Here is a 113,939-nt window from a genome sequence, read left to right on the forward strand (position 1 = left end):
GCTCGACGGCGGCCAGGGAGTCGAAGCCCAGGTCCTTGAACGCCTGGTCGGCGCGTACCGCGCCCGCGCCTGCCGCGCCGAGCACGGCGGCGGCCTCGGCCCGGACCAGGTCCACGACCAGCCCGCGCCGCTCGGCGGGGGGCGCCGACGCCAGCCGGGCCGCCAGGTCACCGCCGCCGGCGCCGGGCTGGGCGGCGTCGGCCGTGCGCCGGGGTGCGCGGACCCGGCCGCGCAGCAGCGCGGGCAGGTCGCCTGCGGCCGCGCGGGAGGACAGGGCGGGCAGGTCAAGCAGCACCGGGACCAGCACCGGTTCGTCGCGGCGCAGCGCGGCGTCGAGCAGGGCCAGGCCGGTCGGGGCGGGCAGCGGCACGAGACCGCTGCGGCGGCCACGGCGCGGCTCGTCCGGGGTCGGGCCCGCGCCCATCCCGCCGGCCGCACCGTCCCAGAGGCTCCAGGCCAGGGCGGTGGCGGGCAGTCCGGCCTGCCGTCGCAGCCGGGCGAGGCCGTCCAGGTAGCCGTTGGCGGCGGCATAGTTGGCCTGCCCGGCGTTGCCCAGGGTGCCCGCGATCGAGGAGAACAGCACGAACGCGGCCAGGTCCAGGCCCGCGGTCAGCTCGTGCAGGTGCCACGCCGCGTCCGCCTTGGACCCGAACACCTTGGCCAGCCGCTGCCCGGTCTGTGCTTCGAGCACGCCGTCGTCGAGGGCCCCGGCCGCGTGGATCACCGCCGTCAGCGGCGCGTCTGCCGGTATCCGCGCCAGCACCCCGGCCAGCGCGTCCCGGTCGGACACGTCGGCGGCTTCGACGGCCACCCGTGCGCCGAGTGCCGTCAGCCGCGCGGCCAGTTCCGCCGCGCCGTCCGCGCGCCCGCCTCGGCGCGACGCGAGCACCAGGCCGCGTACGCCGTGCGCGCGTACCAGGTGCTCGGCGACCAGGCCGCCGAGCGCGCCGGTGCCACCGGTGATCAGCACTGTCCCGTTCGGATCAAGGCCGCGGTCCAGTGCTGTGGTCTGCGGCGCGACCGCCAGGCGGGGCTGGGTGCCTTCACCTGCCCGCACCGCGAGCTGCGGTTCGTCGGTCGCGAGCAGGCCCGGCAGCGCCGCCAGGCTGCGCGCGTCGTCGTCGAGGTCGACCAGCGTGAACCGACCGGGGTGCTCGGACTGGGCGGTGCGCACCAGGCCCCATACCGCCGCTGCGGCCGGGCCGGCGGGTCCGTCGCCGACCGCGCCCCTGGTGACCACGGCCAGCCGTACGCCGTCCAGTGCGGGCTCGGCGAGCCAGGACCGGAGCAGCGTCAGCGTGCTCGCGGCGAGGTCGCACGCGGCGTCCGGGCCGGGCCCGGCGGGACGCAGGGCAGTGAGCACGACGTCCGGTCGCGTCCCGTCGGCGGTGAGTGCGGCGAGGTCCGGGTATCCGGGAGCGCCCGGCACCGTGATCCCGGCGCCCAGCACACCCACCCGGGTCTCGGCGGTGGCCGGCGGCAGGTCGATCCAGTCCACCACGGACAGGCCCCGGCCGGTGTCCGGCCCGGCGGTCAGCGCAGCCGGGTCGACCGGCCGGAACACCAGCCCGGCCACCTCGGCCACCGGCGCACCCGACGGGTCGGCCAGGTGCAGGGTGACGGTGTCCGCGGCGGTGACGGTGATCCGCACTCGCAGCGCGGCCGCTCCTGCCGCGTGCAGGCGCAGGCCGTTCCAGGCGAACGGGAGCAGCAGCCGCTCCCCCGCGCCGACCGGCGAGAAGCTGCTGGCGTGCAGGGCCGCGTCGAGCAGCGCCGGGTGCATCCCGAACCGGGCCGCGTCGGCGGCCTGCGGCTCGGCGAGCGCGACCTCGGCGTACACGTCGTCACCGGCCGTCCACACTCGCCGCAGGCCCTGGAACGCGGGCCCGTACTCGTATCCGGCGGCGTGCCGGCGCTCGTAGAAGCCGGTGAGGTCCGTCTCGGTCGTGCCCCGAGGTGGCCACTCCTGCGACCCGGTGGCGACGGTGTCGCCTGCGGGCGCGGCGGTGCCGGTGGCGTGCCTGGTCCAGGGCGCGTCAGGGTCGCCGTCGGCGCGCGAGTGCACGGCGATCGGGCGTCGTCCGCCCTGGTCGGCGGGGCCCGCGACGATCCGCAGCTGGCGGGCTCCGGTGGCGGGCAGCACCAGCGGGGCTTCGATGACGAGCTCCTCCACGACGGCTGTGTCGGCCTCGTCGCCGACCCGGGCGGCGAGTTCGGCCAGGGCCGCGCCGGGCAGCAGCACCGCGCCGGAGATGGTGTGGTCGGTCAGCCACGGGTGCTCGGCCAGGGTCAGCCGCGCGGTGCCGACGACACCGCCGTCGGGCAGCGCGACCACCGCGCCGAGCAGCGGATGCCCGCCGGGGGCGAGCCCCGCGCCGATCACGTCGCCCCGGGCCGGGGCCACGTCGACCCAGTAGCGCTGCCGCTGGAACGGGTAGGTCGGCAGGTCGACCCGCTGCCCGCCGGCCAGCAGCGGGGACCAGTCGACATGATGCCCCCGCACGTGCAGCCGGGAAACGGCGTCGAGAGCGGCACGCGGCTCGTCGGCGTCGTGGCGCAGCGCGGCCGCGAACCCGACCGAGGTGTCGTCGATGCTCTGCTGCGCCAGCCCGGTCAGCACCCCGCCCGGTCCGACCTCGACGAACGTGGTGACACCGAGTTCCCTTGCCGCGGTGACGGCGTCGGCGAACCGCACCGGCCGCCGGACGTTGGCCAGCCAGTACGCCGGGTCGGTCAGCTCGGCGGTGACAGGGCCGCCGGTGACCGTCGAGACGAAGGCAGACCGCGGTTCGCCCAGGTGCACCGTACGGACCTGCTGGTCGTACTCGGCGATGATCGGGTCCATCAGCGGGGAGTGGAAGGCGTGCGAGACGGTCAGCCTGCGAGCACGCCTGCCGTCTGCGGCCAGCCGGTCGGCGACGGCCGTGACGTCGGCTTCGGCGCCGGACAGCACCACCGAGTTCGGTGCGTTGACCGCGCCCACCTCGACGGTCGCCGCCAGGCCCGCGGCGTCGATCGCGGCCTGCGCTTCGGCTTCACCCGCCTGCACGGCGACCATCGCCCCGCCCTCGGGCAGCGCCTGCATCAACCGGCCCCGCGCCACCACCAGCCGCGCCGCGTCCGGCAGCGACAGCACCCCGGCCACGTGCGCGGCCGCCAGCTCACCGATCGAATGCCCGATGACCACATCCGGGCGTACACCCCACGACTCCAGCAGCCGGAACGTCGCGACCTCCACGGCGAACAACGCGGGCTGGGTGAACTCGGTCCGGTCGAGCAGACCGGCGCCGTCCTCGCCCCTGGCCTGCGGGTCGGCCGAGTCGGTGACCGTCGGCAGGCCGAACACGATGTCCGTGAGCGACCGGCCCAGCTGCGCGTCCACGTCGGACACGACCGCGTCGAACGCCGCCGCGAACACCGGGAACGCCTCGTAGAGGCCACGGCCCATACCCACCCGCTGTGCGCCCTGGCCGGTGAACAGCACACCCAGCTTGCCGGGCGCGGCCGAGCCGGTGACGGCGCCGGCCGGGCTCCCACCGGTGGCCAACATACGCAGCGCCCCGGCAGGGTCCTCGGCGTCGAGCACCACCGCCCGGTAGGGCAGCGATGCCCGCCCCGACAGCAGGGACCAGGCCACATCGCGTGGCTCGGCATCGGAACCGGCCAGGCGGTCGGCCAGCCGGGCGGCCTGGGCGCGCAGCGCGTTTTCGGACCGGGCCGACAGCAGCAACGGGACCGGCGCGTCGAGAACCGGTGCGGCCGCCTGGTTCGGGGCCGGGGCGGCCGCACCGGGGGCCTCCTCGATGATCACGTGGGCGTTGGTGCCGCTGACACCGAACGAGCTGATGCCCGCTCGCCGCGGCGTGCCCGCCGTGGGCCAGTCCTGCGGCGAGGTCAGCAGCCGCAGTGCACCACTGGACCAGTCCACGTGCGCGGACGGTTCGTCGGCGTGCAGCGTCGCGGGCAGCCTGCCGTGGCGCAGCGCGAGCACCATCTTGATCACGCTGGCGACGCCGGCCGCGCCCTGGGTGTGGCCGAGGTTCGACTTGACCGAACCCAGCCACACCGGGTCGTCGGCGGCCCGGTCCTGCCCGTACACGGCCAGCAGCGCCTGCGCCTCGATCGGGTCGCCGAGCGCGGTGCCGGTGCCGTGCGCCTCGACCACGTCCACATCAGCCGGGGCCAGGCCGCCGGAGGCCAGCGCGGCGCGGATGACCCGCTGCTGCGACGGCCCGTTCGGGGCGGTCAGGCCGTTGGACGCGCCGTCCTGGTTCACCGCGCTGCCCCGCAGCACGGCAAGGACCTGGTGCCCGCGGGCGAGCGCGTCGGACAGCCGCTCGACCAGCAGCACACCGACGCCCTCGGACCAGACGGTGCCGTCCGCGCCGGCCCCGAACGCCTTGCAGCGGCCGTCGGCGGCCAGGCCGCGCTGGCGGGAGAACTCGATGAAGTTGTCCGGGGTCGTCATCACGGTCACGCCGCCGGCCAGTGCCATGTCGCACTCCCCGGCCCGCAGCGCCTGCGCGGCCAGGTGCAGCGCCACCAGCGACGACGAGCACGCCGTGTCCACGGTGATCGCCGGACCCTCCAGACCGAGGGTGTACGCGACCCGGCCCGAGGCGACGCTGCCGGAGACGCCGGTCAGCCGGTAGCCCTCCAGGTCGCCGGGGGCCTGGTGCACGCGTACCGAGTAGTCGTGGTTGATGACGCCGGTGAACACGCCGACGCTGCGCCCGCGCAGCCCGGACGGGTCGATACCGGCCCGCTCGAACGCCTCCCACGACGTCTCCAGCAGCAGCCGCTGCTGCGGGTCCATCGCGGTGGCCTCGCGCGGGGAGATGCCGAAGAAGTCGGCGTCGAACTCGGCCATGCCGTCGAGGAACCCGCCCCGGCGCACGTACGACGTGCCCGCGTGGTCGGGGTCGGGGTCGAACAGCCGGTCGAGGTCCCAGCCGCGGTCGGCGGGAAAGTCCGAGACGACCTCCGCCCCGGCCGCGAGCAGCTCCCACAGTTGCTCGGGGGTTTCCACCCCGGCGGGGAAGCGGCAGCTCATGCTCACGATCGCGATCGGCTCGTCCGGGGCGGCGACCGCCACCGGCGCGGCCGCCACGGCGGCGGGCTCCGTGCCGGTCAGCTCCTCGCGCAGGTGCCGGGCCAGCGCCGCCGGGGTCGGGTGGTCGAACACGACGGTCGCGCTCAGCCGCACCCCGGCCGCGGTGGCGAGCCGGTTGCGCAGTTCCACCGCCGTCAGCGAGTCGAACCCGGTCTCCTTGAACGCCCGGTCGGCGGCGAGCACGTCGGCGTCCGCGTGGCCGAGCACCGTCGCCGCGTGCAGCCGGACCAGCTCCACAAGCTGCCGTTCCTGCTCCGCGGCGGGCAGCCCGGCGAGTTTGGCGGCCAGGCCGCCCTGCACCGCCGAAGTCGCCTGGGCGCTGCGGCGGGCCGGGCGCACCAGGCTGCGCAGCAGTGGCGGCACCGGTTCGGCGGCGGCACGGGCGCGCAGCCCGGCCAGGTCCAGGCGGGCGGGCACCAGCACCGCGTCGGCGGCTCGCAGCCCCGCGCCGAGCAGGCGTCCGCCCTCGGCGGCGTCGATGCCGAGCATGCCGTCGCGGCGGTTGCGCTGCAGGGCGGCGTCGCCGAGGCCCGCGGTCAGGTTGCTCGTGTACGACCAGAAGCCCCAGGCCAGCGAGGTGGCGGGCAGGCCCTGGGCGCGGCGCAGCCGGGCCAGTCCGTCCAGGAAGCCGTTCGCGGCGGCGTAGTTGCCCTGGCCGGGGTTGCCGAACACGCCCGCGGCCGAGGAGAACAGCACGAACGCCGCCAGGTCCAGGCCCGCGGTCAGCTCGTGCAGGTGCCAGGCCGCGTCGGCCTTCGGCGCGAACACCGCGTCGACCCGTGCCGGGTCGAGGGCGGCGATGACGCCGTCGTCGATGATCCCGGCGGTGTGCACCACCGCCGTCAGCGGATGGACGGCAGGCACCCCGGCCAGCAGCGCGGCGACCGCGTCCCGGTCGGACAGGTCGCAGGCGACCACGTCGGCGTGGGTGCCGAGCGCGGCCAGGTCCGCGACCAGCTCGTCGACCCCGTCGGCGGCGGGTCCCCGGCGGCTGGCCAGCAGGAGCCGGCGCACGCCGTGGGAGGCGGCCAGCTCCCGGGCGACCAGGCCGCCCAGCGCACCGCCGCCGCTGATCAGGACGGTGCCGTCCGGGTCGAGCGCGGGCGCCACGGTCAGCGCGACCTTGCCGACGTGCCGGGCCTGGCTCAGAAACCGGAACGCGTCCGGGGCGCGGCGCACGTCCCACGCCGCCACCGGCAGCGGGGTGAGCACGCCTGACTCGAACAGCCCGACGAGGTCGGCGAGCAGCTCGCCGATCCGGTCCGGGCCGGCTTCGCGCAGGTCGTACACCTGGTAGGCGACCCCGGGGTACGCGGCGGCGACCTCGGCCGGGTCGCGCACGTCGGTCTTGCCCAGTTCGAGGAACCGGCCGCCGCCCGGCTGCAGTGACAGGGACGCGTCCGCGAACTCGCCGGACAGCGAGTTGAGCACCACGTCCACCCCGGACCCGCCGGTCGCGGCCAGGAACCGTTCGGCGAACCCGGTCGTGCGGGACGACGCCAGGTGCGCCTGCTCGACGCCGAGTGCCGTCAGCGCGGGCCACTTGGCGGGGCTCGCCGTGCCGTACACGTGCGCGCCGAGGTGCCGGGCGAGCTGCACCGCCGCCAGGCCGACCCCGCCGGCCGCGGCGTTGATCAGGATCTTCTCGCCGGATCGCAGCCCGGCGAGGTCGCGCAGGCCGTAGTACGCGGTGAGGAACACGATCGGCACGGTCGCGCCCTGCTCGAAGGTCCAGCCCTCGGGCAGCCGGGCGACCAGGCGGCGGTCGGTGACCGCGACCGGGCCGAAGCCGCCGAACTCGCCGAGCATGCCCATCACCCGGTCGCCCGCGCGCAGGTCGGTGACGTCGGAGCCGACCTCCAGCACGACTCCGGCGGCCTCGCCGCCCAGACCGGTCTGCCCCGGCACCATGCCGAGCGAGACCAGCACGTCGCGGAAGTTCACCCCGGCGGCCCGCACCGCGATGCGCACCTGCCCGGTCGCCAGCGGCCCGGCCGCTTCCGGGCTGGGCGCGAGCACCAGGTCGTCGAAGGTGGGGCCGGTGGTGTCGAGCCGCCAGGCGAGCGTGTCCGGCGGCGTCAGCTCCCCGGTGTCGGCGCGGGTCAGCCGCGGTGCGCTGAGCACGCCCGCGCGGACGGCGAGCTGCGGCTCGCCGGTGGCCGCGGCGGCGGGCAGCGCCTGGGCGGACTCGGCAGTGCCGTCGACGTCCACGAGGACGATGCGGTCGGGCTCCTCGGTCTGCGCGGAGCGGGCCAGGCCCCATACCGCCGCGGCGGCCGGGTCGTCGGCCTCGCCGACGTGGTGCACCGCGACCGCGCCACGGGTGACCAGGACCAGGCGGGTGTCGGACAGGCGCGGTTCGGCGAGCGTCTGCTGGAGCGCGGTCAGCGCCGCGACGGTCAGCTCCCGGCCGCGCCGGGGGCCTGCCGGTGCCGACGGCGCGGTCAGGTCGACCAGCAGCAGCTGCGGCACGGCCTCGACCGCGGCGGCGACGGTGGTGTGCCGCGGCGCCTGCGGCAGCAGGGTGCTGTCGCCGAGCACCGCCCAGGTCCGCGTGTCGGAGTCGGGGGTGGGCACGGTCGTCCAGCCGAAGCGGTACAGGTTCTCCTGCGCCGGGCCGGTCGGCGTGGCCGCCGCGCGGAAGGTGAGCGCGTCGACGGTGGCGACCGGTGCGCCCGCCGGGTCGGTGACGGCGACGGCCACGGTGTCGGGGCCGGTGGCGGTGGCCCGGACCCGCAGCGCGGTGGCACCGGCGGCGTGCAGCCGCACCCCCGTCCAGGCGAACGGCAGCGCCAGCGGCGAGGTCAGCGCCGCGCCGGGCGCGCCGAACCCGGTGGCGTGCAGGGCCGCGTCGAGCAGCGCCGGGTGCAGGCCGAACCGGCCCGCGTCATCGCGTATCCCGTCGGGCAGGGCGACCTCGGCGAAGACCTCGTCGCCGCGTATCCACACCGCCCGCAGGCCCTGGAAGGACGGCCCGTAGGCGACTCCTTCCCGGGCCCGGCGGGCGTAGAAGCCGTCCAGGTCCACGGGCTCCGCCCCGGCGGGTGGCCACACGGTGTCGGCGTCGGCTTCGGGGGCGGTGGCGGCGGACAGCACGCCGGTGGCATGGCGACGCCAGGGTGTGTCCGCGTCCGCACCGGCATGCCGGGCATGCACGGCCACCGGACGGCGGCCCTGCTCGTCCGATTCCCCGACGGTGACCTGCAGATTGACGGCGGTCGTCGGCGGCAGCACGAGCGGGGCCTCGATGACGAGCTCCTCGACGGCAGTCGCGCCCACCTCGTCACCGGCCCGCACCGCCAGCTCGACCAGGGCCGCGCCGGGCACGACCACCTGCCCGGCGACCGCGTGCTCGGCCAGCCACGGCTGGGCGGCGAGCGAGATCCGGCCCGTCAGCAGCACCCCGTCCGAGTCGGGCAGGTTCGTGGCCGCGCCGAGCAGCGGATGCGCCACGGAGTCCAGGCCCAGCGCCGTCGCGTCGGACGCCCCACCGCCGGCGTGCAGCCAGAACCGCTGCCGCTGGAACGGGTACGTCGGCAGCTCCACCGCCGCTCCCCCGGCGGTCAGCGCGGACCAGTCCACGTCATGCCCACGCACGTGCAACCCCGCGGCGGCCGCGACGGCCGTGCTCGCCTCGTCGGTGTCGTGCCGCAGCGCCGCCACCAGGCCGACCGCCGGATCGTCGATGATCTGCTGGGCCAGCCCGGTCAGCACCCCGCCCGGCCCGACCTCCAGGAACGTCACCACACCCTGGGCGTGTGCGGCGGTGACCGCGTCGGCGAACCGCACCGGTCGCCGGATGTTGCCGAGCCAGTAAGCCGGGTCGGTCAGATCTGCGGGCTTGACGGTCTCACCGGTCACCGTGGACACGAACCCGACCTGCGGCTCGTGCAGCGTCACCGACCGCACGACCTGCTCGAACTCGTCGAGGATCGGGTCCATCAGCGGGGAGTGGAACGCATGCGACACGGTCAGCCTGCGAATACGCCGGCCGTCGGCGGCCAGCCTGTCCGCGACGGCGGCCACGTCAGCATCGACACCGGACACAACCACCGAGTTCGGTGCGTTGACCGCACCCACCTCCACGGTCGCCCCGACCCCGGCGGCGTCGATCGCGGCCAGCGCCTCGGCTTCGGCCGCCTGCACCGCGACCATCGCGCCGCCCTCGGGCAGCGCCTGCATCAACCGGCCGCGTGCGACCACCAGCCGCGCCGCGTCCGGCAGTGCCAGGACCCCGGCCACATGCGCGGCGGCCAGCTCACCGATGGAATGCCCGATGACCAGATCGGGACGCAGGCCCCACGACTCCAGCAGGCGGAACGTCGCCACCTCGACCGCGAACAGCGCGGGCTGGGTGAACTCGGTCCGGTCCAGCAGACCCGCCGACTCCTCGAACACGACCTTTTTCAGCGACCGGCCCAGGTGTGTATCCAGTTCGGACACCGCTGCATCGAACGCCGCCGTGAACACCGGGAACGCCTCATACAGGCCACGGCCCATGCCGACGCGCTGCGCGCCCTGGCCGGTGAACAGCACCCCGACCTTGCCGCCCGCGGCCTCACCGGTCACCAGGCCGGTCAGGTCACCTGCTGCGAAGGCCCGCAGCCGCTCCACGACCGCCGCTGATCCGGCACCGGGGTCACCTTCGACAGGTGGCGCGAGCAACACCGCACGCCGGGAGTGCGCGGCGCGCTGCCGGGTGAGCGTCCACGCGGCGTCCCGCAGCGATGGTCGGTCCTGCTCGCCTGCAGTGTCGAGCACGTCGGCGAGCCGGGCGGCCTGAGCTTGCAGCGCGGTCTCGGACCTGGCAGACAGCACCAGCGGCAGCGGCTTCTCCGCGGCAGGCGGCAGCGCGGCAGACTCGGCCCGGCCGGTGGCGTCCGCCACGGGAACCTGTTCGATGACGACGTGGGCGTTGGTGCCCGAGACCCCGAACGACGACACCGCACCCCGGCGCGGACGGTCCCGCTCCGGCCACGGCCGGGCCTGCTGGAGCAACTCCACCTGCCCCGCCGACCAGTCCACATGCCCGGTCGGCACATCCGCGTGCAACGTCGCCGGCAGCACCCCGCGCCGCAGCGCCTCCACCACCTTGATCACCCCGAGCACCCCGGCCGCCGCCTGGGCGTGCCCGATGTTCGACTTCAGCGACCCCAGCCACACCGGATCGCCCGCAGACCGGGCCTGCCCATAAGTCGCCAGCAGCGCCTGCGCCTCGATCGGATCACCCAGCGAGGTCCCCGTGCCGTGGCCCTCGATCAGGTCCACGTCGGAGGTCGACAGGCCCGCCGAGGCGAGCGCGGCGTTGATGACCCGCTGCTGGGACGGCCCGTTCGGGGCGGTCAGGCCGTTGGACGCGCCGTCCTGGTTGACCGCGGTGCCGCGTACGACCGCGAGGATCCGGTGGCCCTTGGCCAGCGCGTCGGACATCCGCTCAACGACGAGCAGGCCGGCTCCCTCCGACCACACGGTGCCGTCCGCGCCTTCGCCGTACGCCTTGCACCGCCCGTCGGCGGCCAGGCCGCGCTGCCGCGAGAATTCGATGAACGACGACGGGGCGGCCATGACGGCGACCCCGCCGGCCAGAGCCATGTCGCATTCGCCGGACCGCAGCGACTGCGCGGCCAGGTGCAGTGCGACCAGCGACGACGAGCAGGCCGTGTCGACGGTGATGGCCGGGCCCTCCAGGCCCAGCGTGTACGCGACGCGGCCGGTGACCACGCTGGCCGCGTTGCCGATGCCGAGGTAGCCCTCGGCGCCTTCCGGGGCCCGGTCGAGATTGGTGCCGTACTCGCGGTACATCACGCCCGCGAACACCCCGACGGGCGCGCCCTTCAGCGCGGTCGGGTCGATCCCGGCGTGCTCGAACGCCTCCCACGCCACCTCCAGCAGCAACCGCTGCTGCGGGTCGGTCGCCAGGGCCTCCCGCGGCGAGATCCCGAAGAACCCCGCATCGAACTCCCCCGCCTCATGCAGAAAGCCGCCCCGGGTCAGGTACGTCTTGCCCGGCGCGTCCGGGTCCGGGTCGTACAGCCCCGCCACGTCCCAGCCGCGGTCCGTGGGGAAGTCCGACACCGCGTCGATTCCGGCGGTGACCAGGTCCCACAGCTGTGCGGGGCTGGTCACGCCGCCGGGGGCGCGGCAGGCCATGCCCACGATCGCGATCGGCTCGTCTGCGGCGGACCGGCGCGGGGCGGCCACCACCGGGGTGGCGGGCGTGCCGAACAGGCGCTCGTGCAGGAACCGGGCGACCGCCTGCGGGGTCGGGTGGTCGAAGGCGAGGGTCGCGGGCAGGCGCAGCCCGGTGACCCCGGTCAGCCTCCCGCGTAGCTGCACGGCGCTGAGCGAGGTGAACCCGAGCTCCTTGAACGGCCGGTCCCCGGGCACCGCGCCGGTCAGCCCGCCGACGGCCGCGGCCTCGTCGCGTACCAGGTCCAGCAGCGTCCCGTGCTGCTGCGCCGGGGTCTGGCCGTCGAGCCTGGCCCGCAGCGCGGCCGTGACGGCGTCGTCCGCGGCCGCGGGGCGGGCGGGCGACTCGACGAGGTCGCGCAGCACGGCGGGGACCTCGCCTGCGGGCAGCGTGCCCGCGTCGAGCCGGGCGGCGAGCAGCACCGGGCGGGGGGCTGCGAGCGCCAGGTCCAGCATGGCCAGCGCCTGCGCGGTGGGCAGCGCCCGGAAGCCGGGCGGGTTCGCGGCCGGTCCGGCGGTGCGGGGCCAGCCGCCCAGCGACAGCGCGACCGTGGGCAGCCCCGCCGCGCTGCGGTGCGCGGCAGCCGTGTCGAGCACGGCGGCAGCGGCGGCCTCGGCGGGCCGGGCGGCCGCGCCGAGCTGCCCGGCGGCGCTGGAGACGATCAGGACCAGGGCGGGGGTACGCCCCGCGGGCCCGGCCGCGAGCAGCCCGGTCGCGTCGGTGACGGCGGCCCGGACCAGCTCGTCGTCGGGCGCGTCGGGAGCCGCAGTGGCGTACAGCAGGGTGTGCCTGCCGTCGGGTAGCCCGTCGAGCAGCCGGGCCGGGTCGGCGCCACCGGCCGTCGACACGGTCGCGCCGGCGCGGGCGAGGTCTTCGGCGAGGTCGGCCACGGCCGGGTCGCCGTCGCCCGCGAGCAGGAACCGGCGCGCCCCGTGCGTGGACGCGAGGTGGCGGGCCACGGTCGCGGCGGCGCGCTGCCCGGCTCCGATCACGACGACGGTGCCCTGCGGGTCGTGCACCGCCGTGCCGGACGCGTTCGGAACCCGGGTGAGGCGAGGCACGAGCAGCACCCCGCGGCGCAGCGCGGCCTGCGGCTGGTCGGCGTGGGCCAGCAGGGCCAGCGCCGCGGCGAACGGGGTGCGCCCGTCGTGGTCGGCAGCCGACAGCCGCCCGGGGTAGGCGCCCTGGGCGCTGCGCAGGTGCCCCCACAGCGGTGCGGCAGACAGGTCGAGGTCGCCGTCCTCACCGGTGGCGACGCCGTGCCGGGTGAGCAGCAGCAGCCGCGCCCCGTCCAGCCCGGGGGCGGAGGCGAGCGCGGTGAGCTGGGCGGACAGCAGGCGCACCCGGTCGGCGGCGTCGCCTGCGTCGCCGTCGTGGCGCAGCACCACCAGGTCGGGGGTGTCCGTGCCGGCATCGAGGGCGGCCAGCAGTGCGGCGGCGTCGGCGTATCCGGTCTCGCCGACGACCGCCCAGGTGACGGCGTGGGCGTCGGCGGGGTCGGCGGTGGTGGGCAGGGGCGTCCACTCGGTGGCGAACAGGGTCTCGTGCAGCGCGCCGCCGACGCCGAGCAGCCGGGCGGGCCGGTCGAGCAGCGCCAGCCGCTTGACCTTGCCGGACGCGGTACGCGGCACGCGCGCGATCTCGTACAGCTCCTCGGGGATCTTGAAGTAGGACAGCCGTTCCCGGCAGGTCTCGAACAGCAGCGCGGCGTCGACGCCGCCCGGTCCGGGCACCACGTACGCGACGGGCACCTCGCCGAGCACGTCGTGCGGGCGGCCCGCGACGGCGACGTCGGCGACACCCGGCACGGATCGCAGCACCTCCTCGACCTCGGCGGGGTGGATGTTCTCGCCGCCGCGGATGATCAGCTCCTTGATCCGGCCGGTGATGGTGAAGTAGCCGGCCTCGTCGCGCCGGGCCAGGTCACCGGTGCGGTACCAGCCGTCGCGCAGCGCCGCGGCGGTGGCCTCGGGCTGGTTGTGGTAGCCGAGCATGACGCTCGGGCCGCGTACCCACACCTCGCCCTCCGCGCCCGCGGGCACGTCGGTCAGCGACTCCGGGTCCACGACCCGCACCCCGAGGCCGGGCACGGGCAGCCCGCAGGAGCCCTCGACCCGCGCCCCGGTGGGCCAGTTGATGGTGATGGATCCGCAGGTCTCGGTGCTGCCGTACGCGTCCAGCAGCGGCGCGCCGAACACCTGCTCGAACTCGCGGCGCAGCGCGGCGGTGGTGATCGCCCCGCCGACCAGGCACATGCGCAGCTCCGGGGCCTCGAAACCCTGTTCGCGGGCGGCCGCGACGAGGTAGTGGTACATGGTCGGCACACCGGCCAGGAAGGTGGCCCGCTCCTCGCGCAGCGCGTCGAGGATGTCCTCGGCGGAGAACCCGTCGAGGATGCGCGCGGTGGCCCCGACCGAGGTCACGCCGAGCACGCAGACGATGTGCGCCAGGCTGTGGAACAGCGGCAGCGGCCACACCACCCGGTCCTCGGCGGACAGTCCGGGCACCGGCACGTAGCAGGCGGCGACCGACCACAGGCAGTTGCGCTGCGTCGACAGCACGCCCTTGGGCTTGCCCGTGGTGCCGGAGGTGTAGAGCATCCAGGCGACGTCGTCGAGGCCGAGGTCGTCGCGGGCGGGCGCGGGCGGCTCGGTGGCGGCCAGCGCCGCGAAGGCGACGGTCCCGTCGGGGGCGTCGCCGGGGACGATCTCGACCTCGGTGAGCACGACGCGCACGTGCGGCCGGGTGGCCAGCAGGCGGCGCAGCTGATCGAGGTGGGCCGGGTCGGTGATCACGACGCGGGCCCCGCTGTCGTCGAGGAAGTGCGCCAGCTCGGCGTCGGTGCTGCGCGGGTTGAGCGGCACCCCGATCGCCGCCGCCCGCGCGATGGCCAGGTAGGACTCCACCGTTTCGACGCTGTTGCCGAGGTAGATCGCGGCCCGGTCGCCGGGTTGCAGGCGCAGCGCGGCCAGGTGCCCGGCCAGCCGGCCGGTGCGCTGCTCCAGCTCCGCGTAGCCGACCGCACGGCGCGCGTCCCGGAAGGCGATCTTGTCCGGGTACCGCTCGGCGTGCGCCAGCAGCGTCTGCGGCAGCGGCCGGATCAGTTCGGTACGCAGCATGGCTCACCACTTCCTCGGTTCGGTCCGGCGCGCTCGGTGCACAACGATGTCCACGAATGCGCACGCCAGGTCGAATAGGACTGTTCCAGTCCGGACCGTGGTGACTGAACCCCTGACCCACCCCCTATGCCATCCCTAACTTGTCATCTCCTGCCGATTAGGAAGGCAAAGCGGTAGAGGTGGCCGCAGCGGCACATTACCCTCGGTCATGACCTGGCCCGAAGCACCTTCAGCGCTTCCGGACAACACCGCGGAAAAGCCGGTCGATCAGCATTCCGCAACCTTTTGGCAAGTTCTTGTCAATAACTTCGAAAAGAAAGCGAGCCCTTCCGTGACCCGCGATTGGACGTCCTTTCGGCTGCTCGGTCCGGACCAGCATGCCCACCGCCACGACTGGCCGGCGTCGGCGACCCCGCCCGTGGCCCACCCCGGCCCGGCAGGGACCACCGGCCTGTCCGCGGCCTCCCACCACCTCGCCCTCGACCTGCTCGCCACCGGCCTGCCCGCCGCCGAGCACCTGCGGGCCGCCGCGACCCACCTGTACCTGCTCGCCGACCTGCTCCGCGCGGACATCCGGGCGGCGTTCCTGTTCACCGGGTGGCAGCGCTGGAGCGCCGGGCTGACCCCCGCCGCCCGCGTCGCGCTCGGTGAACTGGCCCAGCAGGAGGCCGTACACCTGCTGCGCAGCGTCGCGCAGGCCTCCGGGCACACGCCGTGGCAGCGCCACGGCGAGCGGCTGCGTACCGCCGCGACCGAGCTGCGCGACGAACCGCAGCTGCCGTATCTGCTGTTCGACCACGCCCAGAGCACGCACGAGCGGCTCGGCATCGACGCCGCGACTCAGGCCGTGGCGGCCCGCGCGCTGCGCACCGCCCTCGCGACCGGCGCCGTCGTGCCGGTTCCCGTACGGCAGCCGCTGCCGGCCGCCGCCTGACCGCCCGAGGAGAATCGATGACACACACGGCGACCGCCCCGGAACTGGCCACGCCGCCGCACCGGGTCTGGGTCGAGCTGGGACCGCGCAGCTACCCGGTCGAGATCGGGCCCGGCGCGCGCTGGCTGCTGCCGCAGGCCGTGGCCCGGACCGGGGCCCGGCGGGTGGTCGTGGTGTCGGCCCGCCCGGCCGAGCAGGTGCCCGACCCGGGCGTGCCGTTCCTGTTCGTCCCGGCCCAGGACGGCGAGGCGCACAAGACCGTGGCCGCCGTCGAGCGGCTGTGCGTGCGGTTCGCCGAGTTCGGGCTGACCCGCCGCGACGCGGTGGTCTCCTGCGGCGGCGGCACCACCACCGACACGGTCGGCTTCGCCGCGGCGATCTACCATCGCGGCCTGCCGGTGATCCACCTGCCGACGTCGCTGCTGGCCCAGGTGGACGCCAGCGTCGGCGGCAAGACGGCGGTCAACCTGCCGGTGGGCAAGAACCTGGTCGGCATGTACTGGCAGCCCAGCGCCGTGCTGTGCGACACCGACCTGCTGGCGACCCTGCCGGAACGGGAACGGGTCAACGGCTACGGCGAGATCGCCCGCTGCCACTTCATCGGCGCGGGCGACCTGCGCGGGCTGCCGGTGGCCGAGCAGATCGCGGCCAGCGTGGCCCGCAAGGCCGCGATCGTCGCCGCCGACGAGCGCGACAGCGGCCTGCGCCACCTGCTCAACTACGGGCACACCCTCGGCCACGCGATCGAGCACGCGACCGGCTTCGCGGTCAAGCACGGCGAGGCGGTGGGCATCGGCACGGTGTTCGCCGGGCTGCTGGCCCACGCCGCCGGCCGGATCGACGCGGCTCGGGCCGAGGAGCACCGGGTCGTGGTGGCCGGATACGGGCTGCCGACCGCGCTGCCCGCGGGTGTCGCCGACAGCGAGCTGGTGGCTCTGATGCGGCTGGACAAGAAGGCGATGACCGGCGGCCTGAGCTTCGTGCTGGACGCCCCGACCGGTCCGGAACTGGTCGACGACGTGCCCGAGCACCTCGTGCGGCAGGTGCTGGCGGGGATGCCGCGCGCGCCGCTGGGCTGACAGGCTGCGGCCCGGGTCGCCGGTGCGGGCGACCCGGGCCGCTTGCTGCCCGCGGACTCAGTCCGGCACGGTGTCGGGCCACAGCTCCAGCAGTTCCAGCGGCCGGCGCAGCACCACGTCGGGCTCGCGGGCCAGCAGCTCGTCGGGATCGGACTCGCCCCACAGCGCGGCGATCGCCGCCACGCCCGCGCCCCGGGCGCTGACCAGGTCGGTCCACGCGTCACCGACCATGACGGCCGCTACCGCCGGGACCCGCAGCAGCTCCAGCGCCCGCAGCACGATGTCGGGTGCGGGCTTGGACCGGGCCACCTCGTCCGAGCCGATGACGTGGTCGAACAGGCCGAGCACGCCAAGCTGGTCGAGCAGCGCACGGGCCCGTGGCCCGCTCTTGCCGGTGGCCACGGCCAGCCCCACGCCCCGCGCTCGCAACGCCACCAGCAGGTCGCGCACCCCGTCGAACAGGCGCACCCGGTGCGCCAGCCGGTGGCTCTCCCGGACGAACGGGTCCAGCATCGCGTGCGGCAGCCCCATGATGTCCATGATGTCGGGAAAGTAGCGGCCCAGGTGTCTGCTGTACTCCTCGAACGGCGGCGGCCCGTCGCCGACGACCTCCCGATAGGCGACCGCGAACGCGTCGCGCATCACGTCGAAACTGTCGACCAGCACGCCGTCCATGTCGAACACGACGGCCCGCGGCCCGGTCCGCGCGCTCGCGGCGGGGTGGATCCGGGTGGGTGCGATGCTCATGGCACTCCTTCGATGTCGGCGGGCCGGGGCGGTGGCCCCGGCCGCTCAGCGGGATGCCGCGGCGACCGCCGGTCGGCGGCGCGCGGACTCGTACAGGCGCTCGATGAGGCCGATGGTGCGCTGCGCCTCGGCCACGGCACGGCCCTGCGCCGACGGGTCGGACAGGATCGGCAGCAGCTGGTCGAGCTGCCGGTCGTACTCGGCGCCGACCGGTTCCCCGGCCAGCGGCAGCGCCTGGCGCCGACCGTCGCGGACGATGTGCAGCGACGACTCCCCGACCCGGTTGGGGCTGAACCCGAAGGTGCAGCTCAGCTCCAGCCGGGCCGCGCTGCCCTCGACCACGAGCCGGGTCACGTCCAGCGGCTCGTGCGAGGCCCAGCTCGCGCGCAGCGCGACGGACACCCCGGCGTCGGTGACCAGGAACCCCCGAGCGGTGTCCTCGACGTCGCCGGACCCGCCCGCGTCGTCACGCCGCCAGGTCGCGCCGCCGTCGCCGACGGCCACGAAATCCTCCGAGGTGGTGCCGACGACCTGCTGGTACACCGGGTCGCCGAGCACCGGGGACAGCACGTCGAACAGGTGCCAGCCGAGGTCGAGCAGCGCGCCGCCGCCGGCGCGCCGCCGGTCGGTGAACCAGCCGCCGGCCCCGGGCACACCGCGGGCCCGCACCCACGACGCCTCCACGTGCCGCAGCTCCCCCACCTCCTGGGCGGCCTCGTAGAGCGCACGGACGTCGGCGCGGTGGCGGGCCGCGCTGCCCGCCAGCAGCCGGCCCCGGCCGACCCGTTCGGCGGCCGCGAGCGCGTCGGCCTCGTCGGAGGTGAGGCAGACCGGCTTCTCGACGAACACGGTCAGTCCCTGGCGCAGCAGCCGGGCGGCGATGTCCGCGTGCAGATGGTTGGGCACCGCGACCACGGCCAAATCCACCTCGGCGGGGTCCAGGTGCGCCACGTCGGCCAGCACCCGGACCGCGGGCGCGTCGGCCTGCACGGCCGCCCGCGCCTGCGGATCGGGGTCGACCACCGCGGTGACCGCGTACCCGGGATGGCGCAGCAGCCGCTGCAGCCAGATGTGGCGCGCCGCCCAGCCCAGGCCGAGCACCGCGACCCGCACCGGTCCGGTCATGGCAGCGCCGCCAGCGCCTCGGCGACGATGTCGGCGATGTGGTGCATCTGCTGCTCGGTGCCCAGCAGGGTGCGGTGGTGCAGCCAGATCGCGTCCCGGAACACCTCCTCGGTGACGGGGCAGCGCGCGGCGATCTGCTCGACGGTCTCCGCCGGGGCGGAGTGCTCCCAGAAGCCGTCGCTGCGGTAGATCGCGCGGAACGCCACGAACGCCGGCAGGCCGCGCGCGATCAGGTCGTCGACCAGCTCGTTGCGCCGCTCCTCGGACAGGCCGGGCACCCGGAACATCGCCATGTAGTGCGGGTTGCGGGTGGTGCGCTCGTCGATGCGCTGCGGGACCACCCCGGGCACCGCCGCCAGCAGGCCCGCCAGCAGCGGCCAGCGCTGCTCACGGGTGTCGATCTGCCCGTCCAGCCGCTTCAGCTGCGCGCGCAGCACGCTGGCGGAGAACTCGTTGAGCCGGAAGTTCGAGCCCGACGTACGGTGGAAGTACTTGCGGTCGGTCTTGGGACGGCCGCAGCTGTGCTTGAGGAAGCCCAGCTCATAGCTCTCGGCGTCCGGGAACAGCACAGCCCCGCCCTCGCCGGCGGTCATCAGCTTGCCGTTCTGGAAGCTCAGCGCGGCGACGCTGCCCAGCTCGCCGATGCGCTTGCCCTGCCATTGCGCGCCGTGCGCGTGCGCGGCGTCCTGCACGATCGGCACCCCGCTGTCGGCGGACAGCTTGGCGAGGGCATCCATGTCGGCGACCAGGCCCGCGATGTGCACCGGCATGATCGCCGAGGTACGGTCGGTGATCGCCGCGGCGGCGGCCGCGACGTCGATGTTGTAGCTGTCGGGTTCCACGTCGACCGGCACCGCGACCGCGCCCAGCCGCTGCGCGGCCTGTGACGACGAGATGAAGGTGAACGCGGGCACGATGACCTCGGAGCCGCGGGTGACGCCCAGCACCTCCAGCGCCAGTTCCAGCGCATGCGTGCCGTTGGTGACCGCGAGCGCGTACGGCGCACCGTGGTACTGCGCGAACTCCTCCTCGAAGAGGTTGACCTCGTTGCCGCCGATACGCCACCACTGGCCCTGCTCCAGGGCGCGGATGAGGCCTTCGCGCTCGGTGTCGTCATACTGCGGCCAGGCCGGGAATGCGAGGTCCCGAATGGATTCGGTCATGGCTGCGACGTCCTTTCCGATGTGGTTGCCAGAATGGCTTTCACCAGGCAAGCTACCGCAGCGGAAAGTGCTCGTCATGCCCCTAAGTGACCCCCTATGCACCCCTTACGGAAGCTGTTCTCAATAGACTTTCGAGGTCTGCTGGACGCCTGTCGGATATTGTCCCCCGGCGGCGATCGGAGTGAACAGAACATGTCCCGGATATTGCTTCTCAACGGCCCGAATCTCGGCATCCTCGGAAAGCGTGAGCCGGAGATCTACGGCACCGCCACGCTGTCCGACATCGAGGCGGCCGTCGCCGCGGAGGTCGCCGGGCGCGGCTGGAAGCTGGCCGCGTACCAGCACGAGTCCGAGGGCGAGCTGATCCACACCATCCAGGACAACTACGACACGGTCGGCGCGATCGTGAACCCGGGCGCGCTGATGATCGCCGGATGGAGCCTGCGCGACGCGCTGGCCAGTTATCCCGCGCCGTTCATCGAGGTGCACCTGTCCAATGTGTGGGCGCGCGAGTCGTTCCGGCACGAGTCGGTGCTGGCGCCACTGGCCACCGGCCTCATCGCGGGGCTGGGCGCGTTCGGCTACCAGCTGGCGGCCCGCGCCCTGCTGGAACGCATACCGGCCTGACCGGGTTCAGCCCGGCAGCCGGGCCAGCAGCACGGCGCCGGCCAGCGAGGACAGCCCGTCGAGCAGTGCCGCGCGCACCGGCGGGGCCGGGTGGCCGGGCCGCGCCCAGTGTCCGGCCCGCTCGGCCACCTCGTCGGCGAACCCGGCCAGCCCGGCGGCGAACCCGCCGCCGATCACCACGGCGTCGGTGTGCAGCAGCTCGTGCAGGCTGACCGCGGCGGCGGCCAGCGCGTCGCAGGTGTCGCCCACTGCCGTGGCCGCCCACGGCTCCCGCGACCGCCAGGCCGTGGCCAGTTCGTCGTAGGACACCTCGCTGCCGCGCAGGTCCCGGGCCCGGCGCAGGGTGGCGGGCCCGGACGCCAGCGCCTGCAGGCAGCCCGTACGCCCACAGGTGCACCGCGGCCCGCGCAGGTCCAGCACCATGTGGCCGAGTTCGGCCGAGCCGCGGCCCGGCCCCGGCACGGGCTGCGATCCGATCACGACCGCGCCCCCGATCCCGGTGCCCACACCGAGGTAGACCGCGTCGTGCAGCCCGGCCGCGTCGGCCTCGGCCAGACCGGCCAGATCCCCGTCGTCACCCCAGCGCACCCGTGCTCCGGGCAGCAGTGCGCCCAGCGTGCCCAGCAGGTCGACACCCGTCCACCGCGGACGGTTGGGCCACGCGGTGACCACACCATGTGCGTCCAGCGTCGCGGGCACGGCGACCCCGGCCGCCTCGATCGGCCCGCCCGCGCGCAGCCCGTCGAGGTGCCCGGCCAGCGCGGCCAGGTCCGCGGCGACGTCCGGCGCACCCGCCGGCCAGGTGAACACGCCGTCACGCGGCGGCTCGCCGTCGCGGGCCAGCCTCGTGGCGACCTTCGTGCCGCCGATGTCGATGCCCAGGTATGCCATGTCGCTCAGGCCGCCGTCTGCTCGGTCTCGGTCCGGGAGTCACGCGGCACGCCTGCGCCCCGCGCAGCCCGGCCCACCGCCGGGCCCGGTCGCCGCCGAACCGCGCCGGCCGCGTCGCAGTGCCGGGCCGCCAGCTCCGGCGAGCCGCCCGAGCCCTCCTGCAGCCAGGTCGCGGCACGGTGGTGCTTGTCGGCACGGGCTCCGCGCGGCAGCTGCCCGTACGCCACCTCGCGCACCACGACGTGCCGGAACAGGTAGATCTGCCCGAACGTGTCGGTGACCGGCCGGCCCGGGGCGCGCCGGAGGAACTCGCGTGCCTCCAGCGCCCGCAGCCGGTGCGCCACCTCGCCCGGGTCCCGTCCGGACACCGCGGCCACCCCCACCGTGCACACCACCTCCCCGAGCACCGCGGCATCCTGCAGCAGCGCCTTCTCGGCCGCGGGCAGCGCGTCGAGGCGCGCGGCCACCAGCCGGTGCACGGTCGAGGGCAGCGCCGTTCCGCCGTCTGCGGCGGCCGCCCCGTCCGCGCCGGGCCGGGCGGCGTCGGCGCGCAGCTGGCGCACGTACTCGACGGCGAACCTCGGCACGCCGCCGACCCGCGCCGGCAGGTCGGCCGGAAGCACCACCGGGTCCGCGCCGGACGGACCCTCCCCCAGCACGGCCAGCAGGTCACGGACGGCGTCGTCCGGCAGCGGGTCCAGGGTCAGCACGGTCGCCGCGGCGGTGCCGCCGCCCCAGTACGGCCGGCGCTCCAGCAGCTCGGCGCGGGCGGTCACCACCACGAGCAACGGCAGCGACACCGACCGGCCCACCAGGTCCTCGATGTAGTCCAGCAGCCGGCCCTCGGCACGGTGCACGTCCTCGAACACCACCACCAGCGGAGCTGCGTCGGCGAACCGCTCGACGAGCCGGTCCACCCCGGTCGCGGCGGCAGCGCCGTCGTCGACCAGCGCGAGCCGGTGCGCCGCGGCGTCCTCGCACCGCCCGAACACCGGACGTGACGGCCCGGCCTCCAGCGTCCGGCCCAGCTCCTCCAGCACCGCGCTCAGCCGCTCACCGCCCAGCGTGCCGACTTGCACCACCGCGCAGCGGGCCTGGACGGCACCGGGAAACTCGGGATCGGCCGCCGCGGCACGGCGGCAGAACTCGGCGACCAGCCCGGTCTTGCCGATGCCCGGTTCCCCCAGCACCGTGGCGAGGTGCGCCCGCCGCTGCCGCGCCACGTCACCGAGCATGCAGCTGAGCAGGCGCAGCTCGTCGGCACGGCCGAACAGCGGCAGGCAGGGCTCGTCTGTCGCGAGGGCCGGGCCCTGCACCGCCCAGCCCGCCAACCCGTCGAGCGGGGCGAAAGCGAACGCGTGCCTGGTCACCGCCCGGGTCGTGTCGCACACCCGCACCTGTCCCGCGACCGCCGCGCCGAGCAGCAGCAGTGAGGTGTCCAGCACACCGCCGTGGACCTCGGCCGGGCCGGCGCCCTCAGCGGGCCGGCTGACCACCGCGTCGCCGCTGGCCACCGCCACCCGGACGGCCAACCGCGGGGCCGATCCCGGCTGCTCGGCGGGATCGAGCCTGCGCAGCAGTTCGCGGGCCGCTTGCACGGCCCGCTCCGCGTCGTCGTCGCGGGTGCGGGGCACGCCGAACCAGGCCGTCCACAACGAGCCGACGACCTCCCTGCGCACCGACCCCCCGAACAGGCCGACCACCGACTCGACGGTCTCGTCCAGCACCTGCCAGGCTTCCTGAAGGTCCTCCGGATCGTGCTCCTGGCCGGAGTCGGCCATCCCCGCACGTAGCAGCAGCACCGTGACGGGCTTGCGCTCGGCCATCGGCGGCGGGTCGGCCTCCGTCGCCGCTGCCAGGTGCAATCCGGCCGGGCGGGCCCGGCGCCGGAACTCCGGCTGGCCGGCCGGAGCCGCCGGGCCGGCGGCCGGCATCCGGGCCGGAACGGCCACCGCGGGCGACGCCGGGCCGGCGGCGGGCACCGCGAGCAGCACCGCGTCGTGGGCCAGGATCGCCCGTTCCAGATCCTGCAACTGCCGGCTCGGGTCGAGACCCAGCTGCTCGATGAGCTGCGTGCGGGTACGGCGATACACGCTGAGCGCGTCCGCCTGCCGGCCCGCCCGGTACAGGGCGAGCATCAGGTTGCCGGCGAGCCGTTCCCGGGGCGGCTGCGCGCCACCGCCCTGGGCCGCCTCGAGCCGGGTGATGACCTCGTGGTGGCGGCCCAGGGCGAGCAGCGCCGCGGCGTGGTCCTCCAGCGCCGCGAGCCGCGCGTTCTGCTCCGCCGCGAGCTCCGGCCAGGCGATCCCGGCCTCGGCGAGGTCGGACAGCACCGGCCCACGCCACAGCGCCAGGGCCTGACCCAGCACCTCTGCCGCCCGCGCCCACTCGGCGGCGGCCAGCAGGTCGCGGCCGGCCGCGGCGAGCTGGTGGAAGCGCCACCGGTCGATCCGCTCCGGAGGCGCCTGCAGCAGGTAGCCGGGTGTGCGGGTGGCCAGTACGACGTCGTCGGCGCCGAGTTCGGTGACACCCCGCGCCGCGGCGATGGCGTTCTGCAGCATCTTGCGCGCGGTCGCCGGCGGTTCCTCGCTCCACAGCGCGCGGATCAGGTCACTGGTCGCCACCACCGCGTTGGCGTGCAGCAGCAGCTTGCCCAGCACGGCTCGCTGATGCAGGCCCCGCAGCGGCACCGGCACGTCGCCCAGCCGCACCTCCAGCGGGCCGAGCAGGCTGAACACGAGCCCGTCCGGCACGACAGGTCCCGCCGTCGGCCCGTGGCCGCCCTCGACCGTCATCTGTTCGCCTTCCGTCCTGCCATGGAGCCGACTTCCCTGCTGCGTTACCAGGCGAAGACGATGAGTGACAGCAGTGGCGCCCAAAGATGACCACGATGTCGCTTCAGGACCACGCCGACGATCGGACCGCAGCCACCGCCCGCCTCGCCTGTCGGCAGACATCCACTGTGGACAGTAATCGATCGAGACGCCGCAGAGTTGTCGAGACAATGAGAAGAACATTAAGGAACGTCACTGCGCCGCCCGCTCCCGCGCCCGCCGGCAACCGGCCACCCGCACCCGACCAGCGGGTACGCTGACCTCCCGGCCTGCGGCACGGGCCTGCACCGATCAGCGAGGAGCACCGCATGACGACGCCGGAACGCGCCCGCCCGGCGCGGGCTCCCCGCGCCGACGCCCTGCGCAACCGCGACCGCCTGCTCGCCGAGGCAGACCGCCTGTTCGCCGCGCACGGCACCGGCGCGTCACTGGAGGACATCGCCAAGCAGGCCGGCGTCGGCATCGGCACCCTCTACCGGCACTTCCCCACCCGGGAGGCGCTGCTGGACGCCCTGCTGCAGCAGCGCTTCGAGCAGCTGTGGGGACGCGCGCACGAGGCCGGATCCGGCTCGCCGTACGCGGCGCTGGCGGCCTGGCTGCGCGAGGCGGCCGGCCAGTCCACCGCGTACCGCGGCCTGCCGTCGTCGATCGCGGCCGCGCTGCGCGACACCACCTCCCACCTGAACACCTCCTGCCAGGCGGTACGCGAGGTCGGTGCGCGACTGCTCGCCGCGGCGCAGGCGGCCGGCGAGGTCAGGACTGATCTGGACGGCACGGACCTGGTGCTGATGGCCAACTCGGCCGCCTGGCTCGCCCAGCAGGACCACGCCGAGGACCGCCTCGACCGCCACCTCGACGTGCTGCTGGCGGGCATCCGCACGCCGCGTCGAGTGGAATAACGGAGGCCGCCTCCGTATCATGTGACCGGACCGCTCGACCGAGCCGCCTGGCCGCACCCGACCGGAGGCAACCCGTGCCCACAGCGTCCCGCACCCACCTGTCCGTGCTCGACCTGGCCTTCCTCAGCGACGGCGGCGACAGCGCACAGGCCCTGGCCGACACCACCGAACTCGCCCGGCACGCCGACGACCTCGGCTACACCCGCTTCTGGGTGGCCGAACACCACAACATGCCCAGCATCGCCAGCACCAGCCCACCGGTGCTCATCGCCCACCTGGCCGCCTCCACCCGCCGCATCCGCATCGGATCCGGCGGCGTGATGCTGCCCAACCATCCCGCGCTCGTCGTCGGCGAGCAGTTCGCCATGCTCGAAGCGCTGCACCCCGGCCGCATCGACCTCGGCGTCGGCCGGGCGCCCGGCACCGACCACCTCACCGCCGCGGCACTACGCCGGCCGCCGGCCGACAGCATCGAACGTGAATTCTCCCGCCACCTGCTCGACGTCCTCGGCCTGCTCGGCGACCCCCGCACCACCGGCGGCATCTGGCAGCGCGTGCACGCCACGCCGCGCGCCGCGAGCAACCCGGCCGTGCTGCTGCTCGGCTCCAGCGACTACAGCGCCCAGCTCGCCGGCAAGCTCGGCCTGCCGTACGCCTTCGCGCACCACTTCGACGCCGGCGACGTCGAACGGGCCCTCGACCTCTACCGCGACGCCTTCACCGCCTCGCCCACCCGCGACCGGCCGTACGCCGTCGTCACCGCGAGCGCGCTCGCCGCCGACACCGACGAGCAGGCACGACGGCTGTCCGCGCCGGGCATCGTGATGCGGGCCCTGGCCCGGCAGGGGATCTTCGCGCCGATGCCCGCGCCGGACACCGCCGCTGCCCACCCGCAGGTCGAGGCCGCCCGCCGCAGTCGCCCGAACCTGATCACCGGTGAGCCCGCAGCCGTCGCGGACCGGCTGGCGGAACTGGCCGCACGCACCGGCGCCGACGAGATCATGCTCGACACCGAGACCCATGGACTGGCCGAACGCAAACGCAGCCTGGAACTGATCGCCGCCGCCTGGGGCCTGCCCGTGGCCGCCGAGCTGCCGGTCGCGGCCGGACGCGCCTGATGCACCGGCACACGTCGGCCGGGCCGCGACACCCCCTGGCGCCACAGCCCGGCCGACGCGCGCGCTCAGGCCTGCCGGATGGCCTCGCCCTCGATCTCGATCTTCAGCTTGTTGCCCAGCATCAGGCCGCCGCCGTCGAGCGTCTTGTTCCAGGTGACGTTGAAGTCCTCGCGGTCGATCTCCGTCGTGGCGGAGAACCCGATGAGCTCACGCCCGAAGCTGCGCTCGATGCCGCCGAACTCGACCGCCAGCTCCACCGTCCGGGTGACGTCCTTGATGGTCAGCTCGCCGGTGAGGGTGAACGTGTCGCCGGAGACCCCGGACACGCCGGTGCTGCGGAAGCCGATCGTCGGGTACTTCTCGGCCTCCAGGAAGTCACCCGAACGCAGGTGGCCGTCGCGGTCGCCGACACCGGTGTCGATGCTGTCGGTCTTGATGACCGCCGTGACGGTCGTGTCCTGCGGCTCGTCCGCGATCACGATCTCCCCGGACACCTCCCGGAACGCCCCGCGCACCTTGCTGACCACCAGGTGCCGCACCACGAAGCCGACCCGCGTGTGCGCCGGGTCCAGGTGGAAGGTGCCGGGCGCGGGGATGGACAGGCCCTGCCAGGTACGGTCTGCCAGCTCGCCAGTGCTCATACTATGACCTTTCCGGATATCCAGGTATATGACTGTTCAACTATACGCAGCCGGATCAGTGCGTCAAGTGTCCGATCAGGACACCCGCTCGGCGTGGAAGCACCCCAGCGACGCTAGCGCCATAACGGGTCGCGATTGCTAACAAACCATTGCAGATCCGGCGATCCTTCACCGAGGACCGAGCGCGAACCGCACCGGGCCCGGCGATCCGGCGACCAGGTCTGCGGCGAGCACACCGAGCAGTGGCGCGAACTTGAACCCGTGACCGGAGAACCCGGCCAGCACGGTGACGGCTCCGTGCCGGTCCACGACGAAGCCGTGGTCCGGTGTGGTCGTGTACAGGCAGGTCGTCGCCGACGCCCCGGCGGCGTCGACCCCCGGCAGCCAAGTCCGCGCATAGTCGGTGAGCTGCCGCAGCGCCTCCGGGTCCACGCGACGATCGCGGCGCTCCGGATCGACGACCGGGCCGGCCCCGTGCAGGCCCACCTTCACTCCGTCGACGCTGCCCAGGCCGTACACATTGGCCCGGTGATGCAGGAAGCTCGGCCAGGCGAGCGGGTCGGCCGCCGGGAAGTGCACCGGCTGCTCCTGGGTGACCCGCAGCCGGGGCAGCCCCGGCACCGCACGCCCGACCAGCTCGGGAGCCCAGCCGCCCACCGCGAGCACCACCGCGTCGGCGGCGAGCACACCGTCACCGGTCACCACCTCCGGCTGCCCGGCCCGCCCGGTCACGATCCGCTCGACGCGCACAGCGTGACGCACCTGAGCCCCACCGGCCGCGGCCACCGCCTGGAACGCCGCGGTCGCCCGGTCGGCGTGCACGCGACCCGCGTCCGGATGGAACAGCACCCGCTCGTCGAAGCGCATACCCGGCCAGCGCTCGGCGGCGGCGTCCGGATCGAGGAAGGCGCACGGGTGCCCCGCGCCGCGCAGCGCGGCGCCGATCGCCTCGATCCGCTCCGCTGTCCCGTGGTCGACCGCTCCGGTCAAGGCCAGGAGCTCCTGCCCGGACTCCTCCTCCAGGCGGCGCCACAGCGGCAGCGATCGTGCGGCGAGGTCCACGTAGAACGGATCGTCATAGGCCAGCCGGAAGATGCGCGAGCTGCCGTGCGAGCTGCCTTTGTCGTGACCGGGTTCGAACTGCTCCAGCAGGGTGACCTCGGCACCCGCCGCGGTCAGCGCCCAAGCCGCGGCCGAGCCCATCACTCCGCCGCCGACCACCACGACACTTCTCATCAGTCCCACACCTTCCACCGGCCATTCGGCGGCGGACGCGGGGCGGGCGCGGCGTCTACCAGCGTCACCTGCCCGCCCTCGACATCGCCAAACCCTGTCGATCAACGCTAACAGCACCCGATCGCAATGTCACCATCACCCATCGGCTTTGTAGCCTTTAAACGCCTGCGGCGAGGTGACCGGTGTACGCCGTCGGCGGCGTCAGCCGACCGCGAGGCGCGTACGGGCGGGTTCGTCACCTGCTGGTCTGCCGGTCGGCCTGACCCGGGTTCACTCACATACCCGCCACTGTCCGGCCTCGTCGTGGTTCAGCCCTCGTCGAGGCAGAGGCAGAAGGGATGCCCGGCCGGGTCGAGCAGCACGCGGATGTTCTCTCGTGGAGAGGCGACAGCGAGCGTGGCACCGAGGGCGAGCGCGTCGGCGACGGCGGATTCGAGGTCGCCGACCTGGAAGTCGAAGTGCATCATCGGCCGCTGCGCGCCCTCGACCGGCGGCCAGACAGGCGGGCGATAGTCGGTAGCCTGCTGGAACACCATGTACACGGCTCCCTGCGGCGGAGCGACGATCGCCGTTCCCGGCTCCTCGTGGACGATCGGCCAGGCGAGCAGGTCGGCGTAGAAGCGCGCCAGCGCGGCAGGGTCGGGCGCCTCGATGGCAGTGCCCCACCACATTCCGGCGGTTCGAGATCGCATCCTCGTATCGTCGCCCCCGGTCCGGCGCACGTCCAGCGAACACCCCCCCGTCATGGCCGGGAAGTCGCTCACCGGACGTTCCCCGAGGCGAGGGACAGTTTCGCGCGGACCGCGTCGGCCTTGGGGTCGCCGAACTCGTCCATGATCGCCAGCGCCCGGTTCCAGGACTCGTGTGCGCCGACAACGTCGCCCTGGGCCAGCAGCGCGTCGCCGAGCCGTTGCAGCGTGTCGGCCTCACCGCCGCGCTGATGCGCCTGCCGGAACAGCGTGATCGCCTGCCGGTAGCAGTCCACGGCACGGACCGGGTCGGACAGGTGCAGGTGGGCCAGCCCGAGGCTGTCCCAGGCGTGCGCCTCGCCCTCGGCCCACCCAAGTTCGGCGAGCAGGTCGCGCGCCTGCTCGCAGGCTTGCACCGTCAGCTCGTACTCGCCGTTGAGGGTGTGGCTCCAGCCCAGGCTGTTGAGGGCACGGGCCTGACCGCGCGTGTCACCGGTACGGCGGAACAGCTCCAGCGCCTGCCTGGCGTGCGCGGAGGTGCGCTGGTAACCGGCCGGGAACTGGCTGAACACCCAGTGCAGGCCGAGGTGGGTGTGCGCCTGCGCGGTCAGGTCACCGGTCGTGACGAACACGTCGAGGGCCTGGTGGAAGTGCTCGGCGGCGGCGTCGTAGCGGCCCATCCGGGCGTTGGTGCGGGCCAGGATCGCCTGCGACCGGGCCTGGGCGTCGACGTCGCCGAGCTGCCGGGCGGCCGACAGCGCGGTCGCCTGGGCGGTCAGCTGCTGCTGCCAGTGACCCTGCTGGAGCAGCAGGTCGGCGACCGCCCAGGCCAGGTGCCAGCACTCGCGCAGCAGCCCCCGCTCGGCCGCGGTCGCGACGAGCCGCAGGATCGTGTCACGCTCGCGGGCGTACCACTGCCTGGCCTGGTCGGCGTCGGCCAGCGGGGCGACGGTCGTGCCGTCGCGCAGCGGGTCGGCGACGATCTCGGACCGCTGCGGCGTCACCAACCGGTTGACCAGGTGCGCGGACTGCACATAGTGGTCGACCAGCCGGTGCAGCGCCTCGCCGGAGCCGCCGCCGGCGACCTCGCGGGCGTACGCGCGCAGCAGGTCGTGCATGGTGTAGCGGTGCGGAACCGGCTCGCCGACCAGGTGGGCCTGGGCCAGGTGGGCCAGCAGCGGCCAGGTCTGGTCGGCCGTCAGCGCGCAGAGGCTGGCCGCCGCGGCGAGCGTGAACTCCTCGCCGGCGTGCGCCCCGGCCAGCTGGAACAGGCGCGCTGCGGCGGCGTCGAGGTCGGCGTAGGACTGGGTGAACACGGCACGCAGGTCGACGGCCGGGTCGGTGTCGGCGAAGGCCGCCAGCGTGCTGGGGCCGGTGTCCAACGAGTGGTCTAGCTCGGCCATGGACAGGCCGGGCCGCAGTGCCGCGCGGGCGGCGACCACGGCCAGCGCCAGCGGCAGCCCGGCGCACCGCGCCACGATGCGCCCGGCGGCGCCCGGGTCGGCGGCGATCCGCGCCGCGCCCAGCTTCGCGCTGAGCAGCAGCTGCGCCTCATCGGCCGGCAGCACGTCCAGCACCAGGGGGTACGCCCCCTCGGTCACGATCAGGGCGGTCAGCCGGCGTCGCGTGGTGACCAGCGCCAGGCTGCCGCCGGTGCCCGGCAGCAGTGGTCGCACCTGGTCGGCGTCGCGCGCGTTGTCCAGCACCACCAGCACGTGCCTGCCCGCCAGCAGCTCCCGGAACACTCCCGTGCGGGCCTCCAGGGTGAACGGCTGCTGCGGCGCGGGCACCCCGAGCGCCTCCAGGAAGCCGCGCAGCACATCGGAGGGATCCGCCGGCTCGCCACCGGGGTCGAACCCGCGCAGGTTGGCGTGCAGCTGCCCGTCGGGAAAGCGGTCCGCGACCCGGTGCGCCCAGTGCACCGCCAGCGTGCTCTTGCCCACGCCCGCGCTGCCGGTGATGAGCACGACCCCCCGGCTGCGGCCGTCGAGCTCGGCGAGCTCCCGGCCCCGCCCGGTGAAGTCGGATGGCGGGGCGGGCAGGTGCCGCGGTCCGGCCGCCGGGACCGCCATCACCTGCTCCCAGGCCTGGGCCCAGCGCCGGGTCTCGGCCGGGCTCACGCCGAGGGCGAGCACGATCGCGTCGAGTACGTCGACCGGCATCGGGGTGGCCCCGGTGAGGTAGCCGGACAGGCTGCTTCGCGGCACTCCCGTACGGGCCTGCAATTCACGCAGGGACACCTTCGGCCGGCCCGTGCCGCGTGCCGCGCGGGTACGCAGGCCGTCCAGCGCCGTGAGCAGTTCCCGCTTCGTGCTGATCTCCACCGGCCGAGTCTGGCATCGATGTCCGAGAGTGTCCAAACCTGTCCGAGCTGGCATGCGACCGCCGGATCCTTCGAGAGGATACGACCTGACCGAGGGACCGATCTTGATGTGCGAGGAGGTGAACCGCAGGTGACGCCCGAACGACAGCAGCCGACGCCGGCAGCGGTCCGGCGTGGCCGCGGGCTACGGACGACGGCCGGGGCGGTGGTCACGGCCGCCGCTGTGGCGGCGCTGCTCGCCGCAGGAGCCGCCCGGGGCGGCGGCGTGGCCCCGCCCCCGACGCCCGGCGCGCCGCTGACCCACGAGGAACGCGCCGAACTGTCCTATGCCGAGCAGATCCTGATCGCCCGGTGCATGACCGCGGCCGGCTTCGACTACCAGGCGCTGCCGGTCGCGTCGGGCGAGCAGCGGGACTTCCCCTACGTCGTCGACGACCCCGGGTGGGCGCGGCGGCACGGTTATGGCGCCGACCTGCGGGCCGCCGCGGAGCAGGCCCGGCAGGCCCATCCCCACCAGGCCTACCTGACCAGCCTCACCGAGGCGCAGCGGCGGCGCTACCAGGAGGTCTACCAGGGCACCGGCCAGCGGCAGCTGTCGGTCCAGGTGCCCGGCGGCCCGCGGATCACCATGGACAGCGTGTCGTGCCTGGCCACGGCTCGCACGGCGCTCTACGGGGACCTTGCCACCTGGTTCGGCGCGTCGACGATCGCGGAGAACCTACGCCCCCTGGTCGTGCCCGCGGTCACCGCCGACGTCCGCTACCGGCGGGCACTCGCCGGCTGGAGCGCGTGCGTGCATGAGCACGGCTACGTGGCAGACACCCCCGCGCAGCTGCGCGCCGACACCGGCGCTCCCGAGCGGGCCCGCGCCGCGGTGGAAGCCGACTGCGCGGTCCGGACCGGGCTGGGCGTGCTGGCCCGCGCGGTCCACGAAGAGCACCTGGCGGCCGTCAGCCGGGAACACGGCGACCCCGTCAGGCATCTGCGGGACATCCAGCGCGCCGCGCTGCCGATGGCCCGCGACCTCATCACCCGAGAGAAGGAGGCACCGTGCGCTCACTGCGCGCCGCGATGATCACCCTGACCGCCGCGGCCACCCTCACCGTCCCCGCACCGGCACAGGCCGCGTCCGGGGGTCCGACCGGCGAGACCTTCGGTGTGACCACCGTCGTCGCGCCCGCCGCGAGCTGGAGCTGCCCTGCGGGCTACTTCTGCATCTGGCGATACACGAATCCGGGCTCCAACACCAACCGCTACAGCTGGTACGGCAACGACGGCGACTACCGCAACAACCACTGGGACGACGGCGCCACTGTCGACAACACCCCGTCGGCGGCCTGGAACGCGAGCAACCAAAGCAATGTCGTGCGCTTCTGGCCCGGCGTCAACTACTCGTTCACCAGCGCGCACGACTTCTTCCTCTGCCTGAATCCGGGGCAGAAGATCCCGGACCTGCGCGACTTCGGCCTCGACTTCGACAACACCGGCTCGTCGCACATGTTCGTCGATCAATGCGCCTACTGAGCAGACCTCACCGGCCCGTCGCGTCCTGCGGCGTGCCGTCCCCGATCGAACGGAGTTCCCCGTGAGAAGGTATCTGGCCGCACTTGCGGCTGCCCTCGTCGCCATGACGGCGTCGACCCTGGTGGCCACGCCGGCCCAGGCGACGGCCTACCGCGACTGCCCCTACCCGTACGTGTGCCTGTACACCGGCACGTACAGCAGCGGGACCAAGCTCGCCCAGTACCAGGACGCGGTCTACCAGAACATGGCCACGAACCTGCGCAACCAGGCGGACTCGGTGGTCAACACCCGTAACGACGACTCGGTGTGGCTGCTGGACACCCTGCCCAGCCCGGACCGCTACCTGTGCATCCCGCGCAACACCCGGGTCAACCTGGGCGACTACACCAACCCCGACGGCGGCACCTGGGCCAACGACGTGGACACGATCCGCATCTGGGGCGACCCGGACGACGGCAAGTGCGGCGGCTCGTACACGGTCAAGCAGGGCACCGTGCCCGACGGCTGGCGCGGGTAGCACACCCGGGTCAGAGGAGACGGTGGCGGCGCCCGACGCGGCGCCGCCACCTCGCCGCGGCTGAGGCCGCGGTCCGGCGCGCGCCCGACCCCGGCATATGCTCGCAGGCATGTCCGACGACAGCGAGCGGCCCGCCCGGGTCGACGACGTTCACGAGCTGGCCCTGGCCATGCCGCACGTCACCGTCGAGTACGGATCCGGGGAGAACCCCGTCTACCAGGTCGGCGGGAAGTCGTTCATCTTCTTCCGCAATCCTCGGCCGGACGCCGTCGACCCCGACACCGGCGAGCGCTACCCCGACGTGATCGTCTTCTGGGTCGGCTCGGATGCCGACAAGCAGGCGATGGTCCAGGACGAGTCCTCGCCGTACTTCACCACGGCGCATTTCAACGGGCACCCGTCGGTGCTGCTGCGGGCCTGCCGGGTCGGCGAGATCAGCCGCGGCGAGCTGGCCGAGCTGGTCCAGGACGCCTGGCTGTCGCGCGCTTCGGCTCGCCGCGCGTCCGCCTGGCTGGCCGAGCACCCGCCGGCCTGAGCAGCACGCCGTCAGCGCGTCTTGACCATGCGTACGGCGAGGTCGGCGTACAGAGCGCCGATGTCCTCGGGGGCGCGGCGGCCGGAGGTGCGGTACCAGCGGGCGACGTCGACGGTCAGGGACAGCAGGGCCAAGCCGGTGCCGGGGATGTCGGGGACGTCGAAGACGCCCTGCTCGACCCCGTGTTCGAGGGTCGCCCGGACCAGCAGGTCCATCTCGTGGCGCAGTGCCGTGATCTCGGTCAGGTGCTCGGGTTCGAGGGCGGTCAGCTCGTACGAGATGACGCGGGCCGGGGTGTGGAACAGGGCGTGCCAGGCGGCGAAGTCGCCGATGACGTCGCGCAGCTGCTGCTCGGGGTCGGTGCTGCGGGCGGCCGCGGCGCGCAGGGCGACCAGCGAGTGGCGGTGCCCGATGAGGCAGATGCGGTGCAGCAGCTCTTCCTTGGAGCGGTAGTGCACGTACACCCCGGCGGGGCTCATGCCGACCCGGGTGGCGATGTCGCGGGTGGTGGTGGCGTGGTAGCCGCGTTCGGCGAAGGCCTGGACCGCGGCGATGAGCAGCCGCCGGGCGGGCGCGGGCGACACGTCGTGCCAGGCCCGGTCCAGCATCGCGACCTCGTCGAGGTCGGCGGCGGCGGTGTTCATGCGGGGTCCTCCCAGGGCTGCGGGCGGGCGTTGACATCACCCTTCCATACCGGCATCCTAAGCAAGCGCTTAGTCAGTTCGCCAGCCTTCACCGTGGAAGGGTTTTCCCATGGCCTTCGCCAACCTGGACGACGTGCGTGCCGCCGTCGGCACCGTCGTCAACACCAGCGAGTGGTTGGAGATCGATCAGAAGCGGGTCGACATGTTCGCCGAGGCCACCGGCGACCTGCAGTGGATCCACACCGACCCGGCCCGCGCCGCGTCGGGGCCGTTCGGCACCACCATCGCGCACGGCTACCTGACGCTGTCGCTCATCCCGTTCCTGGCCGGCGACGCGCTGCGGGTGCCGGGCGTGAAGATGGGCGTCAACTACGGCACCAACAAGGTGCGCTTCCCCGCCCCGGTGCCGGTCGGCTCGCGGGTGCGGGCGACGGTGAAGCTGCTGTCGGTCGAGGATGTCACCGGCGGCGTGCAGCTGACCTCGCAGGTGACCATCGAGCGTGAGGGCGGCGACAAGCCGGTCTGCGTCGCCGAGACCGTGTCGCGGATGTACCTCTGATGGCCGCCGTCATGCGGGCCTGGCAGGTCGCCGCCAATGGCGAGCCGGGCGACGTGATGAGCCTGGTCGAGACCGAGGTGCCGACCCCGGGTCCGAACCAGCTGCTGGTACGCGTGCGCGCCTCCGCGCTGAACTTTCCGGACGTGCTGCTGGTGCGCGGGCAGTACCAGGTGCGGCCGCCGCTGCCGTTCACCCCGGGGGTGGAGCTGTGCGGCGAGGTCGTCGCCGCCGGGGCCGAGGTCACCGGGTTCGCCGAGGGCGACCGGGTCATCGGCACCACCGCGCTGCCCTCCGGCGCGCTGGCCGAGTACGCACTGGTCGAGGCCGCGGACGCGTTCCCCGCCCCGGCCGCGCTGGACGACGTGCAGGCCTCGGCGATGCACATCGCGTACCAGACGGGCTGGTTCTCGCTGCACCGCCGGGCCCGGCTGCAGGCGGGCGAGACGCTGCTGATCCACGCGGGCGCGGGCGGGGTCGGCAGTGCCGCGATCCAGCTCGGCAAGGCCGCGGGCGCGACCGTGATCGCGGTCGTCGGCGGGGCCGCCAAGGCCGAGGTCGCGGCGAAGCTCGGTGCGGACCTCGTGATCGACCGCCGCGAGCAGGACTTCATCAAAGCGGTGAAGGCCGCCACGGGCGGCCGCGGCGCAGACGTGATCTTCGACCCGGTGGGCGGCGACGCGTACACGGGCTCGGCCAAGTGCGTGGCGTTCGAGGGCCGCATCCTGGTCGTCGGCTTCGCGGGCGGCACCGTGCCGACACCCGGGCTCAACCACGCCCTGGTGAAGAACTACTCGATCGTGGGCGTGCACTGGGGCCTGTACCGGCAGCTCGACCCGGCGCTGGTCGTGCAGGCGCACGAGACGCTGTGCGGGCTGGCCGCCGACGGGGTGGTCCAGCCACTGATCGGCGGCGTGCTCAGCCTCGACGAGGCCGTGGACGGGCTGACCCGCCTCGGCGCGGGCGAGACCGTCGGCCGCCTGGTGGTGCGGCCGTGACCGACCCCAAGGGACTTGATCTCTCCACACTGCGGTCCTTCCTGGACCGGGCACGTCCCGGACTCGTCAGCGGCGAGCTGACCGGGGAGCTGATCCCCGGCGGCAAGTCCAACCTGACCTACCGGGTCGCCGACGACGCGCAGCGCTGGGTGGTGCGCCGCCCGCCGCTCGGGCACGTGCTGTCCACCGCCCACGACATGTCCCGCGAGTACCGGGTGATCTCGGCGCTGGGCGGGACGCGGGTGCCGGTGCCGGGCACGGTGGCGCTGTGTGAGGACCCCGAGGTCATCGGGGCGCCGTTCTACGTGATGGAACACGTCGACGGGACCGTGTGGCGCACCGCGGGGCAGACCGCGACGCTGGGCGCCGAGCGCGTCGGGTCGCTGTCGCTGGCGCTGATGGACGTGCTCGCCGACCTGCACGCGGTCGACCCGGCCGCGGTCGGGCTCGGCGACTTCGGCAAGCCGGAGGGTTACCTGGCCCGGCAGCTGCGCCGCTGGAGCACCCAGCTGCAGCACTCGCACAACCGCGAGCTGCCCGGCCTGGCCGAGCTGCACGACGACCTGGTGGCGCGGATGCCCGCGCAGGCCACGCAGGTGTCGATCCTGCACGGCGACTACCGGCTCGACAACTGCATCGTCGGGCCGGGCGACCAGATCGTCGCGGTGCTCGACTGGGAGATGGCGACCATCGGCGATCCACTCGCCGACCTGGGCCTGTTCCTGTGCTACTGGCGCATGTGGACCGAGCCGGTCATGGAAGGCCTGTTCGGCGACCCTCCCCCGCCGGGGATCTTCCCGACGTCGGCGCAGATGGCGGCCCGGTATGCCGCCCGGCGCGGCGCGGACCTGTCGGAACTGCCGTGGTACGTCGCGTTCGCGCACTACAAGCTCGTCGGGATCCTCGAAGGCATCCATTACCGGTACCTCGCCGGGCAGACGGTCGGCGAGGGCTTCGACCGCGTCGGCGCGATGGTCCCGCACCTGATCAAGCTCGGTCACCGCACGCTGCAGGAGGCGTAAGCACATGGACTTCTCGTACGACGAGCGCACCGAGCAGCTGCGCGCCGACCTGCTCGACTTCATGGAGCAGCACGTGTACCCGGCCGAGGCGACCGCCGAGCACCAGCTCGGCGAGATCCCGCCGTGGACCACTCCCCCGGTCATGGAGGAGCTGAAGACCGAGGCCCGCAAGCGCGGCCTGTGGAATCTGTTCCTGCCGCACCACCCGCTGGGCGCGGGGCTGTCCAATCTGCAGTACGCGCCGCTGGCGGAGATCACCGGGCGCAGCCCGCACCTTGCCCCGGAGTCGCTCAACTGCAACGCCCCGGACACCGGCAACATGGAGGTGCTGACCATGTTCGGCACCGAGCAGCAGCAGGAGCGCTGGCTCAAACCGCTGCTCGCCGGGGAGATCCGGTCGGCGTTCTGCATGACCGAGCCCGAGGTCGCCTCCTCCGACGCCACCAACATCACCACCCGCATCGAGCGCGACGGCGACTCGTACGTGATCAACGGGCGCAAGTGGTGGTCGTCGGGCGCGATGAACCCGCGCTGCGAGATCTTCATCGTGATGGGCAAGACCGACCCGGCCGCCGACCGGCACCGCCAGCAGAGCCAGATCCTGGTGCCCCGGGACACCCCCGGCATCGAGATCCAGCGCGGCATGCACGTGTTCGGCTACGACGACGGCTGGCACGGCGGCCACGCCGAGATCACCTTCACCGATGTACGGGTGCCCGCCTCGAACCTGATCGCAAGCGAGGGTGAAGGCTTCGCCATCGCGCAGGCCCGGCTCGGCCCGGGCCGCATCCACCACTGCATGCGGCTGATCGGCATGGCCGAGCGAGCCTTGGAGCTGATGTGCCGACGGGCGCAGGACCGGGTCGCGTTCGGCAAGCCCCTCGCCGCGCAGGGTGTCGTCGGTGAGTGGATCGCCGAGGCGCGGGTGCGCATCGAGCAGGCCCGCCTGCTGGTGCTCAAGACCGCGTGGCTGATGGACACCGTCGGCAACAAGGGCGCGCACACCGAGATCCAGGCGATTAAAATCGTCGTGCCGGAGATGGCCGGCTGGGTGATCGACAAGGCGATCCAGGTGCACGGCGGCGGCGGCGTCAGCCAGGACTTCCCGCTCGCGCACATGTGGGCGGGCGCGCGTACGCTGCGCCTGGCCGACGGACCCGACGAGGTGCACAAGGCCTCGCTGGCCAAGCGGGAACTGCGCAAGTACAGCGCGGAGCGGAGCTGACCGTGAAGAGTGCGTACGCCGACCTCGGCGGACCCGTGCACCACGTCGACTTCGGCGGGCGGCCCGACACGCCGCCGGTGGTGCTGGTGCACGGGCTGGGCGGCTCGCACCTGAACTGGACGCGGATCGCGCCGCTGCTCACGCCGTACGCCCGGGTGACCGCTCTTGATCTGGCCGGGTTCGGCCGCACGGGCGCGGCGGCCGGGCCGACCACGGTCACGGCGAACGCCGAGCTGCTGCGGCGTTACCTGACCGAGGTCGTCGGCGAGCCCGCGGTGCTGGTCGGCAACTCGATGGGTGGCATGGTGTCCACCCTGACCGCGGCGGCCGCCCCGGACGCCGTGCGCGGACTGGCCCTGGTCGACCCGAGCGTCCCGATCGCGCCGAAAGTGAAGATCGATCCGGAGATCCGGCGACTGTTCATGATCAACCTCGTGCCCGGCCTCGCGGGCTGGGCCATGCGCCGCCGGCTGGCCACCGTGCCCGCCCGGCAGCGCGTCGAGGAGACCCTGGCGATGACGTGCGCCGACGCGTCGCGGGTGCCCGAGCAGGTCATCGCCGACGCGGTCGCGCTCGACGAGGAGATGACGGCCGCCAACCCGCGCCGCGCGGACGCCTACCTCGGTGCGAGCCGGTCGCTGCTGCGGCTGCTGGCCCGCCCCGACGGCTACTGGCGCGCGATGGAGTCGCTGCGGATGCCGGTGCTGCTCACCCACGGCGTGCACGACCGGCACGTGCCGATCGGCTCCGCCCGCGCCGTCGCCGCCCGTTTGCCGCACTGGACGTACGTCGAACTCGACTCCGGTCACGTCCCCCAGCTCGAACACCCCCGGGAACTCGCCGAGCACCTGCTCGCCTGGCTCCACGAACACGACCTCATCACCGAACCCGCGAGGTAGCACGGACCGGAACTCACTTGATGGCCGGCAGCCTGACCAGGAGCAGCCAGGCGTTGACGACACCACACACGAGGGCGGCGACGACGCCTGGCACCAACAGGTAGATTCCCCAACGCTGCCCGGCGGCCGCGATCGCACCGCTGAGCGCGATCAGAAGCACCGCGGTCGCGTTGAGGCTGATCACGCCGAGCGTGCGGGCCAGGACGCTCGGTTCGGTCGCCCGTGAGGCCAGACGGTCGAAGACCGCCATGGCGGCGCCCGCGGCGACGGCCACGATGACGAGTTCGACGCCGACGAGCCGCAACGGCTGCCCCGGCACCACGAGCAGCAGCGAGATGAGCAGCACGGTGATGAACAAGGCCAGCGTCTGTGCCGCGCGGTAGCGCAGGTCGCTCGTGGTGACTACGGTGTTGACGCGAAGAGTCACGGCCACGAACAACAGTCCCACCAGGGTCGCAGCTGCCGCGCCTGCCACGATCCCGAAGTTCGCCCACTCGGCCATCCGGATCCCCCCGTCAGAGCAGGCGCAACGCCCCTCCGTCGACAGGAAGCATGACCCCGGTCAGGTAGCTCGCCGCGGGTGAGAGCAGGAACGCCGCCGCACGGGCGAATTCTTCGGGTTCACCCATCCTGCCCAGTGCGTTGTCAGGTGGTTTGCCGCCGGTCAGCGAGGCGAGTTCCTTTTGCCGGTCCGTGGCGATGTAGGCGGGCAGCAAGCCGTTGACCCGGATGCCGGAACCGCCCAGTTCGTCGGTGAGCGTCTTGGCCACCATGGCCAGCCCGGGCCGGATGCCGTTGGAAACGGCCAGCCCGGCGATGGGTTCGCGAACCGAGGACGACAGGACGAAAGCAATCGAGCCGCCGTCCGTGCAAGCCTTCGCGACGGCCTTCGCGATACGCAGCGCGCCCAGGAACGTGGATTCGAAGGCGTCCCGCCAGACCTGGTCGTCGACCGCCATCGCGGTGCCGACGGGCGGACCGCCCACGCTGACCAGGGCGCCGTCGATACGGCCGAATCGTTGCGTGGCCACGGCCACGACACGGTCAGCGGACCCCGGGTCGGCGTTGTCGGCCACCAGCCCCACCGCCTGATCGTCACCGCCCAGGCTCCGCGCGGCGGCGGCCACCGAGTCGCCCAGCCCGGTGATGACGACTCTGGCCCCCTCACCGGTCAGCACCTGCGCGACAGCGAACCCGAGCCCGCGGCTGCCGCCGGTGATCAGATAGACATGATCCTTGACGCCGAGATCCACCATCGCCACCCACTCGCCGAGCTTGTCTTCGAAGGCCGATCGGGCACGACGCCGGTCAGAGCTCGGTCTTCTCCGGCTGGGTCCTCACCACGATGACCACCGGACCGTCGGAACTCTGCAGCGCGGCGGTGAACTCCCGCTCAAGCTGTTCGGTGGTTTCGACCTCGACGCTCTTGCAGCCGAACCCCCGCGCCTCGGACACGATGTCCAGCCCCGGAAGGTCGAGCCCGGGCACACCCGGGGTGTGTTCCAGTTCGGCGAACGACTTGAGGATGGAGTACTCGCCGTTGCGCATCGCGACGAACACGACCGGCAGTTTGTGCTGCACCGCGGTCCACAGACCCTGAACCGAGTACTGGAAAGACCCGTCGCCGATCAGGGCGACCACGGGACGCTCGATGCCATCGGCCCGGAGCCCGAGGGCGACGCCGACGGTGGCGGGCAGGGCCCAGCCGATGCCGCCGCTCGGCGTTCCGTAGAACGACGCGGGTTCCACGGTGGGCAGCCATTCGGCGTGCTGGCCCATGGTCGAGGTGGACTCGTTGACGTACACCACGTGCTGCGGGCGAACCCTGCTCAGCGCGGCGTACACCTCCGACGGTGTCAGCGGGCTGTGTGGGGTCGCCAGCAGCTTGCGGGGGCGTTCCATGGGCTGGGGCCGCGCACGGTCGCCGCCCGCGTCCACCAGCCCGGTCAGCCCTTCGATCGACAGTCTCGCATCGCCCAGCAGGCTGTCACCCACCCGGGCCGACCCGGCGACCGACGGGTCATCCGTGATGTGCAGCAGGTCGGTGCCCGCGGGCACCACGTCGCCGGCGACGTAGGGGTAGTAACGGAAGACCTCGGCGCCGATGACGACGACCAGATCGTGCCCGGCGAGCCGGTCGCTGATCGTCTTCAGTGACATGCCCAGCGGACCCTGGTACAGCGGGTGGTCCTCGGGGAACGACGCGCGGTCCGCCAGCGGCGCGCCGTAGACCGCGGCCCCCAGCTTCTCCGCCAGCGCCACAGCGGCCTGCCAACCTCCGGCACGGTCCACGTCAGGCCCGAAGATCAGGGCCGGGTGCCGGCTCGCGGTGATGCGCTCGGCGAAGTGCCGAAGCCGCTGGGGGTCGGGGCCGTAGGCGGTGCTGACCGAGCGCCGCACGGCGGGACCCTCCAGTGGGTGATTCCAGTCGTCGAGGGGAATGGACAGGAACACCGGTCCCGCCGGCGGCTGCACGGCCATCGCGTACGCCCGCATGAACGCTGCCGGCACGTCCTCGGCACGGGACGGCTCGTAGGCCCACTTCACCCAGGGTTTGGGCATGGTCGTCGCGTCGGGGCTGCTCAGATACGGGTCGCCGATCACCATCTCGCGGTGTTGCTGCCCGGCCGTGACGATGAGTGGCGTATGTCCCCGATAGGCCGCGACCAGGCTGCCGATGCCGTTGCCGAGCCCGGCGCACGAGTGCAGGTTCACCAGCGCCGCGCGGCCGGTGGCCTGAGCGAAGCCGTCCGCGATCGCCACCGCCGATGCCTCCTGCAGGGCCAGGACGTACGTGAAGTCGTCCGGGAAGTTCTGCAGGAACGTCTGCTCGGTGGATCCCGGGTTCCCGAACACCGTCGTCAATCCCAGCGACCTGAGCAGGTCGTAGGTCACGCTGTGCACGGTCGTCTTAATGTCGTTCATGAAGGCACATCCCTCATCCGAGTGGCCGCCTGTGCTGAACGACGCCCTGTGACGACCGGGTTCGCAACGCAACCGGCTCTGAAGGTGAAGCTCGCGGATGCGACTCCGCATCACGAAGGACCTTCACGAAGGGTATCGTTGATCACACTCAGGGTTAGGTGAGTCCACGATCGGTGTGGGGCGGATCAGACAGCGCGCTGGTGAAGGTCGTCGCCGACGGCGTACGGCAGCGTGAACGCACCTCTCGTTATGTGCTGACCGTAGCGTCGTCGGGGGCCGCCTTCGCGGCCTCCGCGCCCAGCCGCAGCCCCAACTGGAACCGGTTGGTCACCCGGTAGCGCTCCATCAGGCCGGCCACCGTGTAGGCGATCGTGCGGACACTCAGGTCGAGTCTGGCGATGATGGCCGCATCGCTGTGGCCGTCGGCGAGCAGCGTCACGATGGTGCTCTCCCGTGGCGAGAGGTGCCTCGGCGGCAGCCACATTCGGGGCGGCCCCGCCATCGCCCAGTGCTGGAGGAAGAGCACGGTCAGTTCGTGCACCGACTGCGGCGCCGTGATCTCCCAGTAGCCCTGGCTGCGGTCGGCCGGATCGATCGGGACCCAGGCGATCCGCCGATCGAAGACGAACAACTTCATCGGGACCGTGGGCAGCTCGCGATAACGGCCGCCGCGGGCGCGCAATTCGTTCGAATACCAGGCCGAGTCGTCGTCGACGGACGCCGGAATACCGAGGACGAATCGCCCGTCACCGCCGACCTGCGCCTTGCGGACCTGCTCGGCGCTCGCCTTGAGCTCCGCCGTCCCGAACGCGGCCTCGGTATTGATGGTCAAGGTCTCGCGGCGCACCGTCTGTAGCTCCGCGAACAGCCGCGCACGGGCGAGGTCCACCCCGTCCAGCCGGCGCACCTCGTCCCGTGGCAGCCGGCTCACGTCGGCGATCACCGGCGGGTGCGCCATCCGCGTCATCCGCAGTCGCAGACGGTGCTGGGCCAGCACGCCGCGCTGGTGCCGCTCCCGCAGCAGGGCGACGACCTGAGTGGGGGCGTGGCTGCTCCACGTGCGGTCGTCACCGGCGACGGAGTCGGCCGGCGACGCGGCCCCGAGCGCAGCCAGCTCGTCCAGTGCGGCCCGCACCTGCGGCACGCTCAGCTCCAACGACTGGCTGATGTAGTGCACCGACCGGGGTCCGAACCCGACCAGCATGCGGTACACGAGGTCCGCGTGGGGCGAGAGCCCCCATCTCATCAGCGAGGGCACTGCAGGTGCCTGCGGCATGGTTGCTCCCCCGGTCCACGGCCACGACGCCGCCCTCGCGGCGTGCCAGGGAGATCCAATCGCGACGAGGACGACAGGACAAGAGCACCGTGGTATTCGACGGGCACTTGCTCAGGCAGGCAGCCCGCCGACGACCGACAGGAGCTGGAGCTTGTCGTAGCTTTCGCTGCCCGGGGTGGCGGTGTAGACCAGCAGCGCCTGGGACTGGTCAGGGTCGAGCAGGGTCTGGCAGTGCAACTCGATCATTCCCACCTGGGGGTGCCGGATCCGCTTCGCGGCGCAGTACGGGCCGGGGACAGGGTGCTCGCGCCAGAGGTCCGCGAACTCCGTGCTGCCTTGCAGCAGGGCGTCGGCCAACGCGCCCGCACGCGATCGCGCGCCGTCCCGGGTGAAGGCGCGGTGCAGGTCCGCGGCAAGCTGACGGCTGTGCACCGGGTGATCTTCCGGGTGGTACAGCTCACGTGTCGCCGGGTCGGTGAACCACCGGTAGTGCAGGCTGCGAGCGAGCCCGGTGTACGCGGTCTCGTCGCCGAGCAGCGCCACGGCCAGCCGGGTCTGTTGCAGCGTCTCGCCGAGGTGGCTCACGACCCGGGCGGCGGTCTCGCCGAGCCCGTCGAAGATGCGCATCATGCCGGGGTTGATGTGGTCGGCACGCAGCACCCGCCGCGGCACGGCATGGCCGCCGAGGCGGAACAGGTGGTCGCGCTCCTCCAGGGACAGCCGCAGGCCGCGGGCGATCGCGGCGAGCATCTGCTCCGACGGATGCGGTCCGCGCTGCTGCTCGATGCGGCTGTAGTAGTCGGTCGACATGCCGCTGAGTGCCGCGACCTCCTCGCGGCGCAGCCCGCCGGTGCGCCGCCGCTGCCCTCGGGGCAGCCCGACGTCCTCCGGCTGCAGCGCCTCGCGCCTGGTCCGGAGGAATGCTGCGAGTCGATCCCGTTGCATGAAGCGGCTCCGTTCCCCTGATCCTGCCAACACCGCCCTGGTCGACGATGTTTCCGGGGCAACGAGGGTCACACCCGATCGTGCCCGGGGCCACGGCGCTCAGCCACGGACAGGTTGTGCCTGGTTACGGCCTCGCGACGGCAGCACAGTCGAACCCATGAACAACCCAGCACCCACCCCACTCGGCCACTGGATCGGCGGTCGGACCGTCGCCGGCTCCGGCCAGACCATCCCCGTGACGAACCCGGCGACCGGCGAGGTCGTCGCCCAGGTGCCCGCAGGCGCCGCCGAGCACGTCGACCAGGCTGTCGCCGCGGCCCGCGCCGCCTTCCCGGGCTGGGCGGCCACCGACCCGGCCGAGCGGGCCGCAGTCGTGCAGCGCATCGCCGAAGGGCTGCAGGCCCGTGCCGAGGAGATCGCTGCCACGATCACCGCCGAGATGGGCTCGCCGATCACCATGTCCCGTACCGCCCAGATCGGCTTCCCGGTCGCCGTGGCGAGTTCGTTCGCCGCGCTGGCCGCCGACTTCGCGTGGACCGAGCAGGTCGGCAACTCGCTGATCGTCCGCGAGCCGATCGGCGTCGTCGGCGCGATCACCCCGTGGAACTTCCCGTTGCAGCAGATCGTCTCCAAGCTTGCGCCCGCCCTGGTGGCCGGGGACACGATGGTGTTCAAGCCGTCGGAGGTCGCGCCGCTGACCGCACGGATCCTCGCCGAGGTCACTGCCGACGCGGGCCTGCCGGCGGGCGTGTTCAACGTCGTGTACGGCACCGGCGACGTCGTCGGCGAGGCGATCTCGGCACACCCTGACCTCGACATGATCTCGTTCACCGGCTCGACCCGGGCTGGTCGGCGGATCGCCGCGGTCGCCGCGCAGACCGTCAAACGGGTCGCGCTCGAACTCGGCGGCAAGGGCGCCAACGTGATCCTCGACGACGCCGACCTGGCCAAGGCCGTCGACAAGGGGGTCATGATGGCCTTCGCCAACAGCGGCCAGGTCTGCGGCGCGTGGCCGCGGATGCTGGTCCCGGCGTCCCGCCACGACGAGATCGTCGAGCTGGCGGTGGCGGCCGCGGCGCAGTACACCGTCGGCGTGCCGACCGACGAGGCGACCCGGCTCGGGCCGCTGGCCTCCGAGGAGCACCGGCGCAAGGTCGACGGCTACCTCGAGCGCGGCATCGCCGACGGGGCGAAGCTCGTGTTCGGCGGCCCGGGACGACCCGACGGGCTCGACGGCGCGTACGCCCGGCCGACGATCTTCGCGAACGTGGACCCGGACTCCGCGATCGCCCAGGAGGAGATCTTCGGCCCGGTGCTCACGATCATCCCGTACACCGACGACGATCACGCCGTCGCGATCGCCAACAGCACCATGTACGGCCTGACCAGCGGTGTCTTCGGCGAGCCCGAGCACGCCCTGGCCGTCGCCCGGCGGCTGCGGGCCGGGCAGGTCGACGTCAACGGCGCGCCGTGGAACGCGCTCGCCCCGTTCGGCGGCTACCGGCAGTCCGGCAACGGCCGCGAGTTCGGCCACTTCGGACTCGAGGAGTATCTGGAGACCAAGTCCATCCAGCGGTGAGCCGGGCCGCCCGGCGGGCACTACCATCGCGATATGGCAAGGCCCGCCGGGCGTACCTGCCCGACCCTGGCAAGGAGAGCCGGATGAGTCTCGACTGGTCAGCGTGTCGCAACGCGCGTGACCTCGGCGGACTGCCGACCGCCGACGGCGGGCGCATCCGCGCCGGCGCACTGTGGCGCACCGGACACCACGACCGGCTGCCGGTGGCCGCCGCGCAAGCCGCCCGCGACGGCGGGGTGAGCCGGGTCGTCGACCTGCGGTGGTCCTGGGAGCTCGAGCACCGGCCGAGCCCTTTCGCGGGCGACTCTGTCTACCGGCACGTGCCGATGATCAACGATGTCCTCGACTATGTCCCGCCACCGGACACGTACGCGCCGATGCTCGACCACAACCGGGAGCGCATCGGCACAGCGGTGCGGGCCGTGGCCGAGGCCCCGCCGGGACCGGTCGTCGTGCACTGCCACGCCGGCCGCGACCGCACCGGGGTGCTGGTCGCGCTGCTACTGCGGCTCGCCGGCGTCGACCATGCGGTGATCGCCGACGACTACGCGCGCACCGAGGGCTGCTCGCCGCAGCCGATGCTGCACACCCTGGCGCACCTCGACGAGCGTTACGGCGGTGTCGAGCCGTACCTGCTCCAGACCGGCACCGGCGTCGCCGTGCAGCAGGCGCTGCGCAGCAGGCTGCGCGACCAGGACCTGTCCTGTCCAGCGGATGGTTCTGGTTCGGCGGCCTCGCGACCGGACGTGGTGGGCTGACCGATCGGCTGCGTCGCGACGAGATTTCTCCGCGGCCGTGTCGATCCGCGGGCCGCTCGTTCGACGTTGGGGGTGCGAGGGTCGGCAGGCGGCCCCGCCTGGTGAGGAGAACACGATGTCCAAGTACATGCTGATCATGCGGGGCACCGATGAGTCGAACGCGGCCCTGATGGCCGGGTTCGAGGAGCTGGCGGCCTCGACTTACCGGTACATCGAGGACCTGGTCAAGGCTGGCGTGTTCATCGCGGCCGAAGGACTGGACGATGCCGGCCAGAGCGTCGTGGTCGACTTCAGCGGCGAGACCCCGGTGGTCACGGACGGGCCGTACGGCGAGACCAAGGAACTGTTCGGGGGCTACTTCATGCTCGATGTCGCCTCGAAGCAGGAGGCGGTCGAGTGGGCCAAGCGCATCCCGGCGGTCACCGGGTCCAAGATCGAGGTCCGGCGGGTGGCCGGCGACGACGAGATGCCGGAGGGCATCGACGGGACGGTCGAGGAACTGGCCCGCCGCGAGAGCAACGGCCGGAGCTGATGGCCACGGCCGACGTCGAGGCCGTCTGGCGGATCGAGTCGGCGCGGATCGTAGCCGCGCTGACCCGGTTCACCGGCGATTTCGGGCTGGCCGAGGACGCGGCGCAGGAGGCGGTGGCCGAGGCGCTGACGTCGTGGCCGCTGGCCGCGCCGGCCAATCCGGCCGGCTGGCTGATGGCCACGGCCCGGCGGCGGGCCATCGACGCGCTCCGCCGCCGGAGCGCCTTGCAGGGCCGGCACGCCCTGCTGGCGGCCGACCCGGTGGTCGACGAGGACTTCGACCCCGACCGGATCGACGACGACATCCTGGCGCTGATGTTCGTCAGCTGCCACCCGGTGCTCTCCCGCGAGGCCCAGGTGGCGTTGACGCTGCGCGTGGTCGGCGGCCTGTCCAGCGAGCAGATCGCCCGCGCGTTCCTGGTGCCGGTGCCGACCGTGCAGGCCCGCATCACCCGGGCCAAGAAGACGATCGCGGCGGCCGGGGTGCCGTTCGCGCTGCCGGCGACCGGCGAGCGCCGGGAACGGCTGGGCGGCGTGCTCAGCGTCCTATACGTGATCTTCACCGAGGGGTCGACGGCCACGTCGGGCGACCGGCTGCTGCGCCCCGACGTCGCGTACGAGGCGGTACGGCTGGCCCGCACGCTGGCCGCGTTGCAGCCGGACGAGCCGGAGGTGCACGGCCTGCTGGCACTGTGCGAGTTGACGGCCGCGCGCTTCCCGGCCCGGACCGGCCCGGACGGTGCGCCGGTCCTGCTGGCCGACCAGGACCGGCGGCGGTGGGACCACTCCGCGATCAGCCGTGGGCTGGCCGCGCTGGTCAAGGCCTCGACCCGCGGCCTGGGCCCGTACGGCCTGCAGGCCGCGATCGCCGCCGCCCACGCGACGGCGCCGTCGGTCGAGCAGACCGACTGGGACCGGATCGTGGTGCTCTACGAGGCGCTCGGCCGGGTCGCGCCCTCGCCGGTGGTCGAGCTCAACCGGGCCGTCGCCGTCGCCATGGCCTCGGGTCCCGCGCAGGCCCTGGCCATCGTGGACGAGCTGATCGCCGCGGACCGGCTGCCCGGCTCGCATCTGGTGCCGACCGTGCGCGGGGAGCTGCTGGCGCGCCTCGGCCGGCTGCCGGAGGCCCGCGCCGAGCTGGAGCTGGCCGCACGGCTGTGCGCCAACCAGCGCGAACGGTCCGTGCTGCTGGGCAAGGCGGCCGCGTTGGGCTGACCGCACCGGCCCGGCCTGCCGGGAGTCGAGCGCGGCCCGGCCGTCGTCGAGGCGTCCGGAGACCGCGTCGGCGGGCAGAATCGGCTGTTGGGCGCAGGCGAGTTGCAACAGCCCCAAACCGCCAGCCGTTGTTCCGAATCCTGCCAATCCGGATCCTGATCAGGATCTACCTTCGGCGTATGGGTGTGGTGCCGCTCAAGGAGATCGTCGACCGGGCGATGCGCGACCGCTACGGCGTGCCCGCGATCAACGTCGTCAACGACCTGACGATGGAGAGCGTGCTGGCCGCCGCGGTCGAGCGCCGATCACCGGTCATCGTCCAGACCTCGGTGAAGACGGTGCTGTCCATCGGATCCGACGTGCTCATCGCGATGTGGCGGGCGATGACGGCCGGCGTGGAGGTGCCGGTCAGCCTCCACCTCGACCACTGCCCGGACCGGGCCGTGATCACCGAATGCCTCGCCAAGGGCTGGAACTCGGTGCTGTTCGACGCCTCCACCCTGCCCGTCGCGGAGAACCTGCGGCAGACCATCGAGGTCGTCGCCGAAGCACGCGCACACGGCGCCCACGTCGAGGGCGAGATCGAATCGATCACCGGCGTCGAGGACGGCGTCGGCAGCGACGAGGCAGCCCACCGGCAGACCCTGGACGTGTCGGTCCATTTCATCGAGACGTCCGGGGTCGACGTGTTCGCACCGTCGATCGGCAACGCGCACGGCGTCTACTCGGCCGAACCGCACCTCGACAGCCAGCGGGTCAGCGACCTGGTCGCCGCGACCGGCGTGCCGATCGCGCTGCACGGCGGCACCGGCCTGACCGACGCCCAGTTCAGCGACCTGATCGCCCGGGGCTGCGCGAAGGTCAACGTGTCCACCGCACTCAAGATCACCTACATGACCTCGAATCTGGCATTCCTGCGCGACGCCGAGACCCTGGGAAAGTGGGACCCGCCGTCGCTGTTCCGGCACGTCGCCGCGGACGTCACCGCGATGGCCGCCGGCTACGCCGACCGCTTCGGCAGCACCGGGCGGGCCTGGTGAAAGGCCTGATCTTCGACTGCGACGGCGTCCTGGCCGACACCGAGCGCTTCGGGCACCTGCCCGCGTTCAACCAGACGTTCGCCGAGTTCGGCCTGCCCGTGCGGTGGGACGAGCAGGAGTACGGCCGCAGGCTCTCGATCGGCGGCGGCAAGGAGCGCATGGCCAGCCTGCTGACCCCCGAGTTCGTCGCCGCCGCCGGCCTGCCTGACGACCCGGCCGGGCAGGCTGAGGCGGTCGCCGCCTGGCACCGCCGCAAGACCGCGATCTACACGGCCATGGTCACCGCCGGCGACCTGCCGGCGCGGCCCGGGATCGCGCGGATCACCGAGGAGGCGCACGCCGCGGGCTGGCTGCTCGCCGTCGCCTCGACCTCGGCCGAACCGTCCGTGCGGGCCGTACTGGAGCACGCCGTCGGACAGCGCCGGGCCCGCGACTTCACGGTGCTCGCCGGCGACATCGTGCCGCGCAAGAAGCCCGCGCCCGACATCTACCTGCTCACCCTCGACCGGCTCGGCCTGGCACCGCACGAGGCCGTCGTCATCGAGGACTCCCACAACGGCCTGGCCGCCGCGACCGCGGCCGGGATCGCCTGCGTCGTCACCGTCAACGACTACACCGCCGACGAGGACTTCACCGGAGCCGCGTTCGTCGTCGACTCCCTCGGCGAGCCGGACGCCACCCCGGTCACGGTGCTGGCCAACAGCAGCCCGGCGACGCCCGGCGCGTACGTCACGCTGGACGACCTCGCCGCCGTCTCCGCCGGAAGGGACCGACGATGACCGACAAGGCGCTGCCGCAGGCCGAGTTCGTGGTGCGCACGATCGCGCAGACCGCCGTCGCCAACGAGAAGTACTTCGGCGACCTCGACGCCGTCGTCGGCGACGGCGACTTCGGCTACTCGCTGGCCCGCGGCTTCGAGATCGTCATCAGCGACTGGGACACCTTCGACCGCGCCGACGCCGCCACCTTCCTGCGCAAGGTCGCGGTCGTCATCACCAGCCGGATCGGCGGAACCTCCGGGCCGATCTGGGGCACCGCCTTCCTGCGCGCGGCCGCCGCCGCGGCCGGCAAGTCCGACCTGGACAGCGCCACCGTCGTGGCGATGCTGCGGGCGGCGGCCGAGGGCATCCAGGCCCGCGGCAGCGCCAGCCTCGGCGACAAGACCCTGCTCGACGCGCTCGTACCCGCCACCGACGAGATAGCCCGCCAGATCAGCCTCGGCAGCGACGGAGCGAGCACCATCCGGGCCGCCGCGACCGTGGCCCGTGCCAGCGCCGACGCCACCGCCAAGCTGGAGGCACGCCGCGGCCGGGCCAGCTACACCGGCGAGCGCAGCATCGGCAGCGTGGACCCTGGAGCCGTCGCCGTCGCCGTCATCTTCGAAGCCCTCGCCGACGCCTGGCCCGCCACCTTCTGAAACGGGGATCACCGCCATGAAGAAGTTCGCCAACGACCCGCGCCAGTTCGTGGCCGAGATGCTCAAGGGCGTCGCCCTGGCCAACCCGGACACGCTGCGCTACGTCCCCGAGTACAACCTCGTCATGCGGGCCGACGCGCCGCGCGACGACAAGGTCTCCGTCATCCAGGGCTCCGGCTCCGGCCACGAACCCGCCCACGTGATGATCGTCGGCAAGGGCATGCTCGACGCCGCCTGCCCCGGCGACGTGTTCGCCGCACCGCCCATGGACTACGTCCTGGAGACCAGCAAGTTGCTGGCCACGCCCAAGGGCGTGCTGCACCTGATCAACAACTACACCGGCGACCGGATGGCCTTCGACATGGGCAAGGAGATGGCCGAAGCCGAAGGCGTGCAGATCCAGACGGTGCTCGTCGACGACGACGTCGCGGTGTCCGACTCCACCTTCACCATCGGCCGGCGCGGCGTCGCCGGAAACTTCTTCGTCATCAAGGTCGTCGGCGCGGCCGCCGAAGCCGGCGCCGACATCGACGAGCTCGTCCGGCTCGGCAACAAGGTCAACTCGGTCACGCGGACCATGGGCATGGCGCTCACCTCGTGTACGCCGCCGGCGAAGGGTTCGCCGCTGTTCGAACTCGGCGACGACGAGATGGAGATCGGCGTCGGCATCCACGGCGAGCCCGGACGCCGCCGCGAAAAGCTCGCCGACGCCAACACCATCATCGACGAGCTGCTGGAAGCAGTCGTGAGCGACCTGCCCTACCAGCGCGGCGACGACGTCGCCCTGATGATCAAGGGTCTGGGCGGCACCCCGATCGGCGAGCTGTACCTGCTCTACGGCCGCGCCCACGAACAGCTCGAAGCCCGCGGCATCAACGTCCGGCGCAACTACGTCGGCGAGTACTGCACCTCGCTCGACATGGCCGGCGCGTCGCTCACCCTCGTCAAACTCGACGACGAGATCGTCAAGGGCCTCGCCGCGCCGGCCGAGATCGCGATCAGAACGTTCTGACGCCCACCGGGCCCGACCTCCTCACAGCACCTCGGCGAGGAACTCCGCGAGCTTGGCCTCGGCCTCCGGTGAGCCGGGCCGCAGGTGCTCGTGCGCCTCACCCTGCTTGTGGCCCTGCTCCAGCCATTTCATGAAGTCCCTGCGCAGCTGCGGGTCCTTCACCTTGTTCTTCAGCCACCCGGAGTCCTCCAGCTCGGCCTTGTTGGCGTCGCTGATGCGCTCCTGGCGCGGCGGCGGGTCGTCCTGGCCGTACTTCTCCTCCCAGTAGTCGTCGCCGCGGCCACCGCCACTGCCGTTCCCGCTCATCATCGCGGCGAGGATGGCCAGCGCCCCCGCACCGGCCAGAGTGGCCAGGAAGTCGGCCGCGGCGGCGGTGAGCACGAGCTGGAAGCCGCCCCCGGCCAGGGCCGCCAGGCCCAGCGGCGGGAACCACACCATGGCGAGCATGGCCAGCAGCAGCGAGGCCAGGAACAGGGTCTGGCTGATCGCGTCGAGGATGTGCGAGGTGAGGATCGGCTGGTCGGGTCCGCCCGCGGCCAGGCCGAGCACGAGGCTGCCGATCCCGGCGGCGATGCTGCCGAAGCCGGTGAGCAGGCGCAGCTCGGCGCGCACCGCGGCGTCGGCGGCCGGGGCGGCCAGCAGCGGCCGCAACCGCCGGGCGGTGGCGTAAAGCTGCCAGCCGAGCCAGCCCAGGCCGGCCACGGAGAAGACCAGGACCAGCGGGAACACCCACGGTTCGGCGAGCAGGCCCTGCACGCCGGAGAAGGTGGGCAGGCTGCCGGGCAGGAAGTACAGCAGTGTCGGCACCAGCAGCACCGCCCAGATCAGCAGCGGCAGCCAGGGCTTGAGACCGCGCGGCGGCGTCGCACCGTCGCGGCGGCGCAGCCCCGTGCCGCGCCACGCCTGCGCGCCGCGGGTGGCGTCGAGGGCGGTGGTGGACTGGGCCACGGCCTGGCGCATCGGGTCGTCGGGGGCGACGCGGTCGTGGCTGTACAGGGCGGCGCGGCGGGTGAGCACGTACGTCCAGGTGAAGTAGGGGGTCCACGGCAGACCCGCGAAGGCGTGCCCGCCGAGGGCGGCCACGGCGGGGCGGCCCGCCTGTTCGGGCGCGGTGAGCGTGTCGGGCCAGGCGCGTTTGCCTGCCAGCAGGGTGCGCCGGTCCAGGAACGTCGCGGCGGCGAGCGCGAGCAGCGGGTACAGCCACAGCGCGTGGCGCAGGAACGCCAGCGGCGTGGCTAGGGCGTTGATGACGCCCGCGCCGTCGGGGTCGGCGACCTCGTGGTTGTACGCGGCATGGTCGAGCCACGGGAACAGCAGCAGCGCGCCGCCGGCCAGGCGCTGCAGGGCGCTGCCGCGGATCAGCAGGCCGACGCCGAGACCGGCCAGGGCGCTCCAGACCAGGTGCAGGCTGATGTCGGGGCTGGGCGTGTCGGCCGAGAACGCGTCTATGTAGGACACCGGTGTCGGCAGCCACGAGGTGACCAGGTCGGGCAGGCCCCAGATCTGGACGAAGCTGAAGCCCTGCATCTTCGACCAGCCCTCGAACGGGCCGCCACCGGTGACGGAGGCTGCCTGGTCGGCGTGCCGGAGCAGCTGCTCGACGAGCCCGAACCCGGCCCCGCCGGCCGCTCCCAGCAGCAGGAAGTCGGTCAGCCCCCACTGTGCGCGGACCTTGCGGTGCAGCAGTGCCAGCAGCGCGAACGGCGCCACCTTGGCCAGCTCCTCGATGAGCGGGTCGACGGTGTAGCTGGCCGTGCGGACGATCTCGGGTAGCGGGTCCCCGCTGAGTGCGGCCATGCCGCGGGTGTAGACCAGCTGCAGGCCGAGGGCGAGCATTCCGGCGCCGTACAGCCCGGCGACCACGCCGAGGATCAGCAGCGGCATCCGCACGGTGCGGGTCGCGGAGGCGAGCATCGTCAGCTGCCATACGCCGTAGCAGGCGGCGAACATCATCAGGACCGTCACGCCGCGCACGGTAGCTGGTATCGACCAATTCCTCTGTCCGGTATCGGGCAGCGCCCGTTACGCGACGGTCTTCGTCACGCCTCCTCCCAGTCGAGCCGTCCGTCGAGCACCGTGCGCCGGGACTTCATGAACCGGCTGCCGTAGCGCATCGCCTCGTGGCTGCGCGCCAGCACCGCGCCCAGATCCGGCCAGGTCTTGGGGAAGTCGCGGCCGTCCTCGGTGGACGAGACCAGCACGTTGCCGTGCGAGTCGCTGTCGGAGTGGTCCACGGCCAGGCACTTGCCCCGCCGGCCGGCGGCGACCGGCAGCCAGTGCCGGTTCCAGGTGCGCCACATCGGCCGGGCCTCGTCTTCGGCGACACGCCGCCGCGACAGGGCGATCATGTCGGCCGTGCCCAGGAAGGCGTATCCGGGTGCGAGGCAGAACGCCGGCGTGGCTCGGCCGGCCCCGTTGTGCCAGCGCAGCAGTTCCTCGACGTCCTTGATCAGGTCCACGCCGAGCTGCGCCCGGACCGCCGCCAGCTCCGCCCCCGTCGCGGGCGGGGGCAGGTCGCGCAGGGTCAGCGGCGCGTACTCGGCCAGCCAGCCGTCGATCGCCGCGAGGGTGGAGGAGAACGACATGTGAGGCATTGAAGCACCTCGGCGGCTGCCTGCCCGTCCCCCATCCACCCGAGGGGTCCGGGTGACGAGGGCCACGGCCGAGTGCCGTCGGGCTGATCCACCTGCGGACCCGAGTGCAGCCCGGCACCGTCCATTTCGGTCGGACGGGTGACCATGTCGCTGGCAGGCACTAGGATCTGCGGCTGTGACCGAGACTGCGGCGAAGACCTCAGCCCGCCAGGGCAGCGTCCTGTTCGGCCTGCTGGCCGTCATACCCGCGTTCGTGCTGCTGTGCAGCGGATACGTCGTGCCGACCGTACGCACCGTGCTTGCCGGCTTCACCGACGTCGACATGCTCGGCAAGGAATCCGAATCGGTCGGTCTGGAGAACTACTCGGACGTGTTCTCGGACTTCGCGGAGTCGCTGGTCTGGCCGCTGATCTTCGCCGTGCTGGTGACGCTCACCGCGGTCGGCGGCGGCGGCACGCTGGCGTATCTCGCCGCGCGCGCCGGCCGGGCCGGTCGGTGGACGGCCCGCATCGCGTTCGCGCTGCCGATGGCCGCCGTGGCCACCGCGGGCGCGGCTGCCGCCTGGGTGCTCACCTACGAGCGCTCGGGCGGGCTGAACCCGCTGTTCGCGCAGTACCTCACGTTCTTCGGCCTGGCCGTCGGGCTCGGCGCGACCGCGTACCTGCTGGTGTTCCGGCGTTCCACCCGCCCGCGCGACGCCTGGTCGGGCGTGCTGCTGGTCAGCGGCGCCATCGCGGCCTCGTCGCTGGCGATCGGCCTGCAGGCGTTCGGTTTCCCCTACCTGCTGGGCCGCACCCCCGACGGCCCGCGATTCGCCACCCCGGCGCTGCTGATCTTCCAGCACTCGTTCCAGACCTTCCGGCTCGGCACGGCCTCAGCCGCCGCGGTCCTGCTGTGGCTGCCGCTGGTCGCACTGGGCATCGGCATCGCACTCTGGCTGATCCTGACCCGCGCCCGGATAGTGCCCGCCGACCAGCCCTCGGCCGAGCAGACCACAGCTCCGGCTCCGGCGGACAACCTCGGGTGGCGGGTCATCTCCTTCATCGTCACCGGCGGGCTGCTGCTGCTGGGCCTGGCCGGGCTCACCCCGTGGCTGCTGAACTCGGTCGGTTTCGACACCGAGGCCGTCCGCGGAAACCTGTTCACGCACCTGTCCTTCACCTGGTTGCCGCCGCTGATCTCGACGGTCGTCGGGGTGCTCGCCGCGGCGCTGGCCGGGTACGGCATCGGCGCGCTGCGGCCGCTCGGCGACCGCAGCGAACTGCTGCTGCTGCCGTTCGCGCCGTGGCTGTTCGTGGGCCTGGCAGGCCTCACCCCGGACGCGTTCCTGCACCGCACCGAGGACGGCAGCGAGTTCCTGTTCCTGATCCCGCCGGCGTCGCTGGCCATCCCGGTGCTGTTCGCGTCGACGCTGCTGTTCCGGGGAGTCCGCTGGACCCGCGCGCTGCCGGTCGTCGGGCTCGCCGCGCTGCTGACGTGGGTCGTCCAGGCCCAGGACACGCTGTGGCCGATCCTCGCGGGCTTCCAGCCCGACAGCGCCCCGATGCAGGTGGTCGTGATGCAGACGATCCAGGAGTTCCGCTACCGCGGCGACGGCGGCGTGCCGACCGGCTGGCTGTACCCGCTGCCGGTGTTCCTGCTCGTCGCGGCCGCCATCGCGGCGGCACAGGTCCTGGTGCTGGACCGGCTCGCGCTGCGGACCGGCCGGACAGTGGACACCGACCAGGCCGTTGCCGCACCTGTCTCCACGGAGGACACCTCCGCAGGTCAGTGACGTTCCATCGCGCCCAGTGCAACATGACCGGCCCGCCCTGCGGGCCTGTCATGTCTGTCCGGGGCGATTTACGCTCAGCCGATGACTCCCGCAGGACACACGTTGAGTCCGGCCGTGCTCGCGGCGTTGACCGACTGGCCGCGCACCGCCGAGGCTGCGCCGGCTGATCCGACCGTGCTTCCGCAGTTTCTCAACGACCTGCTGTGGGAGTTGCCCTGGTGGAACCGGGACTGGCGGGTCACACACGTCGGGCACGCCCATCCGTGTGAGACGCCGAGCAACGAGTCCCCCGCAGGCACGAAGCCGATCGAGGTCTTCGTGGCGGGGATGGCGGGCGACGGCGACGGCAAGGCCGTCCCCTTCTCCGCGCGGGTGCGGTTCGCAGGCGACCGGCTGATCCGGCTCCAGGCCAAGATCGGTGACACGGTCATCGGCCCCGGAATCACCGCACCGGGCCGCCTGGAGCCACACCCGTTCGGGCCCGTGTTCAGCAGGCTGATGGAGCTGCGCGGCATCTCCGTCGGAGAGATGGCAAGGCAGTGCGGTCGAGCGGAGTCGACCATCATGAAGCTTCGCCATGGACGGTTGACCCCGCACCGAGCCCTGGTGGCGGAGGTCGCCGAGGCGCTGAAGATGTCCGAGGCGGATGTCGCCGCGATCGCCGGACTCGAACAGGACGTCCCGGCGACCCGATGACCGGCCTACTGGCCGGCCGGACGCCGCAGCCCGAGACGGACCAGCAGCAGGCCCACGACAGCGGTGATCGGACCGATGACCACCCAGATCTTCTGCCCGTTCATGCCACCGGACTGGCCGAGCAGATCCAGGCCTTGCAGGGTCCACACGATCCCCGACAGCACGAGCAGCACTCCGAGCACCAGCCACACCCAGCGCATGATCACTCCAACTCGTCGACGGGCGAACCGGCGCTCATCGTCGCACGGGAACGCGGTAGATCAAACAAGGTGCGGCGGCCCGCAGGAACTGCCGAGCCGCCGTCCCGAGCCGCGCCGGCCTACGTGGTGCAGTCGATCCAGGTCCAGGAGCCGTCCGGGTTGTTCTGCAGGCACCAGTCGGCGTACGCCGGGGACGCCCCGAGCGCGACCGCGGCCAGCACCCCCACCGCCGCCATCAGCACGGTTCTTTTCACCAGACGAAGCATCAGTCCCACCTCTCAACGTCACCGACGATGCACAGGACGTTATGAATTCCATTCGCGTGTGTCAATGACCGGAGGCCGACACCCAGGGGCGGCGCGACCGTGCGGTCACCGACACCCGGGCCGTACGTGAAGGCGGCTACCATCGCCGGATGCCCGCCCTGGTACGCGATCTGGTGCCCGCCTTCCTAGACTTCTGGCGGCAGGCCGCGGACGCTCCCCCGGACCGGCGACTCGCCCTGTGGCGCGAGTACGCGGCGCGCCATCCCGAGGCGGTCGACCACGTCACCCGCGGCGGCGGCGAGCCGGACCCCGGACCCGCGCTCGCCCGCTACCCGGAGCTGATCGGCCGGATCACGACCAATGCGCCGCTGGCCGCCGGCTGGTTGGAGGACGCCGCCCGGCTGGTGGCCGCGGTGCTGGACGCCGAGGACCGGATCGTGCCGTGCGTCAGCATGGTCGGGCCGGCCAGGTCGAACGGCTGGGTCAGCGAGATCGACGGGCGGCACGTACTGTTCCTGGCCGTCGAGCAGGTGCCGGACGCCGCCGCGGCGCGGATACTCGCCACGCACGAGATGGCGCACGCGCTACAGCTGCCGATGCCGGCGACGCCCTGGCCGCAGGACGGCCCGCTCGGGCACGGGGTGTTCGCCGAGGGTTTCGCCACCCGCCTGACCATCGAGCTGCTGCCGGAGTACGGAACCGCCGAGCACCTTTGGTTCGGCCCTGGCTACGACGACTGGCTCGCCGAGTGCGAACACCGGCTGCCCGAGGCCCGCGCGGAGATCCTTGCGGGTCTGGACGCGACGGACCCCGACGTGCAGCGGCGCTACCTGACCCTCAACGCCGGGCACCATCTGCCCGACCGGATCGGCTACCTGGTCGGGGTCCGCGCGCTCGAACAGCTGCGCCGGGCGTATGCCTGGCCGGAACTCGCGCGCTGGGGCACCGATCGCGCGATGGCCGAACTGCGGCGGGTGCTCGCCGGATGAGGCTGGGTCAGCCGACCTGCTGGATCTGGGGCAGGGACAGCTGCAGTTCGGCGCGGATCGCCGGGGTGAGCACCTCGCCTGCCTGCTTGCACAGCTTGGCCATCTCGTAGCCGGCCACGCCCACGTCCGCGCCGGTGGCGGTCAGCGTCGCCAGGATCGAGCCGTCCCGGATCGGCATGACGAGCAGGAAGCCGCGGCCCATCTCGACGACGGTCTGGCGCACCGAGTCGCCGTCGAACAGGCTCGCCGCGCTCTTGGTGACGCTGACCAGGCTTGAGGTCACCGCCGCGAACTGGTCGGCGCTGTCGCGTGGCAGCCGGTCCGAGGCGGCCACGAGCAGGCCGTCCGAGGAGACCACCACGGTGTGCACGACACCGGCCACGCGCTCGGCGAATCCGTTGATGAGCCAGTTGAAGTCACGCGCCGCTGCGCTGATCGCCATGTCCGTCCACTCTCCTGTCACTTACCGGCCGGCTGTGTCAGCTGCCGCTCCGCCTCGGTCCGCCCCTCGGCGTCGTCTTGTTCCGGCTCTTGTCCCGGCTCGGGCCCGGTCGGGGCCGGCGGCTCGGGCGCCGCGGCCGACCCGCTCGGGGCCGGCGGCTCGGGCGACACGGCCGACTCGGGTGAGGTCCGGGGCGCGGGCACGGTCGCCGGGGCCGGGCCGGTGCCGTCCTCCGCCTCGGCGCGCCGTACGCCCGCATACAGCCTGGTCAGCGTGTCGCCGAGCGCGTCCGGGTCGGCCTCGTAGCGGGTGGTCGCGGCCTGGGCCGCCTCCGGTACGGACCGGCGGGTGCGGGCGGGCAGCCCGGCCTTGGTCAACGTGGGTGGCTGCGGCGCGGGCTCGGCCGCGGGCGTGGCGGGGGCCTGCTCGCCGGCGTCGCGGTTCCACCAGATGCTGGGCGCTCGGCGTTCGGGTGCGAGCACGTCCTCGGAGCGGGTCGGCACGCGGCGGCGCAGCGTCGACAGAGCCGACTCGGCGGCGTCGGCATCGTCGCCCGCCGGTGCGGTGTCGGGTTCGTCGGTGGGCGCGGGCGCGATGATCGACTCGGGCAGCAGCACGCGCACGGTGACCCCGCGCAGGCCGGAGGTCAGCTGCACGGTGATGCCGTGCCGGCGGGCCAGGTGCCCGACCACGACCAGGCCCATCCGCTCGGCCGCCGAGGTGTCGATGCTGACCGGCTCGGACACCTGGCTGTTGGCCTCGGCGAGCAGCTGCGCCGACATGCCGATGCCGTCGTCGGCGACGACCAGCTCGGCCGAGCCGTCCGGCAGCGCGTTGCCGCGGACCTCGACCACGGTGTCGGGCGGGGAGAAGGCGGTGCCGTTCTCCAGCAGCTCGGCGAGCAGGTTGACCACGTCGGCGACGGCGTGCCCGACCACGTGGACGCCGTCGGGGGTGTCGTGATGGACCCGCTGGTAGTGCTCGACCTCGGCGGTGGCGGCGAGCACGATGGTGTTGAGGTCCTTGGGGCGGTTCCAGTGCCGGGCGGTGTCGCCGCCGGCGAGCACGAGCAGGTTCTCGTCGTTGCGGCGCAGGCGGGCGGCGAGGTGGTCGAGGCGGAACAGGTTGCCGAGCTTGTCCGGGTCGACCTCGCCCGACTCCATCGTGTCGAGCAGCTGCAGCTGCCGTTCGACGAGGGTCTGGCTGCGCCGGGACAGCTTGATGAAGATCTCGTTGACGTTGCGCCGCATGCTGGCCTGCTCGGCGGCCAGGCGTACGGCAGCCAGGTGCACGGCGGTGAACGCCTCGGCGACCTCGGCGACCTCGTCCTGGGAGCCGACGATGATCGGTTCGACGTGCACCGGCGGGGCGGTGGTCGGCGACAGCCGCAGTTGCTCGATGACGCGCGGCAGCGCGACCTCGGCGACGATCAGCGCCTGGGCGCGCAGCGAGCGCAGGGTCGAGGCCATGTTGCGGCCGATGACGATGGACATGAGCAGGGCCGCGAGCAGCAGCACGATGGTGACCAGCGATCCGAACAGGGTGGTCAGCCAGCGGCTTCCGCTGGCGGAGGCGACCGCTTCGGACGCGCCTGCGAGCAGGTCCTGCTCGACGGTGCGCAGCTGTTCGAGTTCGGTGGTGCTGGCCGACCACCACTGCTGCGGGTCGACGCCCGATCCGGGCTCGGCGGCGACGATGGTCTCGGCGAGCCGGTTCGCGTTGCGTACGGCCTGGCCGGCCACGACGTCCTCGAAGCGGGAGACCTGGGCGGGGTCGGCGTCGGCGCGGAAGGCGGCCAGTGCGGCCTGCCGCTGGGCGCGGGCCTGCGCGATGCGCGCGCCGGGCGCGGCCTCGAACGCCGCCCCGTAGCAGAGCATGTAGAGGCGGCCGCGGATCTGGGCGGTGAGTTCCTTGGCGCGGGCCAGGTTGGCGAAGCCGCGCACCTGGCGGCCGAGCACGGTGTCTCCGCCGACGTCGGCCGGTGCCGGCAGCATCGCGTGCAGCGCGGCGATGACGCCGGTGTACGCGTCGAAGGCGGCCTGGGCGCGCAGCCAGCCGCCGGCGACCCCGGCGCGCAGCCGGGCCACCTCGTCGAGCCGGTCCTGGGCGGTCCGGTAGGGGGCGGCCGTGGCGGCTTCGGCGGCCAGCTCCGCGGCGGCCGAGCGCCAGCGTGCCGCGGCCCGGTCGACGGCGGTGCGCTCGGGGGCCAGTGCGGCGACGTCGCGGGCCGGCGAGCCCGCCGCCGACAGCGAGACCAGCATGCCGACGGTGCGGTCGCGTTCGTTCTGCAGCTCGTGGACCAGCGTGGTGATCTCGTCGCCGAGGGCGACCTGGTGGGCGAACGCGTCCAGCTCGGCGGCGGCGCGCACGGAGTCGGAGATCTGCACGCCGGAGACGACCAGGAAGCCCAGTAGCGGCACGGTGAGCACCGCGGCGAGCTTGGTGGGCACCCGCCAGAGCCGTGTGCGCAGCGGTGACGAGCGGCGATGCGCCCCGGTCGCCCGCCCGCCGCGACGCCCTTGATCCGTCACCGGACGACCTCCGTACACTTTGCTCAGTCCACATCAGAGTGATCTAGGTTTTGCTGCGTACATCTAACCGTCGGCCGCGACGCCGCAGCAAGTGGATCCGGGATGAACTTATTTAACGGAACACATACGACGCCAGGGCTTGAAAGTCTCAGTCGCGCACGAAAAGATACCCCGGTCCGCGATCATCGTCACGGGCTGGTTCTTTCACATCGGAGCGTGCGTCGATGAATCCGCTGCGCCTGGCGTGCTGCCTGGCCTCGGTCGTCCTGGTGATCGCCGGATGCACGTCCACCCCGGACACCGCACAGCCGTCGGCCGTGGGTGTGCTGGCGCCGCTCACCGGCCCGGACGCCGGCTGGGGCGTCGACGCCGTCAACGGCGCGCGGCTGGCCGTCGACGTCGTCAACGACGACCACCCGGACCTGCCGCTGCCCTTGGCTGCGGGCACCGGCCTGCCGGGGCGGGGCGGCGCGCGGCTGAGCCTGGCCGCTCGGGACACCGCCGGGCAGGCCGAGACCGCGTCGGCCGCGCTGACCACGCTGGCCGAGGACGAGCACGTGGCGGGGCTGGTGCTGGCGGAGTCCGCGGAGATCGCCGAGTCCGCCGCGAGCCAGGCGCAGCGGCTGCGGGTGCCGCTGCTCGACGCGCGCAGCACCGACGACTACCTCACCGAGCTGGGCATCGACTGGTACTTCCGGATCGGGCCGAGTGACAGCCGCCTCGCCGAAGCGGCTTTCGCGCTGCTGGCCCGGCGCGGACCCGGCTCGGGCGAGATCACGCTGGTCACCGAGGCCGGTCGGGGCGGCTCCGCGGCGGCCGTGACGAATCTGCGGGAACTGGCCCGCCGGGCGGCGGCGCCGATCGCCGAGTCGCTGAACGTGACGGCGGCCGACACCGCCCAGCTGCGCGACCGGCTTGCCGAGGCCTCGGGAAACACGGTCGTGGCGTGGGCGCAGACTCCGGCCGGGGCGCGGGCCGTCGCCGATGCCGTCGGCCAGACCACCGAGCGGCCGACGCTGGTCGGCCTGGGCCAGGGCTTCCGGGCGCTGGAGCGGCCGGACAGCGGGGCCGCGGTGCTGCGGGCGGTGCCGTGGTCGGCCGACCTCGCCCAGCGCGACCCGACCGCCCGGCTCGTCGCCGAACTGTACGAGCGGCGCTTCGGCAAACCCATGAGCGCAGTCGCCGCGGACGCGTTCACCGCGACGATGGCGCTGGCCGCCGCCGTGGACGCGGCCGGTTCTGCCGATCCCGCCGCGATCCGCACCGCGCTGCGCCGCACGTCACTGTCCGCGGTACAGATGATCATGCCGTGGGACGGGGTGCGGTTCGGCGACGACGGGCAGAACCAGTTCGCCGCCGCCGTGGTCGAGCAGTGGCAGGACCGTGCCTACCGGCTGGTCTACCCGATCGAGCTGGCGTCGACACCGGCCCGCTGGAGCCCGGAGCCCAAGCCGTGACCAGCCCGCCCCTGCTGCTGCGGGCCGCCGCGCTCGCCGACGGACGCCGGGTCGACGTGCGGATCGACACCGGGACGATCGAGCGGGTCGAACCGGCCGGCACTCTGGACGCCACCGGCGCGCAGGTCGTCGACCTCGACGGGCATGTGCTGCTGCCCGCCCCGATGGAGATCCACGCCCACCTGGACAAGGCGCTGAGCGCCGACGCCGTGCCCAATCCGGCCGGGGACCTGTTCGGCGCGGTCACCGCGTGGCTGGCGTACCGGCCGTCGCTGACCCGCGAGCAGGTGGAGCACTCCGCCCGGACCGCGCTGCACGGCTACCTCGGCCACGGCGCCACGGCCGTGCGCACCCACGCCGACCTCGGCGACGGCATCGGCAAACGCGCGCTGCAGGCCGTGCTCGCGGTCCGCGACGAGGCCGCCGCGCGGTGTGCGGTGCAGGTCACCGCGTTCGCGGCGGTGCCGCTGACCGGCGCCGCCGGAGCCGCCAACCGGGCGATGCTGGCCGACGCGCTGGTCGCAGGCGCGGACGCGGTCGGGGCGTGCCCGGGGCTCGACCCCGACCCGGCCGGCTGCATCGCGATCTGCCTCGACCTGGCCGCACAGTACGGCGTCCCGCTCGACCTGCACGTCGACGAGTGGCTGCACCCCGACCCGTGCACGCTGGAACTGCTCGCCGACGCGGTCACCGCGACCGGGTTCCCGTACGGCGTGATCGCCGGGCACTGCGTCAGCCTCGGCATGATGGAACCCGACCGGGCCGGGAAGATCGCCGACAAGGTGGCCCGCGCCGGGATCGCCGTGGCCTGCCTGCCGCAGACCAACCTGTTCCTGCAGGGACGCGACCACGACCGGGCGGTGCCGCGCGGGCTGACCGCGCTGCGCACGCTGCGCGCCGCGGGTGTCACCGTCGCCGCGGGCGGCGACAACCTGCAGGATCCGTTCCAGCTCCTCGGCCGCGGCGACCCCCTGGAGACCGCCGCGCTGCTGGTGCTGGCCGGACACGACACCCCCGAGACCGCGTACGACGCGGTCAGCGCCCAGGCCCGGCGCGCCGCCGGGCTGCCCCCGGTCGCCGTCGCGCCGGGCTCGCCCGCCGAACTGCTGGCCGTACGCGCCGGTTCGCTGCGCGAGGCCCTGGCCACCGCGACCGCGCACCGGCTGGTGGTCCACGACGGGCGGATCGTCGCCCGCACCACGGTCACCCGGCACGACCCGGACGACCACCCTGCACAGCCAGATTCTGCACAGATAGGACATACCGCGTGACCGACGACGGCATCCCCGCCCTGACCATGGAGGCGGTCGGCCTGCGATATCCCGACGGCACGCTCGCCCTCGACGGGGTGAGCCTGCGGCTGGCCGCCGGCGAGTTCACCGCCGTGGTCGGGCCCTCCGGCTGCGGCAAGAGCACCCTGCTGCGGCTGGCCGCCGGTCTGCTCGCGCCGACCACGGGCACGGTCGCCCGCGCCACCGACCGGCTTGGTTTCGTGTTCCAGGATCCGACCCTGCTGCCCTGGCGCAGCGTACGGCGCAACGTCGAGCTGTCCGGCGAGCTGACCGGCGTCCCGGCACGTGAGCGCGGCGAGCGGGCCGCGGACGCGCTGCGCCGGGTCGGGCTGTCCCATGTCGCCGAAGCGCTGCCCGGCACCCTGTCCGGCGGTATGCGGATGCGGGTGTCGCTGGCCCGCACACTGACCGGCCGCCCCGACCTGATGCTGTTCGACGAGCCGTTCGGCTCCGTCGACGAGATCACCCGCGGCCGGCTCGGCGACGACCTGCAGGAGCTGTTCGCCGCGGACGGCTTCGCGGGCCTGCTGGTCACCCACTCCGTCGCCGAGGCCGTCTACCTGTCGCAGCGGGTGATCGTGATGGCCGACCGCCCGGGGCGGCTGGTCGGCGAGGTCGCGGTGCCGCTGCCGTACCCCCGGCTGCCCGAGGTGCGCTTCTCCCCCGCCTTCACCGAGCTGACCGCGCAGGTGACCGCCCTGCTCCAGGGCGGCGCCGCCGACCGCATCGAGGTGCCCGCATGACCCGCCCCAGCCGCCGACACAGCCTGACCCGCCAGTCGCGCCGGCTGGCCCCGCCCGCGGTGGTGGCCGCGCTCGTGCTGGCCGCGTGGTACTTCGGCAGCTACGTGCTGATCGACGCCGACCGGCGCTTCCTGCTGCCCGCGCCGCACGAGGTCGTCAAGGTCGGCTTCGGCGACCCGGCCAACCTCGCCGAGCTGCTGGCCGGGCTGCGGCTGTCCGCGGAGGTGGCGCTGACCGGGCTGCTCTGCGCCGCGGTGCTCGGCCTGGCGCTGGCGATCCTGATGAGCCAGGCGCGCTGGGTGGAGCGCTCGCTGTACCCGTACGCGGTGGCGCTGCAGACCGTGCCGATCCTGGCCCTGGTGCCGCTGCTCGGGTTCTGGTTCGGCTTCGGCTTCTCCAGCCGTGTCCTGACGTGCGTGCTGATCGCGCTGTTCCCGATCGTGGCCAACTCGCTGTTCGGCCTGCGCTCGGTCGACCCCGCGCTGCACGACCTGTTCACGCTGCACCGCGCCGGTCGGCTGACCCGGCTGGTCAAGTTGCAACTGCCCGCCGCGCTGCCGGCGATCCTGACCGGGCTGCGGATCTCCGCCGGGGCGGCGGTCATCGGCGCGATCGTCGGCGACTTCTTCTTCCAGCAGGGCGATCCCGGCCTCGGCCAGCTCATCTACGTGTACCCGCGGCGGCTGCAGTCCGAGATGCTCTTCGCCGCGGTGTTCCTGGCGTCGGCGTTCGGCGTGGTCGTCTTCTGGCTCTTCGGCATCCTGGCCCGCCAGGCCACCTCCTGGCACACCTCGCAGCAGCGCCGGCCCTACACGGGCGGCGCGGCCCACTGACCGTCTCTCCCCACCCCCCTTCCTAAAAGGAGATACATGAACACCCTTCCCGCCTCGCGAAGGCTGCTGCGCCCAGCCGGCGCGGCGACCGCGCTGGTCGCGATGCTGCTGGCCGCGGGCTGCCAGTCCACCGAATCCCCCACGGCCCCGGCGCCCGGCGCGGGCAGCGGGTCGACCGACCTGGCCGCGGTGTGCCCGGCGACCGTGGTGGTGCAGGCGGCGTGGACACCCGAGGCTGAGCACGGCGCGCTCTACCACCTGCTGGGCCCCACTCCCACCATCGACGCCGCGGCCAAGAAGGTCACCGGGCCGCTGATGGCAGGCGGGCAGAGCACCGGCGTGAACATCGAGATCCGTGCGGGCGGTCCGGCGATCGGCTTCCAGAACGCCGGCGCGCAGATGTACGCCGACCCGTCGATCATGCTCGGCCAGGTGGCCACCGACGACGCCATCGGCCTGTCGGCCAAGCAGCCCGTCGTCGCGGTCGTCGCGCCGTTCGACATCGCGCCCTACATGATCATGTGGGACCCGGCGGCGAACCCGGGCTTCAACTCGATCGTCGACATCGGCAAGACGAGCACCCCGGTGCTGTTCTTCAACGGCGCGACCTACATGGACTACCTCACCGGCTCCGGCATCCTGCGCCGCGGCCAGGTCGACGGCGCGTACGACGGCAGCCCGACCCGCTTCCTGTCCGAGAAGGGCAAGATCGCCCAGCAGGGCTTCGCCACCAACGAGCCGTTCGTGTACGAGAAGGCGCTGCCGCAGTGGAAGAAGCCGGTCAAGTTCCAGCTCATCCACGACACCGGCTACCCGATCTACCCTGAGGCCGTCGTGGTGCGCGCGGACAAGAAGGCCGAGCACGCCGCCTGCCTCAAGCGCCTGGTGCCGATCATCCAGCGCTCGCAGGTCGACTATGTGAAGAACTTCGCCGCGACCAACGAGCTGATCATCAAGCTGAACGACGCGTACAAGGGTTTCCCGTACAGCAAGGAGCAGGCGGCCTTCAGCGTCGAGCAGCAGCTCAAGTTGAAGATCGTCGGCAACGGCGGCAACGCCACCTTGGGCGACTTCGACGTCGACCGGGTCAAGCAGGTCATCGGCATCGTCGGCCCGATCTACGCCGGCCAGCGCAAGGAGGTCAAGGCGGGCCTGACCGCCCAGGACCTGGTGACCAACGAGTTCATCGACCCGGCGATCGGGCTGAGCTGACCTCGTGAGCACCGTGGAACCACCTCCGCTGGCGCAGGTCGCGCAGCGGGCGAGCCGCCGGGCCCCCGGCCCGGCGGCTCTCGCCGCCTTCCTCGACGCGCTCGCCGCCGCGCTGCCGGCCGACCGCCTCACCACCGTGGAGTCGGCACGGCTGGCCGCATCCCGCGACGGGGCCTACCTGTCACCGCTGCTGTCGGCCGTGCTGCCCGAGCGGCTCGCCGACGTCGTGGTGCGGCCGGTCGACACCGGGCAACTGCAGGCGGTGGTACGCCTCGCGCACGCGCACGGGGTGCCCGTGGTGCCCCGGGGCCGCGGCACCGGCAACTACGGCCAGGCCGTGCCACTGGCCGGGGGTGTCGTGGTCGACCTCAGCGACGCCGATCGCATCCTCGAAGTCGGCAACGGCTGGATTCACGCGCAGGCCGGGGCCACCTTCGTCGCGCTGGAGGCGGCGGCCCGGCGCACCGGCCAGGAGATCGCGATGATGCCGACCACCGTCGGCAGCACCATCGGCGGCTTCCTCGGTGGCGGGGCGGGCGGGCTCGGCTCGATCGAGCACGGCTGGCTCTGGGACGGTTTCGTGCAGGCCCTGGACGTGGTCGGCTGCCCGCCGCAGGACCAGCCCCGCCGGGTGCACGGCGCGTTGTGCCTGCCGTACCTGCACGCGTACGGCGTCACCGGCATCATCGCCACCGCCACCGTCAAGCTCGCCCCGGCCCGGGACTGGACCGCGGTGCTCGCCTCGTTCCCCGGTCCCGCCGGAGCGGACGCGGCCCAGGCCGGGCTGGCCCTGCTGCGGCTGGATCCGCCGCCAAGGCTGGTGTCGCTGGACGAGCCGGCGCTGGTCGCCGCCTACCCCGCCGACCCGGCGCTGCCCGAGGGCAGGCACAGCCTGCGGGCCGTGGTGGACGCCGGTGTCGTGGACGCCGTATCCGCAATGGTCGCCGCGCACGGCGGCCGGGTCGAGAAGGTCGACGCCGCGGCGGTCGGTCACGTGTCGACGCTGTCGTTCAACCACGTCACGCTGCGGGCCAAGAAGGCCCGGCCCGAGCTGTGCCACCTGCAGATCGGCGGGGCTCCGCTGGTCACCGACCCGGACGCGGTCCGGGCGGCGCTGCCGGGTGCGATGCTGCACCTCGACGGCATGCGCCCCTACCTCGACCCGGCCGACCCGGTGCGCGGGCGGGGCTTCGGCGGCCTGCTGCTGGCCCCGTTCCACGACGCGGCGACGCTGTACGCCGGTGTCCAGCGGCTCCGCGAGCTCGGTGTGCACGTCGTCGACCCGCACACCTGGCTGCTGGACGGCCCGGCCCTGCCCGGTATCCGCGCCGCCGCGGCAGCCAACGACCCGGACGGCCTGCTCAACCCCGGCAAGCTCCCGCTCGACGGAGCCGGCTGAGCACCGCGCCGCCGTCGATCGTCGGAGTTGCCAGGCACCTGTGCGAATGGCCGCACAAGATACGCACAGGTGCCCGGCAAGTCGAGTGACCTTGCGGCCGCTTGACACGACCGCGCCGACACGGATAGACACATGCGACTGTGACTTTCTGTCGACATGTGGAGCACTCAATGTTGCGCGCCTTCTTCGGACGCCACAAGACCGCCTCGACCTGGGCGCGCAGCATCCTGCACGACGCGGCCCACGCGCTCGGCCTGAAGGTGCTGACCCTGCACGTGCCCGCCCAGTGGGCCGGCCACGCCACCGTGGGCGACTACGTCCGGGCGCAACAGCCGGACCTCCTGGTGATGACGAACGTGACCCAGGCCCAGTTCGACACGCTGCCGCCGCTGCGTGGCCTCAACGTCATCCGCGACCCGCGCGACATCATCGTCTCGGGGTACTTCAGCCACCTGCACAGCCACCCCGAGAAGCTGATGGGCAACACCTGGACCGAGCTGGTCGAGCACCGGCGCGTGCTGACCGAGTCCGACACCGAGGCCGGGCTGCTGGCCGAGATCGAGTTCAGTGGCCTGTTCCTGGACCCGATGCGCGAGTGGACCTACGCCAACCCGGGCGTGCTGGAGCTGCGCATGGAGGACATGGTCGCCGACCCGCTCGCGACCTGGACCAGCGCGCTGACCCACCTCGACCTGCTGGCCGCACCGGACGCCCTCGACCGCGTACGGCACGCGGCGTGCACGTGGAACCTGGCCGACCGCCGCGCGACGCCGCACGCGACGGCCCGGGTACGCCGGTTCCTGCCCCGGCTGCCCCTGCGCCGCCTGCCGCAGGCGTACGCGGCCGACGCCCTGGCCCGGTTCTCCTTCGAGCGGCTGTCGCAGGGACGGCGGCCCGGCGAGGAGGACGTGCACAGCCACTACCGGCGCGGGGTGGCCGGGGACTGGCGCAATCACCTGACCGAGGTGCACCTCAAAGCCATCGACGCACGGTACGGCGACATCGTGCAGCAACTCGGCTACGCAGCGTGAGTCGTCCATCCGACACAGCCGCCTTTAATTGATGACTGTCAATATTATGTGACAGGTGTCCACTGCTGCCACATTCCAGGCCCTGCGCACCGAAGAGGGCCGCCGCAACCCGTACCCGCACTACGCCGCCCTGCACGCCACCGGCCCGGTCGCGCCACTGACCGGCTCGTACGCGGCGTCGGTGCACGGCTACGACGCGGTCTGCCGCGTGCTGCGCGACCCCGCGTTCCGGGTCCTGGACGCCGAACGGCTGAGCCGGCTGATGCCGTCCTGGCAGGAGCACCCGTCGCTGACCGTCCTGATGAACTCGATCATGTTCACGAACGGCGACCAGCACGCGCGCAAGCGCCGCCTGATCACCCGCGAGTTCACCGCCCGCCGGGTCGCCGCGCTGGCCGACACCGTCACCAGCCAGGTCGACCGGCTGCTCGACGGCATCGCCGAACTGGGCGCGTCAGGCGCCCAGGTCGACTTCATGAAGGAGTTCGCGTTCCCGCTGCCGTCGAACGTCATCGGCGAGCTGCTCGGCGTGCCCGCCGAGGACCGGGCCTGGTTCCAGCCCCACGTCACGGCGATCGGCGCGGTGCTGGACGCCGGAGGCGACAGCAAATACCCGCCGGCGGACAAGGCGGCGGCCGAACTCAGCGCCTACTTCGCCGACCTGGTGCGGCAGCGGCGGCAGGATCCCCGCGACGACCTGGTGACGCTGCTGTCCGCCGCGGGCGAGGACGAGGACACGCTGACCCACGAGGAGCTGCTGTCGGCGCTGGTGCTGGTGTTCAACGCCGGTTTCGAGACCACCACCCACTTGCTCGGCAACGGGCTGGAGGTGCTGCTGCGCCACCCGGCGGCGGCGAAGCGGCTACGGGAGCAGCCGGAACTCGCGGCCCCCTACGTCGACGAGTTCCTGCGCCTGGAGGCGCCGGCGCAGCTGACCACCCGGTGGACCGCTGTCGACACCGAGATCGAGGGCGTCGCCGTGCCGGCGGGCTCCACGGTCCTGGTCCTGCTGGGCGCGGCCAACCGCGACCCCGCACGGTTCCCCGAGCCGGACGAGTTCCGGCCCGACCGCGCCGACAACGCGCACCTGACCTTCAGCGCCGGCGCGCACTTCTGTCCCGGCGCGCTGCTCACCACCACCGAGGCGCAGCTCGCCTTCCCCCGCCTGCTGGCCCGCTTCCCCGGGCTGGCCCTCGCCGGCGAACCCGTCTACCGCTCCCAGCTGACCCTGCGCGGCCATACGCACCTGCCGATAACCGTGGCGTGACGCCGCACAGCCGACTCCCGACACCTCCGGAAGGTTGGCGTCTGTCGTTGTCGGACAGTCGACATCCACCGGACGTGCTCCTTCCCCGAGACTACGACGATGGTCCTTCTACGGGGAAAGGCTCATCTGATGAGACTCGGTAACCTGATCACCGCGGCGGCGCTGGTCGCGGCGGGCAGCGTGGTCGCCGTCGTGCCCGCGGCCGCCGCGCCCGGCCCGGCGGCCGCCGTCCAGCTCGACGTGACTCCGACGGCGAGCGTGCATCCGTCACACGGGCTGGCGGACGGCTCCACGGTCACGCTCACGGCGTCCGGCCTGCCGCCGAACCTGTGGGTCAGCGTCGTCCAGTGCAACAAGCCCAGCGAGCGGATGTCCAATTTCAACAGCGGTTGCACCCCGGGCCAGGGTGTCTGGACCAGTGCGACCGGCACCATCTCGACCCAGCTCAGCCCCAAGGCCACGGTGTTCGTCAACACCAGCGAGTGGAGCGAGGCGCCGGTGTACTGCCGGGCCGACACCTGCCGCTACTACATCGAGTGGGGGGACGACGAGGCCTACGTCTACCACTCCGTGCCCACCAACCTGATGTACTTCAACGGGGACCCGGCAACCATCGCCGCCACCCCGAAGACCGGCCTGGCCGACGGCCAGCTGATCCAGGTGACCGGCTCGGCGCGCAAGTCGGCCGGGCGGTACGTGACGCTCGTACAGGCGAGCTGCTACTACTACAGCCTCGAAGTCATCTGCCTCGGCCGGCTGCCGCTGGCCACGGTGGCCCTGCGGGCGGACGGCACGTTCAGTGCCACGGTGCCGGCGTTCCGCTTCCTCGCCGACGGCACCGACTGCGCCGGCGCGCCGCACGGCTGCCGGCTGTACGTGGTGGTGCTGGGCGCGGACGGGGAGCCGGACGACTCGTTCGCCGTCAGCCGACACGGCGATCCGAGCGTGTCGCTCACCTTCGCCACGTGACCCGTTGACGAAGCCCACCTCCCCGGCCGCGGAAGCAGCCGGGGAGGTGGCACGACAGCCTAGGGCAGCGTGACCACCTGCGCGGCGTAGGAAAGCCCGGCGCCGAAGCCGATGAGCAGCGCCGTGCCGCCGCTGCGGATCTGGCCGTCGCGGCGCATCCGCTCCATCGCCAGGGGGATCGACGCGGCCGAGGTGTTGCCGGCCTCGGCGATGTCGCGGGCCACGGGCACGTCGGCGGGGAGCCTGAGCGCCCGGACCATCGCGTCGATGATCCGCATGTTGGCCTGGTGCGGGATGAAGGCGTCGAGGTCGTCGACGGTGATGCCCGCCGCCTGCAGGGCCCGCTGCGCCACGGGCACCATCTCGTAGGAGGCCCACCGGAACACCTGCTGACCGGACATCTGCCAGATGGGCCGCGGCCCGCTGGGATCGTCGGCGAACGACTTCCAGTCCCGGGTCTGGCTGATAACGCCGGACTGGCTGCCGTCCGCGCCCCACACGACGGGGCCGATGCCCGGTACGGGCGCCGGGCCGATGACCACGGCGCCCGCGCCGTCGCCGGGGATGAAAGCCGTCGCCCGGTCGTTCTGGTCGATGAGATCCGTCAGCCGTTCCGCGCCGATGACCAGGACGTAGCGGGCGGTGCCGCCGTTGATCATGTCCCGGGCCAGGGCCACCCCGTGGCAGAACCCGGCGCACCCGGCGGAGATGTCGAAGGCCGCCGCGTTCACCGCGCCGAGCTGGTGGGCGATCTGCGGGGCGAGCGCCGGGGTCTGTTCGAGGTGCGACACCGTAGCCAGGATCACGCAGCCGATGTCGGCGGCGGCGATCCCGGCGTCGGCCAGCGCGGCGGACGACGCCTGCACGGACATGACCGCCAGCGTCTCGTCGGGTTCGGCCCAGCGGCGTTCGGTGATCCCGGACCGGGTCCTGATCCATTCGTCGGTCGAGTCGATCCAGGTGCAGATCTCCTCGTTGGTGAGGACGCGGCGCGGCCGGTAGCCGCCGAGGCCGAGGATCCGAGCATGCGACGCCTGGTCCGGACCGGCGATCTGACGTCCGGTCTGCGCGTGTCCGCTCTGATCGGTCACCGGTGGCGTCTGTGCTGGCATGGTGTGGCTCCTGGCGTGTGGCGGGGGTCCCCCGATGGCGCGGACCGTGATTATCACCGTGCCCAGCGGGTGGTGCGGGGTGTGCAGGCGACAGTGTTATCCAGGCGTGATCTTGCCCGACATTACGTTACCGCTAGTATCGTTATGTTCGCCGGGCGGAGCAAGACCTGACCGGAGACAACGGGCCGCAGACCGCTAGGCGCCGTTCGGCCTGGCGTTGGCGGCGGCGCCACACCACATCGCCATGACGCAGACAAAGACGTTGACCGCCGCGACAGCCCCGCGAACCCCATACAAGCCGGACGTGACGACCAGCGCCGCCACCACGAGGACGGCGATGATCGGGAGCGCGACCAGCCACCGGGCCGGCTTGCCCGCCCGGTCACTGAGCACGAAACCCGGGTAGCCACCCCGGTCGAGATACGGGTAGCAGAGAACGGCCCCGATGCCGATCGTCACGACCGCGGCCGCCAAATAAACAGGGATGATCCACTCCGGGACTGCCACCGCATACGTCAGGCCGATGACGGCGAAGCCGACCACGGCGAGCCCGGCGGCCAACCGGCTCGCCAGGCCCAGGGCCTTGTTGCGGTTCACGGCAGCGGCCTGGTGCGCCTCATGGTGAGCTGTGGGTGTTCGAGCCGTGCGGTCCGTGCGGCGGGCGGGGCTCACGGTCGCCGAAGTACACGTCCCGCGAGGGATCGAGCTGGCTGCGATGCCTGCTGCGCCTGGACCCGATGAAGACCATGACCGCGATCAGCAGCGCCGCCGCACCCGCAAGGATCAACAACCATTCCATGAGCCGGACGGTACGTGATCCATGCCAGCCGGTGAGGCAGGTGCCGCCACGCGGGCGGCACCTGCCTCACGCCGTCCTCGGCGGCCACCGCGAGCAGCCGCTCCACGAAGCGGCGCCGGTCACGAGCGCTCGGGTCAGGCCGGGTCCGTGGTGGACCAGATCGCGTCGACGATCCGTTGGGCCTGCACGTCCTGCACGACGTGCTCGCGGATGTCGGCGGAGCCCTGCACTCGGCGGCTGACCTGGTCGATGGTCGGCTGGTGCCAGCTGCCGTGCGGGTAGAGGCGCTGCATCCGGTCGAGGAATTCGTCGGTCGCGCGGCGGGCGTCGAGCAGCTTCGCGGCGTCGTTCGGCCGCGGCCCGATGCCCTGGTGGAACAGGCCCGCTCCGCCGTCGTCGACGATCCGGGTGTAGTTGTTGAGGCCGCCCTCGACGAGCGCGGCGGCGACCGTGATCACGGCCGCGCGGCGGTCCAGCCCCCGGGCCTGGACCTCCTGCACGATCGCGCGGGCGCATGACGCCTGGTAGCCGCTGATCCGCCCCGGCATGCCCGTGGCCAGCTGCGCGTTGAGGCTGCGGGCCAGGGCCTCGTCGGTGCGGGTCACGCCGGCGGCGGCGCACGGCGCGGTCTCGGCGGCCGACGCGTGGGCCACCCCGGCGCGGAGCGTCAGCGTGGTCGCGACCGCCACGACGGCCAGGATCGCGGCCGCGCCGCACAGGTGTCGGTAGAACCTCTTCACGGGCTTCCCCCAGGATCGTCGCGGTCCTCGTCGACCGCCGGTCCCCAGCCTGTCGCGGTGGTCACGGTCCGGCACCCGACCCAGGTCGGCGGGGTGACCTGACGAAAGTCAGGGCGCGGGCGTGGGCAGGGTCGCGGGCGGCTCGCATACGCCGACCTCGGTCATCCCGTGGATCGAGGAGATCGGCACGAGCGTGCGCGCCTTCGCGGTGATCCGGTTCTCCGGCTGGCCCGGGTCGGGCAGCACGGTGACGTATCCGTCGGGTTCCAGGGAGACCAGGCCGCAGATGATCCCGTGGTCGTAGGTGAGCTGGATGAGGCTGCTCGACGCGGGGGCGGCGGGGGCGAGCCAGCCGCCGAGCACCGCGACTCCGACCAGGCCCAGGCCGGTGACGGCGTATCGCCGGGTACGCGCGAGGTCACGGGCCTCCGGTTCGGCTGAGGGCGCGGCCGCGGCGACGGCCGGCAGGATCGCCCGCACCAGCAGCGCGAAGCCGGCCAGCAGCAGCGCCGCGACCACCACCTGCACGATCCAGTGCAGGTCGGCCAGGTCGTCGGGGCCCCGGACGATGAGTGCGGCGGCGAGCAGCGCGGTGACCGCGGTCAGGCCGCTGCGCCAGGCGGCGGCCTGTGTGCGCGGGCCTTCGGCGGACGGTGCGGGGTCGGTACGGCTGTCGGGGGCGGCTTGGTCTTCGGTCATGCCGGTTACCTCGGTTCGGTGGGCAGGGCGCGGCCCCGGGCAGGGCGCAGCGATGAGCGTAGATCAATGGGCACGCTCCCATCCAGAGTGTCCTACCGGGAGGGCAGCCGTTTACACAGATAGATTTCGTTCTCCCGAAACCCGCGGGTACCCACATGTTGCCGATGATCAATTCCACTGTCGCCATGACTCACCACCACGGTCACGACGACGCCGGGCACCACCACCAGGGCGCCGACCACACCCACTCCGAGCTTGGCCGCCGCGCCGTGCTGGCGGGCGCCGGCGGGCTGCTGATGCTGGCCGCCGCACCCGGCTCCGCGTACGCGGGCACGACCCCGATCGCGGCCGGGTCACCCGCCCGGAACACTGCGAAGTCCGGTGCGGCCCGCGCCTCGCAGCTGACCCAGGGCACCCTGCTGGTCCACGCGGACCTGCACAACCACACGCTCATGTCGGACGGCGACGGCAACCCCGACCTGGCCTTCCAGTCCATGCGCGACGCCGGCCTGGACGTGGCGGCGCTGACCGACCACGCCACGCTGTTCGGCATCAGCGGCCTGTCCAAGTCCGAGTGGGACCGCACCGGGGCGCTCGCCGGGGCCGCCGACGACCCGGGCAGCTACACCGCGATCCGCGGCTTCGAGTGGTCGCATCCGACCCTGGGCCACGTCAACGTATGGGGCACCGCGAACTTCACCGACCTGCTGGCCTCGGGCAGCATGAGCAGGCTCTACAACTGGATCAACGGCGTCGACGGCGTGGGCAGCTTCAACCACCCGGGCCGCGAGGTCCAGCGCTTCAACGACTTCAGCCTGAACCCGGCCGCGGTCGACAACATGGTGGCCCTGGAGATGTTCAACCGCGGCGACGACTACCTGTTCGACGGCTGGGCCGACCACGGCAGCTCGCCGCTGACCGCGTGCCTCAACGCGGGGTGGCGCACCGGCCTGACCGGGGTGTCCGACGAGCACGGCACGGACTGGGGTTTCCCCGAGGGCAAGGGCCGCACCGGTCTGTGGGTGGCGGCCAACACCCGGGCCGGGGTGTTCGAGGCCATGCGGGCCCGCCGCTTCTTCGCCACCCGCGTGTCGGGCCTGCGCCTGGACGCGACCGCGAACGGCGTGCAGATGGGCGGCGTGCTGCCGATCGCGGGCGGTGACGTGGCGTTCTCCGTCGACCTGGACCGCGGTCCGGATTGGGCGGGCAAGCCGCTGCGCATCCAGGTGCTGCGTCCGGGCACGACCGCGCCGACCGTCGTCGACGTGATCGATGTCGAGGCCGGCGGCGTGCACACGTTCACCGTGCCGATGAACGTCGCCGACGGCAACTGGGTGGTGCTGCGCATCTCCGACCCGGCTCAGGCCAACCCGAGCCCCGGCCCGGCCGGGCACCCCTGCAACGACTGGGGCGTGGCCTACTCCAGCCCGTGGTGGCTGCAGCCGTAACCGGGCCGTGCCTGCGCGCCGGGATCAGACGATCCCGGCGTGCAGGTACACCTCGGCGGACTCGCCGGACTCGTACAGCGCGACGTCCACATCGACGAGCACCTCGCCGTGTCCGGGCTGCCGGCGGAGCGTGCGGTAGCGCCGGTCGGGGTCCTGCGGCCAGCCGAAGCCCGCGGTCGTCCTCCCGTCGAACGGCAGGCCGGCCGACTCCGTCCGCTCGCCCGTCAGGAACAGGCCGTTGAGGACGAGGAACTGGTTCATACAGTGCCGGTCGCCGGTGAAGTGCAGGTAGAACGAGTCCGCCTCCCACTGAGCGTAGCGGTACCAGCGCACGCTGCCGGTGGCACAGTCGGGCAGCCCGAGGTGGTAGCGGTGCAATGTGCCCGGTAGGTCCTGGGCCTGGCTGCCGGGGTAGGCGCGCGGGTCGTGCGGTGGATGGTCGCGCGACAGCGCGTACCAGAACACCAGCACGACGATCCCGAGCAGTGCCAGGCCGGCACGCAGCGGCCGGCGTAGCCGGTTCGGCCGCCGGTGGCGCGGGCGGTCGCCGCCCGCCTGCGTCGCCTGCTCAGCGGACTCCACATCGAGCACGTCCATCGGCCCCCCAAACCCGATCTTGCTGGGCTGACCCTATCGTGCAGAACGCCACGAACCGGCGAGTTGTCCGCAGCCATGCCGAAGGCGCGCCCGGCGGAAACCTCTGGCCGCGATCGCGTCAGCGCTGCAGGCGGTGCCGGGACAGCACGACGGCCAGCCAGGCCGAGCGGACCTGCCGGAACGCCTCGACCTGACCGGATCCCCCGGGGTAGGCGCCCGCGGCCCGCAGCCTGCCCGCGGCCAGTTGCAGATCGCGCACCGCGGCCAGGTAGGAGCGGCCCGCCCGCGAGTGCGACACCGCCGGGTGCCGGGCACGCAACCAGGTGACGCGCACGTAGGTCCTCCCCTCGTTCCGGATCACGAGCCTGATCGACACGCCCTCACGTTCCCGCACGATCATGTAACGAGTGAACGTGTCAAAACCGCACATTTGACGCAGGAACCCGACTCGCCCAGCGCTCCTCGTTCAACCGCCGATCGACGCGGCCATCCGTCGACGCAGCGCGGGCACCGCGGCGACGGTCCGCAGCACGCCCCGGAACGCGGCCCGGCCCAGCCGAGAGGCCGACCCCGCCTGGCGCGTGTTGCGAGCCGAATCGCGCACCGCGGCGAAGCCGTAGTCGAGCATCTGCCGCTCGTAGCCCGCCAGCGCCGGCACCAGCGGCTGCTCGCCCCGGCTGACCGCGGCGAGCTGCCGGCGCAGCAGGTCGGCGTCGCGCAGCGCGGTGTTCGCGCCGACCCTCGGCGACGTGGTGACCGGGTTCCTGCACGTCGGCGCGGAGCACCGGGCGTGGAGCCGGCTGCTGGCCTGGCAGGGGCTGACCGGCGGCGGCGAGGACGACCCCGCGGACGACACCTACTTCACGGCGATGGTCGACGACGTCCGCCGCAGGCAGGCCGCCGGTGAGCTGGCCGACGACCTCGATCCGGCGTACGTGCTGCTCACCCTGTTCGCCGCCGCGATGGCGCCGACGCTGCTGCCGCAGATCGCGCGGCGCATCACCGGCCGTGCCGCCGACTCCCCCGAATTCCTCGACGAATACGCCGTCCAGCTCCGCCGTATCGTCGAGCACCTGGCCCGCTGACGCCCTGCGGCACACGGACGAAGGCCCCTGGCGCATCTGCGCCAGGAGCCTTCGTCGACGAGCTGCGGCCCTCGGCCGCCCGTGCTGCTAGGCGGACTCGGTCTCCAGGTCCGCCAGGCGGCGGGCCTCGCGGTCGCGCCAGGCGGCCGCCATCGAGGTGCGGCCGTTGCTGCGCAGCAGCGAGCCCTCGTAGAGCCGGGCCCCGACGAACAGCACCGCCACCGTGGCCGCGGCGAGCAGCACCAGCGACGCCACCGGCTCCCAGCCCGCCGCGTCACCCTGGAACAGCCGCACCGGCATCGCGGTCGGGGCCGAGAACGGGACGTACGACAGCACCTTCATCACGGCCGGGTCGCCGCTGAACATCGTCACGGCGAAGAACGGCAGCAGGACCACCATCTGCACCGGCATCGACGCGCCGCTGAGGTCCTCCTGCCGGTTGACCAGGGCGCCGACCGCGGCCCACAGCGCCGCGAGCATGACGAACCCGATGAGGAAGAACGGCAGGAACCAGGCGATCGCCGGCCCGAGCAGCGTCAGCAACCCGCTGTCGCCGCCGGCGATCCGCATCCCGGCCAGCGCGACCACGGCGATCAGCGCGATCTGCCCGAACGCGAGCACGGTGCCGGCCAGCACCTTGCCCGCCAGCAGCACCCGCACCGGCACCGAGGCGACCAGGATCTCGACCACCCGGGTCTGCTTCTCCTCGGTGACGCTCTGCGCGATCTGCAGGCCGAACATCAGCGACACGAAGAAGAAGATCAGCCCGAAGAACATCGGCACCAGGACCAGCAGCGTGTCGTCGACGGCGCTCGGGTCGAGCAGTTCGACGGTGGGCCGGGTGCTGAGCGCGTTCACCAGGTCGCTGGGGGCGTCGGTCAGGGCGACCACGGTGCCGTCGCCGAGCAGCGCCGCGTCGACCTCGCCGTCGCGCACCTGGGCCCGCGCGGCCGCTTCGTCGGCGACGGTGCGCACGTCCAGACCGGCGGCGGTGACGGCGGCAGGGGCCGTCCCGGTCACCGCGACGGTCGACGCCCCGTCGGCCAGCAGCGCGGGCAGCACCGTGGCGCCGACCGAGAACAGCAGGAAGAAAATGGTGCTGAACAGGAACGTCTTGTCGCGCAGCTTCACCCGGATCTCGCGGGCGGCCACGATGCGCACGGCTTCGAAGGTGTTCACTGGGCGACCTCCCGGAAGATCTCTGTGAGGGACGGGGTGACGGGGCCGAACGCGCGCACCGGGCCGCGGGACAGCGCCGCCTGCAGCACCTGCTGGTCGTCGGCGGCCGGGTCGAGCTCGAAGACCGCGTGCGCCCCGTCGAGGTCGATCAGGTGTACGCCAGGATGGTCGCGCAGCCAGCCGGCGTCGCCGTCCACGGTGAGCGTGTAGCGGGGCAGCGTGTGCTGGGCACGCAGCTGCCCGCGGGCGCCCGCGGCCCGGATCCGCCCGCCCGCGATGACGACCAGGTCGTCGCAGAGCCGCTCCACGACGTCGAGCTGGTGGCTGGAGAACAGCACCGGCACGCCCCGCTTCGTCCGGTCGCGCAGCACCTCCACCACCGTGTCCACGGCGATCGGGTCCAGGCCGGAGAACGGCTCGTCGAGCACGAGGATGTCCGGGTCGTGGATCAGCGCGGCGGCGATCTGGGCCCGCTGCTGGTTGCCCAGCGACAGCTTCTCCAGCGGGTCGTTGGCCCGCTCGCCCAGGCTGAGCCACTCGATCAGCTCCTCGCCGTTGCGGCGCACCGCGTCGCGGCCCAGCCCGTGCAGGCGGCCGAGGTAGACCAGCTGGTCACGCACGGTCATCTTCGGGTAGAGGCCGCGCTCCTCGGGCATGTACCCGACGCGCCGGCGCACCTCGCGGGTCAGCCGCGAGCCGTCCCAGGTCACCTCGCCGCTGTCGGGGGCGAGCACACCCATGATGATGCGCATGGAGGTGGTCTTGCCGGCGCCGTTCGCGCCGACGAACCCGGTCATGCGCCCGGCGGTGACGTCGAACGAGACCTCGTCGAGCACCTGCCGGTCCTCGAACCTGCGGCTCACCGCGTGGAGGCGGAGCACTTTCGTCATACCCGCAGACGGTAGGCGAGCCGTGGCGCGCTGCCGTCCACCGGTGGATCGATCTTGCATCCGTCGCGAGGAGGACCCGCGACCCACTTCAGGAGCCGAGCACCAGCTCGACCACGGGCCGGTAGTCCGCCGTGCGCTCCCGCACGGGCATTCCCGCGCGGCGAAACCCCTCGTTGGTCGCGATCCGGTACATCAGCGCCCGGATCAGCAGCTGGTCGCCGCCGACCCGGTCGGCCGTCCGCTCGACCCACGCCGCAGGCGCCCCATGCCAGGTCGCCGCATCCACGACGGCCACGGCCAGCGCCCAGTGCGCCGGGCGGAAGTAGACCGGCCAGTCGATCACCGCCGGAGCCAGGCCGTCGGCGAACATCACGTTGCCCAGCAGGTCGCCGTGCACGACCTGGAACGGCAGGTCGACGGGCCGCCGCGACCGGGCCAGCGGCTCCAGCAACTCCGCCATCACCGCACCGTCCGGCAGGGGCAGTTCCGCCCAGGCGATGCGCTCGCCGTAGGTCCACGGATCGTCGCGCTCATCCAGGAACCGGGGCCGAGCGAGGCCGGCCAGGGCCTCGTGGAAGGCCTCGCCGGCGGCGAGGACCTCGTCCCAGCGCCGCGGATCAGGATGCCCGGGCGTCAGCCACCAGGCATGCCAGCCCTGCACCACCCAACCGCCGTCCCTGGCGCGCACCGGCCGGGCGACCCGGAACCGTGCCGTGTCCTCGATCTCCGACAGCACCACCGCCGCCCAGTCCGCCTCGGCCACCAGCCCGCAGCGTTTCAGGACGATCTCGCCCGAGCGCCAGGTCCCACCCTGGCCGCCGGGCAGCAGGACGGCTCCCTCGCGGGCGCCGAACGCCGCCAGGACCTCCGGGGACGGACTCTCGCGAACCATCCCGGCAGCGTAGTGGCGAGTCGATCACCTGTCGCGGGACTTAACCGCCCGGGGTGACCACGCCGTGCTCGTACGCGAACACCACCGCCTGGGTGCGGTCGCGCAGCCGCAGCTTCGCCAGCACCCGGCTGACGTGCGTCTTCACGGTCGCCTCACCCAGGAACAGCCGGCCGGCGATCTCCGCGTTGGTCGCGCCACCGGCCAGCAGGATTAGCACCTCGTACTCGCGCGGGGTCAGCTCCTTCAGCTCCTGCGCCGACGCCGCGGGCACCGCCGCGGCGGGCCGGGCGAACTTCGCGATGACCCGCCGGGTTATCTCCGGGGCGAGCAGCGCGTCGCCGCGCGCCAGCACCCGCACCGCCTCGATCAGCGCCTCCGGCGAGCCGTTCTTCAACATGAACCCGCTCGCCCCGGCCTGCAACGCGGCGAACAGGTAGTCGTCGCGGTCGAACGTGGTCAGGATCAGCACGGCCGGGCCGTCGCCCGCCGCGGTGATCCGGCGGGTCGCCTCCAGCCCGTCGACGCCGGGCATCTCCACGTCCATCAGCACCACGTCGGGAGCGGTCGACGCGGCCAGCGCGACGGCCTGCTCCCCGTCGGCCGCCTCGCCGACCACCTCCAGGTCGTCCTCCGTCTCCAGGATGACCCGGAAACCGGTACGCACCAGCCGGTGGTCGTCGGCCACCAGGATCCGGATGGCGCCCGCCTCGCTCATGCCACCGCCTCCGCCGTGGCCGGGCACACCGGCTCCGCGGCCAGCGGGAAGCGGGCCCGCACCCGGTAGCCGCCCTGCGGCCGGGGACCGGCCTCCAGGGTGCCGTCGTGCGCGGCGACGCGCTCGCGCATGCCGATCAGCCCCAGGCCGCTGCCGGGCTGGTTCACCCGCCCGCCACGGCCGTCATCGGTGGACTCCACCTCCAGCTCCTGCGCCAGATAGCGGATCCGCACGTCGATGGTCGTCGCCCCGGCGTGCTTGAGCGTGTTCGTCACCGACTCCTGCACGATCCGGTACGCCGCCTGCGACAGCGAATCCGGCAGCGGCACCGGCACCCCGAACACGCCGAACCGGGCGGTCAGGCCCGCGTCCCGGGCCCCCGCCAGCAGGCTCTCCACCCGGTCGACGCCGACCGTGGCGGGACCCTCGTCGGTGCCCGTGCCCCGGCGCAGCAGGCTGAGCATGCGGCGCAACTCGTCCACCGCCGTACGCGCGCTCTGCTCGATCGCCGCGAGCGCGGTGCGCGCCCGCGCCGGGTCCTTGTCCATCACCCGGCGGCTCGCCGCGGCCTGCACCCCCATCACCGACACGTGGTGGGCGACCACGTCGTGCAGCTCCCGGGCGATCCGCAGCCGCTCGCCCATCACCGCCCGCTCCCCCGCCTCGTCGCGGGCCCGGCGCAGCTGTTCGGCCTGCACCTCCAGCTGGTACTCCCGCCGCGCCGACACCCAGGCCGTCTCGCCGAAGAAGTACGCGAACCCGAAGACCAGAGCATTGACCAGCACCGCGTTGACGATCGCGGCGAGCAGCGGCGGCACCGGACCGGCCGCGTCGGCGAACGCGTCCGACGGCACCGAGTCGATCTCCAGCCAGATCGACAGCAGCAGCCAGCCGAGCATCACCGCGATGATGCCCGCCCGCACCTGCCGCGAGCGGCGGTGATCACCCGCCCACGCCCCGGCGGTGTAGATCGCGCAGAACAGCGCGCCGGACGACAGCTGCATCTCCGGCGCCGCCCGGACCTGCGCGACGATGAAAGCCGCCGACACCACCAGCACGACCGGGAGCGGGAAGCGGCGGCGCACCGCCAGGGGCACCGTGATCGCCAGCGACCAGAACACCTGCTCCGGCCAGCTCGGCGGCGGACCCAGGTGGAACGCGCCGACGCTCGTGGTCAAAGTCAGGTTGAGCAGCGCCACGGCCGTCACCGCCAGCGCGATGAACAGGTCCGCGCGCCGCTGCTCGACGGTCGGGCCGGGGCGTCGCCAGCCGTCGGGGCTCCCCAGGGTGGTCATGCCGCGACACTGACACACCGGAACCGCCGGACGCCAACTCGCGCACGCCCGCATACCGGACATGGTGTTGAATGTCTGGATCCCCCCGACCCTGGAGTGGCCATGCCCCGCACCGTCGTGCCGCCCGTGCGGTTCCGCAGCCCGAACGCAGGCCCGGTAGGCGGGGACGGACTGCCCGAGCGGCTGGTCAAGTACGTGCCCGCGGAGACGCTGGCGTTCTTCGTGCCGCTCGCCGCCGTGGTCGGGCCCGAACGCCGGGCTCTGCTGATCACACTCGTCGCGGTGGGCCTGGCCGGGACCGTCGGCTACCTCTGGCTGGCCGGGCAGAAACTGCCCGCCGACGAGCGGCCGCTGCCGCACTTCTACGTGCTGGCGGGCGTGGCCTACCTGTGCTGGGCGGTGGGCACCAGCGCGCACACCGCCGCGCTGATCGGCCTGGACCAGGTCGCGGCCGGGGTCGTGCTGACGACGGCCGTGTTCCTGGTGCCGCTGGCCGACGAGCTGCTGGTACGGCTACGCCGACCGGCCGGCTGAGGCACGGTAGATGCCGGGTCGGGCCCGCTCGACGGTGAGCTGGGTGTCGCCGTACATCACGTACAGCAGGCCGAGCGGGTTGCGGAAGTCGCGCAGCAGGTCCCGGCGGGCCCATACCACCGCCTCGCCCAGCGGCCGCTTGGCTTCGAGGAGGCGGCCGTAGAACGCGCGCGAAAAGGCGCTGGCCACACTATCAGGCACATCCGTCTCGGTTCCGATGAACGCCCGATGCCCTTGCCTCAGAAAGAAGTCAGGAAACGAGTAGGCCGTCAATGGATTGGTACGGGAGGACGCACATGCGTTGAGGATGATCACCGCCCGGTCCTGGGTCGAGTCTTGTTGCTCCACTATCCGCTCAATATAGCCCTGCCGAATTTCCTCAAACTTGATCTTACGGACCCTTCCATTCCTTGTGGACAGCTCCAGTTTGTAGTCATCGTCGAACTCCGGCGTGGTGTCACAGTGGCACGCAAAATGGTGCATCTGCACCGGCGGATCTCCCTCAGCAGCGGAATTGCCGTCAAGTCGGCTGCCGTCGTATAGCGCTCGCACCAGCGCGGCCCGGACAGCATTGTCATCCTCCATCAACGGCCAAGGCCCCTCGACTTGCACGCGATCGCCGAGCGAGGCCAGGAAATGCTCCTCTTCGCGGGCGCTGGGCAGACCGCGGTGACGCATAAACTGCACCGGCAGCGCCGGCTCGTTGCGCAGCACATGATCCACGGTCATTCGCGTGCGCACAATGCGGCGAACCACGGTGGCGAAGCCGACGAACCTTCGCGCGAGCCGGACAACATCGTCGTAGTTTCTAATCTCTGGGGGCCTGCTGAGGTCAAAGATCGGCAACAGTTCCAACGGCAAGGCGTGATCACCACACCGCATTTCTATGATCGGCACATCATGGCGAGCATCGCTCCAGTCCTCGGCCTGCCACATCGGCCAAGCCGCTCGGAACGCCTCCGCCAACTGCTTGACCCGATCGCCGTCGTTCTGCGTGAGCAGAAACGCGAGCTGCACGCCCTTCCTGAACAGATTGAGCAACGCCGCCACGGCCCGATCGTCGCCAATGTTGAGACGTGCCGCCTCCGACACCAGCTCCGTCAAGTATTTGGATGCCCTGCGCTGCAATCCCTGCGTTGCTCTCTCTGACAACGGAAGAAACACCGACTCTCCGGTGCGCGGGAACTCGAAGCAGACCAATAACCGCGGCTCCCTGCGGTCCTGCCGAATATCGACAGTAGCGATGACCTCACCCATCGACTTCACGCTCAGTCGTGTACCGCGCCGCGAGTTCAATGCTTTGCAACGTCCGGCGCTGTTGGGAGATACGAACCCACAGCCACGGCGGCGGCTGAAAAGGCGACGAAAGCGGTCCTATCGAAAACTCCACCCTGCGCGTGCCTCCATGTTCGATTACAACAGTTCTTCCCGATTGTCGCCACGTGGGGTGATCGCTGTCGATTTCCAAATCAAATTGGACACGCGGCTGAGTCTCGCCGTCAGTGACCGAGACTTTTTCGGCGATCGGGCTCCGAGGTGTCGGAGAGATGGTGACCGCGACCTGAAACCCTCGGGCCGGATCGATCCGGATATTGCGTTTCTCGCCGGGGTCCACCGAAGCTCCGTCACCATGGACGGCCACACTGAGCCATCCACTGAAATTGACCAGCGGCTTTCCGTGCAGGATCTCCCTCACCGCGTCTCGAAGATCGTTGCGGTCGATTCGCGCCTCAACCGGAAGAGCGGGAGATCCTAGCGAGAAATCGCCGGGTTGCCCGAGCTCGCGAGCCTGTCGCGCCTCGACTGCCGCTGGCTCATAGACCTCTTCGATGATCCGCAAGTAGAGTTCGGTCGGATCGGGCAGGTCAGCGAGGGTTCTCATCCCGCTGCGCCGGCCCGCACCGGTTATGACCAGGCTCCCGTATCCGAGCAAACTGCCAAGCGGAGACTGCACGCATGTCACGTCCGCCATACTCGACAGCGGCAATGTCGACGCGCGCCGGAAGAACACTCCGCGCAGTACGATTATTCGCTTGTCGGTGAGGATTAACCGTCCGAAATGAAACTCAGCGAATCCGACCACGATTGCCAGTGCACCGGCCACTGCGATTACGATGAGCAACGTTTCGGTGTAGCCGGGCCGTATCTGTTGCATTACCAGCCGAGACCCGAGACCTGCATATATCGAGACAACCACTGCGGACCTAATCGGAGCGAACAGGTGTCGCTGCCACTCCCCCCGGCAGCGTTCACCGGGAAACAGATAGGCCGCAACCCATGCCGTCGGCCTATCATCTGCCCCCACCGGAGCATGGGATCCTCTTAGCAGGAACCCCTGCTGTGAAGACTGCGCTTCCCACAAGTCGGCCACGTCGACGGCCGTTTGCGCCCAGCGCTCCTCCAACGGCAGTCGTGCGCCCTCACGCTGAACCATCCCGTTCGGACATCACCTCGGACGCAGACATGCGGTCATGCTACGGAAGAGCCGGAAAATCCGGATCGCCCGTCAGGGCAAGTCAGACCGTCTTGACTTCGACCCCGTCCTTCAAGATACTTCTTGCGTGAAGCATCCCCGCTGACGCGGCGAAGCGATCACTCCTTCCCGAATAGCTCGCCGAGCCGATGCCACGACCGCACGCGATGCGGTCCGATGGCGTCGGCTTACGCTGTTTTTGCAGGTCAGCTGCCAGATTTCACACGGACAGATACAGCGTATCAACGCCGATGAAACAGAACTGAAATCGCGCTCCCCGACGCTAGCCGTGCCTGGCATTCAGGCGGACGCCGACGGGCCGGCACAACCGGACGAAGCATCCGCTGCGCGCTGCCGGCATCCGCATAGGACCGATCTCGCACCGCCACGGGCCGGCACGCGCCACGCCGAGGACGCCGACGTCTCCCGCCCCCAGGTGCTTCTCCCCCTTGACCTGTGCTCCGCCGATTCAGGGAGATACCCCAGATGCTCAGATTCCACCGACGCCGCCTCGCGGCCTGCAGCGTCGCCCTGGCCGCCGCGCTGGCCGTCAGCGCCTGCGGCAGCAAGACCGGCGAAAGCGACTCCACCGGCGGCGTCACCGCCGACACCTCGGGCGACACCGTCAAGGTGGGCCTGCTCAACTCGCTGTCGGGCACCATGGCCATCAGCGAGGTCACCGTCCGCGACGCCATCATGCTGGCCGTCGAGGAGATCAACGCCGCGGGGGGCGTGCTCGGCAAGAAGATCGCACCGGTCGGTGAGGACGGCGCCTCGGACTGGCCCACGTTCGCCGAGAAGGCGGAGAAGCTGATCAAAGTGGACCGGGTGGCGGCCGTTTTCGGCTGCTGGACCTCGGCCAGCCGCAAGGCCGTGAAGCCGGTCTTCGAGGAGAACAAGGCGCTGCTGTTCTACCCGGTGCAGTACGAGGGCCTGGAGCAGTCGCCGTACATCTTCTACACCGGCGCGACCACCAACCAGCAGATCGTGCCCGGCCTGGACTACCTCAAGGCGCAGGGCAAGAAGTCGGTCTACCTGGTCGGCAGCGACTACGTCTTCCCGCGCACCGCCAACAAGATCATCAAGGCGTACGCGGAGGCCAACGGACTCAAGGTGCTCGGTGAGGACTACGCGCCGCTGGGCAGCACCGAGTTCGGCACGATCGTCAACAAGGTCAAGGCGTCCAAGGCCGAGGCCGTGTTCAACACCCTCAACGGCGACAGCAACGTGGCCTTCTTCAAGGAGTACAAGTCCGCGGGCCTGACCGCCGCGTCGATGCCGGTCGTGTCGGTGTCGATCGCCGAGGAAGAGGTCAAGAGCATCGGCACGCAGTACCTCGCGGGCCAGCTCACGGCGTGGAACTACTACCAGACCACCACGGGCGCGGCCAACGACAAGTTCGTCAAGGCGTACAAGGCGAAGTTCGGCGCGGACAAGCCGACCAGCGACCCGATGGAGGCCGCGTACGTGTCGGTCTACCTGTGGAAGGCCATGGTCGAGAAGGCCGGCTCGTTCGACGTCGAGAAGGTGAAGGGCGCGTCCGACGGCATCACCTTCGAGGCTCCCGAGGGCCTGGTCACGATCGACGGTGCGACGCAGCACATCCACAAGACCGCGCGCATCGGCAAGATCGGCGACGACGGCCTGATCACCGAGGTGTGGAACTCCGGCGGGCCGGTCAAGCCGGACCCGTACCTCAAGGGCTACACCTGGGCCGGCGGCCTGTCCTGATCCACCCGCGGCGGTGGAGTGGTCCTCGTGGCCGCTCCACCGCCCCGTCCCAGCTCTAGGCGGCAACGCATGACAGTGATCCTCGGGCAGCTGTTCACCGGCGTCAGCATCGGCGCGGTGCTGCTGCTCATCGCGCTCGGCCTGGCCCTGACCTTCGGCCAGATGAACGTCATCAACATGGCGCACGGCGAGTTCATCATGGCCGGCGCCTACACCACGTACGTGCTGCAGCAGACCATCACCGACGCGGGCCTGTCGCTGCTCGTCGCCCTGCCCATCGCCTTCGCCGTCGCGGGTGCGATGGGCGTGCTGCTGGAGTGGGCGCTGATCCGCCGCCTCTACACCCGGCCGCTGGACACGCTGCTGGTCACCTGGGGCGTCTCGCTGATGCTGCAACAACTGGCCCGGGATGTCTTCGGTGCGCCCAATGTGCAGACCAAGGCCCCGGACATCCTCACCGAGAGCACCTCACTGGGCGCGGACCTGAGCATCGCCAACAGCCGCCTGTTCATCCTCGGCTTGGTCGTGCTCGCCGTCGCCGCGCTGACCGCCGCGCTGAAGTTCACCCCGCTCGGCCGGCGTATCCGGGCCGTGGTGCAGAACCGCGACCTGGCCGCGGTCTCCGGCATCCCCACCGCCCGGGTCGACCGGCTCACCTTCTTCATCGGCTCCGGCCTGGCCGGGGTCGCCGGGGTCGCGCTGACGCTGCTCGGACCCATCGGCCCGACCATGGGCACCAACATCATCATCGACGCCTTCCTCGTCGTCGTGGTCGGCGGCATCGGGCAGCTCAAGGGGAGCGTGATCGTGGCCTTCGTGCTCGGCATGCTGCAGGCGATGGTCGAATACCTGACCACGCTCAGCGTCGCCAAGGTGATCGTGTTCATCGCCATCGTGGCGTTCCTGCAATGGCGGCCTCAAGGGCTGTTCACGCTGCGCACGCGGAGCCTGGCATGAGCGCGCTGACGAACCCGCGCGCACGGGCCTGGCTGGGCTTCGCGCTCGGCGCGGTGGTGCTGTTCGCCGCCGCCCCGGCGCTGCTGACCGACTTCCGGCTCAGCCTGCTGGCCAAATACCTCTGCTTCGCCATCGTCGCCGTCGGCATCGGCCTGGCCTGGGGCCGCGGCGGCCTGCTCACCCTCGGCCAGGGCGTGTTCTTCGGCCTCGGCGGCTACGCGATGGCCATGCACCTCAAGCTCGCCGACGCGGGCGAGGGCAACATGCCCGACTTCATGGAGCTGTACGGGCAGCTCGACGAGCTCCCGTCCTGGTGGGCCCCGTTCGCGAACCCCGTGTTCGCGCTCGCCGCCACGGTGCTGCTGCCCATGCTGGTCGCCTTCGGGCTCGGCTCGCTGGTGTTCCGGCGGCGGGTGCGCGGGGCCTACTTCGCCATCCTCAGCCAGGCCCTGGCCGCCGCCATGGTCATCCTGCTGATCGGACAGCAGGGCACCACCGGCGGCACCAACGGCCTCACCGACATCGAGGGCTTCTTCGGCTACGACCTCGACGACCCGGTCAACCAGCGCATGGTCTACTTCATCATCGCCGGGGTGCTGCTGGCCCTGCTCGCGCTCACCCGGCAGCTGATGAACTCCCGCTACGGCGAGCTGCTGGTCGCGGTCCGCGACTCCGAGAACCGGGTCCGCTTCCTCGGCTACAACCCCGCCAACGTCAAGCTCGTCGCGTACGTCGTCGCCGCCGGCATGGCGGGCCTGGCCGGGGCGCTGTTCGTGCCCGCGGTCGGCATCATCTCCCCCGCGCTGATCGGCATCGTGCCCTCGATCGAGTTCGTGATCGGCGTCGCGGTCGGCGGGCGGGCGGCGCTGCTCGGCCCGGTGCTCGGCGCGGTCGCCGTGGCGTGGGCGAAGACGGCCCTGTCGGAGCGATTCCCGGGCACCTGGACCTACCTGCAGGGTGCGATGTTCGTCCTGGTCGTGGCGTTCCTTCCCGGCGGTCTGGCCTCGCTGTGGGGCATGGTCAAGCGGCGGCGCGAGGCGGCCCCGCCCGCACCGGAGAGCACCGAGCGGGTTCTCGTGAAGGAGGTGGCAGCGTGAGGGAGTGCAGCGCGCGAACCAGCAGACCGGCTGCACATGCCGGCGACCGGAGGGAGGCGGCATGAGCGACGCGGCAGGCCTGTGTATCCGCGGGCTGCGGGTGGTGTTCGACGGCTTCGTCGCCGTCGACGGCGTCGACCTGGACGTGGCGCCGGGCGACATCCGGTTCCTCATCGGCCCTAACGGGGCCGGCAAGACGACCCTGGTCGACGCGGTGACCGGGCTGGTCAAGGCATCCGGCTCGGCGCGCTTCGGTGAGCAGGAGCTGCTCGGCCGGGACGTGCACCGCATCGCCCGGCTCGGCGTGGGCCGCACGTTCCAGACCGCGGCGCTGTTCGAGGAGCTGACGGTGCTGCAGAACCTCGACATCGCGGCGGGCGCGGGGCGCAGCCCGTGGACGATGCTGCGCCGCCGCGGGGCGGTGCCCGACGACGTGGCGTACGCGCTGGAGACGATCGGGCTGACCGAGCGGCGGGACGTGCTCGCGGGCACCCTCGCGCACGGGCAGAAGCAGTGGCTGGAGATCGGCATGCTGCTGGTGCAGAACGCACGGCTGCTGCTGCTCGACGAGCCCGTCGCCGGGATGAGCCACGAGGAGCGCGAGGCCACCGGCGAGCTGCTGGGCCGGGTGGCCGGCGACCGTACCGTGGTCGTCATCGAGCACGACATGGACTTCCTTCGCCGCTTCGCCGACACCGTCACCGTGCTGCACGCGGGCAAGGTGCTCAGCGAGGGCACTGTCGCGCAGGTCCAGGCCGACCCGAAGGTGCAGGAGGTCTACCTCGGGCACGCCACCGACCAGGACGAGCCGGTATCCCAGGGAGCGGAGGCGTGATGCTGCGGATCGAGGGCGTGCACGCCGGGTACGGGCGCAGCACCGTGCTGCACGGTGTCGACGTGACCGTCGACGACGGCATGGTGACCGCGGTGCTCGGGCACAACGGCGCGGGCAAGAGCACCCTGCTGCGGGCTGCGATCGGCCTGCTGCGCCCGAAGCAGGGCATGGTGCTGTTCGGCGGCGAGGACGTCACGAAGCTCGCCCCGCACGTGCGGGTGGCGCGCGGCATGGCGTACGTGCCGCAGGGCCAGCAGTGCTTCCCGCACCTGACCACGGCCGAGAACCTGCAACTGGTCGCCGACGGCCGGCGCGGCGGCAGGCAGGCGCTGGCGTCCGCGCTGGACCTGTTCCCGGCGCTGAACGGGCTCATGCGCCGCCGGGCCGGGCTGCTGTCCGGCGGGCAGCGCCAGCAGCTCGCCATCGCCCGTGCCCTGATCACCCGGCCCAAGCTGCTGCTGCTCGACGAGCCGACCGAGGGCATCCAGCCCAACGTCGTCGCCGAGATCGAGCAGGCGGTGCTGTCCCTGGCCGGCGTGGACGGGCTGTCGGTGCTGCTGGTCGAGCAGCATCTGGGTTTCGCGCTGCGCGCGGCGCATCGCTACCACGTGCTCGAATCGGGCAGAGTGACGTCATCCGGCGCGGGCGGCACCGGCGCCGAACCCGCCGTACGCGCTGCCCTCACCGTGTAGAAGGACGGTTCATGTTCCTCACCCAGCATGAGCAGGAACGACTGCTCATCCATGTGGCGGCCGACGTCGCCGAGCGGCGCCGTGCCCGCGGCCTGCTGCTCAACCACCCCGAGTCGGTCGCGATCATCACCCGTTTCCTGCTGGAGGGCGCCCGGGACGGGCGCACCGTCGTGGATCTGATGGACGCGGGGGCGCAGGTGCTCACCCGCGCGGACGTGCTGCCCGGCGTCCCCGAGATGCTGAAGGAGGTGCAGGTGGAGGCCACGTTCCCGGACGGCACCAAGCTGGTGACCGTGCACCACCCGATCCGATGATCCCGGGCGAGATCCTCTTCGGAGAGGGCCCGGTCGAGATCAACGTGGATCGGCCGATCACCACGCTGACCGTGGTCAACACCGCGGACCGGCCGGTGCAGGTCGGCTCGCACTACCACTTCGCCGAGGCCAACCCCGGGCTGTCCTTCGACCGCACCGCCGCCTGGGGACAGCGCCTGGCCGTGCCCGCGGGCACCGCGGTGCGCTTCGAGCCCGGCGTCACCCGCGAGGTCGAGCTGGTCCCCCTGGGCGGGGCGCGCGTCGTGCCCGGCCTGCGCGGCGAGTGCGGAGGAGAACTGTGAGCAGCCGGACACGGATAGGCGAGCCTCGCCGGGAAGGTATGTCGGTCGTGCGGCCACAACACGAAAGTTGTACCCACAACTCCTGGGTTGTGGCCGTCGGCACGACCCACCCACCGCCCGCCCGTCGGGAAGCCGGCGACGGCGCCGTGAGGCACGGCGGTCACGTTCGTTTGGGGGCACTGTGACGATTCTGGTCAGCCGCGAGCGGTACGCCGCGCTCTACGGCCCCACCACCGGTGACCGCATTCGGCTGGCGGACACGAACCTGCTCATCGAGGTCGAGGAGGACCGCTGCGCGGGCGGCGACGAGGCCGTCTTCGGCGGCGGCAAGGTGATCCGCGAGTCGATGGGCCAGTCCCGGGCCACCCGGGCACAGGGCGCGCTGGACACCGTCATCACCGGCGCGGTCGTGCTCGACCACTGGGGCATCGTCAAGGCCGACATCGGCATCCGCGACGGGCGGATCGTCGCGATCGGACGCGCCGGGAACCCGGACACCATGCCGGGCGTACACCCGGATCTGGTCATCGGCCCGGCGACCGAGGTCGTCTCCGGCAACGGGAAGATCCTCACCGCGGGCGCGGTAGACACGCACGTGCACTTCATCTGCCCGCAGCTGGTGCACGAAGCCCTCGCGGGCGGCGTCACCACGCTGGTCGGCGGCGGCACCGGCCCGGCCGAGGGCACCAAGGCCACCACCGTCACCGCGAACGCCTGGCACCTGGCCCGCATGTTCGAGGCCCTGGACACGTTCCCGGTGAACGTGCTGCTGCTAGGCAAGGGCAACACGGTCTCCGAGGAGGCCATGTGGGAGCAGCTGCGAGCCGGGGCGGGCGGGTTCAAGCTGCACGAGGACTGGGGCACCACGCCCGCGGCGATCGACGCCTGCCTGCGGGTCGCGGACGCGTCCGGGGTGCAGGTGTCGATCCACACCGACACCCTGAACGAGGCCGGGTTCGTGCAGGACACCCTGGCCGCGATCAACGGGCGGGCGATCCACTCGTACCACACCGAGGGGGCCGGGGGCGGGCACGCGCCCGACATCATCACGGTGGCGAGCCTGCCCAACATCCTGCCGTCGTCGACGAACCCGACCCGGCCGTACACCCGCAACACCCTGGCCGAGCACCTGGACATGCTGATGGTGTGCCACCACCTGAACGCGGCCGTGCCGGAGGACCTGGCGTTCGCGGAGAGCCGCATCCGGCCGTCCACGATGGCCGCCGAGGACCTGCTGCACGACCTGGGCGCGATCTCGATCATCGGGTCGGACTCGCAGGCGATGGGCCGCATCGGCGAGGTCGTGCTGCGCACCTGGCAGACCGCGCACGTGATGAAGGACCGGGTCGGCGCGCTGCCCGGCGACTCCAGCGCGGACAACAACCGGGCCAAGCGGTACGTCGCGAAGTACACCATCTGCGCGGCCATGGCCAACGGCCTGGAGGAGCAGATCGGCTCCGTCGAGCCCGGCAAGCTCGCCGACCTGGTGCTGTGGGACCCGGCGTTCTTCGGGGTGCGGCCGCACCTGGTGATGAAGGGCGGCATGATCGCGTACGCGCAGATGGGCGACGCGAACGCCTCCATCCCCACCCCGCAGCCGATCCTGCCCCGCCCCATGTTCGGCGCGTACGGCGTCGTGCCCGCCAAGACCTCGCTCGCCTTCGTCGCCCCGGCGGCGCTGGAGGCGGGCCTGGAGCTGGACGTCAAGCGGGCCCTGGTGCCCGTCGCGAACGTGCGCTCACGGGGCAAGGCGGACCTGCCGCACAACAACGCGATGCCGCATATCGAGGTCGACGCGGACACGTTCACCGTCCGCATCGACGGCGAGGTCGTCGAGCCCGACCCGCCGACGGTCCTGCCCATGGCCCAGCGGTATTTCCTCTTCTGATGCACCGCACCGCGTACCTGCTGCTGGCCGACGGGCGATTCCCGTCCGGCGGCCACGCGCACTCCAGCGGACTCGAAGCGGCCGTCGCGGCCGGCCGGGTCACCGACCTGGCCGGCCTGGAAGCGTTCCTGCACGGCCGCCTCTCCTACGCCGCCCCCGTCACCGCCGCCTTCACCGCCGCCACCCACCTCACCGCCGCGCGGATGGGAAGGGCACCTTCCGCTACGGAATCCGATGTGAAGGTGCCCTTCCTTTCCCTTGACCGGGAGCTGGAGGCGCGGACGGTTTCGCCGGCGCTCAGGCTCGCTTCGCGGCGGCAGGGGCGGGCGCTGTTGCGGGCGGGCCGGAACACGTGGCCGAGCGAGTTGTATGGGCAACTGCCCAAGCACCCCGACGGCCCGCACCAGCCGCTGGCGCTGGGAGTGACCACGGCCGCGGCGGGGCTGTCCGCCGAGGAGGCCGCGCAGATCGCCGCGTACGGGGTGCTCACCGGGCCGGCCAGTGCGGCGGTGCGGCTGCTCGGGCTGGACCCGTACCAGGTGCAGAACCTGCTGGCCAGGATGGCCGGATCATGCGACGAGATCGCGGCAGCCGCCGCGGCGGTCGCCCACAAGTCCCCGCAGGAGCTGCCGGCCCACGCGGCGCCGCTGGCCGACATCTCCGCCGAACTGCACGCCACCTGGGAGGTGCGTCTCTTTGCGAGCTGACCACGCCTACGACCACGACGAATCGGTGCCCCACACCCACCCGGAGCCGGGCGTCGACCCGCACCCGCCGCTGCCGCAGCTGGACCGGGCGGTGCGCATCGGCATCGGCGGGCCGGTCGGCTCCGGCAAGACCGCGCTGGTCGCCGCCCTGTGCCGGGCGCTGGCCGGGGAGCTGCGGCTGGCGGTGGTGACCAACGACATCTACACCACCGAGGACGCCGACTTCCTCAAGCGGGCCGGGGTGCTCGACCCGTCCCGCATCCGCGCGGTGGAGACCGGCTGCTGCCCGCACACCGCGATCCGCGACGACATCTCCGCCAACCTCGACGCCGTCGAGGAGCTGGAGGACGCGCTCGGCCCGCTCGATCTGGTGCTCGTCGAGAGCGGCGGCGACAACCTCACCGCCACCTTCAGCAAGGGCCTGGTCGACCAGCAGATCTTCGTCGTCGACGTGGCCGGCGGCGACAAGGTGCCGCGCAAGGGCGGCCCCGGCGTCACCACCGCCGACCTGCTCGTCATCAACAAGACCGACCTCGCCCCGCTGGTCGGCGCGGACCTGGCCGTGATGGACCGCGACGCCCGCGCCCGCCGCGGCACGCTGCCGACGATCTTCCAGTCCATCGCGCAGGATCCACAGGCGAGCCAGGTCGCCGACTGGGTACGCCACGTCGTCGCCCACGCCGCGGGCGCCCACGCGCACGCGCACGCCGGGGCGCACTGATGCGGGCGCTGGCCAGGATCGTCGCCGAGGCCGACGGCCGTGGCGGCACCCGGCTGGCGCGCCTGCGCGGTGAGCCGCCGCTGCAGCTGCGGCACACCCCGGACGGCTCGGCGACGGCGACGGTGCACCTGATCGGCAGCGCCGCCGGGCCGCTCGGTGGCGACGACCTGCGCATCGAGATCGAGGTCGGCGAGGGCGCGTCGCTGTGCGTACGCTCCGTCGCCGCCTCGATCGCGCTGCCCGGCCGCGACGGCACGCCGTCACGTACGACGGTCACCGCGGTCGTCGCCGCGGACGGTGAGCTGCGCTGGCTGCCGGAGCAGCTCGTCGCCGCGGCGGGCTGCCGCCACCAGGCGACGTCCACGGTGGAGCTGGCCGGCGGGGCCAGGTTGCTGTGGCGGGAGGAGCTGATCTGCGGACGGCATGACGAGCGGCCGGGCGATGCCGTGGTCAGCACCTCGGTCGACTACGACGGCGCTCCCCTGCTGCGCCAGTCGCTGACGATCGGCCCGGGTACGCCCGGCTGGGACGGCCCGGCCGTGCTCGGCGGGGCGCGGGCGACCGGCTCGCTGCTGCTCGTCGACCCCGCCGCCGCGCCCGCGCCGTCGGCCGTGCTGGGGGCCACCGCGGTGCGGATGCCGCTGACCGGCCCGGCGACGCTGGTCAGCGCCACCGCCCCGGACGCGCACGTGCTGCGCGGCTACCTCGACGCGTGACCCACCGCGGAGAGCGCTCTCCGAACGGGGGATGACGCGATCACCATCGAGGGTGTTCACTGGCGGCGTGCGTGTTTGGGAGGCCGACTACACCGACTTCGTCAGCGTCTACACGGGACGGCTGCGCCGCCTGGCGTACGCCCGCTGCGGTGACTGGGACACCGCCGACCGGCTCACCCGCCAGGTCCTGCTGAACGTGTACCGGCGCGGCAACTCCACCGTCCAGGAGCCCCCCGACGTCTACGCCGAAAAAGCCCTGCTGCACCTGCTCCGCCACGCCAAGCCCCCGGCCGACGTCGACACCGGCCCCGACGTGCTCGCGCCACCGGTCCCGTTCACCTCCGGCGAGCTCATCGCGGCCGGCCGGGCGCGGCGGCGGGTGCTGCGCGCCATCACCGCGGCCGTCTCCGTGCTCGGGCTGGTCGTCGCGGGCGTCGCGCTGTACCTGCTGCGCCCGGTCCCCGGTGGCACGCCGGTGCCCGAGGCCGAGGACTGCATGGCCGGGCTCCCGTCGCCGCCGTCGACCAGCGCCTCCCCGTCGGCCCGGCCGAGCGCGGTCGCCGACGGCGGCATGGACCGGTTGACCGCGCTGACCGGGGACCTGCCGCTGCGCAGCGCGTCGGTGATGCCCGAGCAGGCCCGCCGGGAGCGGCTGAGCTGCGAGGTCGCCGCGTACTTCCGCACCAAGGTGAATCCCACCGGCCTGGAACGGGTCGATCTGGGGCTGGACGACCGCGGGGACTTCCGGCCGATGGCCGCGCTGCTCGACCCGGAGATCGCCCCCGCCGCGCTGACGGTGGCGGTGCGGATCAGCACGGCCAGCGGCCAGGGCACGGTGACCATCTCGGTGGCCCCGACCGTCGCGCTACCCGACTCGCAGCACTGCGCGCGGCTCCCCATCTGCCGGCTGTCGAGCGTCACCGAGGAGGGCTGGGTCGTCGAGCAGTACGGCGTGCACGACACGCCCGACGCCGCGAAGGCCGGCTACCGCCTGGGCAAGGACGCGGACTGGTGGTCGGTGGCGGCCTACACGGGGCACAGCATGGTGCTGGTGACGATCACCAACTCGCCCGACGTCCGCGCCGCACTGCCGGCCAGCACCGAGTACACGCCGCTCGGCGAGCAGGTGACGACGCTGGCCACCGATCCCCGGATGGCGGTTTTCGACCCGCCCGCCTCCCCCACGCCGTCGGCGCCCCCCTCGTCCGAGCAGTGATCAAGCCGTCGATCATCCTCGGTAGTCGGCCCACTGCTGCTTCATCGCGGTCAGCGCGTCAGCATGCTTCTCGGCGAACCGGTCCAGCGCCGGTCGCGCCGCCGCCATGACATGGTTGCGCAGGTCGGTCCGGCAGGCGGCGTCGGTGTCGGCGGCCGCGCGCTCGAACGCCGCCGCTTCCGCCCACGCGGAACCGTTCGCCAGCTTCTTCCAGCCCAGTCCGGGATCGGGGAACCTGCTCTCGATCAACTGGTAAAGGTCGAGGTAGGTGCGAACGGGATAGCCGGCCTTGGCCATGCAGTCGCCGTACTCATCCAGCTTGGCCACGACGGCAGGGTTCTTCTCCTGCTCCGCGAACACCTTCTCCAGTTCGGCGACGAGTTCGCCCTGCCCGTCGGGAGCGAAGGCCGCGACGTCCGGCGCTGCCGTGATGCACGGCCCGAGAGCCGCACCGTACGCGGCACGCTCGGCTTCGGTCTTCAACACCCCGTACGCGTTATCCGCCGTCGCATCGGCTGCCCTGGCGACGTTCTGCTTGAACGCCGTGATGCCGAATCCGTGTTCGCCGAGCGGGGCCAGCGACGTCAGATCGTTGAGCACGATCGGCCCGGCGACCGGATTCTCACTCGGCGCCGCCGTGTACGAAAGTCCCTTGCCGCTCATGCAGTCGGCAATCGACTGCTGGAACGCCGCCACAGCCTTGGCCTCGGCAGCGGATCGTTCCTCGGGCGTGCCGAGCAGCGCATCGAGCAACTCCTGATAGGTCGCCGCTACCCCGGCCGAGGACGCCGTGGCGTCCTGGGCTGAAACCTTCGCGCAACCACTCGCCACGACGGCGACAGCGGTCGCCGATATGGCAAGGAGACCAACCGATCTCATCATCTGTTCGTCCCTGGCATCGGCGGGAGTGCTCGGCATGAAGCCCTCGCGGGCGGCTCAGTTCAGTGGTAGCACGCGCGCGATCCGGATCGACCGGCTGCCGCCCGCAGCCGGGTAGGCGGCGCTGCCGTCCGAGTATGCCTTGAACGCCTGGTAGTCGTGGTCCCTCACGTTGACGGTGAATTTGGCCCCCACGGTCTTGCCGGTGCCGGCGTCATACACCTGAGCGGCGATCGTCGAGCCTGACGCCCAGGCCAGGAGCATCCGGCCCGTGCCGTAGCCGACCAGGTGCGGGTGGCTCGACCTGGCCGCCGTCCTGACGGTGAGGTTCGACTTGCCGGTGGTGAAGCGCTCCAGCCGCACGCTGCCGCCCTGGCTCCACGCGGTCCAGTAGCCACGGGTCGCGGCGAGCACCAGGTCACCGCCGAACAGGCTGCCGTCGCAGGTTCCCGCGGCCACGGTCCGGTACGGATCCGGCTGCGCGATGCGGCAGGCGTTGTCGGTGGCGCACACCATCGCATAACGGCTGGTCCGCGGGTCCCATACGATGCGGGTCGTCCAGCTGTGGCTGCAGCCGACCTCGAAGCTGTCGCGGTGGCCGGACACCAGCTTGCCGTTCGCGTCGACGACCTGCATGCGGTCGCCCTCGTGGATGTCGACGCAGTCGCCGTTGCGCACGGTGATGGCCACCCCGAAGTAGGCGGCGTAGTTCTTGCCGTCGGTGGCGAGCCGGCCGTGGTGCTGGTACCACCAGACGAACCGCGCGCCGTCGTCGTAGCCCTTGCGGCTGCCGCTCAGGTTGGTGACCTGCCGCTCCCAGACCTGCTTGCCCGAGTCGTCGAAGCGGATCATGTGCATGGTGTTGCAGGGGCTGGACGAGCCGCCGCACAGCTTGCCTCCGCCGCAGTCGCCGCGGCGGGTGAGCAGCACGACGCCGCCGGTGCGGTCGGCGTGCACGTCCTGCAGGTCGATGCCGGCGAAGCTGGTGGGGGTGCCGACGAGCTTGTCGTCGCAGTCAAGGCGGCCCAGGTAGACGCGCTTGTCGGCGCCCAGCCACGCCAGCCAGGAGCCGCCTGCGGGCCGCTCCGCGATCGCCATGGGCAGCGGCTCGGTGTCGCCCTCACGCCCGTACCCGAGGACGGCGGAACTGATCTTTACCTCGGTGACCTTCACGACCGGCTTGGGTCCTACCGGCCTGGCGCAGGCACCGGCGGTCGTCACCGACGGCGACGCGGCGGGGCTCGGGGTCGCCGACGCCGACAGGCCCGGGGCGGCCGAGCCCTGTGACTGCGCCGGGGACGGCTGGTCCGAGCCGAACCAGGAACCCGGGGCGCCGGCGACGGCGAGCACCGCCGCGGCGAGCACGGCGACCGCGGACAGCCCTGCGGCGGCCAGCAGCAGACGCCGCCGGGACGCGCGGCCCCGGTGCCGGCCGGTACGGGATGACGGAGTGTCGCCGGTGCTCATACGCGTCCTCGGGGGAAGGCGCCGCCGACCGAACCGGTCGCGGGTTCGGGGCGACTCTACCGAGGTGTTCCGGTGGCCGCGCACGGTCCACACCGGACACGCAGCGGCAGCAGACGACTACCGGACGGATATGCGACGGCCCTCGCCGTATCACCGCTTCGCCGACACCGCTCTTCAAGCCGACAACACTTCGGCAGCAGGAGACAGACCATGCCACTCGTCAACGCGTCCATCCCGACCAACCTCGCCACGCTGGTGCAGCTCGGCGGCAGCAACCCGGCCACCGCGGCGGAGGGCACCGTCGGGCTCACCACCGATCCGGTGGGCCCGCAGGCGCCGCAGTGGACGATCACGGTGACCCAGAGCGGCAACGGCGACGCCGTACGCCACTTCGGCCAGCTCGCCGTCAACCAGAACTCCGTGCAGGGCACCAACGCGTCGCACTACCTGGCCGCAGGCACCTACGAGACCAACCTGGCGATCGACATGACCGCGTACGCCACGGACCCGGACGTGCGCAGGTGCCTGTGCCCGTTCGAGGGGTACGACGACGACCGCGTATACCTGCACCTGACCGCGCCGATCGCCCTGCTCAACCGGGACGCCGAGCTCGAGCACTGCGGCGACCACGTGTACGCGTACAACAACTCGCTGGCGCAGCTGGACAACGCGCTGGCGGCCGTCGCCGGGCGCCGGTTCGGCCCGTTCACCTCCGCCGCCGCCGCGACGGCACGGGTGACCTCGGAGATCGGGCTGGCGCTGCCGGTGGCGCTGCGCGGCGTCGCGATGACCCCCGCCGCGTGGGTCGCCGAGTACCTGCGGCTGTGCGGCGAGTCCTCGCAGCGCGACATCGCCGGGTACCACACGTTCGGGCTGCAGCTGCTGGGCGCGGCCCCGGCCGGCGCGATCACGTACCTGACCGGCGCGGCCCGCGACGGTGCGGGCGTGACACCGCGGTTCGTGCAGCTCACGAACGGCGCGACGGCGATCGGCGTACACCCGTCCGCGACTTTCATCGTGTAGTGCCGGCGGTGCGGGCGCCTCACTTCGAGGCGCCCCGCGCCCCGGCGGCCGGCGACGATTTCGCGAAGACATCTCCGCTTACGGGCGGTTTTTACTAGTCTGCGATACATGAGCTGGTTTGCGCATTCGGGGCAGCGTCTTGCCCTCGCTGCCGCCGCCGCGACGGTGGCCGTGCCCGTCCTCGTCACGGCGCCCGGGGCCGCGGTGGCACACGTCCCCGCCGACCGGGCCGCGAGCGCGCGTCCCGCGCAGGCCGCGTCCTGGCGGATCGCGCCCTGCCCCAAGCCCGCCGGACCGCGGGTGTCCGCGCCGACGCGCCCCTCGCCGCCCGCGGCCGACCCGGTCCTGCGCACCGTCGGCGGCGACCAACTGGCCACCGCGGGGCTGGCCGTTCCCGCGTCCGCGGGCGCGCCACCCGCCGTGACCGCCACCTCGTGGCTGGTCGCCGACCTCGACACGGGAGCGGTGCTCGGCGCGTGCGGCGCACACGAGTACGCCACCCCCGCCAGCGTGCAGAAACTACTGCTCGCGGCGACGATGATGGGGCGGCTCGACCCGGAACGCGTCGTCACCATCACCCGCGAGGACGTCGACATCGAGCCGGGCAGCTCGTCGGCCGGCCTGATCGAAGGCGGCCGGTACTCGATCGAGACGCTGTGGCTCGGGCTGCTGCTGGCCTCCGGCAACGACGCCGCGAACACACTGGCCCGGCTGGGCGGCGGCACGGCCGAGGGCGGGGTCCGCGAGATGAACGAACTGGCCGCCAAGCTCGGCGCATTCCAGACGCACGCGGTGACCCCGTCCGGGCTCGACGCGCCCGGCCAGTTCACCAGCGCCTACGACCTCGCCCTGATCATGCGGGCCTGCCTGGCCGAGCCGCTGTTCGGCAAGTACGCCCTCACCCGGTACACGCAGATCCCCGACCAGGGCAAGCACCACAAGGGTTTCCAGATCCAGAACCAGAACCTGCTCATCGACAACTACCCCGGGGCGCTGGGCGGCAAAACCGGCTACACCGACCTGGCCCGCCACACGTACGTGGGCGCGGCCGAACGCGACGGCCGGCGGCTGGTCGTCACCGTGCTCGGGGCCGAGTACGTGCCGCTGCGCGGCTGGGAGCAGGGGGCTGCCCTGCTCGACTGGGGCTTCGCCCAGCCCGCCGACGTCTCGGTGGGCCGGCTGGTCGACCCGGGCGCCTCGGCGGCGAACCCGTCGGCGGCGGCCCAGGCGGCCGACACTCCGGGCACCGGCACGAACGCGCTCGCCGACGCGGGCGGCACCGGCACACCGCCCCTGCTCGCCTTCGGCGCGGTGGTGGCGGCGGCAGGTCTCGTGCTCTCCGCGGCCGCCCGGCGTCGCCGCGGCAACCGGACGCGACCCCGCCACTGACCGAACCGAAGCCGCGGCACCCGGGTTCCCGGGTGCCGCGGCTTCGGTTCGCGGCTCAGCGCCGCGCGGCGGGCCGGGCCGGGGGCGTGATCCGCACCCGCTGCACGGGGCGGGTCTCGATGTCGCCGAGCTGCGCGCCGATCGTCGACCGCAGCTCGTCGTAGTCGGCGAACGAGTAGTCGTGGAACAGGGTGTACCCGGCCCACATCAGGTTCGCGCACACCTGCGGCGGCACCTTGCCCGTCGCCGCGCCCATGCCGACCAGCGCGATCGACGTGATGCTGCCGGGCTCGCGCTCGTTCTGCAGGTGCACGGCCTGGAACGCGGCGGCGCAGGCCAGTGCCACGTTGAGCGTCTCGCGTACGTTCTCCGCCGACTGGTTCATCGTCGGTGTCGAGATCAGGAACTTCGGATTCGCCGCACCGGAGGGCACGCACACCGCGCTGCCGATCGGCAGCGACCCGCCGAAGCCGTCCCGGATCGCCCGCTGGACCCGCAACTGGATGCCCGCGCCGAGGTGCCGCTTGATGACGGCGTCGACACCGCCGTTCATCTCACCATGCGAATTGGTCGGACTGACCCAGGCGTCCACCCGCTGCTCGATGATCGACCCTCGGAAGATCGTGACCTGTGGAGTGTCGGCGAACGCCGACTGCCACGCCTGCACCACCTTCGCGTTGACATCGCTCAGCACTACCTTGAGCTGGGGCTTCACGTCGTTGACAGTCATGGCTCGCTCCGGTCACGGGGAAGGGGTCGTCTTCAGCGCCCCGAAAGATAGCGGGCCGCACCGACGAAATCCGGGCCGTCGAATCGACATCCGGGAGTTGTCGTGGCCCGGTGTTAGCGTCCCGCGGCATCGACACCACACGTCATCTGCACGACCCGCCCGGGAGCACACCATGAGCGACAACGCCGCAACGACGCCGTCCGGTCAGGACGACCCGCTCGCCCTCGCCGAACTGTTCAACGGTGGAGGCGAGCCGTGGCTGCCGCTGCTGAAGCCGGTCATCGAGGCCCAGCATGCCGCGCCCTCCTTCATCGGCCCGGGTCGCGGCCCGCAGGTGGTGCCGGTCCGGGAGCTGACCTTCCAGGCGCTCAAGCCGCACCCGCCGCAGAAGTGGAAGGTCGTCGTCTTCGGGCAGAACCCCTACCCGCGGCCGGAGAGCGCCACCGGGATCGCCATGTTCGACAACACCTTCCACGACTGGAACGACAGCCAGTTCGGCAAGGTCATCACCATCCGCTGCATCATCAAGGCGGCGGCGATGTGGAAACACGGCATCCCGAAGAAGACGCCGATCGCCGACATCCGCAAGCTGCTGCGCGAGCACGACACGGTGCAGCCCCCGGAATGGTTCCAGGCGATGCTCACCCAGGGTGTGCTTCTGCTGAACGCGTCGCTGACCGCCAGCGCCGACGGCGCGATGGCCACCGACCAGCACACCGCCTTCTGGCGGCCGGTGGTGGAGAAGCTCGTCGAGGAGATCCTGCGGGCCAAGCAGCACGGCGACGAGCAGGACCGGGGCGTCGTGTTCGCCTGGTGGGGCGCGCATGCCCGCACCCTCAAGAACCTCGTGGTCCGGCTGCAGAAGAAGTACCCCGATGTCGAGGTCCGGCACATCGACCACCCGAACCCGGCGGCGCAGGGCGACATCTTCTGCGACGGGGACCACTTCGCCGCGGTCAACGAGGCGCTCCGCGGGCTCGGCGCCGACGAGATCGACTGGCTGCCGAGCAAGGGGTGGAACACGGCTACGGGCTCGGCCGGCTCGGACACCGCGGACCGGATGGGGGCCTTCATCGCGTCCACGATGGAGCTGCACAAGCTCTACCTGGAGCGGCTCGCCAGCGTCAAGGACGAGGGCCTGGCGCTGCCCGCGATCACCGGGGTCTTCGACACCCCGCTGATGGACTTCCGGGAAGCCGTCGCACCGGCCGCCAAGCTGCTGTCGGGCCTCGACTGGCACGTGGAGAGCTCGCACGACTTCGGCCGTCAGCAGGCCGAGCAGTCGACGGGCGGGCTGACCGCAGACGAGGTCGCGGCGCTGTATCTCTACACCTGCGAGTCGGCGTTCTACCGCCAGATCAACGCCACGCTGCGCCACCCCGACCGCAGCCGGATCGTGCCGTACCTGCCGTACCTGCGGCTGCTGTTCTCGGCCGTGTCCCGGCTGCCCGCCCGCACCGAGCCGCTGTGGCGCGGGGTGGCGATGGACCTTCGGGCGCAGTACCCGGTCGGCCAGACGGTCACCTGGTGGGGCGTGTCGTCGTGCACCTCGAAGCTCAGCGTGGCGCAGGCGTTCCTCGGCGGCCGCGGCAAGCGCACGATCTTCGAGGTCACTCCGGTGCGGGCGGTGGGCATCCGCAGATTCTCCGCGTTCACCGGCGAGGAGGAGTTCATCCTGACCCCTGGCACGCAGCTCACGGTGACCGACGTGCAGGCCGAGCGCAGCGGCCTGTGCACGGTGCGGCTGACCGAGCTGGCCGACCAGCACATGGTCGCGTGAACAAGGCGTGACCCGCCACGCCGCCGTGCTGCAGAGAACCGGGCAGCACGGCGGCGTGGGTGGACCGGTGTCCCGTCAGGCGGCGTCGAGGGCGTCGGCGATCTTGCGATCATGTCCGACACGACGGGGCCGGGCCGGCCCTGGTGGGTTGCTGCCGTCGGTGGCGACTGACCATGAGCTGCGCGAGATCGGGCGCAGGACACGACGATCTCCGCGGCTTCGAGACGAGCCGTCTGCGGGTCAGCGGCCGAGAGGTTTACGGTACCGGCGGTACTCGCGCACCACCTGGAAGCCGAGCCGCTCGTACAGTGACCGCGCGCCAGAGGGGTCGTGCCCCTCGGTGTGCAGGCGGATCGGTCCGGCACCCTGCTGGGTCAGGGTGCTGAGCGTCCGGGTGAGCATCGCGGTTGCCAGGCCGCGGCGCTGGAGGTCCGGATCGACCTGAACGTCCTCGATCTCGACGCAGGCGGGTGTGCGGCTCGCGGCGACGAACCCCACGACGCGGTCGGCGAGGGTCGCCACCTGGAAAAGGTCGAGTTGCGATCGGCTGAGCCAGTCGCGCAACCCGTCCTCGGCCGGCAGCGTGAAGAACGGTCGCTCTGCCCAAACGCGGGCGGTGAGGTCGAGCAGGGGCCGGGCGTCGGCGACCGCGGCGGCGCGGACGGTGATGCCATCTGGCAGCTGCCGAGGTTGCACGGGCGAGCCGTGGTGCTCCATTTCGACCATGGTGAACACCTGCCGGTACCCGCGGCGTTCCAGCAGCGCCATCCGGTCCGGCTGGACTGTCGATGCGTTGCCGCCGAGCACGACCGGGCCGTTGCCGGCACGGCCGGCCGAGAGCCGAGCTGCGATGCCCTCGGCCTCCTGCAGTAGCCGCCCGCCCAGGCCGTGGCGGCGTGCCGAGGGCGCCACGTAGCCGTCACTGAGACAGACATGGGTTCCGTCGTCTTCCGTCCAGGACCGCAGCGAACCCCATCCGACCACCGACTCGGATGCGTCGACCGCGACGACCGCCCAGTCCGCTGCCTCCATCCCGCGCCGCACGCCGTCGGGATCCAGGAGTGGCTCCATGGTGGAGTGGACATCGACGGCGTCAGCGGTGGCATGCCGGGCATGCAGCTCATGAACCACTGGCGCGTCGTCGGGCCGGAACGGGCGCAGCACGTGGTCGGGCATGCGCCGAGTACATCATCGCCGTCAACCCGGTATCCGCAGCCGCAGCGTTGCGGCGCTCCGGATCTGATGGCCCGCCCTGCGGGTGGACCAGCCCGGTGGCCCGCCGACCTAAGTGGACACCTGAGCACGGCCCTGTCCAGCGGGCGCACGAAGGCGTCCCGGTGCGCGGGCTGTACCCCCAGGCACCGGGACGGGTCAGGAAGGCCCAGTCAGGGCGTCGATCATCTGATGCGAAGTGGCGTGGCGCCGCGTGTGCCACGCGGGAGCGAGGCGCAGACGAGCCGCTCATCCCGCGACCGCCACATCATGTCGATGTGGACCCGGACGTCGTGGCCCTTCGCCCGATGTCACCGCGGAACGGCCCTGTGCCGCCCAAGCCGTGGAAGCGCTCCCGCCCACTGCAGAAACAATATTAAGGCAGGTCGATCCCCTTGGCAATGACCTGCGTGGGCGGCGAGGTCAGGCGACGGCCGGGTGGCGCGACAGCGCGTCGGTCAGCGTGCTCAGCAGGGCGGCGAGCTGCTCGCGCTCGAACTCGGGCATGGCCAGCTCGCCGATGCTCGCCCGCACCCGGTCGGCGATGCGGTCGTGCAGCTGGCGGCCGCGCGGGCTGAGGTAGGCGCGGATGCGCCGACGGTCGAGCGGATCGACCCGCCGGTACACCAGGCTGTGCTCCGCGAGCTGGTCGACGACCTTCGTCAGGGTGCCGGGCGGCAGGAACGCGCCGTCGGCGACCTCGGTCATCGGACGTCCGCCCTCGGCGGCCAGCAGCGTCAGCACCCGCCACGCCTCGGGTGAGCACTGCTCGGCGCGCAGGATCGCCGACAGCCGTCGCTGCAGCAGGCGTTCGGCGTTGGTGAGCAGCTGCAGCAGATCGGGCGTCGGACCGTGGGGCGCTGGGGCGGGCAAGGTCCCTCCTCGGCCGGTGGACGTGACTCATGCTACAGAACAGCCACATGTTCGGGAACCGTCTGGAGATCATGCGCGGGTCACGGGAACATGTGCCCCATGCCCGTACCGCCGCAGCGGTTGCCAGGCCTGGTCGTCCCCGGACTGCCCGGCCGGAGCACGGGCACCCTCGGCGAGACCGTCCACGTGGCGCTGGTGTTCCCGATGCAGGGACCCGCCGGGATCTTCGGCCCGACCTGCGAGCTGTGCGCCCAGCTCGCGGTGGAGGAGGTCAACCGCAACGGCGGCGTGCTGGGCCGGGAGCTGAGCCTGGTGCCGGTCGACGGCGGGGCCGCTCCGGACCGGGTCGCCGCCGAGGTCGAGACGCTGGTGTCGCTCGGCGCGGTGCACGGCGTGACCGGCTGGCACATCTCGTCGGTGCGCCAGGCGCTCGCGCCGCGGATCGCGCACCGCGTCCCTTACGTCTACACCGCCCTGTACGAGGGCGGCGAGCGCACCGAAGGCGTGTACCTCACCAGCGAGACGCCCGACGAGCAACTGCTGCCCGCGATGCGGCTGCTGGCCGGGGAGCACCGGGTCAGGCGCTGGTTCATCGTCGGCAACGACTACGTGTGGCCGCGGCGGACCGCGTCGGCGGCGCACCGCTACGCGGTCGAGTCGGGCACCCAGGTGTGCGGCCAGGCGTTCCTGCCGCTGGGCGTGCACGGCTTCGCCGACGTGCTGCGCCGCGTCGAGCGCAGTGCCGCCGACGCGGTGCTGATGCTGCTGGTCGGCAACGACGCGGTCCGCTTCAACCGGGCCTTCGCCGCGTCCGGGCTGGACCAGCGCTGCCTGCGGCTGAGCACGCTGATGGACGAGAACATGCTGATGGCCAGCGGCGCGCACGCCACCCGGGGCCTGTTCAGCGCCGCCGGGTTCTTCTCCACCCTGGTGACCCCGGAGAACCTCGACTTCCACGGCCAGTACGCGCGCCGTTTCGGCGTCGAGGCGCCGCAGCCCGGCAGCCTCGGCGAGTCCTGCTACGAGGGCGTGCTGCTGCTCGCCGCGCTGATCAACCGGGCGGGCTCGCTGGACGTGCGGGCGATCGGGTCCGGGGCCGACGCGGTGACCTACGAAGGGCCGCGCGGGGCGATCGCGATGCGCCGCCGGCACGCCCGCCAGCGCATCTACCTCGCCGAGGCCGACCGGCTCGACTTCAACGTGCTCACCCAGCTGTGACCGGCGCGCTCGCGATCACATGGAACAGCCGTGCGGTCAGCGGGAACGGCATCCGGTCCGACAGCGCGATCTCCAGACGCTCCAGCTCCGCGAAGAACGACGCGTCGTACTTGCGCTCGTCGTCGGGGATGTAGTCGCACACCGAGCGGATCCCGTAGTGGCCGAGCACGCCCGCGCCGAGGCGGCGCAGGGCGGTGCACACCTCGTCGGCGGTACGCGGGTAGACCGGGGTGTTGAACGTGTGGGTGAACCGCTCGGACGCGTCGAGGGTCTCGTACGCGGCGGTGAGGTCCATGTCGCGGATCGCGGCGCGCAGCGGTTCGGAGTGGGCGTTGCCCGCGATGACGCTGAGCAGGCCGCCCTCGGCCAGCGGCGCCATGACCGTCGACAGCGTCGACTCCACGTCGGCCACGTACGGCAGCAAATTGTGGCACAGCACCAGGTCGTAACCCTGCCGGTCGACCACGTCGCCGAGCTTGGCGACGTCGGACTCGATCACGGTGACCCGGTGCGCCACGCCGGTGGACTCGGCCAGCGACCGCGCCGAGACCAGCATCTGCGACGAGTAGTCCACCAGGGTGACCTGGTGCCCGGCGACCGCGTAGCGGACCGCCTCGACGCCGTTGCCGCCGGCCACGTCGAGGATGCGCAGACGGCGTCCGTCGAGGTGGCGCGCGATGTTGTGCTCGGCGAGGGTGTAGCGCAACCGGCCCCAGGGCGCGTCCTGCCACTGCCGCCAGGCGGACACCTTGTCGTCGAACACGTCACGGGTCACGTTGCTCATGGGGACGACCGTAACGGAGGTTCAGCCGCCGGGCACCCCGGAACACGCGATTACTCCGTACGACGTCAGAAGCGGTTTTCCGGCCACGCGCGACCCCGGTGGCCGCGTTCGCGGGGCGCGCCGGTGAAGGCGCAGGCACGGCCGCACCGGCACCGTCCGGTCACGACGGTGCGAGACTGGACGCCGCACCTCGCTTAAGGAGAAGACTGATGACGACGGAGCCGCAGGCCCCGAGCACCGCCCGGATGATCGACTACTGGCTCGGCGGGACCCGCCATCACCCGATCGACGTCGCCGCCGCCACCGCCTTCGAGGGGGCGTACGGACCGTGTGCGGCGATCTTCCGCTCGCTGCGGGCGTTCTCCGGCCGGGCGGCGCGCTACCTGGCCGCCGAGGGCGTGGACCAGTTCCTCGTCTTCGGCGCGGGCATCCCCGCCCAGGGCAGCGTGCACGAGACCGTGCCGGATGCGCGCGTGCTCTACACCGACGTGGACCCGGAGATCGTCGCCGCCGGACGCGAGCTGCTGGGCGACCGGCCGGGCGTGGCGTACGTGCCCGGCGACGCCGCCGACCCGCGCGGCATCGACGCCGCCGCGCTCGACCGGGCGCTGCCCGACCACGCCACCCGCCCGGTCGGGCTGATCTTCCTTGGCCTGGCGGCGTTCCTCGACGACGCGACCCTGGCCCACGCCCTGGACGAGATGTACGACCTGGTCCCGGCGGGCAGCCGGCTGGCGTTCGACTTCGACGCGATGGAACTGGCCGCCTATCCCGAGGCGCTGGCGATGATGGGCCCCGGCTTCCACATGCGCGAGCCCGCCGACTTCGGCCGGCTGCTGGGCCGCTGGCAGGTCACCGCCGACGGCATCGTCCCGGTCGCACAGTGGCGTCCCGACGGCACCCCCGAGCAGGTCCCCGACGCGTTCTGGGGCGGCGTCGCGGTCAAGTGACGCGCCGTTGATCGCGGGCCGCGGCACGGGCAGCGCTTGACAGGGGTCGATGGGCGCATGATCCTGAGTGCCGGGTGCGGCGGCGCGCTCCCCTGACCGATCGTCTGCCGATCAGGAGCGTCCCGTGCCGTACACCCGCCGCCATGTCCTTCGTCTGGGCACCGCGACCCTCGTCGTCGCCGCCGTCCCGGCCGTCTCACTGCCCGCCCTGGCCGCCGCGGTCGTCACCGCAGACCTGGTGATCTACGGCGCGACCTCGGCGGGCATCGCCGCCGCGGTCACCGCCCGGCGGCTGGGCCGCACCGCGCTGATCGTCGAGCCCGGCTCGCACATCGGCGGCCTGTCCACCGGCGGCCTCGGCATGACCGACAGCGGCGTCAAGACGGCCATCGGCGGCCTGGCGGGCGAGTTCTACCGCCGGGTGTACGCGAAGTACAACGGCACCGCCGTCACACCGACCTCACCCGCCCGGTTCACGTTCGAGCCGCACGTCGCTGCCGTGATCTTCGACGAGCTGCTGGCCGAGGCCGGTGTCCCGGTCTACCTGAACACCCGGCTGACCGGGGTGGCCATGGCCGGCAACCGGATCAGCGAGCTGGCCTGCGACAGCGGGCAGGTGTTCCGGGGCCCGATGTTCGTCGACGCGACGTACGAGGGCGACCTGATGGCGCGGGCCGGGGTCGGCTGGACCGCGGGACGCGAGGCCAACAGCGCGTACGGCGAGACGATCAACGGGGTGCAGCTGCGCAGCGGGCACCAGTTCAACCGGTTCGTGGACCCGTACGTCACACCCGGCAGCGCGGCGAGCGGGCTGCTGCCGGGCATCTCGGCGACCCCCGTCGCGCCCGCGGGCAGCGGCGACGGGCGGATCCAGGCGTACAACTTCCGGATGTGCCTGACCCAGGCCGCCAACCGGATCCCGTTCGCCAAACCGTCCGGGTACGACGCGATCCGCTACGAGCCGCTGGCGCGTTACGTGCAGGCCGGGTACACCGGACCGTTCTTCACCACGCACCAGGTCGGCGGCGGCAAGACCGACTCCAACAACGACGGGGCCTTCTCGACCGATTTCATCGGCCAGAACTACGGCTATCCGACCGCGTCCTACGCCACCCGGGCGAGCATGGTCGACGAGCACCGCGTCTACCAGCAGGGACTGATGTGGTTCCTGGCCAACGACCCGAGGCTGCCCCCGTCGGTCCGCAGCGCCACCGCGTCGTGGGGACTGGCCGCCGACGAGTTCACCGGCAACGGCGGCTGGCCCACCCAGCTGTACGTCCGCGAGGCGCGGCGCATGGTGTCGGCGTACGTGATGACCGAGGCCGACTGCCGCGGCGGCCGGAGCGCGGCCGACTCGGTCGGGCTGGCCAGCTACACCATGGACTCGCACAACTGCCAGCGGGTCGTGGTCTCGGGCGGGCTGAAGAACGAGGGCGACGTGCAGATCGGCGTGCCGCAGCCGTTCGGCATCAGCTACCGGGCCATCACCCCGTACGAGTCGCAGTGCGCGAACCTGCTGGTGCCGGTGTGCCTGTCGGCGAGCCACATCGCGTACGGCTCGATCCGGATGGAACCCGTGTTCATGATCCTCGCGCAGTCGGCGGCGACCGCAGCCCACCTGGCGATCACCGCCGGGTCGGCGGTGCAGCAGGTGCCGGTCGCCACCCTGCAGGCCCGGCTGCGCGCCGACGGGCAGCTGCTGACGTGGCCGCTGACCGCGCCCGGCGAGATCATCGTGGACAGCTCGACCTCGGCCGGGGTCACCCGCGCGGGCGTATGGCTCAAGTCCAGCTCGATCGCCGGCTTCTACGGCCCCGACTACGAGCACGACGACAACGCCAACAAGGGCGTCAACCGGCTGCGGTTCACCCCGACGATCGCGGCGGCCGGCTCCTACCAGGTGTTCCTGCGCTGGACGTCGCACGCCAACCGGGCGAGCAACGTGCCGGTCGACGTGTGTGCGGGCGGCACGGTCACCACCCGGGCCGTCGACCAGCGCGCCGGCGGCGGGCAGTGGGTGTCCCTGGGCACGTTCGCTCTGCCCGCGGGCTCCTCACCGACCGGCGCGAGCGTGCTGATCCGCACCGAGGCCACCGACGGGTACGTGGTCGCCGACGCGGCCCGCTTCGTCCCGGCCTGACCTCCTCGGCAAACCCGGCACGCCTCGTCCCGGCTCGTCTTCGCCCGAGCCGGGACCGGGCGCGCCGCCGCCGTGAGAGGATCGGCCGCGTGACGACTCCCCGTCTCGGCCCGGTGTCGCGGGTCGCGGTCCTGGCCGACGTGCACGGCAACGTGCCCGCCCTGCTCGCCGTCCTCGACGAGGTGGCCGCCGTCGGCGTCGACCTGATCGTGTTCCCGGGTGACCTCACCTGGGGTCCGGAGCCGCAGACCACCGTCGACCTGGTGCAGGAGCTGGGGCGGCGGGCGGTGTTCGTCCGCGGCAACGCGGACCGGGCCGTCGTCGAGCTGGCCCGGGGCGAGCGCGAGCACACGCGCCCGCGTGACCCGTGGATGGTCCGGCAGCACACGCCGGAGGCCGTCGAGTTCCTGGCGGGCTTCCCGCTCAGCGTCGTCGTCGAGGTGACAGGGCTGGGCGCGGTGCGGTTCTGCCACGGCTCGCCACGCGACGACACCGAGTGCGTGACACCCGAGACGTCCGAGGAGCGCTTCGCCGAGCTGTCGCGCGACGTCGAGGAGCAGGTGATCGTCACCGCGCACACCCACCTGCAGTTCGACCGTGAGGTCGCGGGTCGGCGCAGTGTGAACCCGGGCAGTGTGGGCCTGCCGTATCACCTGGGCGCACCGGGCACCGCGTACTGGGCGCTGCTCGGGCCCGACGTCGACCTGCGCAAGACGCGATACGACGTGCAGGAGGCGGTCGACCGGTGCCGGACGACCGGCGACCCGAGCGGGGACACCGTGGTGCGTTACCTGCTGACGCCGCCGACCCCGGCCGAGATCATCGCCGACGCCGAAACCCGCGTCTTCGCCGACTGATGGGGTGGCGGCTCGCTGTTCACAGCGAGCCACCACCTTCTTGGCCGCGCGCACACCCATGCCGGTGTGCTGCCTGACCAGCCTGATCGCATCGATCGGCCGACCCTGCAGCTTGAGGTGACGGGCCCTGGTCATCAACTACCGGCCGCCCGCCGCCGACAGCCCTGGCCAAACGGCGCACGCTCGCGGGATCGGCGCCTGCATGCGCCGTTCCCGCGGGCGGTGATCAGGCCTGGGCCGCGACGGCGCGTAGCTGGCCCAGGGTGGTGCGGAAACCCTTGCCGGACGCGGCCGGGTCCTCGGCGAGCAGGCCGCTGACCGCCATCGTCGTCGAGCGGGTCGTCGCGGCGGCCGAGTCGTCCGAGCCGGTCACGTCGAAGACCCCGAAGTCGCCGGTGAGCGTGCTGTACGCACCCGCGGTGGTGGCGTCCTGCGCCAGGTAGAGAACCACCTTCTGGCCCGCTTCCAGCTTCGACATGTGGGCCAGGTCGACCGTCCGGCCGTTCAGGCCGGTGATGGTGATCCGGTCGCCTACCTTGGCGGCGGCTCCGTTCACGCTGCGCAGGATCTCGTCGACGCGGAACCCGTCCGCCTCGATCTGGCCGCGGGCCACCAGGTCGGCGGTGTCGGTGAGTTCCTTGACCGTGGCGTACCCCCGAAGCTTGCCGGTCGCCGGCGGCGCGGCCTCGGTCGGCGCGACGGCAGCGGCCGACGTCGGCGCGGCGGCGGCCGGGACCGCCGGGTCGGTGCTGCCGCAGGCGGCCAGCGCCGCCGCGGTGAGCAGCGCCGCCGCCCCGGCCAGGGCGCGGGTGCGGTGGGGGTGGTCGATCCTTGCCATGGAACGCTCCTCGCGTGTCGGCGCCGGCCCGTGCGGTTCTCGCCCGGGTCACGGCGCTGCTTACGCCTTCTATCTGTGCGCTCGCGCCGCCGAGTTCCCGATTTCCGCGCCCTGTTTTCAGCCGCGTTCGCGGGCGAGCGCGCGCAGGTCCGCCAGCGTGGCGGTGAACCTGTGGTCGCGGGCGGTCGCGTCCTCTTCCCGCAGCCCTGTCACCGCGAAGGTCGACGACCGCGCCGTGGCGATGTCGCCGGCCACGTCGAAGACACCGAAGTCGCCGCTGAGCGTGGCGTAGGCGGGCACGCCCGCCTGCGGGTCCTCGGCGGCCAGGTAGAGCACGGTGTGCTGGCCCGCTTCCAACCGGGACATGAGCGGGTTCTCGGCCGCACGCAGCGTGAGCACAGCGGTCGCGGGCAGCCGGGGCAGCCGGTAGAGCACCTCGGCGACGCCGAACACGGCCGTGCGATCGGGCCCGGCCCCGTCGACCCGCAGCACCTCGCCGCGCACCACCAGGTCGGCGGTCTCGGTGAGCTGGCGGACGGTGCCGTACGCCCGGATCTTGGCGGTCACTCCCCCGCCGGTGGGCTCCGCGACGGGCGCGGAAGCACCTGGCGTGGAGGCGCCTGGCGTCGGGATCGCGACCACGGGGTCTCCGCCACCGGTCGCGATCACCGCCGTGACCGTGCCCGCGACGGCGACCAGCGCCGCCATCGCCAGCGCGGGCCGCAGCACGCCGCGCCGGGGCAGCCCGCGAGCGGGCGAGGCGGTACGCACCGCCGGGCTGATCGCCGCCAGCAGCCGCTCCCGGTGCAGCTCATGCCGGCCCGGCGGCAGCTCGCGGTGGCCGGGGTCGGGCAGCAGCTCGGTGAGCTTTGCCCACTCGGACGGATCCAGCGGCGGGTGCTTCATCGGGGGCCCTCCTCTGCCAGACGAACGGTGTTGTCCTTCAGCTGTCCGGCAGGCCCGGCCGGGTTCCGGGATGCGCGGGGTGTCTCGTCGACGAGCTTGCGCAGCTTGGTCCGGGCCCGCGACAGGCGCGACCGCACGGTGCCGACCGGAATGCCCAGCGCCAGCGCCGCCGACTCGTAGTCCAGGCCCTCCCACAGGCACAACGTGATCACTTCGCG

At 72.5% G+C, this 113,939-nt stretch carries 102 protein-coding genes (1 of these 102 running past the window's edge); 56 read left to right on the forward strand and 46 right to left on the reverse strand.

Going from position 1 to position 113,939, the window contains the following annotated elements; all coding sequences use genetic code 11:
- Positions 1 to 14,422: type I polyketide synthase (locus F6W97_RS41090; RefSeq protein WP_230687268.1), on the reverse strand; the 14,422-nt coding region annotated here is incomplete at its 3' end.
- A gap of 331 nt (positions 14,423 to 14,753) precedes the next feature.
- Here F6W97_RS41090 and F6W97_RS36385 point away from each other — a divergent pair.
- Together F6W97_RS36385 and F6W97_RS36390 are read left to right on the forward strand one after the other, a co-directional pair.
- Positions 14,754 to 15,356 carry a hypothetical protein gene (locus tag F6W97_RS36385; RefSeq protein ID WP_155375125.1) on the forward strand — a complete coding sequence of 201 codons (603 nt, stop codon included), beginning with the start codon at positions 14,754 to 14,756 and terminating at the stop codon, positions 15,354 to 15,356.
- A 17-nt stretch (positions 15,357 to 15,373) separates the two neighbouring features.
- Positions 15,374 to 16,435 carry a 3-dehydroquinate synthase family protein gene (locus F6W97_RS36390; RefSeq protein WP_155375126.1) on the forward strand — a complete coding sequence of 354 codons (1,062 nt, stop codon included), beginning with the start codon at positions 15,374 to 15,376 and terminating at the stop codon, positions 16,433 to 16,435.
- 57 nt (positions 16,436 to 16,492) lie between these two features.
- On the opposite strand, the gene F6W97_RS36395 is transcribed toward F6W97_RS36390, so the two are convergent.
- The 3 genes from F6W97_RS36395 to F6W97_RS36405 are packed head-to-tail and all read right to left on the reverse strand — an operon-like array spanning position 16,493 to position 19,470.
- Entirely contained in the window at positions 16,493 to 17,182 is a 690-nt protein-coding gene (locus tag F6W97_RS36395; protein ID WP_155375127.1) for an HAD-IA family hydrolase, read from the reverse strand.
- 45 nt (positions 17,183 to 17,227) lie between these two features.
- Positions 17,228 to 18,307 carry a Gfo/Idh/MocA family protein gene (locus tag F6W97_RS36400; RefSeq protein WP_155375128.1) on the reverse strand — a complete coding sequence of 360 codons (1,080 nt, stop codon included), beginning with the start codon at positions 18,305 to 18,307 and terminating at the stop codon, positions 17,228 to 17,230.
- Entirely contained in the window at positions 18,304 to 19,470 is a 1,167-nt protein-coding gene (locus tag F6W97_RS36405; protein ID WP_155375129.1) for a DegT/DnrJ/EryC1/StrS family aminotransferase, read from the reverse strand. The genes F6W97_RS36400 and F6W97_RS36405 overlap by 4 nt, the downstream gene beginning before the upstream one ends.
- 192 nt (positions 19,471 to 19,662) lie before the next feature.
- On the opposite strand from F6W97_RS36405, the gene F6W97_RS36410 reads away from it, so the two are divergent.
- Entirely contained in the window at positions 19,663 to 20,097 is a 435-nt protein-coding gene (locus F6W97_RS36410) for a type II 3-dehydroquinate dehydratase (protein WP_155375130.1), read from the forward strand.
- 6 nt (positions 20,098 to 20,103) lie between these two features.
- Here the strand turns inward: F6W97_RS36410 and F6W97_RS36415 are convergent, their stop codons facing one another.
- Entirely contained in the window at positions 20,104 to 20,988 is an 885-nt protein-coding gene (locus tag F6W97_RS36415; RefSeq protein ID WP_155375131.1) for an ROK family protein, read from the reverse strand.
- Positions 20,989 to 20,993: 5 nt separating this feature from the next.
- Positions 20,994 to 23,783, reverse strand: a complete 2,790-nt coding sequence (locus tag F6W97_RS36420) for a BTAD domain-containing putative transcriptional regulator (RefSeq protein WP_196279485.1) — start codon at positions 23,781 to 23,783, stop codon at positions 20,994 to 20,996.
- Positions 23,784 to 24,130: 347 nt separating this feature from the next.
- On the opposite strand from F6W97_RS36420, the gene F6W97_RS36425 reads away from it, so the two are divergent.
- Complete coding sequence (locus F6W97_RS36425; RefSeq protein ID WP_155375133.1) at positions 24,131 to 24,721, forward strand: TetR/AcrR family transcriptional regulator; 591 nt, start codon at positions 24,131 to 24,133, stop codon at positions 24,719 to 24,721.
- A 74-nt stretch (positions 24,722 to 24,795) separates the two neighbouring features.
- A complete protein-coding gene (locus F6W97_RS36430; protein WP_230687269.1) occupies positions 24,796 to 25,839 on the forward strand; it encodes an LLM class flavin-dependent oxidoreductase in 1,044 nt (347 codons plus the stop codon).
- A gap of 65 nt (positions 25,840 to 25,904) precedes the next feature.
- On the opposite strand, the gene F6W97_RS36435 is transcribed toward F6W97_RS36430, so the two are convergent.
- From F6W97_RS36435 to F6W97_RS36450, 4 genes are all read right to left on the reverse strand, one after another.
- Entirely contained in the window at positions 25,905 to 26,480 is a 576-nt protein-coding gene (locus F6W97_RS36435; RefSeq protein ID WP_155375134.1) for a YceI family protein, read from the reverse strand.
- A gap of 168 nt (positions 26,481 to 26,648) precedes the next feature.
- Entirely contained in the window at positions 26,649 to 27,716 is a 1,068-nt protein-coding gene (locus F6W97_RS36440; RefSeq protein WP_155375135.1) for an FAD-dependent oxidoreductase, read from the reverse strand.
- Positions 27,717 to 28,024: 308 nt separating this feature from the next.
- Positions 28,025 to 28,408, reverse strand: a complete 384-nt coding sequence (locus tag F6W97_RS36445; RefSeq protein ID WP_230687270.1) for a VOC family protein — start codon at positions 28,406 to 28,408, stop codon at positions 28,025 to 28,027.
- 68 nt (positions 28,409 to 28,476) lie between these two features.
- Positions 28,477 to 30,729 carry a tetratricopeptide repeat protein gene (locus tag F6W97_RS36450; RefSeq protein ID WP_196279486.1) on the reverse strand — a complete coding sequence of 751 codons (2,253 nt, stop codon included), beginning with the start codon at positions 30,727 to 30,729 and terminating at the stop codon, positions 28,477 to 28,479.
- Positions 30,730 to 30,858: 129 nt separating this feature from the next.
- Here F6W97_RS36450 and F6W97_RS36455 point away from each other — a divergent pair, with 129 nt between their 5' ends.
- The 4 genes from F6W97_RS36455 to F6W97_RS36470 all read left to right on the forward strand — a co-directional run bounded on the left by F6W97_RS36455 (position 30,859) and on the right by F6W97_RS36470 (position 33,304).
- The gene (locus F6W97_RS36455) at positions 30,859 to 31,803 is read left to right on the forward strand and encodes a hypothetical protein (RefSeq protein ID WP_155375137.1); all 945 of its coding nucleotides are present in this window, start codon (positions 30,859 to 30,861) and stop codon (positions 31,801 to 31,803) included.
- Positions 31,779 to 32,252: a peptidase inhibitor family I36 protein gene (locus tag F6W97_RS36460; protein WP_155375138.1), complete on the forward strand. Its 474-nt coding sequence runs from the start codon at positions 31,779 to 31,781 to the stop codon at positions 32,250 to 32,252. The genes F6W97_RS36455 and F6W97_RS36460 overlap by 25 nt, the downstream gene beginning before the upstream one ends.
- A 61-nt stretch (positions 32,253 to 32,313) precedes the next feature.
- Positions 32,314 to 32,769, forward strand: coding sequence for a peptidase inhibitor family I36 protein (locus F6W97_RS36465; RefSeq protein WP_230687271.1), 456 nt, complete (start codon positions 32,314 to 32,316; stop codon positions 32,767 to 32,769).
- Positions 32,770 to 32,878: 109 nt separating this feature from the next.
- Complete coding sequence (locus F6W97_RS36470) at positions 32,879 to 33,304, forward strand: MmcQ/YjbR family DNA-binding protein (protein WP_155375139.1); 426 nt, start codon at positions 32,879 to 32,881, stop codon at positions 33,302 to 33,304.
- Positions 33,305 to 33,315: 11 nt separating this feature from the next.
- On the opposite strand, the gene F6W97_RS36475 is transcribed toward F6W97_RS36470, so the two are convergent.
- Positions 33,316 to 33,948 carry a TetR/AcrR family transcriptional regulator gene (locus tag F6W97_RS36475; RefSeq protein WP_196279487.1) on the reverse strand — a complete coding sequence of 211 codons (633 nt, stop codon included), beginning with the start codon at positions 33,946 to 33,948 and terminating at the stop codon, positions 33,316 to 33,318.
- Between the two features lie 109 nt (positions 33,949 to 34,057).
- Between F6W97_RS36475 and F6W97_RS36480 the strand changes: the two genes are divergently transcribed.
- Genes F6W97_RS36480 through F6W97_RS36500 form a run of 5 tightly spaced genes read left to right on the forward strand, consistent with a single transcriptional unit; the run spans position 34,058 to position 38,648 of the window.
- Positions 34,058 to 34,507, forward strand: coding sequence for a MaoC family dehydratase (locus F6W97_RS36480; RefSeq protein WP_155375140.1), 450 nt, complete (start codon positions 34,058 to 34,060; stop codon positions 34,505 to 34,507).
- Positions 34,507 to 35,502, forward strand: a complete 996-nt coding sequence (locus F6W97_RS36485) for an NADPH:quinone oxidoreductase family protein (RefSeq protein WP_230687272.1) — start codon at positions 34,507 to 34,509, stop codon at positions 35,500 to 35,502. The genes F6W97_RS36480 and F6W97_RS36485 overlap by 1 nt, the downstream gene beginning before the upstream one ends.
- Entirely contained in the window at positions 35,499 to 36,524 is a 1,026-nt protein-coding gene (locus tag F6W97_RS36490; protein ID WP_155375141.1) for a phosphotransferase family protein, read from the forward strand. The genes F6W97_RS36485 and F6W97_RS36490 overlap by 4 nt, the downstream gene beginning before the upstream one ends.
- A gap of 4 nt (positions 36,525 to 36,528) precedes the next feature.
- Entirely contained in the window at positions 36,529 to 37,749 is a 1,221-nt protein-coding gene (locus tag F6W97_RS36495; protein WP_155375142.1) for an acyl-CoA dehydrogenase family protein, read from the forward strand.
- Between the two features lie 2 nt (positions 37,750 to 37,751).
- Complete coding sequence (locus F6W97_RS36500) at positions 37,752 to 38,648, forward strand: alpha/beta fold hydrolase (RefSeq protein ID WP_230687273.1); 897 nt, start codon at positions 37,752 to 37,754, stop codon at positions 38,646 to 38,648.
- 13 nt (positions 38,649 to 38,661) lie between these two features.
- Here the strand turns inward: F6W97_RS36500 and F6W97_RS36505 are convergent, their stop codons facing one another.
- The 5 genes from F6W97_RS36505 to F6W97_RS36525 form a co-directional block, all read right to left on the reverse strand.
- Positions 38,662 to 39,150, reverse strand: coding sequence for a hypothetical protein (locus F6W97_RS36505; protein ID WP_155375143.1), 489 nt, complete (start codon positions 39,148 to 39,150; stop codon positions 38,662 to 38,664).
- A gap of 13 nt (positions 39,151 to 39,163) precedes the next feature.
- Entirely contained in the window at positions 39,164 to 39,901 is a 738-nt protein-coding gene (locus tag F6W97_RS36510) for an SDR family oxidoreductase (protein WP_155375253.1), read from the reverse strand.
- Between the two features lie 55 nt (positions 39,902 to 39,956).
- Positions 39,957 to 41,573 (reverse strand): benzoylformate decarboxylase, encoded by a 1,617-nt coding sequence (gene mdlC / locus F6W97_RS36515; RefSeq protein ID WP_155375144.1) that lies wholly within the window; start codon positions 41,571 to 41,573, stop codon positions 39,957 to 39,959.
- Between the two features lie 247 nt (positions 41,574 to 41,820).
- Positions 41,821 to 42,849, reverse strand: a complete 1,029-nt coding sequence (locus F6W97_RS36520) for a helix-turn-helix transcriptional regulator (protein ID WP_155375145.1) — start codon at positions 42,847 to 42,849, stop codon at positions 41,821 to 41,823.
- 111 nt (positions 42,850 to 42,960) lie between these two features.
- Positions 42,961 to 43,794, reverse strand: coding sequence for a helix-turn-helix transcriptional regulator (locus F6W97_RS36525; RefSeq protein ID WP_155375146.1), 834 nt, complete (start codon positions 43,792 to 43,794; stop codon positions 42,961 to 42,963).
- A gap of 157 nt (positions 43,795 to 43,951) precedes the next feature.
- Here F6W97_RS36525 and F6W97_RS36530 point away from each other — a divergent pair, with 157 nt between their 5' ends.
- The 8 genes from F6W97_RS36530 to dhaK all read left to right on the forward strand — a co-directional run bounded on the left by F6W97_RS36530 (position 43,952) and on the right by dhaK (position 51,346).
- Entirely contained in the window at positions 43,952 to 45,373 is a 1,422-nt protein-coding gene (locus F6W97_RS36530; RefSeq protein ID WP_155375147.1) for an aldehyde dehydrogenase family protein, read from the forward strand.
- Positions 45,374 to 45,456: 83 nt separating this feature from the next.
- Positions 45,457 to 46,131, forward strand: a complete 675-nt coding sequence (locus F6W97_RS36535; RefSeq protein WP_155375148.1) for a tyrosine-protein phosphatase — start codon at positions 45,457 to 45,459, stop codon at positions 46,129 to 46,131.
- Between the two features lie 115 nt (positions 46,132 to 46,246).
- Entirely contained in the window at positions 46,247 to 46,663 is a 417-nt protein-coding gene (locus tag F6W97_RS36540) for a YciI family protein (RefSeq protein WP_155375149.1), read from the forward strand.
- Positions 46,663 to 47,877, forward strand: a complete 1,215-nt coding sequence (locus F6W97_RS36545) for an RNA polymerase sigma factor (RefSeq protein WP_155375150.1) — start codon at positions 46,663 to 46,665, stop codon at positions 47,875 to 47,877. The genes F6W97_RS36540 and F6W97_RS36545 overlap by 1 nt, the downstream gene beginning before the upstream one ends.
- A 179-nt stretch (positions 47,878 to 48,056) precedes the next feature.
- Positions 48,057 to 48,917, forward strand: coding sequence for a class II fructose-bisphosphate aldolase (locus tag F6W97_RS36550; protein ID WP_155375151.1), 861 nt, complete (start codon positions 48,057 to 48,059; stop codon positions 48,915 to 48,917).
- Complete coding sequence (locus tag F6W97_RS36555) at positions 48,914 to 49,696, forward strand: HAD-IA family hydrolase (RefSeq protein WP_155375152.1); 783 nt, start codon at positions 48,914 to 48,916, stop codon at positions 49,694 to 49,696. Before F6W97_RS36550 ends, F6W97_RS36555 begins: the two co-directional genes overlap by 4 nt.
- Positions 49,693 to 50,334 carry a dihydroxyacetone kinase subunit DhaL gene (gene dhaL, locus F6W97_RS36560; protein ID WP_155375153.1) on the forward strand — a complete coding sequence of 214 codons (642 nt, stop codon included), beginning with the start codon at positions 49,693 to 49,695 and terminating at the stop codon, positions 50,332 to 50,334. Before F6W97_RS36555 ends, dhaL begins: the two co-directional genes overlap by 4 nt.
- A 16-nt stretch (positions 50,335 to 50,350) precedes the next feature.
- The gene (gene dhaK / locus F6W97_RS36565) at positions 50,351 to 51,346 is read left to right on the forward strand and encodes a dihydroxyacetone kinase subunit DhaK (RefSeq protein WP_155375154.1); all 996 of its coding nucleotides are present in this window, start codon (positions 50,351 to 50,353) and stop codon (positions 51,344 to 51,346) included.
- Between the two features lie 21 nt (positions 51,347 to 51,367).
- Here the strand turns inward: dhaK and F6W97_RS36570 are convergent, their stop codons facing one another.
- Positions 51,368 to 53,311: a PrsW family glutamic-type intramembrane protease gene (locus tag F6W97_RS36570; RefSeq protein WP_155375155.1), complete on the reverse strand. Its 1,944-nt coding sequence runs from the start codon at positions 53,309 to 53,311 to the stop codon at positions 51,368 to 51,370.
- A 74-nt stretch (positions 53,312 to 53,385) separates the two neighbouring features.
- Positions 53,386 to 53,931: an SMI1/KNR4 family protein gene (locus F6W97_RS40310; protein ID WP_196279488.1), complete on the reverse strand. Its 546-nt coding sequence runs from the start codon at positions 53,929 to 53,931 to the stop codon at positions 53,386 to 53,388.
- Positions 53,932 to 54,115: 184 nt separating this feature from the next.
- Here F6W97_RS40310 and F6W97_RS36580 point away from each other — a divergent pair, with 184 nt between their 5' ends.
- Entirely contained in the window at positions 54,116 to 55,714 is a 1,599-nt protein-coding gene (locus F6W97_RS36580) for a sugar ABC transporter permease (RefSeq protein WP_196279489.1), read from the forward strand.
- An 81-nt stretch (positions 55,715 to 55,795) separates the two neighbouring features.
- The gene (locus tag F6W97_RS36585; protein WP_155375158.1) at positions 55,796 to 56,410 is read left to right on the forward strand and encodes a helix-turn-helix domain-containing protein; all 615 of its coding nucleotides are present in this window, start codon (positions 55,796 to 55,798) and stop codon (positions 56,408 to 56,410) included.
- A gap of 5 nt (positions 56,411 to 56,415) precedes the next feature.
- Here F6W97_RS36585 and F6W97_RS36590 read toward each other — a convergent pair whose 3' ends face one another.
- Positions 56,416 to 56,610 carry a hypothetical protein gene (locus F6W97_RS36590; protein ID WP_155375159.1) on the reverse strand — a complete coding sequence of 65 codons (195 nt, stop codon included), beginning with the start codon at positions 56,608 to 56,610 and terminating at the stop codon, positions 56,416 to 56,418.
- A 119-nt stretch (positions 56,611 to 56,729) separates the two neighbouring features.
- The gene (locus F6W97_RS41320) at positions 56,730 to 56,864 is read right to left on the reverse strand and encodes a hypothetical protein (protein WP_269059727.1); all 135 of its coding nucleotides are present in this window, start codon (positions 56,862 to 56,864) and stop codon (positions 56,730 to 56,732) included.
- A 161-nt stretch (positions 56,865 to 57,025) separates the two neighbouring features.
- Between F6W97_RS41320 and F6W97_RS36595 the strand changes: the two genes are divergently transcribed.
- Positions 57,026 to 57,865, forward strand: coding sequence for a hypothetical protein (locus F6W97_RS36595; RefSeq protein ID WP_155375160.1), 840 nt, complete (start codon positions 57,026 to 57,028; stop codon positions 57,863 to 57,865).
- 7 nt (positions 57,866 to 57,872) lie between these two features.
- Here F6W97_RS36595 and F6W97_RS36600 read toward each other — a convergent pair whose 3' ends face one another.
- Positions 57,873 to 58,307, reverse strand: coding sequence for a roadblock/LC7 domain-containing protein (locus F6W97_RS36600; RefSeq protein ID WP_155375161.1), 435 nt, complete (start codon positions 58,305 to 58,307; stop codon positions 57,873 to 57,875).
- Between the two features lie 17 nt (positions 58,308 to 58,324).
- Entirely contained in the window at positions 58,325 to 60,838 is a 2,514-nt protein-coding gene (locus F6W97_RS36605) for a sensor histidine kinase (RefSeq protein WP_155375162.1), read from the reverse strand.
- A 224-nt stretch (positions 60,839 to 61,062) separates the two neighbouring features.
- Between F6W97_RS36605 and F6W97_RS36610 the strand changes: the two genes are divergently transcribed.
- The 9 genes from F6W97_RS36610 to F6W97_RS36650 all read left to right on the forward strand — a co-directional run bounded on the left by F6W97_RS36610 (position 61,063) and on the right by F6W97_RS36650 (position 71,041).
- Positions 61,063 to 62,295 carry an ABC transporter substrate-binding protein gene (locus F6W97_RS36610; protein WP_155375163.1) on the forward strand — a complete coding sequence of 411 codons (1,233 nt, stop codon included), beginning with the start codon at positions 61,063 to 61,065 and terminating at the stop codon, positions 62,293 to 62,295.
- Entirely contained in the window at positions 62,292 to 63,566 is a 1,275-nt protein-coding gene (locus F6W97_RS36615) for an amidohydrolase family protein (protein ID WP_155375164.1), read from the forward strand. Before F6W97_RS36610 ends, F6W97_RS36615 begins: the two co-directional genes overlap by 4 nt.
- Entirely contained in the window at positions 63,563 to 64,330 is a 768-nt protein-coding gene (locus F6W97_RS36620; RefSeq protein WP_230687274.1) for an ABC transporter ATP-binding protein, read from the forward strand. The genes F6W97_RS36615 and F6W97_RS36620 overlap by 4 nt, the downstream gene beginning before the upstream one ends.
- Complete coding sequence (locus F6W97_RS36625) at positions 64,327 to 65,163, forward strand: ABC transporter permease (RefSeq protein ID WP_155375165.1); 837 nt, start codon at positions 64,327 to 64,329, stop codon at positions 65,161 to 65,163. The genes F6W97_RS36620 and F6W97_RS36625 overlap by 4 nt, the downstream gene beginning before the upstream one ends.
- 36 nt (positions 65,164 to 65,199) lie before the next feature.
- Positions 65,200 to 66,375, forward strand: a complete 1,176-nt coding sequence (locus tag F6W97_RS36630) for a hypothetical protein (protein ID WP_155375166.1) — start codon at positions 65,200 to 65,202, stop codon at positions 66,373 to 66,375.
- 4 nt (positions 66,376 to 66,379) lie between these two features.
- The gene (locus F6W97_RS36635; protein WP_230687275.1) at positions 66,380 to 67,774 is read left to right on the forward strand and encodes an FAD-binding oxidoreductase; all 1,395 of its coding nucleotides are present in this window, start codon (positions 66,380 to 66,382) and stop codon (positions 67,772 to 67,774) included.
- Positions 67,775 to 67,944: 170 nt separating this feature from the next.
- Entirely contained in the window at positions 67,945 to 68,805 is an 861-nt protein-coding gene (locus F6W97_RS36640; RefSeq protein WP_155375167.1) for a sulfotransferase family protein, read from the forward strand.
- 55 nt (positions 68,806 to 68,860) lie between these two features.
- The gene (locus tag F6W97_RS36645) at positions 68,861 to 70,072 is read left to right on the forward strand and encodes a cytochrome P450 (protein ID WP_155375168.1); all 1,212 of its coding nucleotides are present in this window, start codon (positions 68,861 to 68,863) and stop codon (positions 70,070 to 70,072) included.
- Positions 70,073 to 70,201: 129 nt separating this feature from the next.
- Positions 70,202 to 71,041 (forward strand): neocarzinostatin apoprotein domain-containing protein, encoded by an 840-nt coding sequence (locus F6W97_RS36650; RefSeq protein ID WP_196279490.1) that lies wholly within the window; start codon positions 70,202 to 70,204, stop codon positions 71,039 to 71,041.
- Positions 71,042 to 71,100: 59 nt separating this feature from the next.
- Here the strand turns inward: F6W97_RS36650 and F6W97_RS36655 are convergent, their stop codons facing one another.
- From F6W97_RS36655 to F6W97_RS36675, 5 genes are all read right to left on the reverse strand, one after another.
- Positions 71,101 to 72,153, reverse strand: coding sequence for a beta-ketoacyl-ACP synthase III (locus tag F6W97_RS36655; RefSeq protein WP_155375170.1), 1,053 nt, complete (start codon positions 72,151 to 72,153; stop codon positions 71,101 to 71,103).
- Between the two features lie 195 nt (positions 72,154 to 72,348).
- The gene (locus tag F6W97_RS36660; RefSeq protein WP_155375171.1) at positions 72,349 to 72,750 is read right to left on the reverse strand and encodes a hypothetical protein; all 402 of its coding nucleotides are present in this window, start codon (positions 72,748 to 72,750) and stop codon (positions 72,349 to 72,351) included.
- 19 nt (positions 72,751 to 72,769) lie between these two features.
- Positions 72,770 to 72,952: a hypothetical protein gene (locus F6W97_RS36665; protein WP_155375172.1), complete on the reverse strand. Its 183-nt coding sequence runs from the start codon at positions 72,950 to 72,952 to the stop codon at positions 72,770 to 72,772.
- 134 nt (positions 72,953 to 73,086) lie between these two features.
- A complete protein-coding gene (locus tag F6W97_RS36670) occupies positions 73,087 to 73,692 on the reverse strand; it encodes a hypothetical protein (protein WP_155375173.1) in 606 nt (201 codons plus the stop codon).
- A 108-nt stretch (positions 73,693 to 73,800) separates the two neighbouring features.
- A complete protein-coding gene (locus tag F6W97_RS36675; protein WP_155375174.1) occupies positions 73,801 to 74,391 on the reverse strand; it encodes a hypothetical protein in 591 nt (196 codons plus the stop codon).
- A gap of 185 nt (positions 74,392 to 74,576) precedes the next feature.
- Here F6W97_RS36675 and F6W97_RS36680 point away from each other — a divergent pair, with 185 nt between their 5' ends.
- Positions 74,577 to 75,839, forward strand: a complete 1,263-nt coding sequence (locus tag F6W97_RS36680) for a CehA/McbA family metallohydrolase (RefSeq protein WP_155375175.1) — start codon at positions 74,577 to 74,579, stop codon at positions 75,837 to 75,839.
- Between the two features lie 24 nt (positions 75,840 to 75,863).
- Here the strand turns inward: F6W97_RS36680 and F6W97_RS36685 are convergent, their stop codons facing one another.
- The 3 genes from F6W97_RS36685 to F6W97_RS41595 all read right to left on the reverse strand — a co-directional run bounded on the left by F6W97_RS36685 (position 75,864) and on the right by F6W97_RS41595 (position 77,094).
- Positions 75,864 to 76,436 carry a hypothetical protein gene (locus F6W97_RS36685; RefSeq protein ID WP_155375176.1) on the reverse strand — a complete coding sequence of 191 codons (573 nt, stop codon included), beginning with the start codon at positions 76,434 to 76,436 and terminating at the stop codon, positions 75,864 to 75,866.
- 118 nt (positions 76,437 to 76,554) lie between these two features.
- Positions 76,555 to 76,812, reverse strand: coding sequence for a hypothetical protein (locus F6W97_RS36690; protein WP_155375177.1), 258 nt, complete (start codon positions 76,810 to 76,812; stop codon positions 76,555 to 76,557).
- A 90-nt stretch (positions 76,813 to 76,902) separates the two neighbouring features.
- Positions 76,903 to 77,094, reverse strand: a complete 192-nt coding sequence (locus F6W97_RS41595; protein ID WP_155375178.1) for a hypothetical protein — start codon at positions 77,092 to 77,094, stop codon at positions 76,903 to 76,905.
- A gap of 67 nt (positions 77,095 to 77,161) precedes the next feature.
- Between F6W97_RS41595 and F6W97_RS36700 the strand changes: the two genes are divergently transcribed.
- Positions 77,162 to 77,521 carry a hypothetical protein gene (locus tag F6W97_RS36700; RefSeq protein WP_155375179.1) on the forward strand — a complete coding sequence of 120 codons (360 nt, stop codon included), beginning with the start codon at positions 77,162 to 77,164 and terminating at the stop codon, positions 77,519 to 77,521.
- Positions 77,522 to 77,608: 87 nt separating this feature from the next.
- Here the strand turns inward: F6W97_RS36700 and F6W97_RS36705 are convergent, their stop codons facing one another.
- The 5 genes from F6W97_RS36705 to F6W97_RS36725 form a co-directional block, all read right to left on the reverse strand.
- Positions 77,609 to 78,700 carry an ABC transporter permease gene (locus tag F6W97_RS36705; RefSeq protein WP_155375180.1) on the reverse strand — a complete coding sequence of 364 codons (1,092 nt, stop codon included), beginning with the start codon at positions 78,698 to 78,700 and terminating at the stop codon, positions 77,609 to 77,611.
- Positions 78,697 to 79,590, reverse strand: a complete 894-nt coding sequence (locus tag F6W97_RS36710; protein WP_155375181.1) for an ABC transporter ATP-binding protein — start codon at positions 79,588 to 79,590, stop codon at positions 78,697 to 78,699. Before F6W97_RS36710 ends, F6W97_RS36705 begins: the two co-directional genes overlap by 4 nt.
- Before the next feature lie 88 nt (positions 79,591 to 79,678).
- A complete protein-coding gene (locus F6W97_RS36715; protein WP_155375182.1) occupies positions 79,679 to 80,482 on the reverse strand; it encodes an aminoglycoside phosphotransferase/kinase family protein in 804 nt (267 codons plus the stop codon).
- 40 nt (positions 80,483 to 80,522) lie between these two features.
- Positions 80,523 to 81,197 carry a response regulator gene (locus F6W97_RS36720; protein WP_155375183.1) on the reverse strand — a complete coding sequence of 225 codons (675 nt, stop codon included), beginning with the start codon at positions 81,195 to 81,197 and terminating at the stop codon, positions 80,523 to 80,525.
- Positions 81,194 to 82,492, reverse strand: coding sequence for a sensor histidine kinase (locus tag F6W97_RS36725; protein WP_155375184.1), 1,299 nt, complete (start codon positions 82,490 to 82,492; stop codon positions 81,194 to 81,196). Before F6W97_RS36725 ends, F6W97_RS36720 begins: the two co-directional genes overlap by 4 nt.
- A gap of 102 nt (positions 82,493 to 82,594) precedes the next feature.
- On the opposite strand from F6W97_RS36725, the gene F6W97_RS36730 reads away from it, so the two are divergent.
- Positions 82,595 to 83,026, forward strand: a complete 432-nt coding sequence (locus tag F6W97_RS36730) for a hypothetical protein (protein WP_155375185.1) — start codon at positions 82,595 to 82,597, stop codon at positions 83,024 to 83,026.
- On the opposite strand, the gene F6W97_RS36735 is transcribed toward F6W97_RS36730, so the two are convergent.
- Positions 83,006 to 84,283: a CHAT domain-containing protein gene (locus tag F6W97_RS36735; RefSeq protein WP_155375186.1), complete on the reverse strand. Its 1,278-nt coding sequence runs from the start codon at positions 84,281 to 84,283 to the stop codon at positions 83,006 to 83,008. The two genes, F6W97_RS36730 and F6W97_RS36735, sit on opposite strands and share 21 nt — an antisense overlap.
- A complete protein-coding gene (locus F6W97_RS36740; RefSeq protein ID WP_196279491.1) occupies positions 84,276 to 85,130 on the reverse strand; it encodes a PH domain-containing protein in 855 nt (284 codons plus the stop codon). Before F6W97_RS36740 ends, F6W97_RS36735 begins: the two co-directional genes overlap by 8 nt.
- An 855-nt stretch (positions 85,131 to 85,985) precedes the next feature.
- On the opposite strand from F6W97_RS36740, the gene urtA reads away from it, so the two are divergent.
- The 12 genes from urtA to F6W97_RS36800 all read left to right on the forward strand — a co-directional run bounded on the left by urtA (position 85,986) and on the right by F6W97_RS36800 (position 96,675).
- Complete coding sequence (urtA, locus tag F6W97_RS36745; RefSeq protein WP_155375188.1) at positions 85,986 to 87,230, forward strand: urea ABC transporter substrate-binding protein; 1,245 nt, start codon at positions 85,986 to 85,988, stop codon at positions 87,228 to 87,230.
- Between the two features lie 69 nt (positions 87,231 to 87,299).
- A complete protein-coding gene (gene urtB, locus F6W97_RS36750) occupies positions 87,300 to 88,187 on the forward strand; it encodes an urea ABC transporter permease subunit UrtB (RefSeq protein ID WP_155375189.1) in 888 nt (295 codons plus the stop codon).
- Positions 88,184 to 89,284 carry an urea ABC transporter permease subunit UrtC gene (urtC, locus tag F6W97_RS36755; protein ID WP_230687276.1) on the forward strand — a complete coding sequence of 367 codons (1,101 nt, stop codon included), beginning with the start codon at positions 88,184 to 88,186 and terminating at the stop codon, positions 89,282 to 89,284. Before urtB ends, urtC begins: the two co-directional genes overlap by 4 nt.
- Before the next feature lie 61 nt (positions 89,285 to 89,345).
- Positions 89,346 to 90,119, forward strand: coding sequence for an urea ABC transporter ATP-binding protein UrtD (urtD, locus tag F6W97_RS36760; protein WP_155375191.1), 774 nt, complete (start codon positions 89,346 to 89,348; stop codon positions 90,117 to 90,119).
- Positions 90,119 to 90,811, forward strand: coding sequence for an urea ABC transporter ATP-binding subunit UrtE (gene urtE / locus F6W97_RS36765; protein ID WP_155375256.1), 693 nt, complete (start codon positions 90,119 to 90,121; stop codon positions 90,809 to 90,811). Before urtD ends, urtE begins: the two co-directional genes overlap by 1 nt.
- A gap of 11 nt (positions 90,812 to 90,822) precedes the next feature.
- The gene (locus F6W97_RS36770; protein ID WP_155375192.1) at positions 90,823 to 91,125 is read left to right on the forward strand and encodes an urease subunit gamma; all 303 of its coding nucleotides are present in this window, start codon (positions 90,823 to 90,825) and stop codon (positions 91,123 to 91,125) included.
- The gene (locus F6W97_RS36775) at positions 91,122 to 91,427 is read left to right on the forward strand and encodes an urease subunit beta (protein WP_155375193.1); all 306 of its coding nucleotides are present in this window, start codon (positions 91,122 to 91,124) and stop codon (positions 91,425 to 91,427) included. The genes F6W97_RS36770 and F6W97_RS36775 overlap by 4 nt, the downstream gene beginning before the upstream one ends.
- 181 nt (positions 91,428 to 91,608) lie before the next feature.
- Positions 91,609 to 93,315: an urease subunit alpha gene (locus F6W97_RS36780; RefSeq protein WP_196279492.1), complete on the forward strand. Its 1,707-nt coding sequence runs from the start codon at positions 91,609 to 91,611 to the stop codon at positions 93,313 to 93,315.
- Positions 93,315 to 94,022 (forward strand): urease accessory protein UreF, encoded by a 708-nt coding sequence (locus F6W97_RS36785; RefSeq protein WP_155375194.1) that lies wholly within the window; start codon positions 93,315 to 93,317, stop codon positions 94,020 to 94,022. Before F6W97_RS36780 ends, F6W97_RS36785 begins: the two co-directional genes overlap by 1 nt.
- A complete protein-coding gene (gene ureG / locus F6W97_RS36790; RefSeq protein WP_155375195.1) occupies positions 94,012 to 94,743 on the forward strand; it encodes an urease accessory protein UreG in 732 nt (243 codons plus the stop codon). The genes F6W97_RS36785 and ureG overlap by 11 nt, the downstream gene beginning before the upstream one ends.
- Positions 94,743 to 95,459 (forward strand): urease accessory protein UreD, encoded by a 717-nt coding sequence (locus tag F6W97_RS36795; RefSeq protein ID WP_155375196.1) that lies wholly within the window; start codon positions 94,743 to 94,745, stop codon positions 95,457 to 95,459. Before ureG ends, F6W97_RS36795 begins: the two co-directional genes overlap by 1 nt.
- 67 nt (positions 95,460 to 95,526) lie before the next feature.
- The gene (locus F6W97_RS36800; RefSeq protein ID WP_155375197.1) at positions 95,527 to 96,675 is read left to right on the forward strand and encodes an RNA polymerase sigma factor; all 1,149 of its coding nucleotides are present in this window, start codon (positions 95,527 to 95,529) and stop codon (positions 96,673 to 96,675) included.
- A gap of 12 nt (positions 96,676 to 96,687) precedes the next feature.
- Here the strand turns inward: F6W97_RS36800 and F6W97_RS36805 are convergent, their stop codons facing one another.
- The gene (locus tag F6W97_RS36805; RefSeq protein ID WP_155375198.1) at positions 96,688 to 97,593 is read right to left on the reverse strand and encodes a hypothetical protein; all 906 of its coding nucleotides are present in this window, start codon (positions 97,591 to 97,593) and stop codon (positions 96,688 to 96,690) included.
- 18 nt (positions 97,594 to 97,611) lie between these two features.
- Positions 97,612 to 99,021 carry a hypothetical protein gene (locus F6W97_RS36810; RefSeq protein ID WP_230687277.1) on the reverse strand — a complete coding sequence of 470 codons (1,410 nt, stop codon included), beginning with the start codon at positions 99,019 to 99,021 and terminating at the stop codon, positions 97,612 to 97,614.
- A 210-nt stretch (positions 99,022 to 99,231) separates the two neighbouring features.
- Here F6W97_RS36810 and F6W97_RS36815 point away from each other — a divergent pair, with 210 nt between their 5' ends.
- Together F6W97_RS36815 and F6W97_RS36820 are read left to right on the forward strand one after the other, a co-directional pair.
- The gene (locus F6W97_RS36815; protein WP_155375199.1) at positions 99,232 to 100,044 is read left to right on the forward strand and encodes a hypothetical protein; all 813 of its coding nucleotides are present in this window, start codon (positions 99,232 to 99,234) and stop codon (positions 100,042 to 100,044) included.
- 108 nt (positions 100,045 to 100,152) lie between these two features.
- Positions 100,153 to 101,433 (forward strand): D-alanyl-D-alanine carboxypeptidase family protein, encoded by a 1,281-nt coding sequence (locus F6W97_RS36820; RefSeq protein WP_155375200.1) that lies wholly within the window; start codon positions 100,153 to 100,155, stop codon positions 101,431 to 101,433.
- Positions 101,434 to 101,488: 55 nt separating this feature from the next.
- Here the strand turns inward: F6W97_RS36820 and F6W97_RS36825 are convergent, their stop codons facing one another.
- The gene (locus F6W97_RS36825) at positions 101,489 to 102,163 is read right to left on the reverse strand and encodes a macro domain-containing protein (protein ID WP_155375201.1); all 675 of its coding nucleotides are present in this window, start codon (positions 102,161 to 102,163) and stop codon (positions 101,489 to 101,491) included.
- Between the two features lie 172 nt (positions 102,164 to 102,335).
- Here F6W97_RS36825 and F6W97_RS36830 point away from each other — a divergent pair, with 172 nt between their 5' ends.
- Positions 102,336 to 103,943 (forward strand): ADP-ribosyltransferase domain-containing protein, encoded by a 1,608-nt coding sequence (locus F6W97_RS36830; RefSeq protein WP_155375202.1) that lies wholly within the window; start codon positions 102,336 to 102,338, stop codon positions 103,941 to 103,943.
- Between the two features lie 240 nt (positions 103,944 to 104,183).
- Here F6W97_RS36830 and F6W97_RS36835 read toward each other — a convergent pair whose 3' ends face one another.
- Both F6W97_RS36835 and F6W97_RS36840 read right to left on the reverse strand, forming a co-directional pair.
- A complete protein-coding gene (locus tag F6W97_RS36835; RefSeq protein WP_155375203.1) occupies positions 104,184 to 105,119 on the reverse strand; it encodes a GNAT family N-acetyltransferase in 936 nt (311 codons plus the stop codon).
- Positions 105,120 to 105,578: 459 nt separating this feature from the next.
- On the reverse strand, positions 105,579 to 106,028 hold the full coding sequence (locus tag F6W97_RS36840) for a MarR family winged helix-turn-helix transcriptional regulator (protein ID WP_155375204.1): 450 nt from the start codon (positions 106,026 to 106,028) through the stop codon (positions 105,579 to 105,581).
- Positions 106,029 to 106,127: 99 nt separating this feature from the next.
- Here F6W97_RS36840 and F6W97_RS36845 point away from each other — a divergent pair, with 99 nt between their 5' ends.
- Entirely contained in the window at positions 106,128 to 107,246 is a 1,119-nt protein-coding gene (locus F6W97_RS36845) for a substrate-binding domain-containing protein (protein ID WP_155375205.1), read from the forward strand.
- Here F6W97_RS36845 and F6W97_RS36850 read toward each other — a convergent pair.
- Positions 107,233 to 108,030, reverse strand: a complete 798-nt coding sequence (locus F6W97_RS36850) for a methyltransferase domain-containing protein (RefSeq protein WP_230687278.1) — start codon at positions 108,028 to 108,030, stop codon at positions 107,233 to 107,235. The two genes, F6W97_RS36845 and F6W97_RS36850, sit on opposite strands and share 14 nt — an antisense overlap.
- Before the next feature lie 209 nt (positions 108,031 to 108,239).
- On the opposite strand from F6W97_RS36850, the gene F6W97_RS36855 reads away from it, so the two are divergent.
- From F6W97_RS36855 to F6W97_RS36865, 3 genes are all read left to right on the forward strand, one after another.
- A complete protein-coding gene (locus F6W97_RS36855) occupies positions 108,240 to 108,980 on the forward strand; it encodes an SAM-dependent methyltransferase (protein WP_155375206.1) in 741 nt (246 codons plus the stop codon).
- 124 nt (positions 108,981 to 109,104) lie between these two features.
- Positions 109,105 to 111,120, forward strand: a complete 2,016-nt coding sequence (locus F6W97_RS36860) for an FAD-dependent oxidoreductase (RefSeq protein ID WP_196279493.1) — start codon at positions 109,105 to 109,107, stop codon at positions 111,118 to 111,120.
- 89 nt (positions 111,121 to 111,209) lie between these two features.
- Complete coding sequence (locus F6W97_RS36865; protein ID WP_230687279.1) at positions 111,210 to 111,977, forward strand: metallophosphoesterase family protein; 768 nt, start codon at positions 111,210 to 111,212, stop codon at positions 111,975 to 111,977.
- 226 nt (positions 111,978 to 112,203) lie between these two features.
- Here F6W97_RS36865 and F6W97_RS36870 read toward each other — a convergent pair whose 3' ends face one another.
- From F6W97_RS36870 to F6W97_RS36880, 3 genes are all read right to left on the reverse strand, one after another.
- Positions 112,204 to 112,815: a hypothetical protein gene (locus F6W97_RS36870; protein ID WP_155375207.1), complete on the reverse strand. Its 612-nt coding sequence runs from the start codon at positions 112,813 to 112,815 to the stop codon at positions 112,204 to 112,206.
- Between the two features lie 117 nt (positions 112,816 to 112,932).
- Entirely contained in the window at positions 112,933 to 113,721 is a 789-nt protein-coding gene (locus F6W97_RS36875) for a hypothetical protein (protein ID WP_155375208.1), read from the reverse strand.
- Positions 113,718 to 113,939, reverse strand: the 3' portion of a protein-coding gene (locus tag F6W97_RS36880; protein ID WP_155375209.1) for an RNA polymerase sigma factor. Its footprint extends 402 nt past the window's final position; only the last 222 of its 624 coding nucleotides appear in the window; its start codon lies off the right edge, out of view; its stop codon occupies positions 113,718 to 113,720. The genes F6W97_RS36875 and F6W97_RS36880 overlap by 4 nt, the downstream gene beginning before the upstream one ends.

The sequence above is a fragment of the Catellatospora vulcania genome (assembly GCF_009720385.1).
GTDB lineage: Bacteria > Actinomycetota > Actinomycetes > Mycobacteriales > Micromonosporaceae > Catellatospora > Catellatospora vulcania.

What these genes read in the sequence shown, in the direction of transcription:
- F6W97_RS36390 (WP_155375126.1), top strand. Translation starts at nt 15,374, where the DNA reads ATGACACACACGGCGACCGCCCCGGAACTGGCCACGCCGCCGCACCGG.
- F6W97_RS36395 (WP_155375127.1), bottom strand. Translation starts at nt 17,182, where the DNA reads ATGAGCATCGCACCCACCCGGATCCACCCCGCCGCGAGCGCGCGGACC.
- F6W97_RS36400 (WP_155375128.1), bottom strand. Translation starts at nt 18,307, where the DNA reads ATGACCGGACCGGTGCGGGTCGCGGTGCTCGGCCTGGGCTGGGCGGCG.
- F6W97_RS36405 (WP_155375129.1), bottom strand. Translation starts at nt 19,470, where the DNA reads ATGACCGAATCCATTCGGGACCTCGCATTCCCGGCCTGGCCGCAGTAT.
- F6W97_RS36410 (WP_155375130.1), top strand. Translation starts at nt 19,663, where the DNA reads ATGTCCCGGATATTGCTTCTCAACGGCCCGAATCTCGGCATCCTCGGA.
- F6W97_RS36415 (WP_155375131.1), bottom strand. Translation starts at nt 20,988, where the DNA reads ATGGCATACCTGGGCATCGACATCGGCGGCACGAAGGTCGCCACGAGG.
- F6W97_RS36420 (WP_196279485.1), bottom strand. Translation starts at nt 23,783, where the DNA reads ATGACGGTCGAGGGCGGCCACGGGCCGACGGCGGGACCTGTCGTGCCG.
- F6W97_RS36425 (WP_155375133.1), top strand. Translation starts at nt 24,131, where the DNA reads ATGACGACGCCGGAACGCGCCCGCCCGGCGCGGGCTCCCCGCGCCGAC.
- F6W97_RS36435 (WP_155375134.1), bottom strand. Translation starts at nt 26,480, where the DNA reads ATGAGCACTGGCGAGCTGGCAGACCGTACCTGGCAGGGCCTGTCCATC.
- F6W97_RS36440 (WP_155375135.1), bottom strand. Translation starts at nt 27,716, where the DNA reads ATGAGAAGTGTCGTGGTGGTCGGCGGCGGAGTGATGGGCTCGGCCGCG.
- F6W97_RS36445 (WP_230687270.1), bottom strand. Translation starts at nt 28,408, where the DNA reads ATGCGATCTCGAACCGCCGGAATGTGGTGGGGCACTGCCATCGAGGCG.
- F6W97_RS36470 (WP_155375139.1), top strand. Translation starts at nt 32,879, where the DNA reads ATGTCCGACGACAGCGAGCGGCCCGCCCGGGTCGACGACGTTCACGAG.
- F6W97_RS36475 (WP_196279487.1), bottom strand. Translation starts at nt 33,948, where the DNA reads ATGAACACCGCCGCCGCCGACCTCGACGAGGTCGCGATGCTGGACCGG.
- F6W97_RS36480 (WP_155375140.1), top strand. Translation starts at nt 34,058, where the DNA reads ATGGCCTTCGCCAACCTGGACGACGTGCGTGCCGCCGTCGGCACCGTC.
- F6W97_RS36485 (WP_230687272.1), top strand. Translation starts at nt 34,507, where the DNA reads ATGGCCGCCGTCATGCGGGCCTGGCAGGTCGCCGCCAATGGCGAGCCG.
- F6W97_RS36495 (WP_155375142.1), top strand. Translation starts at nt 36,529, where the DNA reads ATGGACTTCTCGTACGACGAGCGCACCGAGCAGCTGCGCGCCGACCTG.
- F6W97_RS36505 (WP_155375143.1), bottom strand. Translation starts at nt 39,150, where the DNA reads ATGGCCGAGTGGGCGAACTTCGGGATCGTGGCAGGCGCGGCAGCTGCG.
- mdlC (WP_155375144.1), bottom strand. Translation starts at nt 41,573, where the DNA reads ATGAACGACATTAAGACGACCGTGCACAGCGTGACCTACGACCTGCTC.
- F6W97_RS36520 (WP_155375145.1), bottom strand. Translation starts at nt 42,849, where the DNA reads ATGCCGCAGGCACCTGCAGTGCCCTCGCTGATGAGATGGGGGCTCTCG.
- F6W97_RS36525 (WP_155375146.1), bottom strand. Translation starts at nt 43,794, where the DNA reads ATGCAACGGGATCGACTCGCAGCATTCCTCCGGACCAGGCGCGAGGCG.
- F6W97_RS36530 (WP_155375147.1), top strand. Translation starts at nt 43,952, where the DNA reads ATGAACAACCCAGCACCCACCCCACTCGGCCACTGGATCGGCGGTCGG.
- F6W97_RS36535 (WP_155375148.1), top strand. Translation starts at nt 45,457, where the DNA reads ATGAGTCTCGACTGGTCAGCGTGTCGCAACGCGCGTGACCTCGGCGGA.
- F6W97_RS36540 (WP_155375149.1), top strand. Translation starts at nt 46,247, where the DNA reads ATGTCCAAGTACATGCTGATCATGCGGGGCACCGATGAGTCGAACGCG.
- F6W97_RS36545 (WP_155375150.1), top strand. Translation starts at nt 46,663, where the DNA reads ATGGCCACGGCCGACGTCGAGGCCGTCTGGCGGATCGAGTCGGCGCGG.
- F6W97_RS36550 (WP_155375151.1), top strand. Translation starts at nt 48,057, where the DNA reads ATGGGTGTGGTGCCGCTCAAGGAGATCGTCGACCGGGCGATGCGCGAC.
- dhaL (WP_155375153.1), top strand. Translation starts at nt 49,693, where the DNA reads ATGACCGACAAGGCGCTGCCGCAGGCCGAGTTCGTGGTGCGCACGATC.
- dhaK (WP_155375154.1), top strand. Translation starts at nt 50,351, where the DNA reads ATGAAGAAGTTCGCCAACGACCCGCGCCAGTTCGTGGCCGAGATGCTC.
- F6W97_RS40310 (WP_196279488.1), bottom strand. Translation starts at nt 53,931, where the DNA reads ATGTCGTTCTCCTCCACCCTCGCGGCGATCGACGGCTGGCTGGCCGAG.
- F6W97_RS36585 (WP_155375158.1), top strand. Translation starts at nt 55,796, where the DNA reads ATGACTCCCGCAGGACACACGTTGAGTCCGGCCGTGCTCGCGGCGTTG.
- F6W97_RS36590 (WP_155375159.1), bottom strand. Translation starts at nt 56,610, where the DNA reads ATGCGCTGGGTGTGGCTGGTGCTCGGAGTGCTGCTCGTGCTGTCGGGG.
- F6W97_RS36595 (WP_155375160.1), top strand. Translation starts at nt 57,026, where the DNA reads ATGCCCGCCCTGGTACGCGATCTGGTGCCCGCCTTCCTAGACTTCTGG.
- F6W97_RS36600 (WP_155375161.1), bottom strand. Translation starts at nt 58,307, where the DNA reads ATGGCGATCAGCGCAGCGGCGCGTGACTTCAACTGGCTCATCAACGGA.
- F6W97_RS36610 (WP_155375163.1), top strand. Translation starts at nt 61,063, where the DNA reads ATGAATCCGCTGCGCCTGGCGTGCTGCCTGGCCTCGGTCGTCCTGGTG.
- F6W97_RS36625 (WP_155375165.1), top strand. Translation starts at nt 64,327, where the DNA reads ATGACCCGCCCCAGCCGCCGACACAGCCTGACCCGCCAGTCGCGCCGG.
- F6W97_RS36630 (WP_155375166.1), top strand. Translation starts at nt 65,200, where the DNA reads ATGAACACCCTTCCCGCCTCGCGAAGGCTGCTGCGCCCAGCCGGCGCG.
- F6W97_RS36640 (WP_155375167.1), top strand. Translation starts at nt 67,945, where the DNA reads ATGTTGCGCGCCTTCTTCGGACGCCACAAGACCGCCTCGACCTGGGCG.
- F6W97_RS36650 (WP_196279490.1), top strand. Translation starts at nt 70,202, where the DNA reads ATGAGACTCGGTAACCTGATCACCGCGGCGGCGCTGGTCGCGGCGGGC.
- F6W97_RS36655 (WP_155375170.1), bottom strand. Translation starts at nt 72,153, where the DNA reads ATGCCAGCACAGACGCCACCGGTGACCGATCAGAGCGGACACGCGCAG.
- F6W97_RS36665 (WP_155375172.1), bottom strand. Translation starts at nt 72,952, where the DNA reads ATGGAATGGTTGTTGATCCTTGCGGGTGCGGCGGCGCTGCTGATCGCG.
- F6W97_RS36675 (WP_155375174.1), bottom strand. Translation starts at nt 74,391, where the DNA reads ATGACCGAAGACCAAGCCGCCCCCGACAGCCGTACCGACCCCGCACCG.
- F6W97_RS36680 (WP_155375175.1), top strand. Translation starts at nt 74,577, where the DNA reads ATGACTCACCACCACGGTCACGACGACGCCGGGCACCACCACCAGGGC.
- F6W97_RS36685 (WP_155375176.1), bottom strand. Translation starts at nt 76,436, where the DNA reads ATGGACGTGCTCGATGTGGAGTCCGCTGAGCAGGCGACGCAGGCGGGC.
- F6W97_RS36710 (WP_155375181.1), bottom strand. Translation starts at nt 79,590, where the DNA reads ATGACGAAAGTGCTCCGCCTCCACGCGGTGAGCCGCAGGTTCGAGGAC.
- F6W97_RS36715 (WP_155375182.1), bottom strand. Translation starts at nt 80,482, where the DNA reads ATGGTTCGCGAGAGTCCGTCCCCGGAGGTCCTGGCGGCGTTCGGCGCC.
- F6W97_RS36720 (WP_155375183.1), bottom strand. Translation starts at nt 81,197, where the DNA reads ATGAGCGAGGCGGGCGCCATCCGGATCCTGGTGGCCGACGACCACCGG.
- F6W97_RS36725 (WP_155375184.1), bottom strand. Translation starts at nt 82,492, where the DNA reads ATGACCACCCTGGGGAGCCCCGACGGCTGGCGACGCCCCGGCCCGACC.
- F6W97_RS36730 (WP_155375185.1), top strand. Translation starts at nt 82,595, where the DNA reads ATGCCCCGCACCGTCGTGCCGCCCGTGCGGTTCCGCAGCCCGAACGCA.
- F6W97_RS36735 (WP_155375186.1), bottom strand. Translation starts at nt 84,283, where the DNA reads ATGGGTGAGGTCATCGCTACTGTCGATATTCGGCAGGACCGCAGGGAG.
- urtA (WP_155375188.1), top strand. Translation starts at nt 85,986, where the DNA reads ATGCTCAGATTCCACCGACGCCGCCTCGCGGCCTGCAGCGTCGCCCTG.
- urtB (WP_155375189.1), top strand. Translation starts at nt 87,300, where the DNA reads ATGACAGTGATCCTCGGGCAGCTGTTCACCGGCGTCAGCATCGGCGCG.
- urtC (WP_230687276.1), top strand. Translation starts at nt 88,184, where the DNA reads ATGAGCGCGCTGACGAACCCGCGCGCACGGGCCTGGCTGGGCTTCGCG.
- urtD (WP_155375191.1), top strand. Translation starts at nt 89,346, where the DNA reads ATGAGCGACGCGGCAGGCCTGTGTATCCGCGGGCTGCGGGTGGTGTTC.
- urtE (WP_155375256.1), top strand. Translation starts at nt 90,119, where the DNA reads ATGCTGCGGATCGAGGGCGTGCACGCCGGGTACGGGCGCAGCACCGTG.
- F6W97_RS36770 (WP_155375192.1), top strand. Translation starts at nt 90,823, where the DNA reads ATGTTCCTCACCCAGCATGAGCAGGAACGACTGCTCATCCATGTGGCG.
- F6W97_RS36775 (WP_155375193.1), top strand. Translation starts at nt 91,122, where the DNA reads ATGATCCCGGGCGAGATCCTCTTCGGAGAGGGCCCGGTCGAGATCAAC.
- F6W97_RS36785 (WP_155375194.1), top strand. Translation starts at nt 93,315, where the DNA reads ATGCACCGCACCGCGTACCTGCTGCTGGCCGACGGGCGATTCCCGTCC.
- F6W97_RS36795 (WP_155375196.1), top strand. Translation starts at nt 94,743, where the DNA reads ATGCGGGCGCTGGCCAGGATCGTCGCCGAGGCCGACGGCCGTGGCGGC.
- F6W97_RS36805 (WP_155375198.1), bottom strand. Translation starts at nt 97,593, where the DNA reads ATGCCGAGCACTCCCGCCGATGCCAGGGACGAACAGATGATGAGATCG.
- F6W97_RS36810 (WP_230687277.1), bottom strand. Translation starts at nt 99,021, where the DNA reads ATGAGCACCGGCGACACTCCGTCATCCCGTACCGGCCGGCACCGGGGC.
- F6W97_RS36815 (WP_155375199.1), top strand. Translation starts at nt 99,232, where the DNA reads ATGCCACTCGTCAACGCGTCCATCCCGACCAACCTCGCCACGCTGGTG.
- F6W97_RS36820 (WP_155375200.1), top strand. Translation starts at nt 100,153, where the DNA reads ATGAGCTGGTTTGCGCATTCGGGGCAGCGTCTTGCCCTCGCTGCCGCC.
- F6W97_RS36825 (WP_155375201.1), bottom strand. Translation starts at nt 102,163, where the DNA reads ATGACTGTCAACGACGTGAAGCCCCAGCTCAAGGTAGTGCTGAGCGAT.
- F6W97_RS36830 (WP_155375202.1), top strand. Translation starts at nt 102,336, where the DNA reads ATGAGCGACAACGCCGCAACGACGCCGTCCGGTCAGGACGACCCGCTC.
- F6W97_RS36835 (WP_155375203.1), bottom strand. Translation starts at nt 105,119, where the DNA reads ATGCCCGACCACGTGCTGCGCCCGTTCCGGCCCGACGACGCGCCAGTG.
- F6W97_RS36845 (WP_155375205.1), top strand. Translation starts at nt 106,128, where the DNA reads ATGCCCGTACCGCCGCAGCGGTTGCCAGGCCTGGTCGTCCCCGGACTG.
- F6W97_RS36850 (WP_230687278.1), bottom strand. Translation starts at nt 108,030, where the DNA reads ATGAGCAACGTGACCCGTGACGTGTTCGACGACAAGGTGTCCGCCTGG.
- F6W97_RS36855 (WP_155375206.1), top strand. Translation starts at nt 108,240, where the DNA reads ATGACGACGGAGCCGCAGGCCCCGAGCACCGCCCGGATGATCGACTAC.
- F6W97_RS36870 (WP_155375207.1), bottom strand. Translation starts at nt 112,815, where the DNA reads ATGGCAAGGATCGACCACCCCCACCGCACCCGCGCCCTGGCCGGGGCG.
- F6W97_RS36875 (WP_155375208.1), bottom strand. Translation starts at nt 113,721, where the DNA reads ATGAAGCACCCGCCGCTGGATCCGTCCGAGTGGGCAAAGCTCACCGAG.